Origin of the sequence: Bradyrhizobium sp. LA2.1, from assembly GCF_040547725.1 — a bacterium.
GTDB lineage: Bacteria > Pseudomonadota > Alphaproteobacteria > Rhizobiales > Xanthobacteraceae > Bradyrhizobium > Bradyrhizobium barranii.
The window spans coordinates 56,762-169,695 of record NZ_JBEPQI010000011.1; the positions used below are offsets into that span (position 1 = coordinate 56,762).

General features: G+C 65.2%; 101 protein-coding genes and 1 other RNA gene (1 of these 102 cut by a window edge). 62 read left to right on the forward strand and 40 right to left on the reverse strand.

The genetic code is table 11. The features are described 5' to 3' along the window. Positions 1 to 1,569: the 5' portion of a methyl-accepting chemotaxis protein gene (locus tag ABIB95_RS22160; protein WP_354242154.1), read on the reverse strand. It extends 525 nt beyond the left edge of the window; 1,569 of the gene's 2,094 nt are visible here — the first part of the coding sequence; it begins with the start codon at positions 1,567 to 1,569; the stop codon falls past the left edge of the window. 272 nt (positions 1,570 to 1,841) lie between these two features. On the opposite strand from ABIB95_RS22160, the gene ABIB95_RS22165 reads away from it, so the two are divergent. After that, on the forward strand, positions 1,842 to 1,997 hold the full coding sequence (locus ABIB95_RS22165; protein WP_011084288.1) for a Thivi_2564 family membrane protein: 156 nt from the start codon (positions 1,842 to 1,844) through the stop codon (positions 1,995 to 1,997). 160 nt (positions 1,998 to 2,157) lie between these two features. Here ABIB95_RS22165 and ABIB95_RS22170 read toward each other — a convergent pair whose 3' ends face one another. From ABIB95_RS22170 to cysD, 3 genes are all read right to left on the reverse strand, one after another. Continuing rightward, complete coding sequence (locus ABIB95_RS22170) at positions 2,158 to 4,323, reverse strand: malate synthase G (RefSeq protein WP_354242157.1); 2,166 nt, start codon at positions 4,321 to 4,323, stop codon at positions 2,158 to 2,160. A gap of 411 nt (positions 4,324 to 4,734) precedes the next feature. Then, on the reverse strand, positions 4,735 to 6,651 hold the full coding sequence (cysC, locus tag ABIB95_RS22175; RefSeq protein WP_231143913.1) for an adenylyl-sulfate kinase: 1,917 nt from the start codon (positions 6,649 to 6,651) through the stop codon (positions 4,735 to 4,737). 20 nt (positions 6,652 to 6,671) lie between these two features. Beyond that, positions 6,672 to 7,466, reverse strand: coding sequence for a sulfate adenylyltransferase subunit CysD (cysD, locus tag ABIB95_RS22180; RefSeq protein WP_071916681.1), 795 nt, complete (start codon positions 7,464 to 7,466; stop codon positions 6,672 to 6,674). A gap of 236 nt (positions 7,467 to 7,702) precedes the next feature. Here cysD and cysG point away from each other — a divergent pair, with 236 nt between their 5' ends. The 12 genes from cysG to ABIB95_RS22240 all read left to right on the forward strand — a co-directional run bounded on the left by cysG (position 7,703) and on the right by ABIB95_RS22240 (position 18,933). Further along, a complete protein-coding gene (cysG, locus tag ABIB95_RS22185; protein ID WP_354242162.1) occupies positions 7,703 to 9,127 on the forward strand; it encodes a siroheme synthase CysG in 1,425 nt (474 codons plus the stop codon). Then, entirely contained in the window at positions 9,124 to 9,432 is a 309-nt protein-coding gene (locus ABIB95_RS22190) for a DUF2849 domain-containing protein (RefSeq protein ID WP_071916679.1), read from the forward strand. Before cysG ends, ABIB95_RS22190 begins: the two co-directional genes overlap by 4 nt. Before the next feature lie 30 nt (positions 9,433 to 9,462). Next, entirely contained in the window at positions 9,463 to 11,118 is a 1,656-nt protein-coding gene (locus tag ABIB95_RS22195) for a nitrite/sulfite reductase (protein ID WP_063980993.1), read from the forward strand. After that, complete coding sequence (locus ABIB95_RS22200; protein ID WP_063980994.1) at positions 11,105 to 11,620, forward strand: DUF934 domain-containing protein; 516 nt, start codon at positions 11,105 to 11,107, stop codon at positions 11,618 to 11,620. The genes ABIB95_RS22195 and ABIB95_RS22200 overlap by 14 nt, the downstream gene beginning before the upstream one ends. Continuing rightward, positions 11,617 to 12,348, forward strand: coding sequence for a phosphoadenylyl-sulfate reductase (locus ABIB95_RS22205; protein ID WP_231143916.1), 732 nt, complete (start codon positions 11,617 to 11,619; stop codon positions 12,346 to 12,348). Before ABIB95_RS22200 ends, ABIB95_RS22205 begins: the two co-directional genes overlap by 4 nt. Before the next feature lie 124 nt (positions 12,349 to 12,472). Continuing rightward, the gene (locus tag ABIB95_RS22210; RefSeq protein WP_028148402.1) at positions 12,473 to 13,474 is read left to right on the forward strand and encodes a sulfate ABC transporter substrate-binding protein; all 1,002 of its coding nucleotides are present in this window, start codon (positions 12,473 to 12,475) and stop codon (positions 13,472 to 13,474) included. 33 nt (positions 13,475 to 13,507) lie between these two features. Next, a complete protein-coding gene (gene cysT / locus ABIB95_RS22215) occupies positions 13,508 to 14,344 on the forward strand; it encodes a sulfate ABC transporter permease subunit CysT (RefSeq protein WP_080584160.1) in 837 nt (278 codons plus the stop codon). A gap of 9 nt (positions 14,345 to 14,353) precedes the next feature. Next, on the forward strand, positions 14,354 to 15,265 hold the full coding sequence (gene cysW / locus ABIB95_RS22220; protein ID WP_231143917.1) for a sulfate ABC transporter permease subunit CysW: 912 nt from the start codon (positions 14,354 to 14,356) through the stop codon (positions 15,263 to 15,265). Continuing rightward, complete coding sequence (locus ABIB95_RS22225; protein ID WP_063980997.1) at positions 15,255 to 16,289, forward strand: sulfate/molybdate ABC transporter ATP-binding protein; 1,035 nt, start codon at positions 15,255 to 15,257, stop codon at positions 16,287 to 16,289. Before cysW ends, ABIB95_RS22225 begins: the two co-directional genes overlap by 11 nt. A 96-nt stretch (positions 16,290 to 16,385) precedes the next feature. Further along, positions 16,386 to 16,889: a CAP domain-containing protein gene (locus ABIB95_RS22230; RefSeq protein ID WP_063980998.1), complete on the forward strand. Its 504-nt coding sequence runs from the start codon at positions 16,386 to 16,388 to the stop codon at positions 16,887 to 16,889. 78 nt (positions 16,890 to 16,967) lie between these two features. Continuing rightward, positions 16,968 to 18,143: a DUF3734 domain-containing protein gene (locus ABIB95_RS22235; RefSeq protein WP_354242167.1), complete on the forward strand. Its 1,176-nt coding sequence runs from the start codon at positions 16,968 to 16,970 to the stop codon at positions 18,141 to 18,143. 1 nt (position 18,144) lies between these two features. Beyond that, positions 18,145 to 18,933 (forward strand): 3-hydroxybutyrate dehydrogenase, encoded by a 789-nt coding sequence (locus tag ABIB95_RS22240; protein WP_254136388.1) that lies wholly within the window; start codon positions 18,145 to 18,147, stop codon positions 18,931 to 18,933. A gap of 160 nt (positions 18,934 to 19,093) precedes the next feature. Here ABIB95_RS22240 and ABIB95_RS22245 read toward each other — a convergent pair whose 3' ends face one another. The 3 genes from ABIB95_RS22245 to ABIB95_RS22255 all read right to left on the reverse strand — a co-directional run bounded on the left by ABIB95_RS22245 (position 19,094) and on the right by ABIB95_RS22255 (position 22,640). Next, positions 19,094 to 19,918, reverse strand: coding sequence for a sulfite exporter TauE/SafE family protein (locus ABIB95_RS22245; RefSeq protein ID WP_354242171.1), 825 nt, complete (start codon positions 19,916 to 19,918; stop codon positions 19,094 to 19,096). Positions 19,919 to 20,107: 189 nt separating this feature from the next. Continuing rightward, positions 20,108 to 21,475, reverse strand: a complete 1,368-nt coding sequence (locus ABIB95_RS22250) for a flippase (RefSeq protein WP_502917855.1) — start codon at positions 21,473 to 21,475, stop codon at positions 20,108 to 20,110. Between the two features lie 325 nt (positions 21,476 to 21,800). Further along, on the reverse strand, positions 21,801 to 22,640 hold the full coding sequence (locus tag ABIB95_RS22255; RefSeq protein ID WP_354242177.1) for a protein-disulfide reductase DsbD domain-containing protein: 840 nt from the start codon (positions 22,638 to 22,640) through the stop codon (positions 21,801 to 21,803). A gap of 142 nt (positions 22,641 to 22,782) precedes the next feature. Between ABIB95_RS22255 and ABIB95_RS22260 the strand changes: the two genes are divergently transcribed. After that, on the forward strand, positions 22,783 to 23,427 hold the full coding sequence (locus ABIB95_RS22260) for a YqgE/AlgH family protein (RefSeq protein ID WP_063981003.1): 645 nt from the start codon (positions 22,783 to 22,785) through the stop codon (positions 23,425 to 23,427). A 237-nt stretch (positions 23,428 to 23,664) separates the two neighbouring features. On the opposite strand, the gene ABIB95_RS22265 is transcribed toward ABIB95_RS22260, so the two are convergent. Further along, positions 23,665 to 24,552, reverse strand: a complete 888-nt coding sequence (locus ABIB95_RS22265) for a TauD/TfdA dioxygenase family protein (RefSeq protein WP_063981004.1) — start codon at positions 24,550 to 24,552, stop codon at positions 23,665 to 23,667. A gap of 113 nt (positions 24,553 to 24,665) precedes the next feature. Further along, positions 24,666 to 25,445, reverse strand: a complete 780-nt coding sequence (locus tag ABIB95_RS22270; RefSeq protein ID WP_354242180.1) for an SDR family NAD(P)-dependent oxidoreductase — start codon at positions 25,443 to 25,445, stop codon at positions 24,666 to 24,668. 99 nt (positions 25,446 to 25,544) lie between these two features. On the opposite strand from ABIB95_RS22270, the gene ABIB95_RS22275 reads away from it, so the two are divergent. Together ABIB95_RS22275 and ABIB95_RS22280 are read left to right on the forward strand one after the other, a co-directional pair. Then, positions 25,545 to 26,282 carry an SDR family NAD(P)-dependent oxidoreductase gene (locus ABIB95_RS22275; protein ID WP_085401898.1) on the forward strand — a complete coding sequence of 246 codons (738 nt, stop codon included), beginning with the start codon at positions 25,545 to 25,547 and terminating at the stop codon, positions 26,280 to 26,282. A 73-nt stretch (positions 26,283 to 26,355) separates the two neighbouring features. Next, positions 26,356 to 26,730, forward strand: a complete 375-nt coding sequence (locus tag ABIB95_RS22280; protein WP_063981006.1) for a CsbD family protein — start codon at positions 26,356 to 26,358, stop codon at positions 26,728 to 26,730. A gap of 188 nt (positions 26,731 to 26,918) precedes the next feature. Here ABIB95_RS22280 and ABIB95_RS22285 read toward each other — a convergent pair whose 3' ends face one another. Beyond that, positions 26,919 to 28,607 (reverse strand): SGNH/GDSL hydrolase family protein, encoded by a 1,689-nt coding sequence (locus ABIB95_RS22285; RefSeq protein ID WP_354242184.1) that lies wholly within the window; start codon positions 28,605 to 28,607, stop codon positions 26,919 to 26,921. Positions 28,608 to 28,778: 171 nt separating this feature from the next. Further along, a complete protein-coding gene (locus ABIB95_RS22290; protein WP_354242186.1) occupies positions 28,779 to 30,164 on the reverse strand; it encodes a lytic murein transglycosylase in 1,386 nt (461 codons plus the stop codon). A gap of 200 nt (positions 30,165 to 30,364) precedes the next feature. Here ABIB95_RS22290 and galU point away from each other — a divergent pair, with 200 nt between their 5' ends. Beyond that, a complete protein-coding gene (galU, locus tag ABIB95_RS22295) occupies positions 30,365 to 31,240 on the forward strand; it encodes a UTP--glucose-1-phosphate uridylyltransferase GalU (protein ID WP_354242189.1) in 876 nt (291 codons plus the stop codon). A 151-nt stretch (positions 31,241 to 31,391) separates the two neighbouring features. On the opposite strand, the gene ABIB95_RS22300 is transcribed toward galU, so the two are convergent. Next, positions 31,392 to 32,888, reverse strand: coding sequence for a sensor domain-containing diguanylate cyclase (locus ABIB95_RS22300; RefSeq protein WP_354242191.1), 1,497 nt, complete (start codon positions 32,886 to 32,888; stop codon positions 31,392 to 31,394). Positions 32,889 to 33,025: 137 nt separating this feature from the next. Here ABIB95_RS22300 and ABIB95_RS22305 point away from each other — a divergent pair, with 137 nt between their 5' ends. Both ABIB95_RS22305 and ABIB95_RS22310 read left to right on the forward strand, forming a co-directional pair. Next, on the forward strand, positions 33,026 to 33,283 hold the full coding sequence (locus ABIB95_RS22305) for a DUF7662 domain-containing protein (RefSeq protein WP_028148420.1): 258 nt from the start codon (positions 33,026 to 33,028) through the stop codon (positions 33,281 to 33,283). 11 nt (positions 33,284 to 33,294) lie between these two features. Next, the gene (locus ABIB95_RS22310) at positions 33,295 to 33,543 is read left to right on the forward strand and encodes a hypothetical protein (protein ID WP_063981010.1); all 249 of its coding nucleotides are present in this window, start codon (positions 33,295 to 33,297) and stop codon (positions 33,541 to 33,543) included. A 548-nt stretch (positions 33,544 to 34,091) separates the two neighbouring features. On the opposite strand, the gene ABIB95_RS22315 is transcribed toward ABIB95_RS22310, so the two are convergent. The 3 genes from ABIB95_RS22315 to metG form a co-directional block, all read right to left on the reverse strand. Then, positions 34,092 to 36,968, reverse strand: coding sequence for an EAL domain-containing protein (locus ABIB95_RS22315; RefSeq protein WP_071916666.1), 2,877 nt, complete (start codon positions 36,966 to 36,968; stop codon positions 34,092 to 34,094). A 154-nt stretch (positions 36,969 to 37,122) separates the two neighbouring features. Continuing rightward, on the reverse strand, positions 37,123 to 38,121 hold the full coding sequence (locus tag ABIB95_RS22320; RefSeq protein ID WP_354242193.1) for an NAD(P)H-quinone oxidoreductase: 999 nt from the start codon (positions 38,119 to 38,121) through the stop codon (positions 37,123 to 37,125). 67 nt (positions 38,122 to 38,188) lie between these two features. Beyond that, complete coding sequence (gene metG, locus ABIB95_RS22325; protein ID WP_354242196.1) at positions 38,189 to 39,868, reverse strand: methionine--tRNA ligase; 1,680 nt, start codon at positions 39,866 to 39,868, stop codon at positions 38,189 to 38,191. A gap of 275 nt (positions 39,869 to 40,143) precedes the next feature. Here metG and ABIB95_RS22330 point away from each other — a divergent pair, with 275 nt between their 5' ends. Continuing rightward, complete coding sequence (locus ABIB95_RS22330; protein WP_028148424.1) at positions 40,144 to 40,335, forward strand: DUF1192 domain-containing protein; 192 nt, start codon at positions 40,144 to 40,146, stop codon at positions 40,333 to 40,335. A gap of 626 nt (positions 40,336 to 40,961) precedes the next feature. After that, positions 40,962 to 41,471 carry a protease adaptor protein RcdA gene (gene rcdA / locus ABIB95_RS22335; RefSeq protein WP_028148425.1) on the forward strand — a complete coding sequence of 170 codons (510 nt, stop codon included), beginning with the start codon at positions 40,962 to 40,964 and terminating at the stop codon, positions 41,469 to 41,471. 205 nt (positions 41,472 to 41,676) lie between these two features. Here the strand turns inward: rcdA and rpmE are convergent, their stop codons facing one another. Then, complete coding sequence (gene rpmE / locus ABIB95_RS22340) at positions 41,677 to 41,904, reverse strand: 50S ribosomal protein L31 (protein ID WP_007599895.1); 228 nt, start codon at positions 41,902 to 41,904, stop codon at positions 41,677 to 41,679. A 200-nt stretch (positions 41,905 to 42,104) separates the two neighbouring features. On the opposite strand from rpmE, the gene ABIB95_RS22345 reads away from it, so the two are divergent. Then, positions 42,105 to 43,949, forward strand: a complete 1,845-nt coding sequence (locus ABIB95_RS22345) for an ABC transporter ATP-binding protein/permease (RefSeq protein ID WP_354242199.1) — start codon at positions 42,105 to 42,107, stop codon at positions 43,947 to 43,949. Between the two features lie 230 nt (positions 43,950 to 44,179). Here ABIB95_RS22345 and ABIB95_RS22350 read toward each other — a convergent pair whose 3' ends face one another. The 3 genes from ABIB95_RS22350 to ABIB95_RS22360 all read right to left on the reverse strand — a co-directional run bounded on the left by ABIB95_RS22350 (position 44,180) and on the right by ABIB95_RS22360 (position 46,841). Continuing rightward, entirely contained in the window at positions 44,180 to 44,626 is a 447-nt protein-coding gene (locus tag ABIB95_RS22350; RefSeq protein ID WP_354242202.1) for a GNAT family N-acetyltransferase, read from the reverse strand. Next, on the reverse strand, positions 44,626 to 45,654 hold the full coding sequence (locus ABIB95_RS22355; protein ID WP_354242205.1) for a peptidoglycan -binding protein: 1,029 nt from the start codon (positions 45,652 to 45,654) through the stop codon (positions 44,626 to 44,628). Before ABIB95_RS22355 ends, ABIB95_RS22350 begins: the two co-directional genes overlap by 1 nt. A gap of 161 nt (positions 45,655 to 45,815) precedes the next feature. After that, positions 45,816 to 46,841 (reverse strand): flagellar motor protein MotA, encoded by a 1,026-nt coding sequence (locus ABIB95_RS22360; protein ID WP_028150916.1) that lies wholly within the window; start codon positions 46,839 to 46,841, stop codon positions 45,816 to 45,818. A gap of 383 nt (positions 46,842 to 47,224) precedes the next feature. Here ABIB95_RS22360 and ABIB95_RS22365 point away from each other — a divergent pair, with 383 nt between their 5' ends. From ABIB95_RS22365 to ABIB95_RS22380, 4 genes are all read left to right on the forward strand, one after another. Further along, positions 47,225 to 48,250, forward strand: a complete 1,026-nt coding sequence (locus ABIB95_RS22365; RefSeq protein ID WP_354242207.1) for an SAM-dependent methyltransferase — start codon at positions 47,225 to 47,227, stop codon at positions 48,248 to 48,250. 305 nt (positions 48,251 to 48,555) lie between these two features. Next, a complete protein-coding gene (locus ABIB95_RS22370; protein ID WP_354242210.1) occupies positions 48,556 to 51,177 on the forward strand; it encodes an autotransporter family protein in 2,622 nt (873 codons plus the stop codon). Positions 51,178 to 51,477: 300 nt separating this feature from the next. After that, positions 51,478 to 52,671 (forward strand): efflux RND transporter periplasmic adaptor subunit, encoded by a 1,194-nt coding sequence (locus ABIB95_RS22375; protein ID WP_354242212.1) that lies wholly within the window; start codon positions 51,478 to 51,480, stop codon positions 52,669 to 52,671. Between the two features lie 6 nt (positions 52,672 to 52,677). Further along, positions 52,678 to 55,833, forward strand: coding sequence for a multidrug efflux RND transporter permease subunit (locus tag ABIB95_RS22380; RefSeq protein ID WP_354242215.1), 3,156 nt, complete (start codon positions 52,678 to 52,680; stop codon positions 55,831 to 55,833). A gap of 166 nt (positions 55,834 to 55,999) precedes the next feature. Here ABIB95_RS22380 and ABIB95_RS22385 read toward each other — a convergent pair whose 3' ends face one another. The 8 genes from ABIB95_RS22385 to tkt form a co-directional block, all read right to left on the reverse strand. Beyond that, a complete protein-coding gene (locus tag ABIB95_RS22385; RefSeq protein ID WP_028150910.1) occupies positions 56,000 to 56,785 on the reverse strand; it encodes an inositol monophosphatase family protein in 786 nt (261 codons plus the stop codon). Between the two features lie 84 nt (positions 56,786 to 56,869). Beyond that, complete coding sequence (locus tag ABIB95_RS22390; protein ID WP_354242218.1) at positions 56,870 to 57,934, reverse strand: tetratricopeptide repeat protein; 1,065 nt, start codon at positions 57,932 to 57,934, stop codon at positions 56,870 to 56,872. An 8-nt stretch (positions 57,935 to 57,942) separates the two neighbouring features. Beyond that, on the reverse strand, positions 57,943 to 58,617 hold the full coding sequence (locus tag ABIB95_RS22395; protein WP_166345108.1) for a thiamine phosphate synthase: 675 nt from the start codon (positions 58,615 to 58,617) through the stop codon (positions 57,943 to 57,945). Between the two features lie 3 nt (positions 58,618 to 58,620). After that, positions 58,621 to 59,646 (reverse strand): class I fructose-bisphosphate aldolase, encoded by a 1,026-nt coding sequence (locus ABIB95_RS22400; RefSeq protein WP_354242222.1) that lies wholly within the window; start codon positions 59,644 to 59,646, stop codon positions 58,621 to 58,623. A 242-nt stretch (positions 59,647 to 59,888) separates the two neighbouring features. Then, positions 59,889 to 60,956 carry a class II fructose-bisphosphate aldolase gene (gene fba / locus ABIB95_RS22405; RefSeq protein ID WP_071916654.1) on the reverse strand — a complete coding sequence of 356 codons (1,068 nt, stop codon included), beginning with the start codon at positions 60,954 to 60,956 and terminating at the stop codon, positions 59,889 to 59,891. Positions 60,957 to 61,008: 52 nt separating this feature from the next. After that, positions 61,009 to 62,205 (reverse strand): phosphoglycerate kinase, encoded by a 1,197-nt coding sequence (locus ABIB95_RS22410; protein ID WP_259259113.1) that lies wholly within the window; start codon positions 62,203 to 62,205, stop codon positions 61,009 to 61,011. Positions 62,206 to 62,343: 138 nt separating this feature from the next. Then, positions 62,344 to 63,351: a type I glyceraldehyde-3-phosphate dehydrogenase gene (gap, locus tag ABIB95_RS22415; RefSeq protein ID WP_354242226.1), complete on the reverse strand. Its 1,008-nt coding sequence runs from the start codon at positions 63,349 to 63,351 to the stop codon at positions 62,344 to 62,346. A gap of 168 nt (positions 63,352 to 63,519) precedes the next feature. Further along, positions 63,520 to 65,505 (reverse strand): transketolase, encoded by a 1,986-nt coding sequence (tkt, locus tag ABIB95_RS22420; protein ID WP_354242229.1) that lies wholly within the window; start codon positions 65,503 to 65,505, stop codon positions 63,520 to 63,522. Between the two features lie 285 nt (positions 65,506 to 65,790). Between tkt and ABIB95_RS22425 the strand changes: the two genes are divergently transcribed. From ABIB95_RS22425 to ABIB95_RS22445, 5 genes are all read left to right on the forward strand, one after another. Then, positions 65,791 to 66,111 (forward strand): DUF4164 domain-containing protein, encoded by a 321-nt coding sequence (locus tag ABIB95_RS22425; RefSeq protein WP_020608063.1) that lies wholly within the window; start codon positions 65,791 to 65,793, stop codon positions 66,109 to 66,111. Then, positions 66,108 to 66,491, forward strand: coding sequence for a cell division protein ZapA (locus tag ABIB95_RS22430; protein ID WP_354242232.1), 384 nt, complete (start codon positions 66,108 to 66,110; stop codon positions 66,489 to 66,491). Before ABIB95_RS22425 ends, ABIB95_RS22430 begins: the two co-directional genes overlap by 4 nt. Before the next feature lie 59 nt (positions 66,492 to 66,550). Continuing rightward, positions 66,551 to 66,711: non-coding RNA, 6S RNA (gene ssrS / locus ABIB95_RS22435), on the forward strand. Positions 66,712 to 66,900: 189 nt separating this feature from the next. Continuing rightward, complete coding sequence (locus ABIB95_RS22440) at positions 66,901 to 67,497, forward strand: 5-formyltetrahydrofolate cyclo-ligase (RefSeq protein ID WP_354242235.1); 597 nt, start codon at positions 66,901 to 66,903, stop codon at positions 67,495 to 67,497. After that, complete coding sequence (locus ABIB95_RS22445; RefSeq protein ID WP_028150900.1) at positions 67,475 to 68,299, forward strand: TIGR00282 family metallophosphoesterase; 825 nt, start codon at positions 67,475 to 67,477, stop codon at positions 68,297 to 68,299. Before ABIB95_RS22440 ends, ABIB95_RS22445 begins: the two co-directional genes overlap by 23 nt. Positions 68,300 to 68,505: 206 nt before the next feature. Here the strand turns inward: ABIB95_RS22445 and ABIB95_RS22450 are convergent, their stop codons facing one another. After that, positions 68,506 to 69,573 (reverse strand): CobW family GTP-binding protein, encoded by a 1,068-nt coding sequence (locus ABIB95_RS22450; protein ID WP_354242238.1) that lies wholly within the window; start codon positions 69,571 to 69,573, stop codon positions 68,506 to 68,508. Between the two features lie 120 nt (positions 69,574 to 69,693). On the opposite strand from ABIB95_RS22450, the gene ABIB95_RS22455 reads away from it, so the two are divergent. Continuing rightward, complete coding sequence (locus tag ABIB95_RS22455) at positions 69,694 to 70,791, forward strand: cyclase family protein (RefSeq protein WP_063981030.1); 1,098 nt, start codon at positions 69,694 to 69,696, stop codon at positions 70,789 to 70,791. 270 nt (positions 70,792 to 71,061) lie between these two features. On the opposite strand, the gene ABIB95_RS22460 is transcribed toward ABIB95_RS22455, so the two are convergent. The 5 genes from ABIB95_RS22460 to ABIB95_RS22480 form a co-directional block, all read right to left on the reverse strand. Next, positions 71,062 to 72,405 carry a c-type cytochrome gene (locus ABIB95_RS22460; protein WP_354242241.1) on the reverse strand — a complete coding sequence of 448 codons (1,344 nt, stop codon included), beginning with the start codon at positions 72,403 to 72,405 and terminating at the stop codon, positions 71,062 to 71,064. Beyond that, positions 72,402 to 74,570: a xanthine dehydrogenase family protein molybdopterin-binding subunit gene (locus ABIB95_RS22465; RefSeq protein WP_354242243.1), complete on the reverse strand. Its 2,169-nt coding sequence runs from the start codon at positions 74,568 to 74,570 to the stop codon at positions 72,402 to 72,404. Before ABIB95_RS22465 ends, ABIB95_RS22460 begins: the two co-directional genes overlap by 4 nt. An 8-nt stretch (positions 74,571 to 74,578) precedes the next feature. Then, positions 74,579 to 75,043 (reverse strand): (2Fe-2S)-binding protein, encoded by a 465-nt coding sequence (locus tag ABIB95_RS22470; RefSeq protein WP_175617995.1) that lies wholly within the window; start codon positions 75,041 to 75,043, stop codon positions 74,579 to 74,581. Between the two features lie 732 nt (positions 75,044 to 75,775). Next, positions 75,776 to 77,200 carry a methyl-accepting chemotaxis protein gene (locus ABIB95_RS22475; RefSeq protein WP_354242246.1) on the reverse strand — a complete coding sequence of 475 codons (1,425 nt, stop codon included), beginning with the start codon at positions 77,198 to 77,200 and terminating at the stop codon, positions 75,776 to 75,778. Between the two features lie 108 nt (positions 77,201 to 77,308). Further along, positions 77,309 to 79,057: a methyl-accepting chemotaxis protein gene (locus ABIB95_RS22480; protein ID WP_354242249.1), complete on the reverse strand. Its 1,749-nt coding sequence runs from the start codon at positions 79,055 to 79,057 to the stop codon at positions 77,309 to 77,311. A 203-nt stretch (positions 79,058 to 79,260) separates the two neighbouring features. On the opposite strand from ABIB95_RS22480, the gene ABIB95_RS22485 reads away from it, so the two are divergent. The 8 genes from ABIB95_RS22485 to ABIB95_RS22520 all read left to right on the forward strand — a co-directional run bounded on the left by ABIB95_RS22485 (position 79,261) and on the right by ABIB95_RS22520 (position 85,111). Next, positions 79,261 to 80,007, forward strand: coding sequence for a YebC/PmpR family DNA-binding transcriptional regulator (locus ABIB95_RS22485; RefSeq protein WP_063981035.1), 747 nt, complete (start codon positions 79,261 to 79,263; stop codon positions 80,005 to 80,007). A gap of 239 nt (positions 80,008 to 80,246) precedes the next feature. Continuing rightward, positions 80,247 to 80,774: a crossover junction endodeoxyribonuclease RuvC gene (ruvC, locus tag ABIB95_RS22490; RefSeq protein ID WP_039156321.1), complete on the forward strand. Its 528-nt coding sequence runs from the start codon at positions 80,247 to 80,249 to the stop codon at positions 80,772 to 80,774. Next, entirely contained in the window at positions 80,771 to 81,388 is a 618-nt protein-coding gene (gene ruvA, locus ABIB95_RS22495; RefSeq protein ID WP_063981036.1) for a Holliday junction branch migration protein RuvA, read from the forward strand. The genes ruvC and ruvA overlap by 4 nt, the downstream gene beginning before the upstream one ends. Further along, entirely contained in the window at positions 81,385 to 81,915 is a 531-nt protein-coding gene (locus ABIB95_RS22500; RefSeq protein ID WP_247302308.1) for a hypothetical protein, read from the forward strand. The genes ruvA and ABIB95_RS22500 overlap by 4 nt, the downstream gene beginning before the upstream one ends. Continuing rightward, a complete protein-coding gene (gene ruvB / locus ABIB95_RS22505) occupies positions 81,912 to 82,964 on the forward strand; it encodes a Holliday junction branch migration DNA helicase RuvB (RefSeq protein ID WP_085401794.1) in 1,053 nt (350 codons plus the stop codon). Before ABIB95_RS22500 ends, ruvB begins: the two co-directional genes overlap by 4 nt. Before the next feature lie 152 nt (positions 82,965 to 83,116). Continuing rightward, on the forward strand, positions 83,117 to 84,031 hold the full coding sequence (locus ABIB95_RS22510) for a metallophosphoesterase (protein WP_354242254.1): 915 nt from the start codon (positions 83,117 to 83,119) through the stop codon (positions 84,029 to 84,031). A 69-nt stretch (positions 84,032 to 84,100) separates the two neighbouring features. Next, entirely contained in the window at positions 84,101 to 84,550 is a 450-nt protein-coding gene (gene ybgC / locus ABIB95_RS22515; protein ID WP_354242257.1) for a tol-pal system-associated acyl-CoA thioesterase, read from the forward strand. A gap of 93 nt (positions 84,551 to 84,643) precedes the next feature. Then, entirely contained in the window at positions 84,644 to 85,111 is a 468-nt protein-coding gene (locus ABIB95_RS22520) for a nuclear transport factor 2 family protein (protein ID WP_354242260.1), read from the forward strand. Positions 85,112 to 85,234: 123 nt separating this feature from the next. On the opposite strand, the gene ABIB95_RS22525 is transcribed toward ABIB95_RS22520, so the two are convergent. After that, a complete protein-coding gene (locus ABIB95_RS22525; RefSeq protein WP_354242262.1) occupies positions 85,235 to 85,954 on the reverse strand; it encodes a type 1 glutamine amidotransferase in 720 nt (239 codons plus the stop codon). Positions 85,955 to 85,983: 29 nt separating this feature from the next. After that, the gene (locus tag ABIB95_RS22530) at positions 85,984 to 86,910 is read right to left on the reverse strand and encodes a LysR family transcriptional regulator (protein ID WP_135214722.1); all 927 of its coding nucleotides are present in this window, start codon (positions 86,908 to 86,910) and stop codon (positions 85,984 to 85,986) included. A gap of 151 nt (positions 86,911 to 87,061) precedes the next feature. On the opposite strand from ABIB95_RS22530, the gene ABIB95_RS22535 reads away from it, so the two are divergent. From ABIB95_RS22535 to ABIB95_RS22575, 9 genes are read left to right on the forward strand one after another with little or no spacing between them, the layout of a single operon-like run. Further along, the gene (locus ABIB95_RS22535; protein ID WP_354242266.1) at positions 87,062 to 88,018 is read left to right on the forward strand and encodes an N-carbamoyl-D-amino-acid hydrolase; all 957 of its coding nucleotides are present in this window, start codon (positions 87,062 to 87,064) and stop codon (positions 88,016 to 88,018) included. 53 nt (positions 88,019 to 88,071) lie between these two features. Then, positions 88,072 to 88,896 (forward strand): ABC transporter substrate-binding protein, encoded by an 825-nt coding sequence (locus ABIB95_RS22540; RefSeq protein ID WP_063981045.1) that lies wholly within the window; start codon positions 88,072 to 88,074, stop codon positions 88,894 to 88,896. After that, complete coding sequence (locus ABIB95_RS22545; RefSeq protein WP_354242269.1) at positions 88,893 to 89,750, forward strand: amino acid ABC transporter permease; 858 nt, start codon at positions 88,893 to 88,895, stop codon at positions 89,748 to 89,750. The genes ABIB95_RS22540 and ABIB95_RS22545 overlap by 4 nt, the downstream gene beginning before the upstream one ends. Continuing rightward, a complete protein-coding gene (locus tag ABIB95_RS22550; protein ID WP_135214726.1) occupies positions 89,747 to 90,511 on the forward strand; it encodes an amino acid ABC transporter ATP-binding protein in 765 nt (254 codons plus the stop codon). Before ABIB95_RS22545 ends, ABIB95_RS22550 begins: the two co-directional genes overlap by 4 nt. A 15-nt stretch (positions 90,512 to 90,526) precedes the next feature. Beyond that, entirely contained in the window at positions 90,527 to 91,342 is an 816-nt protein-coding gene (locus ABIB95_RS22555) for an ABC transporter substrate-binding protein (RefSeq protein WP_354242272.1), read from the forward strand. Next, positions 91,329 to 92,213, forward strand: a complete 885-nt coding sequence (locus tag ABIB95_RS22560) for a polysaccharide deacetylase family protein (protein WP_063981049.1) — start codon at positions 91,329 to 91,331, stop codon at positions 92,211 to 92,213. The genes ABIB95_RS22555 and ABIB95_RS22560 overlap by 14 nt, the downstream gene beginning before the upstream one ends. A gap of 8 nt (positions 92,214 to 92,221) precedes the next feature. Further along, positions 92,222 to 92,878 (forward strand): aspartate/glutamate racemase family protein, encoded by a 657-nt coding sequence (locus ABIB95_RS22565; RefSeq protein WP_354242275.1) that lies wholly within the window; start codon positions 92,222 to 92,224, stop codon positions 92,876 to 92,878. A gap of 22 nt (positions 92,879 to 92,900) precedes the next feature. Beyond that, complete coding sequence (locus ABIB95_RS22570) at positions 92,901 to 94,484, forward strand: ABC transporter substrate-binding protein (protein ID WP_354242277.1); 1,584 nt, start codon at positions 92,901 to 92,903, stop codon at positions 94,482 to 94,484. Next, the gene (locus tag ABIB95_RS22575) at positions 94,481 to 95,854 is read left to right on the forward strand and encodes an amidohydrolase family protein (protein WP_354242280.1); all 1,374 of its coding nucleotides are present in this window, start codon (positions 94,481 to 94,483) and stop codon (positions 95,852 to 95,854) included. Before ABIB95_RS22570 ends, ABIB95_RS22575 begins: the two co-directional genes overlap by 4 nt. On the opposite strand, the gene ABIB95_RS22580 is transcribed toward ABIB95_RS22575, so the two are convergent. Beyond that, the gene (locus ABIB95_RS22580; RefSeq protein ID WP_028161125.1) at positions 95,844 to 96,761 is read right to left on the reverse strand and encodes a LysR substrate-binding domain-containing protein; all 918 of its coding nucleotides are present in this window, start codon (positions 96,759 to 96,761) and stop codon (positions 95,844 to 95,846) included. The genes ABIB95_RS22575 and ABIB95_RS22580 overlap by 11 nt on opposite strands. A gap of 273 nt (positions 96,762 to 97,034) precedes the next feature. Between ABIB95_RS22580 and ABIB95_RS22585 the strand changes: the two genes are divergently transcribed. From ABIB95_RS22585 to ABIB95_RS22630, 10 genes are all read left to right on the forward strand, one after another. Beyond that, positions 97,035 to 98,072: an ABC transporter substrate-binding protein gene (locus tag ABIB95_RS22585; protein WP_063981054.1), complete on the forward strand. Its 1,038-nt coding sequence runs from the start codon at positions 97,035 to 97,037 to the stop codon at positions 98,070 to 98,072. 23 nt (positions 98,073 to 98,095) lie between these two features. Then, complete coding sequence (locus tag ABIB95_RS22590; RefSeq protein WP_354242283.1) at positions 98,096 to 99,136, forward strand: ABC transporter ATP-binding protein; 1,041 nt, start codon at positions 98,096 to 98,098, stop codon at positions 99,134 to 99,136. Beyond that, complete coding sequence (locus tag ABIB95_RS22595; protein ID WP_354242286.1) at positions 99,133 to 100,008, forward strand: ABC transporter permease; 876 nt, start codon at positions 99,133 to 99,135, stop codon at positions 100,006 to 100,008. The genes ABIB95_RS22590 and ABIB95_RS22595 overlap by 4 nt, the downstream gene beginning before the upstream one ends. Continuing rightward, complete coding sequence (locus ABIB95_RS22600) at positions 100,005 to 100,811, forward strand: ABC transporter permease (protein WP_085401809.1); 807 nt, start codon at positions 100,005 to 100,007, stop codon at positions 100,809 to 100,811. The genes ABIB95_RS22595 and ABIB95_RS22600 overlap by 4 nt, the downstream gene beginning before the upstream one ends. Positions 100,812 to 100,820: 9 nt before the next feature. Beyond that, positions 100,821 to 101,957 (forward strand): NAD(P)/FAD-dependent oxidoreductase, encoded by a 1,137-nt coding sequence (locus ABIB95_RS22605; RefSeq protein WP_354242289.1) that lies wholly within the window; start codon positions 100,821 to 100,823, stop codon positions 101,955 to 101,957. Between the two features lie 29 nt (positions 101,958 to 101,986). After that, complete coding sequence (locus tag ABIB95_RS22610; protein WP_063981059.1) at positions 101,987 to 102,283, forward strand: (2Fe-2S)-binding protein; 297 nt, start codon at positions 101,987 to 101,989, stop codon at positions 102,281 to 102,283. Further along, a complete protein-coding gene (locus ABIB95_RS22615) occupies positions 102,280 to 103,698 on the forward strand; it encodes an FAD/NAD(P)-dependent oxidoreductase (RefSeq protein ID WP_354242292.1) in 1,419 nt (472 codons plus the stop codon). Before ABIB95_RS22610 ends, ABIB95_RS22615 begins: the two co-directional genes overlap by 4 nt. Further along, complete coding sequence (locus tag ABIB95_RS22620) at positions 103,695 to 104,816, forward strand: NAD(P)/FAD-dependent oxidoreductase (protein WP_354242295.1); 1,122 nt, start codon at positions 103,695 to 103,697, stop codon at positions 104,814 to 104,816. The genes ABIB95_RS22615 and ABIB95_RS22620 overlap by 4 nt, the downstream gene beginning before the upstream one ends. Positions 104,817 to 104,828: 12 nt before the next feature. Then, the gene (locus tag ABIB95_RS22625; protein ID WP_028151454.1) at positions 104,829 to 105,176 is read left to right on the forward strand and encodes a RidA family protein; all 348 of its coding nucleotides are present in this window, start codon (positions 104,829 to 104,831) and stop codon (positions 105,174 to 105,176) included. A 135-nt stretch (positions 105,177 to 105,311) separates the two neighbouring features. After that, the gene (locus tag ABIB95_RS22630; RefSeq protein ID WP_063981063.1) at positions 105,312 to 106,031 is read left to right on the forward strand and encodes a hypothetical protein; all 720 of its coding nucleotides are present in this window, start codon (positions 105,312 to 105,314) and stop codon (positions 106,029 to 106,031) included. Here the strand turns inward: ABIB95_RS22630 and ABIB95_RS22635 are convergent. Further along, a complete protein-coding gene (locus ABIB95_RS22635) occupies positions 106,021 to 106,866 on the reverse strand; it encodes a tetratricopeptide repeat protein (RefSeq protein ID WP_354242299.1) in 846 nt (281 codons plus the stop codon). The genes ABIB95_RS22630 and ABIB95_RS22635 overlap by 11 nt on opposite strands. A gap of 39 nt (positions 106,867 to 106,905) precedes the next feature. Beyond that, a complete protein-coding gene (locus tag ABIB95_RS22640) occupies positions 106,906 to 107,073 on the reverse strand; it encodes a hypothetical protein (protein ID WP_231143536.1) in 168 nt (55 codons plus the stop codon). Positions 107,074 to 107,096: 23 nt separating this feature from the next. Here ABIB95_RS22640 and ABIB95_RS22645 point away from each other — a divergent pair, with 23 nt between their 5' ends. Next, complete coding sequence (locus tag ABIB95_RS22645; protein WP_354242302.1) at positions 107,097 to 108,692, forward strand: ABC-F family ATP-binding cassette domain-containing protein; 1,596 nt, start codon at positions 107,097 to 107,099, stop codon at positions 108,690 to 108,692. A 150-nt stretch (positions 108,693 to 108,842) separates the two neighbouring features. Here ABIB95_RS22645 and ABIB95_RS22650 read toward each other — a convergent pair whose 3' ends face one another. Next, positions 108,843 to 110,177 carry a dicarboxylate/amino acid:cation symporter gene (locus tag ABIB95_RS22650; RefSeq protein WP_071909716.1) on the reverse strand — a complete coding sequence of 445 codons (1,335 nt, stop codon included), beginning with the start codon at positions 110,175 to 110,177 and terminating at the stop codon, positions 108,843 to 108,845. A gap of 163 nt (positions 110,178 to 110,340) precedes the next feature. Between ABIB95_RS22650 and ABIB95_RS22655 the strand changes: the two genes are divergently transcribed. Together ABIB95_RS22655 and ABIB95_RS22660 are read left to right on the forward strand one after the other, a co-directional pair. Beyond that, complete coding sequence (locus ABIB95_RS22655) at positions 110,341 to 111,660, forward strand: solute carrier family 23 protein (RefSeq protein WP_354242305.1); 1,320 nt, start codon at positions 110,341 to 110,343, stop codon at positions 111,658 to 111,660. Between the two features lie 74 nt (positions 111,661 to 111,734). After that, entirely contained in the window at positions 111,735 to 112,571 is an 837-nt protein-coding gene (locus tag ABIB95_RS22660; RefSeq protein ID WP_063986088.1) for an SDR family oxidoreductase, read from the forward strand. 52 nt (positions 112,572 to 112,623) lie between these two features. Here ABIB95_RS22660 and ABIB95_RS22665 read toward each other — a convergent pair whose 3' ends face one another. Further along, the gene (locus tag ABIB95_RS22665; protein WP_063981067.1) at positions 112,624 to 112,884 is read right to left on the reverse strand and encodes a DUF1488 family protein; all 261 of its coding nucleotides are present in this window, start codon (positions 112,882 to 112,884) and stop codon (positions 112,624 to 112,626) included. Positions 112,885 to 112,934 lie beyond the last annotated feature (50 nt).

Genomic DNA, 112,934 nt, shown 5'->3' on the forward strand with positions numbered 1-112,934 from the left:
CGCCAGCCCTTGCACCGTGCCGTCGGTCTCGCGGGCCTGGTTGACGGCGCGGCTGGCAATGCCCGCGGCGTGCGCCGCCTGCTGGCTGATGTCGTTGATCGAGGCAGAGAGTTCCTCGGCCGCGGCGGCGACGCTGTCGACGCTCATGGAGGCGTCGTTGGAGGCCTTGCCGGCGACCTGGACGCGGTCGTTGGTCTGGCGCGACACCGCGGAGAGATCACCCGAGGTCTTGCGCATCTCGCCGGACGCTTCGCTCAGTTCGCCGAGCGTCTTGCGCACCGCGCCCTCGAACTCGCCGACATAAGTCTCGACGGCGCGCTGGCGCGCGGCCGCGCCGACATTGCGCTCGCGCTCATGCTCTTCGATCTTGAGCTTCTCGGTCGCCTGCTGCTTGAAGGTTTCCAGCGCGCCGGCAAGCGCGCCGATCTCGTCCTGGCGGTCGAGATAGCCGCTGTCGACGGCAAGGTCGCCGCCGGCGACCTTGAGCATGGCGTCGCGGATGGTGTTGAGGGGATGGATGACGCGGCGGCTGACCAGCATGACCGCGCCGACGGCGAGGCCGATGGCGAGCGCCAGGAGTGCAAGCTGCACGATCAGCGCGCGCTGTGCGGCACTGCGCTGCTCCTGCGTGTAGCTCCGGGCGGCGTCGAGCGCGGCTTCGGCCACCGCGACCGCACTGGCCATACGGCCGACCGTGAGCGGGCTCCACTGGTTGGCCGTCAGCTCGGCCTTCTCACCCTTGACCAGGGTGTCCGCGAGACGGTCGCGCAGGGTGAGATATTGCGGCTCGAAATAAGCGGTCTTGGCCGTGGTCATGGCCGAGGCGAGTGCGGGCGGCAATTGCATGCCCGAGGTCGACAATTCCAGCGCTTTCCACATCGCGGCCGTACCGCCGACAAATTGGGTATAGTTGTAGCGGCCCTCCGGCGTGATCTTGCCGGCCGCAAGTCCGGTCGAGACGATCAGTGAGGCCTCGCCCGCGGTGTTGCGGAGCAGCCAGGCGCTCTGCTTGATCGACAGCAGCTGGTCGATCACGGCATCCTGGTGGTTGACGGTGGCGGCGAGGACGCCCGAGAGCTTGTCGAGCACGTCGAGCAGCCCCTGCGTCGTCTCCATGTATTCCTTGGTCAGGCCGGCGCGGCGCTGGTCCTTCGGTTTGGCAACATCCTCCCAGAATTGCTTCTGCTCTTCGCCCAGCAATTTGTAGAGCCGCGCGAGTTCCGGCACCAGCGTGCCCGATTGCGGGAAGTCGATGCTCGGCAGCAGCTCGAGCGCGCGGGCCATCGCCGGCATCTGCGCATCGCGCAGCGCGCGCAGATATCTCTCGATCTCGGAATCCATCGGCTCGGTCGCGTTCAGCAGCCGCGACGTGGTCGAGCGGTCGGTGCGCAGATTGTGCATCGCCTTGAACAGATCGGCGGAGGCGTCGGCGATCTGCGAGATGCGGTTGGCGGTCTTGAGGCGGTCCCAGGAGGCGTAGGCGGTGAGCGAGAGCGCAATCACCACACAGACCGAGGTGATGGCAATCACCGCCTTCAGCAGCGCGGACACGGTCAGACGATTCAGCATCGAAGCCCCCTAAAATTCCCATTGCAAAGTTCGTCGAGACGCCCCGGCAACATCAAAACGGAGGGGCAGGCAGATCGGCAATCGCATGCCGTTTGCGGCGCATCACCCAAACGGTTTCTGCATCTGAAACGAAAAGGGTAAAGTTTTAGGCAGGCCGGCTGATCGTAGAAGTACGTATTTACTAGAAGTTGCAGTGGGTTGCCGTGATGGAACCTGCGCGGGAGATAGGCGTTAGAACACCGTAGCAATTTGCCTGAAGGGGGGTCCTTGCGATGCTGGTCGGCGTACTCGTCACCTTTCTCGTCGTCATTCTCGTGCTCTATCTCATCAACATGCTGCCCATGGACGGTCGCGCCAAGCAGATCGCGCGCGTGGTCGTCATCATCATCGGCGTGGTGTCGCTGCTGAAATATCTGACGGTGTTTTAGCGGGGGTGGGACGCGTTGCCCGGATGGAGCGCAGCGAAATCCGGGGGCCTGCCCCAAGCAACGCCGGTCCCGGATTGCGCTTCGCTCCATCCGGGCTACGGCCCGAAAACAAAAAAGCCCCGGCGCGAGCCGGGGCTTTTCGTGTTTGAATAATCGGGCTTTAGCCCGCAGCCTTGGCCTCGCGGCGGCGGGCGGTGAGGATGTACTCGGTGTAGCCGTTCGGCTGCTCGCGCCCCTTGAAGATCAGGTCGCAGGCCGCCTTGAACGCGACACCGTCGAAGGCGGGCGCCATCGGCTTGTAGATCGCATCGCCGGCGTTCTGCTTGTCGACCACGACGGCCATGCGCTTGAGCGATTCCATCACCTGCGCCTCGGTGATCACGCCCTGATGCAGCCAGTTGGCGAGATGCTGGCTGGAGATGCGCAAGGTGGCGCGGTCTTCCATCAGGCCGACATCGTGGATATCAGGCACCTTGGAGCAGCCGACGCCCTGGTCGATCCAGCGCACGACATAGCCGAGGATGCCCTGGCAGTTGTTGTCGATCTCCTGCTTGACGTCGTCGGGCGCCCAGTTCGACTTCGACACCGGAATGGTGAGGATGTCGGACAGCTTCGCGCGCGGACCGCCCTTGGTCAGCTCCTGCTGGCGCGCGGTGACGTTGACCTGGTGATAGTGCAGGGCGTGCAGCGTTGCCGCCGTCGGCGAGGGCACCCAGGCGGTGGTGGCGCCGGCCTGCGGATGCGCGAGCTTCTGTTGCAGCATGTCCGCCATCTTGTCGGGCGCCGCCCACATGCCCTTGCCGATCTGGGCATGGCCGGGCAGGCCGTCAATCAGGCCCATGTCGACGTTCCAGTCCTCATAGGCCTTGATCCAGGCCTGCGCCTTCATCTCGTTCTTGCGGATCATCGGGCCCGCTTCCATCGAGGTGTGGATCTCGTCGCCGGTGCGGTCGAGGAAGCCGGTGTTGATGAACATGATGCGCTTGGAGGCGCGCTGGATGCAGGCCTTGAGGTTGACGGTGGTGCGCCGCTCCTCGTCCATGATGCCGACCTTGAGCGTGTTCTCAGGCAGGCCCAGCATCTTCTCGACGCGGTCAAAAATCTCGCAGGTCAGCGACACCTCGTCCGGGCCGTGCATCTTCGGCTTGACGATATAGGCAGATCCGGTGCGGCTGTTCTTGACCTTCGAGTTGCCCTTGAGGTCGTGGATCGCAAGCAGGCCGGAGACGGCGGCGTCGAGCAGGCCTTCCGGAATTTCCTCGTCCTTCTCGTCCAGCACCGCGTCGGTGAACATGTGGTGACCGCAATTGCGCATCAGCAGCAGGCTGCGGCCGTGCAATTTCACTTCGCCCTTGCCGTCCGGCGTCTTGTAGCTGCGGTCGGCATTGAGCGAACGGGTCAACGTCTTGCCGCCCTTCTCGAAATCGGCCGAGAGCGTGCCGTTCATCAGGCCAAGCGTGTTGCGATAGACCAGCACCTTGTCCTCGGCATCGACCGCGGCGACCGAGTCTTCCATGTCGAGGATGGTCGAGACCGCGGACTCCATGATCATATCGGCGACGCCGGCGGGATCGTCCTTGCCGATCACGCTGCTGCGGTCGATCTTCACCTCGACGTGCAGGCCGTTGTTGGCGAGCAGTACCGCGGAAGGAGCTGCTGCGTCGCCCTGGAAGCCCGCGAACTGCGCGGCGTTCTTCAGCGCGGTGGCGTTGCCGCTCTTGAGTTTGACGGCGAGCTGGCCCGCGACCACACTATAGGCGGTGACGTCGGTGTGGCTGCCGGTCGCGAGCGGTACGGCGGCATCGAGGAACGCTTTCGCCTTGGCGATCACCTTGTCGCCGCGCGCCTTGTTGTAACCCTTGCCGCTCTCGGAAGGATCGTGCGGAATCGCGTCGGTGCCGTAGAAGGCGTCATAGAGCGAGCCCCAGCGCGCGTTCGCCGCGTTCAGCGCATAGCGCGCGTTGGTGAGGGGCACGACGAGCTGCGGGCCGCAGATCTTGCCGATTTCCTCATCGACATTGGCGGTCTCGACCTTCTGCGTCGCCGGCTCCGGGACGAGATAGCCGATCTCCGTCAGGAAGGCGGTATAGGCGTCGAGGTCGAACGCCTTGCCCTTGTTGGCGCGGTGCCAGTCGTCGATCTTGGCCTGCAGCGTGTCGCGCACCGCCAGCAGCGCGCGGTTCTTCGGCCCCAGCTCCTTGATGATGGCGGCGACCCCGGCCCAGAACGCATCCGGCGCGATCCCCGTTTTCGGGGCCGCTTCCTTGGCGATGAAGTCAAACAGGACGGGAGCGATCTTCAATCCGTGGGCGTCGACGCGTTTCATGATGGGCTTTCTTGTTGGAAATGGCTGTTTTTTGGCTGCTTTTGACCCGACAGCAGCAAAATGCGCCCATAAGGGGCGGCTTTCAGGGCCTATTAGCCCCAAAATCGGGGCCGTGAGAAGGCCTCCAAAAGTTGTCAAAATGTCAAGGCGAGGTGTGGGTCTGGCTCGTTTTACAAACGCTTCAGCCCGGCTTAGCGCCAAGCGCACAGATGCGCTCCCTCCCCCCTTGCGGGGGAGGGCGGGGGAGAGGGGTAGCCCAGGAATAGGTGTGCCTGAATTCGACGGAGCGGAATGCTCTTAGTGGTGGAGAGAGTCCCCGTGCGGACCCCTCTCCCTAGCCCTCCCCCGCAAGGGGGGAGGGAACGCACTGCCTCTGCGGTGGCAACGAGTGCAGCAACGAAAGTGCCTGCCTCAAATATTCGCGGCGAGGTCCACGAGCTCGTCGAACAGCACGCCCGTGGTCTTCAGCATCCGTTCGATCTCGTCCGCGGCGTCCGCAACCGTGCGGGCCGACGTGTCGATCACGAGCTCGGCAGCCTCGGGTCGCTCGTAGTCGTTGCCGATGCCGGTGAACGACGCGAGCGCGCCGGCGCGGGCCTTCTTGTAATGGCCCTTGGGATCGCGATCCTCGCAGACCTCTGCCGGCGTCGCGACATGGATCTCGCGGAACGCGGTGTCGGCGATGCGGCGCGCGGTCGCGCGGTCCTCGCGGGCCGGCGAGACGGCGGCGACGATCGCGATGTGGCCGTTGCGGGCGAGATGGGTCGCGACCTCGGCGAGGCGGCGGATGTTCTCGCTGCGGTCGGCGGCGGAGAAGCCGAGATCGTTGTTGAGCCCGGCGCGCAACGTGTCGCCGTCGAGCAGGATCGGCGAGCCGCCATTGGTGAACAGCCGACGTTCCAGCGCCTTCGCCAGCGTCGACTTGCCGGACGCCGGCAGGCCGGTGAGCCAGACCACGGCGCCGTTGTGGCGGTAGCGCGCGGAGCGTTCGTCGGGCCGCAGCGCCGATTCCACCGGCACGATGTCGACCGGCACGGCGCGCTGGCCGGCATCGACCGACAGCACGAGACCACCGCCGGCGATGCGCCCCGAGACTTCGATCACGAGACGGCCGGTGCGCGGATTCTCGGTGTAGGGATCGGCGGCAATCGGGCTCGAAAGAGAAATGTCGATCTCGCCGACATGGTTGCGGCCGATCGCCTTGTTCTCGACGCTCGACAGCTCGCCGGGATCGACCGCCTTCTCGATGGCGACGACGGTGGCGCGGCTTTCTTTCGGGCCACAGCGGACCAGGAGCTGGTCGCCCTTGGCGAGCGGCTTGTCGTGCAGCCAGAAGATGCGCGCGCGCAAACGGCGCGTCTCGCGCGGCGCGGAGCCGACATGCGCGACGATGTCGCCGCGCTCGATGAACAATTCGCGGTCGAGCGTGATGCCGACCGAGCGCCCCGCGCCCTGCCGTCCCGCGACCGGCGTTACCGGCCAGCTTTCGACCGTCTTGATCCTGGCGATCTTGCCGGCCGGCATGATCACGATCTCGTCGCCGGCAATGAGGCTGCCGGATTCGATGCGGCCCGCCACGATGCGGCGGTCGTCGAACTTGTAGATCGCCTGCACCGGCAGGCGCAGGGCGAGGGCTTCCAGCGGACGCGCCGGCTCGAGCTGGTCCAGCGCCTCGACCACGGTCGGACCCTTGTACCAGCCGATGCGGTCGGTGCGCTCCGCGACGCCATCGCCGTCGCGGGCCGAGATCGGGATCACGGCCGTCGGCGTCACGCCGAGGCCCTGCAAATGCGCCGAAATCTCGTCGCTGATTTCTTTGAATCGCTCGGCGCTGAAATCGACGCGGTCCATCTTGTTGACGACGATCGCGACCTGCTTCACGCCGAGCAGGTGCAGGAGATAGCCGTGCCGCCGGGTCTGGTCACGCACGCCTTCGAGCGCGTCGATGATCAGCACCGCGCCGTCGGCCTGCGAGGCGCCGGTGATCATGTTGCGCAGGAATTCGGCATGGCCCGGCGCGTCGATCAGCACGATGTCGCGCGAATTGGTGCGGAAGCGGATCTGCGTGGTGTCGATGGTGATGCCTTGGTCGCGCTCGGTCTGGAGCGCGTCGAGCAGGAACGACCATTCGAACGGCATGCCGCGCCGCGCGCTGACGGCTTTCAGCATCTCGAGCTTGCCGTCGGGCAGGCTGCCGGTCTCGTGCAGCAGGCGCCCGACCAGCGTCGATTTGCCGTGATCGACATGGCCGACGATGACGATGCGGACCTGCGGACGCGTGGTGCCGTTCGGAGTTGCGGGCGAAGCGGGGGTGACGATCATGTTCATAGCCGCGTTGCGTCCTTGAATCAGAGATAGCCGGCGACGCGCAGACGCTCGAAAGCGTCCTCGGTCTCGTGGTCGAGCGCACGGCCGGCGCGTTCCGGCACCTTGGTCTGCTCGAGCTCGGCCAGGATCTCGTCGATGGTCGACGCGGTCGACGCGACCGGATTGGTGATGTCCTGATCGCCCAGCGAGCGATAGCGCTTGCCGTCCTTGGCGAGATACAGCGGGATGATCGGAATGTTCTCGCGCTTGGTGTAGGCCCAGATGTCGGCCTCGGTCCAATGCAGGATCGGATGGATGCGCAAATGCGCGCCTTGCGGCGGCGACGCATTGAAATGATCCCAGAACTCCGGCGGCTGGTCGCGCACGTCCCAATTGCCTTCGAGCCCGCGCGGCGAGAACACGCGCTCCTTGGCGCGCGTCGCCTCTTCGTCGCGGCGGATGCCGGCGATCAGGCCGTCAAAGCCGAATTTGGCGAGCGCCATCTTCAGACCTTCGGTCTTGCGCGCAGCGGAACGGGCCGCCGGCGGCAGCGTTGGGTCGACGGCATCGATCGGCGGGCAGGGTTCGACGCGCAGGTCGAGCTCCCACTCTTTCCCGTAGTGATCGCGGAAGCGATACATCTCCGGAAACTTCTTGCCGGTATCGACGTGGAGGGCGGGGAACGGCAGCCGGCCGAAGAACGCCTTGCGCGCCAGCCAGATCATGACGTTGGAGTCCTTGCCGAGCGACCACAGCAGGGCGATCTTCTTCAGGCGGCCAAAGGCCTCGCGAAAAATGTAGATGCTCTGCGCCTCGAGCTGGTCCAAATGGTCCATGCTGGGGGCGGTCAGCCCGACGGGAATTTGCTCGGAAACGGGAGCCCGGAAGTCCCGTCCATCTGCACCGGAATCGGTCCTGAGAAGATGCATCTCTGCCACTTTGCGTTTGGAGGCGAATTTTCTATAGTTGCGGTGCAGAAGAGAAGAAAAAATTTTCTCTTTGCGCGCTCGAAACGACACATATATAGAAAATAATTCCAGTCAACCCCGGATGTGGGGGAAGCGAGTATCGCATGCGGTTCTTGCCGGTGTTCCTCGATCTCAAGGCCGGTCCGGTGGTCCTCATCGGCGCGGGTGAGCTTTTGCGCGCCAAGCTGCGCGTGCTCGCTGCTGCCGGTGCGCGCATCCGCGTGCATGCGATCGACGGCAATCAGGACCTGAGCCTCAGTTCCGAAGACGCTGCGCGGGTTGAAATCGCCACGGGCGATCCGCTCACCGCCGATCTCTCGGGCGTCATTGCCATCGTTTGCGCCGGCGCGGGCGATGTCGGCGTGGCCATGTCGGCGCGCGCCAAGGCGCTCGGCCTGCCCGTCAACGTCATGGACGATCTCGAACATTCCAGCTTCATCTTTCCGGCGATCGTCGATCGCGGCGACGTGGTGGTCGCGGTCGGCACCGGCGGCACCTCGCCCGTGGTGGCGCGGCGCGTGCGCGAGAAGATCGAGGCGCTGCTGCCGGCCCGCATCGGCGAGCTCGCCGAGTTCATCGGCGGCTTCCGCAAATCGATCAACGAACGCATCGCCGAGTTTCCGCTGCGCCGCCGCTTCTGGGAGCGCGTCATCGACGGTTCGATCGGCGCATCCGTGCTCGCGGGCCGCAAGGGCGAGGCCGACGCCGCGATCAAGGCGATCTCCGATCCGTCCGCGTTCGCGCGTGCCGACAAGCCGGAAGGCTCGGTCGCGCTGGTCGGCGCCGGGCCCGGCGACCCCGACCTTCTCACCATCAAGGCGCTGCGCGCGCTCCAGGATGCCGACATCGTCTTCCATGACGAACTGGTCTCGGGCGAAATTCTCGACCGCATCCGCCGCGATACGACCCGCGTTCCGGTCGGTCGCCGCGTCGGCAAGCCCGGCATCGGCCAGGACGCCATCAACAAGCGCATGATCGAGGCCGCGCAATCCGGCCGGCGCGTGGTGCGGCTGAAGGGCGGCGACCCCTTCGTGTTCGGCCGCGGCGGCGAAGAGGTCGAAGCGCTGCGCGCGGCCGGCGTCGCCTATTCGATCATTCCCGGCATCACCGCTGGGCTTGGCGGCGCCGCCGATTTCGAGGTGCCGCTCACCTATCGTCATGAGGCGACCCGCATCACCTTTCTCACCGCGCACAAGGCGCGCGATGCCGAGAATGTGGACTGGTCGACGCTGACCGACACCAAGATGACCGTCGTGGTCTACATGGGCATGACCGCTGCCCCCGCAATCCGCGAAGGCCTGTTCGCGGCCGGCCGTTCGCCGGAGACGCCGGTCGGCGTGTTCTCCCGCGTCACGCGGCCGGACGCACAAGGCGCGATCGGCACGCTGCGCGACCTGCCCGAGCTCGTGCGGCGGACCCATGGCGGTCCCGCCATCCTCATCATCGGCGACGTGGTCCGGCATGCCGGTTCACTTCGCCGCGAAACACCCAAACAAATCATCTCTGACCTCCTGGATGCTGCCGAATGACCTCTCCCTTGCAAAAGAAACTTAAAATCAGCGATTCCTCCGTCGTGACCGCTAACCGTACCTGGGATGGCGTCGTCGTCTACCGCACCGCTGCCAAGGGCTGGTCGGCTGACCTCGCAGACGCCGCGATCGTGCGAAACTCCGATGAGGCGAAAGCGTTGCTCGCCGAGGCCGTGGCCGATGACGTCGGCGCGATTGGTCCCTATATCGCTCCGGTCCAGATCGGCGAGGACGGCAAGATCGTGCCCGGAAATCTGCGCGAGCAGATCCGCCGCGATGGCGTGACCATCGACTTGCCGGTTTAATCGCAGGTCGGGCTGTAAGGCACTTTAATCATGTACGCTTACGACGAAATCGATCGCACGCTGGTCAACGAGCGCGTCTCGGAATTCCGCGACCAGGTGCAACGCCGTCTCTCGGGCGAGTTGACCGAGGACGAATTCAAGATGCTGCGCTTGCAGAACGGCGTCTATCTGCAACTGCACGCCTACATGTTCCGCGTCGCGATTCCCTACGGAACGCTGGCGTCGAACCAGTTGCGGCAGCTTGCCCATGTCGCGCGCAAATATGACCGTGGCTACGGCCATTTCACCACGCGCCAGAACATCCAGTTCAACTGGATCAAGCTTTCGGACCTGCCGGATGCGCTGGCCGATCTTGCCGAGGTCGGCATCCACGCGATGCAGACCTCCGGCAACAACATGCGCAACGTCACCTCGGATCAGTGGGCCGGCGTCGCGCCGGGCGAGATCGAGGATCCCCGCATCTGGTCGGAGCTGATCCGCCAGCACACTACGCTGCATCCGGAATTCTCGTTCCTGCCGCGCAAGTTCAAGATCGCGATCACCGCGTCGGATCACGACCGCGCTGCGATCAAGGTCCACGACATCGGCCTGCGGCTGATCAAGAACGAGAAGGGCGAAACCGGCTTCGAGGTGCTGGTCGGCGGCGGTCTCGGCCGCACGCCGTTCATCGGCAAGACCATCAAGCACTTCGTCCACGGCCGCGATCTCCTGAGCTATATCGAGGCGATCCTGCGCGTCTACAACCAGTACGGACGCCGCGACAATATCTACAAGGCGCGCATCAAGATCCTGGTGCACGAGCTCGGCATCGAAAAGTTCTCCCGCGAGGTCGAGGAGGAGTGGCAGCATATCCGCAACTCCTCGCTTCAGATCGACGACGAGGTGATCGAGGACATCCGCTCGCGCTTCATCTATCCGGCTTATGAGAAGCTGCCGCACATGCCGGACGAGCTGCGCCAGGCCGCGGCCGATCCCGATTTCGAGGCGTGGCGCAAGAACTCGGTCGCCGCGCACAAGAACCCGGGTTACTCCATCGTCACGATCTCGCTGAAGCCGATCGGCGCGCCTCCGGGCGATGCCACGGCCGAGCAGATGGATGCGCTGGCCGATCTCGCCGACAAATATTCCTTCGGCGAGATCCGCGTCGGTCATGAGCAGAATTTGGCGCTGCCGCATGTTGCCAAGCGCGACCTGCCGGCGCTGTGGAAGGCGCTCGACAAGCTTGGGCTGGCGACGCCGAACGTCAACCTGATCACCGACATCATCGCCTGCCCGGGGCTCGACTATTGCTCGTTGGCCAATGCGCGCTCGATCCCGATCGCGCAGGAGCTGACGCGGCGCTTTGCCAACCATGAGCTCGCCAATCTGATCGGGCGGCTGCATATCAACATCTCCGGCTGCATCAATGCCTGCGGCCATCATCATGTTGGCCATATCGGCATTCTCGGTGTCGAGAAGAACGGCGAGGAGGTCTACCAGATCACCATCGGCGGCCGTGCCGACGAGAGCGCCGCGCTTGGCAATCTGATCGGCCCCGGCGTCAAGTTTGACGAGGTCGCTGACGTCGTCGAGGACATCGTGGAAGCCTATCTGGCGCTGCGCGAGCGGCCGGAGGAGCTGTTCGTCGACACGGTGAAGCGCCTTGGCGTCGAACCCTTCAAGGAGCGCGTCTATGCCACTCGTTAACGGTGGAAAAATCGCCGACGACAGCTTCGTCAAGCTTGCCGTCGACACGCCGCTGCCCGAGGGCGGCGACATCCTGGTGCCGGCCGAGCGCTTCCTCAGCGATGCGGACGCGCTGCTCAAGCGCGGCGGCAAGGTCGGCGTGATCTGGCCGAACAATCGCGATATCGCCGAGCTCGTGCCCTATCTCGGCAAGATCGCCGTCGTCGCATTGGTGTTCCCGAGCTTCCGCGATGGCCGCGCCTACAGCCAGGCGCGCCTGCTGCGCGAGCGCTATAATTATCGCGGCGATTTGCGTGCCACCGGCCAGGTGCTGCGCGATCAGTTCGTGTTCATGCTGCGTGCCGGCTTCGATTCCTTCGAGGTCAAGAAGCAGGCCGACGCGGAAGCCTTCATGCAGACCGCGAAGCGCTATTCGGTGTTCTATCAGCCGACCGGCGACGGCCGCATCACCGCGCTGCACCGGCGAATGCAGCTGCGTCACTCCGAAGGTGTCGGCACGTGAACGCAATCGCGCCCCAGGTCGCTTCGGTGTCCGCGTCTGCGCTGCCCTCGGCGGAGGAGCTCGATCGCGCGCTGCGCGATGCTTCGCCCGCGGAGGTCATCGCCGCGGCGTTGAAGGCGGTCGGGCGCGAGAAGCTTGCGCTGGTGTCGTCCTTCGGCACGGAATCGGCGACGCTGCTGAAGGTCATGGCCGACGTCGATCCGGCAATCCCCGTGATCTTCCTCGACACCGGCTGGCTGTTCGAGGAGACGCTGGCCTATCGCGACACGCTGATCGCGGAACTCGGCTTGAAGGACGTCCGCTCGATCAGGCCCGCCGAGGAGACGCTGTCGCGTGAAGATCCCGACCGCGACCTCTGGTTCTCCGATCCCGACGCCTGCTGCCGCATCCGCAAGGTCGAGCCGCTGGCGCGTGCGCTGAAGCCGTTCGATGCGTGGCTCAATGGCCGCAAGCGCTTTCAGGGCAATGCGCGCACCGACATTCCGGTGGTCGAGGATGATGGCGCGCGGTTGAAGTTCAACCCCTTCGCCAATGTCTCGCGCGAGGAACTCGAAGCCATTTTCGTCCGCGCCAAATTGCCGCGTCATCCGCTGGTGGAGTCCGGTTTCCTGTCGGTTGGGTGTATGCCTTGCACCAGCAGAACGGCCGAGGGCGAGGATGCACGCGCCGGTCGCTGGCGCGGCCGAGCCAAGACAGAATGCGGCATCCACACGATGAAGACTTCGTAGCACAGTCGAGCTGTCCTGCTACGAACAAGAAAATCCGGTTCCGTTGACTTGAGAGCGTTTCGCCCCGAGTTATGCCCGCGTGCCATCGATGACGATGACGTCGTCGAGGTGAATGGAGATGGACATGATGCGCCGTATCGTTCCGCTCGCGGCAGGGCTGCTCTTGACTGGATTGTTGGCAAGCTCGGCTCTCGCCGCTGACATCAATCTCTTGAACGTGTCGTACGATCCGACGCGTGAGCTCTATGCCGAGTTCAACAAGGCGTTCGCGAATGCCTATCAGAAGGAAACCGGCAAGAGCGTCGAGATCAAGCAGTCGCATGGCGGCAGCGGCTCGCAGGCGCGTGCCGTGATCGACGGATTGCAGGCCGATGTGGTGACGCTCGCGCTCGCCTATGACATCGACGCCGTCGCGAACAAGGGCCTCACCGCGACCGACTGGCAGAAGCGTCTGCCGCAGAATTCATCGCCCTATACCTCGACCATCGTGTTTCTGGTGCGCAAGGGCAATCCGAAGGGCATCAAGGACTGGGACGATCTGCTCAAGACCGGTGTCTCGGTGATCACGCCGAACCCGAAGACCTCCGGCGGGGCGCGCTGGAATTATCTCGCCGCCTGGGGCTTTGCCCAAAAGAAATACGGCTCGGCCGACAAGGCCAAGGACTTCATCGGAAAGCTCTACCAGCAGGTGCCGGTGCTCGACACCGGTGCGCGCGGCGCCACCGTGACCTTCGTCGAGCGCGGCGTCGGCGACGTGCTGCTGGCCTGGGAGAACGAGGCCTATCTCGCCCTGAAGGAGTTTGGTGCGCAGAAGTTCGAGATCGTGGCGCCGCCGCAATCGATCCTCGCCGAGCCGCCGGTCGCGATCGTCGACAAGGTTGCCGATAAAAAAGGCACCCGCAACGCGGCCGATGCCTACCTCCAGTATTGGTATACCAAGGAAGGTCAAGAAATCGCCGCGCGCAATTTCTACCGTCCGCGCGACGCCGAGATTGCCAAGAAGTACGAAAACTCCTTCGCCAAGGTCGAACTGTTCACGATCGACGACGTTTTCGGCGGCTGGACCAAGGCGCAGAAGGAACATTTTGCCGACGGCGGCGTCTTTGATCAGATCTACAAGAACTGATCGGGCGCCGTCTTAGGAGTAGCAGGGGGCCTGGTGAGCGCAGTTGCAGCACGACGACGGACATTGCCGGGCTTCGGTCTCACGATGGGACTGACGCTTTCCTGGCTCTCCATCATCATTCTGATTCCGCTCGCCGGGCTGTTCCTGAAATCGCTGGAGCTGAGCCCCGAGCAATTCTGGAACATCCTGTCCAGCCGCCGCACCCTCAACGCCTTGCGCGTTTCCTTCGGCCTCGCCTTTGCGGCGGCCTGCGTCAATCTCGTCATGGGCAGCATCATCGTCTGGGCGCTGGTGCGTTACCGCTTCCCCGGGCGCCGGCTGTTCGACGCCATCGTCGACGTGCCGTTCGCGCTGCCGACGGCGGTCGCCGGCGTGGCGCTGACGGCGCTGTTTGCCGAGAAGGGCTGGCTGGGTGCGCCGCTCGCAGCGCTCGGCATCAAGGTGGCGTTCACGCCGATCGGCATCTTCGTCGCCATGATCTTCATCGGCATCCCCTTCGTGGTGCGCACCGTGCAGCCGGTGCTCCAGGACCTCGACCCCGAGATCGAGGAGGCCGCCGGCAGCCTCGGCGCCAGCCGCTGGCAGACCATCATCCGCGTGATCCTGCCCTCGCTCGGACCGGCGCTGCTCACCGGCCTCGCGCTCGCCTTCGCCCGCGCGGTCGGCGAATACGGCTCGGTGATCTTCATCGCCGGCAATCTGCCTAATGTCTCCGAGATCGCGCCGCTCCTGATCGTGATCCGGCTGTCCGAATTCCGCTATGCCGACGCGACCGCCATCGCCGTGGTCATGCTCGTCGTCTCCTTCGTCATCATCTTCGCCGTCAACCGGCTCCAGCGCTGGGCGCAGAGCCGGATTCCGGCGCGCTGAGGGCAGATCATGACGATGCAGATCGCAGATTCCGTCTCGCTGCCTTCGACCGATGCGCGCGCACGTGCGCACGCCGCTGCGGCACGCGACAGCCTCCGCACCGAGCCGCCCGCAATACGTATCGCCATCATTGCGCTGGCGGTGATCTTCCTCAGCGTCTTCGTCGTGCTGCCGCTGGTTCTGGTGTTCGCGCAGGCCTTTTCGAGAGGCGTTCTCGCTTATCTGTCCGCGCTCGCCGAGCCGGAGGCGCTGGCTGCGATCAAGCTGACGCTGCTGGTCGCGGCGATCTCGGTCGGCCTCAATCTCGTATTCGGCCTCGTCGCGGCATGGGCCATCGCCAAGTTCGAGTTTAGCGGCAAGACCTTCCTGATCACGCTGATCGATCTGCCGTTCTCGGTGAGCCCGGTGATCTCGGGCCTCGTCTTCGTGCTGCTGTTCGGCGCACAGGGCTATTTTGGCAGCTGGCTTAGGGATCACGATATCCAGATCCTGTTCGCGGTGCCCGGCATCGCGCTCGCCACCACCTTCGTGACCTTCCCGTTCGTGGCGCGCGCGCTGATCCCCCTGATGCAGGAGCAGGGCACGCAGGAGGAGGAGGCCGCGATCTCGCTCGGCGCCTCCGGCCTGCAAACCTTCTTCCGCGTCACCCTGCCCAACATCAAATGGGGCGTGCTCTACGGCGTCCTGCTCTGCAACGCGCGCGCGATGGGCGAATTCGGCGCCGTGTCGGTGGTATCCGGACACATCCGCGGCGAGACCAACACCATGCCGCTGCTGGTCGAGATTCTCTACAACGAGTACCAGTTCGTCGCTGCGTTTGCGATCGCCTCGCTGCTGGCGATGCTGGCCCTGATCACGTTGATCGCCAAGACCGTTCTCGAACGTCACCTCGACGAAGGACACGACGCAAGTGACCATTGAAGTCAGGAATCTCGTCAAGCAGTTCGGCAGCTTCAAAGCCCTCGACGGCGTCGATCTCAAGGTCGACAATGGCGAGCTGCTGGCGCTGCTCGGTCCGTCCGGCTCCGGCAAGACCACGCTGCTGCGCATCATCGCCGGCCTCGACTGGCCCGATTCCGGCGAGGTTTCCTTCAATGGCGAGGATGCGCTGGCGCGGGGCGCGCGCGAACGGAACGTCGGCTTCGTGTTCCAGCACTACGCGCTGTTCCGCCACATGACGGTGTTCGAGAACGTCGCCTTCGGCCTGCGCGTGCAGCCGCGCGCCAGCCGTAAGGACGAGTCCACCATTCGTGCGCGCGTCAAGGAGCTGCTCGATCTCGTGCAGCTCGACTGGCTCGCCGACCGCTATCCGAGCCAGCTCTCCGGCGGCCAGCGCCAGCGCATCGCACTCGCCCGCGCGCTCGCGATCGAGCCGCGCATCCTCCTGCTCGACGAGCCCTTCGGCGCGCTCGATGCCAAGGTGCGCAAGGAGCTGCGCCGATGGCTGCGCTCGCTGCACCAGGAGATCAACGTCACCTCGATCTTCGTCACCCACGACCAGGAGGAGGCGCTCGAAGTCGCCAACCGCGTCGTGGTGATGGACAAGGGTAGGATCGAGCAGATCGGCTCGCCCGACGACGTCTATGAAAGCCCGGCGACCGCCTTCGTCCACGGCTTCATCGGCGAATCCATCGAGCTGCCGGTCCAGGTCGAAGGCGGCGTCATCAGGCTCGGCGACCGCCCACTCAATCTTGCAGCAGACGGCTTGGTGTCTGGCGCGTCAAAACTGTTCGTGCGGCGACATGATATGCTGGTCGGCCCGCCCGGAAGCGGTGCCTTCGAGGGCGCTGTGCAGCACGTCCGGAATTTCGGCCCCGTGCAGCGGGCCGAGGTGGCGCTATCCGGCGGCGAGACCATCGAGATCGACGCCCCCCGCGACAGGGAACTGCGCGCCGGCGACACGATCGGCCTCGAACCGCGCCGCTACCGGATATTTGCGGGCTAGTAGGCGCCTCGGCCGAAAGCTCAAATCTTCCTCAATATTCACCTTTCAGCCACGGTTGGTATGCAACAACGGCCCCTCATTTGGGGGCCCCTGAACATGCGCGCTGCGGCCGCAATACTCATCACTTTGCTTCTCGCCGGCTGCGCCGGCAACGAAGCACCGGTCCAGCAGCCGTCGATGTATGCCGACATGTCGGTCCCGGGCACCAAGCTCGATGCGCAGGCGGCAGCGATCATGATCTCGCAATACCGCCAGAACAACGCCCTCGGCACCGTCGTGATCGACCCCGATCTGATGCGGCTCGCCGAATCCCAGTCCCAGGCCATGGCGGCGGCCAACAAGATGGACCATGACGTCCGCGCGCCGCTGGCCAAGCGCCTCAGCGCGGGCGGCTATCCGGCGACGGTGGCGGTCGAGAACGTCTCGGCGGGCTATCATACGCTGGCGGAAGCGTTTTCCGGCTGGCGCGACTCGCCTCCGCACCGCGCCAACATGCTCAAGAGCGGTGTCACAAAACTGGGCATCGCGGCGGGCTATGCTCCCGGCACCAAATACAAGGTGTTCTGGACCATGATCCTGGCCTCGACCGACCCCCGATAAGCCAGACTTGATCCCGGGATGCATTGACGCCGCGGCGGACTGTCGCCACGGTGGCTCGCCTTTTGCTATTGTTCCCAGATGACAGATCATAGCCCGGAAGTCGCAACAGTCCCCGCGAAGGCGCAGCGCGTCCTGGTCCTCCAGGGCGGTGGGGCGCTCGGCTCCTATCAGGCCGGCGCCTACCAGGCGCTGTGCCATTTCGACTTCGAGCCGGAATGGGTCGCCGGCATCTCGATCGGCGCGGTCAACGCCGCCATCATCGCCGGCAATGAGGGACAGACCCGCGTCAAGCGGCTCAAGGAATTCTGGGAGATGGTGTCGGCGCCGGTGCCGTGGAAGCCGATCGGCAAGAGCGATCACAGCCGCGAGCTGTTCAATTCGACCAGTGCCGCATTGATCGCGACCTTCGGCGTGCCCGGTTTCTTCACGCCGCGCATTCCGCCCGCGCCGCTCTGGCCGCCCGGCAGCAGGCAGGCCGAAAGTTACTACGACACCGCGCCGCTGAAGAAGACGCTGGAGCGCCTGGTCGATTTCGATCGCATCAACGATCTGAAGACGCGCCTGTCGGTCGGCGCCGTCGGCGTCACCTCGGGCAACTTCAAATATTTCGACAATTACGAGTTCAAGAAGCTCGGCAAGACCATCGGCCCCGAGCACATCATGGCCTCCGGCGCGCTGCCGCCGGGATTTCCGTCCGTCGTGATCGAAGGCGAGCACTATTGGGACGGCGGCATCGCCTCCAACACGCCGCTCGACTACGTGCTCGATGCCGAAGTCGCTCGCGACATGCTGATCTTCCAGGTCGATCTGTTCAGCGCCCGCGGCGATCTGCCGAATTCGCTGCTCGAGGCGACCGAGCGCGAGAAGGACATTCGCTTCTCCAGCCGCACGCGGATGAACACCGACAAGAACAAGCAGATCCACAACGCCCGCCGGGCCGTGCGCGATCTGATTTCCAAATTGCCCGATTATCTGAAGAATGATCCTTCCGTGGAATTCCTCGCGAAGGTATCGCGTGAAAGCACCGTCACCGTGGTGCACCTGATCTACCGCAGCAAGAACTACGAATCTTCGTCGAAGGATTACGACTTCTCGCATGTCGCCATGGTCGAGCACTGGGAAGCCGGCGTGCGCGACGTGCATCTGTCGATGCGCCACAAGGACTGGCTCGAGCGGCCGCAGTCCGGCGAGTCCATGGTGACCTACGATCTCACGGGGGACGTCACCGCGCCCCCGCCAAAAAGGAGCGAATAACATGGGTAGTCTGTCAGGCAAGAACGCCGTCGTGACCGGTTCGACCAGCGGCATCGGGCTCGCCTATGCGCGCGCCTTCGCCGCCGCCGGCGCCAATGTCGTCATCAACGGCTTCGGCTCGCCGGAGGACATCGAGAAGGAGCGCGCCAAGATCGAGTCCGACTTCGGCGTGAAGGCGGTGTATTCGCCGGCCGACATGACCAAGCCCGCCGAGATCGCCGGGATGATCGCGCTCGGCGAGAAGTCGTTCGGCTCGGTGGACATCCTCGTCAACAATGCCGGCATCCAGTTCGTCTCGCCGATCGAGGAGTTCCCGGTCGAGAAGTGGGACCAGATCATCGCGATCAACCTGTCCTCGGCTTTCCATGCCATCCGCGCGGCGGTGCCCGGCATGAAGAAGAAGGGCTGGGGCCGTATCATCAACACGGCGTCGGCGCACTCGCTGGTCGCCTCGCCCTTCAAGTCCGCCTATGTGTCGGCCAAGCACGGCATCGCCGGCCTGACCAAGACCGTGGCGCTCGAGGTCGCGACCCACAAGATCACCTGCAACTGCATCAGCCCCGGCTATGTCTGGACGCCGCTGGTGGAGAAGCAGATCCCCGACACGATGAAGGCGCGGGGCCTCACGCGCGAGCAGGTCATCAACGACGTGCTGCTCGATGCGCAGCCGACCAAGGAGTTCGTCACCTCCGAGCAGGTCGCAGCCCTCGCCCTGTTCCTGTGCGGCGACGATGCCGCGCAGATCACCGGCACCAACCTCTCGATCGACGGCGGCTGGACGGCGGAGTAGTTCGCTTCAACCTATAACGCTCGGTCATGCCCCGCGAAAGCGGGGCATCCAGTACGCCGCGGCTTCTCGGCTAATCACAGCCGTCTCGGAGTACTGGATCGCCCGGTCAAGTGTTCAAGCCGGGCGATGACAGCGAGAGTGGGGCGGCAGCGTTTTCCGTTCAATGCGTCCAGGCCAGCGCCGTCACGATCGCGGAGGACAGGTTCAGCTCCGCGAACATGATCTTGCTGGCGACTACGAACAGCACGCAGGCAAGCGTCAGGCGCAGCACCGTCTCGGGGACGCGCGTCGCACTGAGGCTGCCGACGATGATGCCGGGCAGCGAGCCCAGCAGCAGCACGCCCATCAGGGCCCAATCCACATCGCCAAGCGCCCAATGTCCGATGCCCGCGACCAGCGTCAGCGGCACCGCATGCGCGATGTCCGAGCCGACGATGGTCGCCATCGGCAGGCGCGGATAGAGCAGCAGCAGCACGGTGACGCCGACCGCGCCGGCACCGACGGATGAGATCGACACCAGCACGCCGAGCACGATGCCGGTGACGACGGTCGCGATCGCGGTGGTGCGCGCATTGACCTGCTCAAGGCGCTTCCGATAGCGCTCCATGAGGGCCTTGCGGAAGATCAGCGAGGTCGCGGTCAGCAGCAGTGCAAAGCACAGCACCAGATTGACCAGGCTGCGCTCGGAATCGCTCCTGAGGTCGAGCTTCCACAGCACGAGCAGCGTCAGCGCGCTCGCCGGGATGCTGCCGCAGGCGAGCCGCAGCACGGCGGGCCAGTGCACGCTCCGCGACCAGCCATGCACCACGCTGCCGCCGGTCTTGGTGGCGGCGGCATAGAGCAGGTCGGTGCCGACGGCGGTGGAGGGGTGGATGCCGAACAGCAGGATCAGCAGCGGCGTCATCAGCGAGCCGCCACCCACGCCGGTCATCCCGACAAGCAGGCCGACGCCAAATCCGGAGGCGACATAGAGCGGATCAATCATGTCTGGGGAATCTTAGGTTTATCTCGTCGGTTGAGCAATACGACGTAGAATAAAATTTCCCTGAAGCGCAATCACTTCGGTTGAATAAGAAAAATCTTGCTACAGACGGTAGACGGGGAGGGGGTTTCAGTCGCCGCCGCGCAAGGCGCGAAACAGCCATTCTCCAGGCCGGCAACCGGGTGGCAGCGCCTATTTGCCAAACGCCAGCACGTGCAGGCCGAGCCGCTGGCGCACGATCCAGAACAGCAGCACCGTCTCGAATGTCAGCGAGATCGAGGTCGCGGCCGCGGCGCCGTGACCGCCGAAGCGCGGCACCAGCGCGACGCAGAGCACGAGGTTCATCACGAAGGCCAGCGCGTAGGCCAGCGCACAGATCTTCTGCTGGCCGAGCATGTTGAGCAGGCGCTCGACCGGTCCAATCGCGGCGCGCACCACGAGGCCGATCGCGGCGACGAACATGATGTCGTAGCCGACCGTGAATTGCGGGCCGAACAGCCAGAGCAGCGGCTTGCCAAGCGCAAGCAGCACGATGGTCGCGGCCAGCGACGGCCAGAACGTCCAGTTGATGGCATGCGCGACATAGGCCGACAGGCGCGCCTTGTCGCCGAGCGCGTTGTACTCGGCGAAGCGATGCGCTGTCGTCGCCGACATCGCGTAGTGGATGAACGAGACCAGAGCGAGCGTCTTCACCACCGCGAAATAGACACCGACCTCGTCCGATGGGCGGAACTGCTGAAGCACCAGCACGTCGGTATAGGACAGCAGCAGGTAGAAGCTCTCGACCAGCAGGATCGGCAGCGAGACGGCGAGCCAGCCGCCGATGTCGTAGGTCTTGGGGCCCGGCTCGATGTGATCGGCGAGCTTGCCGTTCAGCACCACCATCTGCCCGGTCATCGCGATCCACACCGCGCCGGCGCTCGCGACCATCGCGGCGACCGCGCCGAGATGATAGCCGAGCAGGAAGGCAGCGGCCGTGATGCCGATGATCAGCGCCTGGCGGATGATGAATTGCGGCATCAGACCGAGCTGCATCCAGTCATGCGAGCGCGCGATGCCGTCCTGGGTGTTGGCGACGACGAAGGCGGGCAGCGTCATGCAGCCGATATAGAGCGGCAGCACCTCGGCCGGATCGATCCAGGGCGAGAGCAGCGTGACGATTCCGGCGAGCCCCAGCGACACCAGCGTGGACGCTGCAAAGGTCAGCCAGCGGCTGCCGGAGAGAAAGCCGCGCAGCAGCGCATGCTCGCCGCTGGTGCGATACTCGGGAATGATCTTTTGCGCGGAGGCCGAGATGCCGAAGTCCATCATGCTGCCGAGCAGCAGCACCCAGGTCCAGACGTAGACATAGATGCCGTAGTCAGACGTCCCCATCCAGCGCGCGAGCAGAACTTGCGAGAAATAGGCGAGGCCCGCGCTGATCACCCGGATGATGAAGATGGTGCCGGCCAACCGCCGCGTCAGCGACGCTTCGTTCGACCCGCCCGTCAGCTTCGCGCGCAGCCGCGCGATGAGGCCGGCAGGTCCGGTCGTTGCGGGTTCTGCATCCATCACGGCCAATTCGAGATCCCCAGGGCGTCCGTATCAGGCGTCCCGCATGCTGCGGCAGGCCTGATGCGGTAGCCCTTGGGGATTAGCAACCATTCGTTAAGATTGGGTTGGGTGAGGCATGCTGCCGCTCCAGCCACCGGCGTCGTCCCCGCCTAGTGCGCAATTGCGCACGGGGGGCGGGGACCCATAACCCCAGGGAGAAATTGTTGCGCTGGCTGGTAGCTCCGAGTCTTCGCCAAACCACTCCCTATGGCTATGGGTCCCGGGCTCGCGCTGCGCGCGCCCCGGGACGACAGCGGAATGTGGGGCGCTGGCAGCGCAACTCAGCTCCGGCTCATTCCAAATTCGTATTGAACTCGTACGACTTCTCAGGCGCGACGAGCGTGAACTTCAGCGCCGCTCCGTCGGGCTTGGCGCCCGGCGGCAGTCCATCGAGCTCGAAGGAAAATCGCTGCACACCGGGCGGGCCATGCTCGACCGGCGCCGGAATCGGTAACGCCCAATCTGGCGTCGGCCCTTCCACGAACAAATTGACGCCGCGGCTATCAGGCACGACCACGTCGACCACGACATTCTTGGGACCGTCACGTTTGACGTCGCGGATGGTCAGCGGATTGGGATCACCGATCGTGGCAGGCTTCGGCACGGTGTCGAGCGCGGCACGCAGATTGGCGTCCTCGGTCGAGGCGACGTTGTTGAAGCCTAGCTCGACATTGGCCTCGACGGGAACGCAGAGCTTCTCGCACACGGCGTAGTTGATCTCGGCGCGCAGCGTCACCGGCTTGTCGGGTGCCTTGGGCACGATGCGCAGAGGTAGCACGATCTGGCCGTGATAGCCGATCGAATGCCCGCCCGCGCCGTCATCGAATTTCAGCGGCGCCGGCCACATCACCGTCACCGCTTCGACATTGTCCGATTTGGAGAAATCGAACCGCGGCGGAACGCCGGAATCGCCGGGAATGCGCCAGTAGGTCTTCCATCCCTGCTGGAGCTGGAAGGCGATACCGCCGAGCAAGACGGCGCCGCTGCGCGATCCCGCCAGCAATCGCACTGCGGAATGGCCGTCGCGCTGCCAGGGCGAAGCGTCGTCGGCGCGGGCTGCGAGCGTCACCGACGACGCAAGCAGGGTTGTTGCGACGCCAAACGCCGCATGCAGGGGAACTCTTGTCAGCATGGCACGTCTTTACAGGGTCGCCCCTGGGCAAACCATTGAATTGCTTGTGATGGATGCACCTGAATCAAGTCTATGCAAGCCTTGATTTGACAGCAGCCCGGCCCGACATCAGGATAGGAATCGAAACCGGAGTGCTTCACCGATGGCTCCCACAGGCAAAAGGACGGGCGAAAGCACCCGCAGCGCGGCCCCCGCGCTTCCCAGCTCGGCCGGCTATCTCGACGGCCAGCTCCTGATCGCGATGCCCGTGATGGGCGATGAGCGCTTCGAGCGCTCGGTGATCTATCTCTGTGCGCATTCCGCCGAGGGCGCGATGGGCATCATCGTCAATCATCCCGCCGGCAGCATCGACTTCCCCGAGCTGTTGCAGCAGCTCGGCATCATCAAGAAGGGCGAGCACATCAAGCTGCCGGAGAACGCCGAAAGCATGAAGGTGCTGCGTGGCGGGCCGGTCGATACCGGCCGCGGCTTCGTGCTGCATTCCAGCGATTTCTACATCGAGAACGCGACGCTCCGGATCGACGACGGCGTCTGCCTCACCGCGACCGTCGACATCCTGCGGGCGATCGCCAACGGCTCCGGCCCGAAGCACGCCATCCTCGCGCTTGGTTATGCCGGCTGGGCGCCGGGCCAGCTCGAGACCGAAATCCAGAGCAATGGTTGGCTGCATTGCGATGCGGATTCGGATTTGATCTTCGGCGACGATGTCGACGAGAAGTACGGACGCGCGCTGCGCAAGATCGGCATCGATCCCGGCATGCTCTCGAACGATGCGGGACACGCGTAGCTGTTGCGCCAACCTCCGCTGTCGTCCCGGACAAGCGGAGCTTCTGGCAACGCGTAGCGTTGTCCAGAATGGAGCGCAGATCCGGGACCCATAACCCCAGGAAGTCGTTGTTGAAGCGGGCTGGTCACCACTAGTCTTCGCCAAACCACGCCCTGTGGTTATGGGGCCCGGATCTGCGCTTCGCTTTGCTACGCTTGTCCGGGACGACGGCGGAATTTGTGGCTACTCCAATGCCGCCTACTCCGCCGCCTGCTGCTGTACCGTCGGCTCTGTCCCCGCCACCGTCGCGCGGCGCATGTCGCGGGGCTGGGACTGGTCGTAGCGGCGGACGCGATGCATGGTCTGGCGGTTGTCCCACATCACGAGATCATGCAGCTTCCATTTGTGGACGTAGACGAACTCGCCTTGCGTCGCATGCTCGTTCAGATCGCGCAGCAGCAGCCGGCCCTCGGGGACGCTCATGCTGACGATCTTGCCGGCATGCGATGAGAGGTACAGCGACTTGCGGCGATGCACCGGATGGGTGCGCACCAGGCGTTGCAGCACCGGCTTGAACATCTGCTTTTCGTCGTCGGTGTACTCGGTGAAGCCGAGCGATCCGCGCGAATACATCAGCGAGTGCTCGCAGACGAGATCCTCGATCTCCGCCTTGGTGTCGTCGTCGAGCGCGTCATAGGCGGCGCGCATGTCGGCGAACTCGGTATTGCCGCCCTTCGGGTTCACCACCCGCGCCGACAGCAGCGAGAATTTTGCGGGGATCGGGCGAAACGAACTGTCGGAATGCCACAGGCAGTTGCCGAGATTGAACAGATGCGCGCGGCTGTCCTTCGCCAGCGGCTTGCCATCCTTGCCGAGATTGGAGACGTCGTTGAGGCCCGATTGCAGCCGGTAGTCCTTTTCCTTGGTCACGGTGCCGCCGCGCGCGTCCTCGCGCTGGCCGAAATTCAGCGCGAAGGCCATCTGCTGCTCGTCGGTGATGTCCTGGTCGTGGAAGACCAGCACCGCATATTTGTCCATGGCTGCCTCGACCTCGCGCGCCTCGGCCTCGGTGAGAGGCTTTCGCAGATCGAGGCCGGAAACCTCGCCGGCAAAATGTTTCTGAAGCTGCCGGATGGCGATCGTCATGGTGTTTCTCCCGCGAACCGCGAGCGGTTGGTCCCGCTCTGCCGGTGAAAAAGCTACTCCCGCGACCGGACTTGTCAACGCTCGGCGTGCATATCTCTTAAGCGTCATGGCTCTCACGCGTTGCGCGCCATCAGGCCGCCGTCGACAGGGATCACCGCGCCGGTGAGGAAAGACGCAGCCGGCAGGCACAGGCTCAGCGTCATATGCGCGACCTCCTCGGGGTCGCCGTAACGGCCGAGTGCAGTGCGACGCTTGGCGTAGATGGTCTTGTGCTCTTCGGAGATCCGGTCGGTGATGGCGGTGCGGATCGGGCCCGGGCAGATGCAGTTGACGGTGATGCCTTCGCGGCCGAGCTCGACGGCGAGCGAGCGCGTGAGGCTCGCCACGCCGCCCTTCGCCGCCGAATAGGGGCTGTGCAATGCGGTGGCGCCGAGCGCCTCGGTCGAGGCGATGTTGACGATGCGCGGGCTCTTCGACTTGCGCAGGTGCGGCAGCGCGGCGCGGATGATGCGCGGATGCGCCGTCAGCATCACGGCGATGCCCTTGGCCCAGGCGTCTTCGTAAGTCTCGTCGTCGATCGCGACGCGCACGGAGATGCCGGCATTGTTGACGACGATGTCGAGCCCGCCGAAATGCGCCGCGACATCGCCAACCACGCGCTTGATCTCGCCGCCATCGGCGACATCGAGCTTCCACGCCTTCGCGGATCCGGCGTTCGCGGCAATCTCCTTGGCAACGGACAGCGCGCCCTGCTCGTCAAAGTCGGTAACGGCGACGTTCGCGCCTTCTGCGGCGAACACGCGCGCGGTCGCGCGCCCCATGCCGCTCGCCGCACCCGTGACGAGAACGGTCAGGCCCTTCACCGACCGGCTGAGCTCCTTGAATTCGGACATGCCGTTTCCTCGCGTCTCTTGTTTCTTGTTATGAGATGGGACAAGGCTGGCATCGATCCGCAGACAGGTCAAACAAGCAAAACAAAAGGGGAGGCCGCGATGGCGAACGAGCTCGATTTCTCAGGCAAGCAGGTGCTGGTGGTCGGCGGTTCCAGCGGTATCGGCAACGGCATCGCGCAAGCCTTTCGCACCAGGGGCGCGCAAGTTGCAGTCTGCGGCACGCGTGCTCATCCCGCGGAATATTCGGCGCAAGAAGGCTCCGATCTCACGGGTCTTTCCTATGCGCAGCTCGACGTCGGCAACGCCGGCGCGGTGGAAGCGTTCAAGCCGTCCTTCGACCGTCTCGATGTGCTCGTGCTCGCGCAGGGCGCGGTGCTCTATCGCCGCGGCGAGTTCGAGATGGCCGGCTTCCGCAAGGTCGTCGAGGTCAATCTGATGAGCCTGATGGCCTGCGCGACGCGCTTTCACTCCATGCTGCGCGATAGCAAGGGCGCGCTGATCATGGTGTCCTCGACCGCAGCCTATCATTCCACCATGGGCAATCCCGCCTACAACGCCTCGAAGACCGGCGCAGTCGGATTGACGCGGACGCTGGGCGAGGCCTGGGCCGAGGATGGCATCCGCGTCAACGGTATCGCGCCCGGCCTCGTCGACACCAAGATGACGAAGGTGACCACCGACAATCCCAAGCGGCTCGAAGGCGCGCTGTCACGCATTCCGCTGCGGCGATTGGGCACGCCGGCTGACATGGCGGGCGCGGCGCTGTTCCTCGCCTCGCCGCTGTCGTCCTACATCATCGGACAGACATTGGTCGTCGATGGGGGGCTTATTCTTTAGGCGATTGCGCGAGGCGATTGGAACTGCGCTGCTCCTGATCGGTTACTTGGGTTGACCCCTGAGGAGGAGCAACATGGACAAGGATCGGATCGTCGGATCGGCCAAGGAATTCGCTGGGCGCGCAGAAGGCGCCGTCGGTGATCTCGCTGGCGATGCGCAGACACAGGCGTCAGGCAAGGCGCGGGAAGCCGCCGGCACCGTGCAGAATCTCTACGGCCAGGCCAAGGACGCCGTGCGCGACGCCGGCGAGACTGCGGCCGGCTACGCCAAGGATGCCTACGACAAGCCGGCCGAGACCTTGCGCGACGGTTCGCAGGCGATTGCCAAGAAGGTGCAGGACAATCCGCTCGGTGCGCTGCTGATCGCCGGCGGGATCGGCTTCGCACTCGCGCTCCTGATGTCGCGTCCCGCCCGTCGCCCGCCGCCGCGCTGGCGCTATTACGGCTGAGCCAAAGCCCCCGTCTCTCGTGCCCCGGACGCAATGCGGCCTAGGCGATGCGTAGCATCGTCCGGCAACGCCGCTTTGCGGAGCCGGGGCCCATTCTTTTGTGAATGTCGCAGTGCTGGGTCCCGGCTCTGCGCGGCAGCGTTACACGCTGCAGCGCGTCCGGGACACGAGATCTCAATTCAGAAAAACTACCGGAACATCTCCGCCGATCGCCCGACGTTACCAGGCGGGCGCGGGATCGCGGGATTGGGATTACGCGGCGCCGGCGCGAATTGACGCGGCGGTGGTTGCGGAGAGCCGAAGCCGAAGAAATCGCGGAATGCCGGCGTTGCCTGGGCCGGCTGCTGCGGCTGCAGCTGCACCGGCGGCTTCTTCGGCGCGAGTCTTGGCGGTGCGATCGCAGCGGCAGCGCTTGGCGTACCGGGAGCAGCAGCACCACCATCCGGCGTCGTCGCCGCCATCGGCGTATCGCCCTTGGCCTGCTCGCGGCCGACTTCGCGGCGCGGCCAGGCATAATCATCGGCACGGCCGGCGGGCGCGGCCAGCGGCTCACCCTTCACCATCGTCTTCGCGGCGAGCGCATCGACGGCAGCGGGACGCGAACCCGGTCCGCCCAGCAATTGATCGGCCGAGATCGAGGCCGCAACCAGCGGCACGATCGGTCCCGCCAGCGGCCGCGGCGCGGGCTTGCCGGGCTCGGCGCTGGTGTCGGGGGTCGCAGGCTCGCTCGGCAGCGCAATCGGGCCGGAGCGTCCGGCGAGCAGGCGCGTGATCTCGCGCTCGACATAGTGGGCGAGCTTGCGTGCGCCGGGTTTCGTGAAATAGACGCCGTCATAGCTGCGAAGCTGGCGGATCTGGCCCTCGAAGTCCGGGCCCTTCTGGAGGAAGCGGCCGGCTTCGTCGACAAAGCCGTCCCAGACATCGACATAGGTGATGCCAGCCTTGGCCGCGCCTTCGCGATAGAGCGAATCCAGGAACAGCATGTCCGCCGTGCCCTTGGGGCCGCGGATTGCGGGCAGGCCGACCCAGAGCACCGGCACGCCCTTGGACTTGAGGACGTTGGCCAGCTCCTCGATCTTCTTGCCGTAGAGCTCGACCCAGCGCTCGTCGCGGAAATCGTAGAGGCCGTTCGGGTTGCGCGCGGTCTTCTCCGGTGTTGCGACCGCCGGCGTGTCGGCGTTGTCGGCATCGTCCTGCGGCAGGTCGGTGTCGGCGGGCTTGTCGTCCGGCTTGGCGGCGGTGTCGGGTTTAGCATCGCCCGGCTTGGCCGGTGGCTTGGCGCGCGCGCCCTTGTCGTTCTTCTTGTCCGTCGCCTTGTCGGATTTGTCGGGTGCGGCCTCGCGGATCGAGATGCGGTCGTTGAGGCCGAGCATGACGACGATCACATCAGGCTTCTCGGTCTCGAGAATCCCCTTCGCTGCCGCCGCCCAGTCCGCGGGCTCACCCTTCGGCTGGTACTTGATCAGGCCGGACGTGGTCTTGTGCTTGCGGATCACGCCCATGTCGGGCTGCTCGGTGTAGGCGTCTTCGAGGCCGTAGGCGAGCCAGTCGGCCATGGCGTCGCCGATCACCAGCACGTTCTTGTCGGGCGTGGTGTCGCGCTTGGCTGGTGCCGGCGCGCGCGAAAAATCCTGGCGCGGCGCCTGCTGCTGCTGCGGCTGCTGGAATGGCGCGAAGAAGTCGCCGCCGAACCAGCCGCCGCCTCCACCGTTTCGCGGTGGCGGGGCCTGCCGCTGCGGCGGGCCGCCGAAGCCGGGGAAGTTGAAGAACTGCGCCGAGGCGGGTCCCGCGACGGAGACCAGAATCGCAAGCGCCGTCCCCAGCGCGATCAGCGGGCCGGTTTCGGTCAGCGCCTTGAACAGGGACTTCTTCGACATGCGATCTCAGGCACGCGCAATGGGGATTGGGACAGGCTCAATATAATAGCGGAATCAGGCGCCAAACGGGCAGATTCTCTTTGCGGATTCTTCTGTCATACACCGGGGAGCAGCCGTCCCGGTCAAGGCGATCGGGCAAAATCGCTGTTCAGGGTTACTTTCGGGCCGGTTTTACCGCCCGCGCAGCCGTTCCAGCGCGTCGGAGGAGGCAAATCCGTCGGCGGGGACCCCGATCGAGGCCTGGAAATTGCGCAGCGCCTCCCGGGTCTGGCCGCCGAACTGGCCGTCCGGGGTGCCCTTGTAGAAGCCGCGCTGGGCCAGCAGCTGCTGGAGTTCCAGCCGTTCAGTGCGGGACAGCTCGCGCTCCTGCCGCGGCCAGGGCTGCACGAAGGGCTGGCCGCCGCGCAGGCGGTCGGCGAAATGGCCGATCGCCAGCGCATAAGCCTCGGCCGGGTTGTACTTCATGATGACGCGGTAATTCTGCAGCATCAAGAAGCCCGGGCCCTGCGCCCCGGCGGGCGCCAGCAGATAGGCTTTCTCGGCCGGATGCGGGAAGGGCTGGTTGGCCGGGCGCTTGAGCCCGAGCTTCTCCCACTGCGCCATCGTCATCGCCTTGGCGCGATCGGCCAGCATATAGTTGAAGCCCTGCGGCACCACGACTTCGTAGCCCCAGGTCTGGCCGGCCTGCCAGCCGTCCTTCTTCAGATTGTTGGCGGTCGAGGCGATCAGATCGGTGGGATTGTCGACGACGTCGCGCCGTCCGTCGCCATCGCCATCCACGGCAAAGCGCTTGAACGCAGTCGGCATGAACTGGGTCGGGCCGAAGGCGCCGGCCCAGGAGCCGCGCATCTGCTCAGGCCTGAGATCGCCGCGGTTGAGGATCTCCAGTGCGGAGAGAAACTCGTCCCTGAAATAGGCCTGGCGGCGGCCGATGCAGGCGAGCGTCGCGGTCGATTGCAGCACGCTGCGGTCGCCCATCTGCGTCGAGTAATTGGACTCGATGCCCCAGATCGAGGCGATGATGTAGCGGTCGACGCCGGTAGCCTTTTCGGTGGCGTCGAACTGCGCCTTGTATTTGGCGAGGACCTCGCGGCCCTTGGCGAGGCGGTTGTCGTTCACGAGGATGTCGAGATAGTCCCAGATCGACTTGGTGAACTCCGGCTGCGAATCCATCAGGTCCATGATGCGCAGATCGGGCGACAGCCCGGCCGTGAAGCGCTGGAAATTCTCCTGCGTGATGTTGCGCCGTGCGGCATCGGGCCACATCCCCGCGACGCAATTGTTGAAGTTGGAGGCGGCCTCGCGGATCGCTGCGGCCGTCATCAGCGGGTGGCCGGAGGCGCCGTCCTCGCCGGTCCATGGCAAGGCGCCGCCGGGGCCGGGCGGGGCTTGCGCAGGCGCCGGATTGGGGCCGGAGAAAATACCGCCGAACAGGTTCGACAAGCCGTTCTGCGCCTGGGCGCGCGCGCTGACAGGCAGCAGCACAGCGGCCGCAAGCATCATTGCGCCGGTCACAAATCCAGCACGTTTCGCCAGCGCTGCCACTGATTGCATCATACCCTACCTGTCCGGCCGAAAATCCGCCTTCAGGAGGCCCGGTACCGGTTGCCAATAGCTTAACAAAGGTGAAATTTTGGTGTCGGCCTTTTTCTCAACTCTGTGAGCGCGAGGCCCCACATCCGCCTTTGTTAGCGGCTGCAAACAAGCTAGCAAGATACCATTGCTCCCTTCACGTCCTCAGGTATTCGATCTGTCCCATGAAAATTCGCAAAGCCGTATTCCCCGTCGCCGGCCTCGGCACCCGCGTCCTGCCCGCCACCAAGGCGATGCCGAAGGAAATGCTGACCGTCGTCGACAAGCCGCTGATCCAGTACGTCTATGACGAGGCGAGGGAAGCCGGCATCGAGCATTTCATCTTCGTCACCGGCCGCAACAAAAACGTCATCGAAGATCATTTCGACAAGATGTTCGAGCTCGACGCGACGCTCGCCGCGCGCGGCAAGAAGGCGGAGCAGGACATCCTGGCGCAGAACCAGCCGGAGGCCGGCGCCGTCAGCTTCACCCGCCAGCAGGCGCCGCTCGGTCTCGGCCACGCGGTCTGGTGCGCGCGCGACATCGTCGGCAACGAGCCGTTCGCGGTCGTGCTGCCCGATGAGCTCGTGCTCAACACGACCGGCTGCCTGAAGCAGATGATCGAGACGGCTTCAACGCTCGGCGAAAAATCCAACGTCATCGCGGTCGAGGCGGTGCCCGACCATCTCACCCATCAATACGGCATCTGCGGCGTCGGCAAGCGCACCGGCAAGATGTTCGAGGTCGACGGCATGGTCGAGAAGCCGGCCAAGGGCACCGCGCCCTCCAACCTCTCCATCACCGGCCGCTACATCCTCCAGCCGGAGATATTCAAGATCCTTGAGACCCAGGAGCGCGGCGCCGGCGGCGAGATCCAGCTCACCGACGCCATGATCGGCCTCGCCAAGTCGCAGAAATTCTACGGCGTAGAGTTCGAGGGCGAGCGCCATGATTGCGGCTCCAAGCCCGGCTTCCTCCGCGCCAACATCGCCTACGGCCTGAAGCGGCCGGAACTGCGTGATGGGCTGATTGCGGAGATGAAGAAATATCTGGGGCAGTAGCGCTCCACTCTCGGTGTCGTCCCTGCGAACGCAGGGACCCATAACCCCAGGGAGTTGTTTGGCGAAGATTTGCCGTTCGGTACTGCTGCCGGCAACGATCGATAGATTCCGCGGTATGGGTCCCCGCGTTCGCGGGGACGACACTGAGGCCTCACGCCACCAGCGATAGCTTCGGAAGGCTCGCGATCACGGACTGGTTGCGGCCACCGGCTTTCGCCGCATAGAGCGCCTTGTCGGCGGCGGCGACCAGGACCGGCCAGTCCAGGCCGGTGGTAGGAACCAAGCCCGCAATCCCGCAGGAGACCGTCGACATCGCCTGGTCGTCGGACCAGCCCTGCACCTTGCCGCGGATCGTCTCGGCGACATTGAAGGCCTCGGCGGCCGAGGTGTTCGGCAGCAGCACCGCGAATTCCTCGCCGCCATAGCGCGCGGCGCAGTCGCCGGACCGCCGCACCGAATCGGAAATGCAGATCGCGATGCCGACCAGCACCTGGTCGCCGGCCTGATGGCCGAACGTGTCGTTGTAGGCCTTGAAGTGATCGGCATCGATCATCAGCAGCGCGACCGGCGTCTTCTGGCGCATCGCGCGGCGCCATTCGACGTCGATGACCTGGTCGAACTTGCGGCGGTTCTTCAAGCCGGTGAGCGCATCCGTCGTCGCCATCTCCTCGAGCTTGCGCTCGGCTTCGGCACGCCGGCTGATCTCGCGGGCGAGCACCAGCGTCGAGGCCAGCATGAACAGGATGAGCGCCAGGACCACGGCGCCGATGCGGTAGGCTTCCTTCTGCCAGAGCTCGAACACGGCGGCGAGCGGCTTGCCTGCCACCACGAAGAGCGGACCCGGGCCGGTGCTGCGGACGTAGAGGCGCGGCGTCGCGTCCACCGGGCCCTGGCCCGCATAGGACCCGCCGGCCTTGAGATTGTCGGCCTTCCAGCTCTGCTGCGTCCCGAGATTCTTGCCGATGACGTCGAGATCGAACGGCCGCCGCATCATGATGGTGCGATCGCGCCTGAGCACGGTGATGGTATCGTCGGGATCGAGGTTCAGGCGCTCGAACAATTCGTGGAAATAGCTGAAACGGATCGAGCCGGTGACGACCCCCAAGAAGCCGCCGTCGGTATCGCTGATGCGCCGGCTCAGCACGATGGAATAGGCGCCGCGGAACAGCATCGGACGGCTGATGAAGAGGCCGGCGTCGGGATCGTCGCGATGAACCCTGAAGTAGTCCTCCTCGCTCCGGTTCTCCGGCAGGGGATCGAGCGTGGAGGCGTCGATGGTCAGCCTGCCCTCGGCATCGAACACCTGGATGGCGCCGAAGTGCCGCGCCGTGGTGGCGTGATCGAACAGGATCAGGTGACGGATCGGCTTCGAGACCGCGTTGATCTCCGGCAGCAGCATGTTGCTGGCGACCGCCTTCAGGGAGAGATCGTAGATCTCGATGTTGCGGCTGATATCTGCTTCGATGGAGGTGGCCAGATTGTCCAGCGTCTGGCGAGCGAGGGCCTCCTCGCCGCGGCGCATGTCCAGCATGACGTTGACGCAAATGGCGGAAAAGCCGATCACCGTCACGACGGACGATATGATCAGCAGCTTCGCCGAAATCCGCCACGGCCGGCGGGTCGTGACGTCGCGCCATCCAGACTGCATCGAGTGCTCCCGACACTAGTGGATGCGCCCGAAATCTTGCGTAGTGTTTAAGCCGGGACGACGCTATCGCAATGAGTTAAGAATTGGTTTCCGCGGGCATCGCTTTTGGGCAGCGGAGCTGGGACGAGAGGACGATTGTGAACGATTACGATGCGCTGCGGGATTACCTGATGCGGCAGAAGCAAACGGAATTCGTGCTGAGTTTCGAGCAGATCGAGGAGATCATCGGCTCGGCCCTGCCGCGGGCGGCGAATCGCGCCTCATGGTGGGACAGCCTCCGCAGCCCCGACATCCAGATGCCTCAGCGCGAAGCCTGCCTCGCCGCGGGGTTCGTCGCGACGCGGATGCCGGACGGCCAGAGCGTGCGCTTCACCAAGAAGAAGCAGCGCAGGTGAGCTGACGCTGCATGATTCTGCGCTGGCTAAGGGGGATTTTTGGCGCAGCCCTGATTGCAACAGGCGTGCTGTTTGCGCTCGCCTTCGAGGCCCGCTACTGGCGCTGGCGCGACTGCTTCAACGAGCTCGGCCGCTGCTACGACCCGGTAACGCAGGATGTTTATCTCGAACAGGCGGGAATGGTCTGGGGCGGTCTTGCCGCGATCTCGCTGGTGGTGGGGTTTTGTTTGGTCGCGGGGCTACGACGCAAGCCAGGGTAGGTCAGCTGGACGCGGTGCGCCGCAAGCGCGAGACGGGGGGCGTTAGCCCAAGTGTAGAACCACGGCCTTCATTGGCGATTATACGGCCAGCGTTCGTCATGGGCTCGTATCAGGCATCTGGTCGTCTGCCGGTCGCAGACGCGCACGCATGTGTTCTGGCGCCCTCGAACGTCACCGGCCCCGCCGGTGTAGTCGGCACATGTGCCGAGGCAATTTGCGCCTCGATCCTCGCATCGTGCGGCTGTCACTGCTTCGGCCGATGAGGCGAGGAACACTCCGGTGCCGATGAGGGTCATCGCGTAGAAAAGGTGCCGAGTCATCCGTGACTCCTGAGAAAGACGCGTGGTCTGCTCATTCTGAGAACGACAGCTTCGAGCCCAGTGACCTCGATGACGAAGCCGTTCTGGATCGAATGCTGCGTGCCATCTTTCATGGTGGTCGAGCAGGGCCCATTGATCTGGATCAAGCCCGGCATAAGCGCGCCGGTGCGGCACCCCGCTCGCTTTGCGAGCGACCCTTTCCGGGAGGAGAGCGGAAGAAGATAAGCGCTAGCTCGCCGCTTCCAGCCGCACTTCCGTGAGCAGACGCATCGCCGCGTCCGCGTCCATCGGCTCGCCGAAGGCGAAGCCCTGCGCGTATTCGCAGCCCATCTGGTAGAGCTCGACCGCGTCGGAGTCTGTCTCGGCGCCTTCCGCGACCACGTCCATGCCGAGATCATGCGCGAGCGCGATGATCGACTTCAGGATCACCGGACGGGTGCCGCGGTTGGTGGTGCGCACGAAGGACTGGTCGATCTTGATGGTGTCGAACGGGAAGCGCTGGAGATAGGCCAGCGAGGAATGGCCGGTGCCGAAATCGTCGAGCGACAGCCCGGTGCCGAGCTCGCGGATGCGCGTCAGCATCTGGGCTGCGTGCTCCGGGTTCTCCATCACCAGCGATTCCGTCAGTTCCAGCTTCAGCGTGCCGCGCGCCACCGAGGAGCGCGACAGCACGGTGCGGATGTCGTGGATCAGATCGTGGCGCAGCAATTGCCGCGAGGAGACGTTGACGGAGGCGAAGATCGGCTCGCGCGAGCGCATCGCGCGCTGCCACACCGAAAGCTGCTTTGCGGTCTGGTCGAGCACGAACATGCCGAGGTCGACGATCAGGCCGGTCTCTTCCGCGATGCTGATGAATTCCGACGGCGCCATGCGTCCGAGCTTCGGATGATCCCAGCGCACCAGCGCCTCGAAGCCGGCGATCGAGCGATCCTCCAGCCGCACGATCGGCTGGTACAGGATCGTGAGCTCCTGCCGCTCGATGGCGCGGCGCAGCTCGCTCTCCAGCGTCAGGCGGTCGGTCTTTCGCGCGCGCATCGCCGGCTTGTAGACGTCGATGCGGTCGCCGCCGATCCGCTTGGAATGATACATCGCAAGCTCGGCGTCCTTGATGATCTCGTCCGTCAACTGGGTCTGCGGATCGGAGAGCGCGAGCCCGATCGAGGCGGTGAGAAAAATCTCGCGGTCGTTGAAGGCGATCGGGGCGCGGATGGTCTTGCGGATGGTCTCGGCGAAGGCGGTGATGCGGGCGGGGTCCTGCTCCGAGAGCAGGATCAGGCCGAACTGGTCGCCGGCAAGCCGCGCCAGCGTGTCCTGCGGCTTCAGGATGCGGGTGAGGCGGCGGGCCAGCGTCAGCAGGATCGAGTCGCCGACCGCGATGCCGACGGAATCGTTGACCTGCTTGAAGCGGTCGAGGTCGATCACCATCAGCGTCGGCCGCAGCGTCGGCATGGTCTTGGCGAAATGCGCGACCGCGCCGAGCCGATCCATGAACAGTTTCCGGTTGGGCAGGCCGGTGAGGTTGTCATGCACGGAATCGTGCAGCAGGCGCTCCTCGGCGTTGCGCAGTTCGGTGACGTCGGTGAGCGTGCCGACCACGCGCGAGACCTCGCCGTCGGAGCCGACCACCGGACGCGCCTTCAGCGCGAACCACATGAAATGACCGTCCGGCGTGCGCAGCCGGAAATCCTGCACCAGGCGGCCACGGCGCTGGTCGAGCACGCTGTCGAGCGCGGCGCGGAACCGGTCTTGGTCGAGCGGATGCAGCACCTCAAGCCACGACGCCGCGGGGCCTTCCAGCGTGCCGCGCTTGAGGCCGAGCAGGGCTTCGGTCTCGGGGCTGGTGAACACCTTGTCGGCGGAGACGTCCCAGTCCCAGATCAGATCGCCGGAACCGGCCAGTGCCAGCGCGCGCCGCTCGATGTCGGAGACGACGCCGGTGGTGGCGCTGCCGCCGGCAAAGGCGTGCTGCATCACCGTAAAGCCGATCAGCATCACGATCAGCACGAGGCCGCCGAGCAGGGCAGGGCCGACGATGTCGTTGGTGACGGAGCCCGCGACCGTCATGCCGGCCGCGACCACCCAGACCACCAGCAGGAACCAGGTCGGGATCAGCAGCACCGCGCGGTCGAAGCCGTGGGTGGAGAGGTAGACGATCAGCGCGAAGCCCGCGAAGGCGATCAGCACCAGCGACATGCGGGCGATGCCGGAAGCCACCGCCGGGTCGAACAAGGCGAGCGCCACCAGCGAACCCAGGAAGGCAAGCCAGAGCACCGTAATGTGCGAATAGCGCACGTGCCATCGACTGAGGTTGAGATAGGCGAACAGGAACACCAGCAGCGTCGCCGCCAATATCGCTTCACCCGCCGCGCGCCAGATGCGCTCGGCGTTGTTCGACATATCGAGCACCTTGCCCCAGAAGCCGAAATCGACGCCGATATAGACCAGCACCGCCCAGGCCAGCGCCGCGGCGGCCGGGAACATGATGCTGCCCTTCACCACGAACAGAATGGTGAGCACGAGCGCCAAAAGCCCGGAGATGCCGATCACGATGCCCTGGTAGAGCGTGAAGGAATTGACCTTGTCCTTGTAGGACTCGGGCTCCCACAGATAGAGCTGCGGCAGCTTGTCGGTGCGCAGTTCCGCGACAAAGGTGACGACGGCGCCGGGATCGAGCGTGATGCGGAACACGTCGGCCGTCGCGCTCTCCTGGCGCTCCGGGCGGTCGCCGATCGAGGGCGTGATGGTCGCGATGCGCGACAGCCCGAGGTCGGGCCACAGCAGGCCCGACGAGACGATGCGGTAATGCGGGGCGACGATCAGGCGGTCGAGCTGGTCGTCGGTGTTGTTGGCGAGCGCGAACACCACCCAGTTCTGGCCGCCCTCGCGGGCGCGCACCTCGATGCGGCGGACGATGCCGTCGGTGCCGGGTGCGGTGGAGACCTGGATGCGATCGGCGTCACTGCGCTGATGCTCGAGCACGCCGGTGAGGTCGATCGCGGGCGCGTCGCCGCGGACGCTGACGGCATCCAGCGCGCGCGCCTGGGATGCGGCGACGAGAATCATGAGGCCCAGCGCTATGGGCGCGAGGCACCTGATCAGACGCAAGGTCGGTTCTCCGCGTTCGACGCAAACTCTTCAGTGCAAGATGGTCAGTGCAAGGCGTTTTCCGAACGGAACAAGATGGTTCGGCGCGTCGCGATAGATGCCACGAAAGCGAGGAAAATCAAAGGGTTTCCGCCTTGCCTGATGGGCCGTTGGGCTAGACCTCCAACACAATTTTGCCAATATGTGCCGAGGTCTCCATGCGCCGGTGCGCATCGGATGCCTTTTCCAGCGGGAAACTGCTGTCCATCAGCGGCTTGACGCGGCCTTCGCGCAACAGCGGCATCACTTTCGCCTCGATTGCGGCCACCATGGCCGCCTTGTCCGCATTACTACGGGGGCGCAGGGTCGAGCCGGTATGGGTCAGGCGCTTCACCATCACCTTGGCGATGTTGACGCTGACCTTGGGGCCGTTGAGGGTTGCGATCTGCACGATGCGGCCGTCGACCGCCGCGGCATCATAGTTGCGGTCGACATACTCGCCGGCGACCATGTCGAGGATCAGATTGACGCCGGCCTTGTCGGTCTCTTCCTTGACCACGGCGACGAAGTCCTCGGTCTTGTAGTTGATGGCGCGGTCGGCCCCGAGCTTGAGGCAGGCATCGATCTTGTCCTGCGATCCCACGGTGACGAACACTTTCGCGCCGAAGGCTTTCGCAAGCTGGATCGCCATGGTGCCGATGCCGGAGGAGCCGCCATGGATCAGCAGCGTCTCGCCGGCCTTCAGGCCGCCGCGCTCGAACACGTTGTGCCAGACCGTCATCAGGGTTTCCGGCAGCGCGCCGGCTTCCTTGATCGACAGCGCCGGCGGCACGCTCATCGCCTGGGCGTCCTGCGCGATGCAGTACTGCGCATAGCCGCCGCCGGCGACCAGCGACATCACCTTGTCGCCGATCTTGTGCCGTTTGGCGTTGCTGCCGACCGCCACCACTTCGCCGGCGATCTCGAGCCCCGGCAGGTCGCTGGCGCCGGGCGGCGGCGGATAGGCGCCGGAGCGCTGCGCCACGTCGGGCCGGTTGACGCCCGCGGCCTGCACCTTGACCAGGATCTCGTCGGGACCGGGCTGCGGAACGGCACGTTGTTCCGGCACCAGCACCTCCGGTCCACCGGGCTTGGAGATGGCGACCACGATCATTTGCGCGGGCAGCTTGTCCATGATGTGTCCTTGGATGAATGAATTCGGCGGATGGCATATCGCCTTTTTCCGCCGAAGTGAAACGACATTAAGGCCCGAACCGCGCCGCCAGATCGCCTGCTCTCTCGGGAGAGATTTTTTCGACCAGTGGACCGATCGGCGCGATCGCTGTGCCGGCGCCGCCGTCGAGGAGGTCCGCGATTGGGCCACGGGGCCAGCGTGGCGCGGCATCTTCGCCAGCGAAGGCGTGCAGCACAGTTTCCGACAGGCCGGGTACGATACTCCACGCCAGCACGGCGCAGGTGCGGACCAGATTGAGGGCTGTTCGCGTCACGATCGCCGCGCGAAGCCGATCGGACTTGATGGCCGTCCACGGCGCGGCATGCTGCAGGTAAGCGTTCGCCACATCCCAGATCGCACGCGTTGCGGCGGCCGCGGAACGAAACTCGAGCGCCTCGTGATGGCGTCGCAGCGTCGCGATCCGATGCTCCAGTTCCCGTGCGAGCAGGTGCTCGGCCTCGTCAGGAGCGCCGCCTTCCGGAATCCGGCCGTCGAAGGCCCGATGGGCGAAGCTGACAATGCGATTGACGAGGTTGCCGAAGATGTCGGCGAGATCCTTGTTCACGTCGGCGACGAACCTGGCAACGTTGAAATCGGTGTCGGCGCTTTCGGGCGCGTTGGCGATCAGCCACCAGCGCCAGAGATCGGCGGGCAATTCCTCCAGGGCCTGGCCGGTAAAGATGCCCCGATTGCGGCTGGTCGAGAACTTGCCGCCCTCGTAATTGAGCCAGTGGAATCCCTTGATCACGTCCACGCTCTTCCAGGGCTCGTTCGAGCCGATCAGCGTCGCCGGGAAGCTCACGGCGTGGAATGGGATGTTGTCCTTGCCGAGGAACTGGACGTAGCGGACGTCATCGGCCTGCCACCACCATTTTCGCCAGTCGCGGCTAGGTGCGGCGGCGGCCCATTCCTGGGTGGCGGCGATGTAACCGATCGGCGCGTCGAACCAGACATAGAAGACCTTGTCGGCGAATCCCTGTCGCGGAACCGGGATGCCCCAGGCCAGGTCGCGCGTGATGCAGCGATCGCGCAGATCGGCTGTCAGCCAGCCTTTCGCGGTCGACACCACGAAGGAAGGCCAGCCGGAGCGGCTATCGATCCAGGCACTCAACGCTCCGACAAGCTGCGACTGGCGCAGGAACAGATGGCGGCTTTCGCGGACCTCCAGCGCCCGGTCGCCCGACAGCGCAGATCGCGGGTCGATCAGTTCGGGCGGATCGAGCAGCGCGCCGCACTGGTCACATTGATCACCGCGCGCGGACGGGTCGCCACAATGCGGGCAGGTGCCGAGCACGTAGCGGTCCGGCAGGAAGCGGCCGTCCGTGGGTGACCAGACCTGCGGCAACTTACGTTCCTCGATCAATCCGGCATCGTCGAGCCTGCGATAGAAGTGCTGCGTCAGAGCGCTGTTCTGTGGCGAGCTGGTTCGCCCGAAATGGTCGAAGGAAAGGCCGAACCGGCGGTAGATGTCGGCCTGGATTGCGTGCTGCGCGTCGCAGAAAGTGCGGACATCCTGTCCGGCGCGAACGGCGCCGAGCTCAGCCGGCGTGCCGTGCTCGTCGGTGGCGCAGATGAAGAGCACGTCGTCGCCGATCTGCCGCCTGAAGCGGGCATGGACATCGGCAGGGAGGAGCGAGCCTATGAGATTGCCGAGATGCTTGACGCCGTTCACGTAGGGAAGGGCGCTGGTGATGAGAATTTTGGTCATGACTGCGGTCTTTCGCGTTTGGTGATGCCGACCGAAGAAAAATCAAAAGCCCTCCCGCATGATCGGAAGGGCTTGGGGTCGGCTCATGCCTCACGCGCGTGGACGCGCGCTTATCCCGTCCGGTCAACCTCCTTGCGGTCGGGCCGGGGCATTCGCGTCAGGTGTTGCGCGCTCGCGAAAGTCACTGCAAATTCTCCTTGTGCAGAAGCGGTACCATTTCGGCTCGGAAAACGCCAGATCGGCGTCGTTCAGGACAGGACTGCCCGGGAGGACACATGGCCATCGAGGACGACGACAAGCCGCGCAAGAAGGTCAGCCATGAAATCGGACAGGATCTCTCACTCCTGTCAGTGGAGGAACTGACCGAGCGCGTGGCGCTGCTCAACACCGAGATTGCAAGGCTCGAGGAAGCCGCCACCAAGAAGCGCGCCTCGCGCGATGCGGCGGATAGTTTTTTCAAGAAGTAGGGCCTAGCGCTCACCTCTCGTGTCCCGGACGCGGTGCAGCGCGTAGCGCTGCTCCGCAGAGACGAGACCCATGCTTCGCGCAAAACTATCTCGCGTCGTCATTCCGGGGCGGCGTGCAGCGCCGAGCCCGGAATCCATAATCACGGGCAGTTGAAGCGGGCAGGCTGAGCCGGGCCACCGCATCCGCCAGTGGCTATGGATTCTCAGATGCGCAATTGCGCATCAAAGCTCGCGACTTCGTGGCGCCCCGGAATGACGAGTGCCGAGTTTGTTCCGCCGCCCCCTCGGCCAGTGACCGACATGGCTAACGAACTCTCAAAAAATTAGCTCGTTTACTTCCAATTAAGCTTTCGGGTTTATGACTGGAGCTGTCCTCGTTTGGACACCGAGTGGCTCCTGTCCACTCTGTTTGACGCCTCCCTGTTATCAACTTTCAAAGCCGCCGGTCTCCGGCGGCTCTTTTTTTGCCTTTTTGGGTCCCGTTCCGGTTGAATTCCGAGGAAAGACGCGCGGAAACCATATCCGCGCTTGTCGCTGGACTCCGCGTCCGGCTCGCGCAATGATTTGTTCATCATAAGCCGGCGCCAAAGCCGGACAGTCAGACAGTTGCGTAAGGGGCGTTAACCATGGAACGTTTGCAAGCCGAAGGTGCTCTCGTTCAACTCAGCGAGCGGTTCACCAATTCTGCGGCGTTCGGCGTCCTGTTCCGTGAGGGCATGGACCTGGTGGAAGAGACCGCCGCCTATCTCGATGGCGCCGGCCGCACCGAGGCCAAGGCGCTCGATCGCGCCGTCAGCCTCACCTATGCGACCGAGAGCATGCGTCTGACCACCCGCCTGATGCAGCTTGCCTCGTGGCTGCTGCTGCACCGCGCGGTGAAGGAAGGCGAGATGACGCTGAGCCAGGCCAATCGCGAGAAGACCAAGGTGAAGCTCAGCGCCGCCGATCCCGGCCCGTCCGACACCGTCGAGAAGCTGCCCTCGCAGCTCCAGGATCTGATCCATCGCTCGATGAGTCTTCAGACCCGCGTGCGCCGCCTCGACACCACCATCCACACCCCGCCGGTCGAATACGTGGCGATCGGCAACCCGCTGGTGCCGCAGCTCAACGCGCTGAAGGCCGCGTTCGAGCGGTAAGGTCTATCAACAATCTCGGTCGTCATTCCGGGACGCGCCTCTTGGCGCGGGCCCGGAATCCATAAACACGATCGGGAGTATGGATTCTCAGATGCGCAATTGCGCATCATAGCTCGCGACTTCGTCGCGCCCCGGAATGACGGCAAAACAAAAACGCCCCCGGTCTGACCGGGGGCGTTTTTCGTGTCCAGCCTTGCGGGCGGGATCAATCCTTTTTGAGAAAGCCCGAAAACTTCTTCTGGAAGCGCGAGACGCGGCCGCCGCGATCCATCAGCTGGGCGTTGCCGCCGGTCCAGGCCGGGTGCGACTTCGGGTCGATGTCGAGGTTCAGCGTGTCGCCTTCCTTGCCCCAGGTGGAGCGGGTCAGGTACTCGGTTCCGTCGGTCATCACGACCTTAATCGTATGATAATTCGGATGAATTTCGGCTTTCATGGCAATTCCTCGGCGCCCGGCGCCTGTCTTGAGTGGCTATCGAATGACGGATTTGGCGGGGTCTATACCCCACAGGCCCCTTTAAAACAAGCCATTGTGGGCAAAGGAGAACCGGGCCGTCCCCTAAGGGACATCCCGGATTTGCCACTCCCCCCGCAGCGGCCTATGTGGAGCTAATATGTCTCCTTGGGTCCGATCTCATGAGCGCTGTGGAACGGCTTGACGACCAGTACCGCGACGAGCGCGCCGGGCCTGAGGCCCCGTCGATCGAAGCCGAGTTGATCGAGGCGCCGGCGAAGAGCCGCGCCAAGCTGCGGCCGCTGTTGGCACTCGCGCCCTATGTGGCCCGCTATCGCGGCCGCGCGGCGCTCGCCTTCGTCGCGCTCACGGTCGCGGCGCTGACCACGCTGCTGGTGCCCATCGCTGTGAGGCGGATGATCGATTTCGGCCTGACGCCGGAAGGCATCGCGCTGATCAACAGCTACTTCTCGGTGATGATCGCGGTCGTCGCCGTGCTCGCGCTTGCCAGCGCCTCGCGATACTACCTCGTGATGACGATCGGCGAGCGCATCGTCGCCGACCTCCGGCGCGACGTCTTCGCGCATCTGCTCTCGCTCTCGCCGGCCTTCTTCGATTCCGCGCGCAGCGGTGAGCTGGTGTCTCGGCTCACGGCCGACACCACCCAGATCAAGTCCGCGGTCGGTGCCTCCGTCTCGATCGCGCTGCGCAATCTCATGATGTTCTTCGGCGCGGCGGCGATGATGGTGATCACCAGCCCGCGCCTTTCCGGCTTCGTGCTGCTCGCCATTCCCCTGATCGTGCTGCCGCTGGTCGCGTTCGGGCGCTGGGTGCGGCGTCTGTCGCGCAACGCGCAGGACACGCTGGCCGATGCCTCCGCCTATGCGGGCGAGCTGGTCGGCGCCATCCGCACCGTGCAGGCCTATACCAGCGAAGGGCTCGCCGAGAAGCGTTTTGGCGGCGAGGTCGAGCAGGCCTATGAAGCCGCGCGCACCTCGACGCAGGCCCGCGCCGTGCTCACCGCCATCATCATCTTCATCGTGTTCGCAAGCGTGGTCGCGATCCTCTGGATCGGCTCGCATGACGTCCTGATCGGCACGATCTCGCCGGGCCGGCTCGGCCAGTTCGTGCTCTACGCGGCATTCGCCGCGGCCGGCCTCGGCCAGCTCAGCGAGGTCTGGGGCGAGGTCTCGGCCGCCTCCGGCGCCGCCGAGCGCCTGTTCGAGATCCTGCATGTGCAGCCCGAGATCACCGCGCCGGCGTCACCGCGCGCGCTGCCCGTGCCGGCGCGCGGCGAGGTCGGCTTCGACCAGGTCAGCTTCGCTTATCCGGCGCGGCCCCACGTCAATGTGCTCGATGCCGTGTCGTTCACCGTGCGCCCCGGCGAGAAGGTCGCGATCGTCGGCCCCTCAGGCGCAGGCAAGAGCACCATCTTCCATCTCCTGCTGCGCTTCTACGATCCGCGCGGCGGTGCGATCTCGCTCGACGGCGTGCCGGTCAAATCCGCCGATCCGCGCGATTTCCGTTCGCGCATCGCACTGGTGCCGCAGGAATCCAACGTGTTCGCCGCCAGCGCCCGCGAGAACATCCGTTTCGGCCGGCCCGATGCGACCGATGCCGAGGTCGAGCGGGCCGCCGAGCTCGCGCACGCCGCCGAATTCATCCGCCGCCTGCCCGAAGGTTTCGAGACCCCGCTCGGCGAGCGCGGCGTCACGCTGTCCGGCGGCCAGCGCCAGCGCATCGCGATCGCCCGCGCCATCCTGCGCGATGCGCCGCTGCTGCTGCTCGATGAGGCCACCTCCGCGCTCGATGCCGAAAGCGAGACGCTGGTGCAGACCGCGCTGGAAGAGCTGATGCGCCACCGCACCACGCTGGTGATCGCACATCGTCTCGCAACCGTGCTGTCCTGCGACCGCATCCTGGTGATGGACCAGGGCAAGATCGTCGAGCAGGGCACGCATGCCGAGCTCGTCGCCAAGAACGGGCTCTATGCGAGGCTCGCGAGGTTGCAGTTCGAGGGCGCGTGAGGCGCTCCTGACTGTCGCCTCACTGACGGTGTCATCACCCGCGAAAGCGGGCGATCCAGTATTCCAGAGACAGTAGTGAGATTCGGAGAAGTCGCGGCGTACTGGATGCCCCGGTCCCGGCTCCGCCAAGGCTACGCCGAGGCCCACACGAGCGCTCGGCACGCCGAAGCTTCAGCGAAGGCGGCAAGCCGGGGCATGACAGCGGAGGGTGGGGTCGGCAGCAAACCTCGTCACGCCCGCCAAATCATCTTCAGCACCGGCCGTCCCGAGGTCGGGTTCAAATCCTCGCCGGCATGGGCAAAGCCGTTGCGCTCGTAGAATCGGATGGCGCGGGCATTGTCCTTGTTGACGAGCAGCGTGACGCCTGACGGTGACAGGCGCTTGGCCTCATCCACCAGCAGCCTGGCCGCATCCGAGCCCCAGTGCGCGGGATCGACCACGAGCTGGTCGAGATAGCCTTCGCCGTCGATGGTGACGAAGCCGGTCAGAACGCCGTCCGCTTCTGCGACCACGATCGAGGCTTTCGGCACCAGATCCTTGCGCCAGCGCTCGCGCCACCAGTCCAGCCGCGCGGCGAAATCGATCTGCGGATAGGCCTGCTGCCAGGTGCGATGCCAGAGGTCGATCGAGGCGGCTTCGTCCTCGGGGCGGTAGGGGCGGAGGTGGAGGGCGCTCACTACCGCTCCGTCAGCTTCAGCTCGATGCGGCGGTTGCGCTTGAAGGCCTCTTCCGTGTTGGCGGTGTCGAGCGGCTGGAATTCGCCGAAGCCGGCGGCGACGAGGCGTTGGGCGGGCACGCCGAGCGATATCAGATATTGCACCACCGAGATCGAGCGCGCCGCGGACAGGTCCCAGTTGGACTTGAAATTCGCGCCGCTGACCGGGCGTATGTCGGTGTGGCCGTCGACGCGCAGCACCCAGGGGATTTCGCTCGGGATCTTCTTGTCGAGATCGATCAGCGCGGTCGCCAATGTGTCGAGCTCGGCGCGGCCCTCGGGCAGAAGTGTCGCCTGGCCGGTGTCGAAGAACACTTCGGACTGGAACACGAAGCGGTCGCCGACGATGCGGATGTCAGGGCGATTGCCCAGAATGGTGCGCAGGCGGCCGAAGAACTCCGAGCGATAACGCGACAATTCCTGCACGCGCTGCGCCAAGGCAACATTCAGGCGAGACCCGAGATCGGCGATGCGGTTCTGCGATTCCTTGTCGCGCTTCTCGCTGGCGTCGAGCGCCTCCTCCAGCGCGGCCAGTTGCCGGCGCAGCGCGCTGATCTGCTGGTTCAGCACCTCGATCTGCGCCAGCGCCCGCGCCGAGACCGCCTTCTCCGAGTCCAGCGCCTTGCCGAGCTCGGTGGTCTTGCCCTGGGCGTCGCTGCCGGCGGCGGCGAGGCCGTCATAGAGCCCCTTGATGCGATCGCGCTCGGTCTCGGCCGAGGCGAGGCCCGCTTTCAATTGCGAGACCTGGTCGTCGAGCGAGAGCTTGCCGAGCTTCTCCAGCGACAAGAGCTCGTTGAGCTGGGCGATCTTGGCGTTGAGCTGCTCCAGCGCCTTGTCCTTGCCGGTGACCTCCTGCGACAGGAAGAACTGCACGACCAGGAACACCGACAGCAGGAACACGATCGACAGCACCAGCGTCGACAGCGCGTCGACGAATCCGGGCCAGTAGTTGAAGCCGGCTTCGCTGCGGCGGCCGCGGGCTAGAGCCATTGTCGTCGATCTCCACTCTCGTGTCCCGGACGCGCTGCAGCGTGCAACGCTGCTGCGCAGAGCCGGGACCTATTTGTCTCGGTGAAGGCTCTGGGCCCCGGCTCAGCGATGCACCAATTCGTGCTGCATCGCGTCCGGGGCACGAAACCTTCGTCGTGTCCTCAACCCTTCTCCGGCTGGCGCGCGATGCGCTCCAGCAGGCGGCGGATCTCGCGGTTCTGCTCGCCCTGGCCGTCGGCCCATTCGCGGATCATCTGCTGCTCGGTCCGCATGTGCGAGACCAGCGCCTGGATGGCTTCGGCAAGGCTCGCCATTGCCGCCGTGGTGCCGCGGCTGGCGCTGCCTTCCTCGAGCACGGAGCGTAAGCGCTCGACGGCGGCCTGGAGTTCGCCGCTGGCAACGCCGCCGCCGCCACCGGCGGCTGCGACCGCAACCTCGCCGTGGCCATATTCGCGCACGGTGGTGGCGAGCCAGTCTTCGAGGTCGGTGTAGAAGCGGTTCTGGGCCTGGCTCGATTGCAGATCGAGGAAGCCGAGGATCAGCGAGCCGGCGAGGCCGAACAGCGAGCTCGAGAACGAGATGCCCATGCCGCCGAGCGGGGCGGCGAGGCCCTCCTTCAGCGTGTCGAACAGGGCGCCGGAATCGCCCCCGACCTTGAGCCCGTCGATCACCTTGCCGACCGAGCCGACCGTCTCGATCAGGCCCCAGAAGGTGCCGAGCAGGCCGAGGAAGACCAGCAGGCCGGTCATGTAGCGGGAAATGTCCCGGGCCTCGTCCAGGCGGGTCGCGATCGAATCGAGCAGGTGCCGCATGGTGGTCTGGGTGATCGTCATCCGCCCGGTGCGCTCGCCGCCGAGGATCATGGCCATCGGCGCCAGCAGTTTCGGGTGCCGGGACGGCGCCAGGCCGGGATCGGCGATGCGGAAATTGTTGACCCAGGAGACTTCGGGGTAGAGCCGGATCACCTGGCGGAAGGCCAGGATGATGCCGATGAACAGCACGCCGCCGATCAGGGCATTGAGGCCGGGATTGGCGAAGAAGGCCAGGATGATCTGCTTGTAGAGCACCACGCCGACCAGGGTGCACAGCACCAGAAAGACCAGCATCCGCACCAGGAAAACGCTGGGTGAGGATAGCTTGGTATATTCGATATCGATGGGGGAGCGGGGCGAGGCGCCTGGCGGCATGGCCGGTATCATCCGTTACGAACTTGCTTGCGGGGCGCACTATGGCACAGCGGCAGCCCAAAAAAAGCGCCGGATGTGCCGATTTCGTGGAGAGCTCTCGGAACCCAAAGCTGAAACCGCGCTTTGATAGAGACGTAATTTGCAAAACTTCGGCATTCCGCAGGCTTAGGTCGGACTTTTTGCATGGTGACGAATCCTGGGGGTGGCCGTCATCGCGCTCTTGCTCGCGGTCCCGATGGCGCTCGCCTTGGGGGGGCGCGGCAGCATATGCGGCGCGGTCGATCCTGTCTGGACCTCAGAGCCCGCCGGGCGGGTGGCAACGCCCGAACCTGTCCGTTCCTTCCGCCGCCGCCACAACGAGACCTGATCAACGGAGTGATCGCATGAGCGTCGTTTCCGCGATCTTCGGGACTGCCGAACGCGTGCCGCTGCCGGACGTCGTGATCCGCGCCGCGATCCAGCGCCTGTGCTCGCGCACGGCGACGCGCATGTCCGCGCTGGGCGCGGCCGACGATGCCGCCTTCGCCGGGCGGATGATCCTGCGGCCGATCGCCGGGGACGCGGATGCCATCAACGCCGGGCACGACGAGGTGCCCGCGGCATTCTTTGCGGAGGTGCTCGGCCCCAACCGCAAATCCTCGTCCTGCTTCTACAAGTCCGATGCGAGCACCCTGCAGGAGGCGGAGGAGGAGGCGCTGCGCCAGACCGTCGAGCACGCCGGTCTCGCCGATGGCCAGACCATCCTCGAGCTCGGCTGCGGCTGGGGCTCGCTGTCGCTGTGGATGGCGCGGCGGTTCCCGCATGCGAAGGTGACGGCGGTGTCGAACTCGCAGGCCCAGCGCGCCTATGTCGAGGAGCAGGCGCGGCTGCGCGGGCTGTTGAACCTGCGCGTGGTCGCCGCGGACATGAACGTGTTCGCGCCCGATGGGCAGTTCGACCGCATCGTCTCGGTCGAGATGTTCGAGCAGATGATGAACTGGCGCAAGCTGATGACGCGCGTGCGATCCTGGCTCGCGCCTGACGGGCGCTTCTTCATGCACATCGTCACCCATCGTTCCGGCTCTCATCTGTTCGACCGCGCCAATCGCGAGGACTGGATCGCGCAGCATGTCTTCATGGATGGATTGATGCCGAGCCATCACCTCGTCAGGCAATTCGGCGACGTCTTCAGGATCGAGAAGGAATGGTGCTGGAGCGGTACGCACTATCAGCGCACCGCGAACGACTGGCTCGCCAATTTCGATGCGCATCGCGACACGATCGAAGCGTCCCTGCGCAGCGTCCATGGCGAGGAGACCGCCTTGTGGATGCGACGCTGGCGCTGGTTCTTCCTCGCGACATCAGGGCTGTTCGGCTACGCCGATGGCAGCGAATGGGGTGTCAGCCACTACCGGATGAAGGCGGGTTAGGGCGCGCATTCCCGAAAGAACTTGTTAAGCGTCTTTCGTTGCGCAAACGGCACACGCCGCGTGTATCTTCGGAGCAGCACGTTTCGATTGTTGTCTGATCGTTTCTGCTCGCCTAGCGTTGTGGTTGTACTTCGTGGACCACACGACAAGAAAATCCGCATCCTCGAACGGTGTGGACGCAATTGGAATAGTGCATGCGCGAATGCATCGGGGCTGCTGCGACGATCCGACGACAATCAGATGACATGCTTCGCAGGAGTCCGAATCGGACACGGCATTGTTCCCCCGGCACGTCCCGGACGCGAATGCTTCGCTTGCTGCTGGCGAGCCTGTTGGTTGTGGCGCTGTCGGCGCTGTCCACACGATCAGCCTCGGCCCAGGCCAATTGGACCGGCTTGGCCAGCAACGATTGGATGGCCGGCGGCAACTGGACGACCGCGGCCCCTCCCGTCCCAGGTCAAACCGTCAACATCGGTATCCTGGGTGCGCCGCCGCAACGGGAGACGATCCTCGGCGTCGGCGGCCCGTTCAGCGTTTCGGTGGGGACAATGTCCGTTGGCAACAGCGGTGCAACGGCCGGCAATCTGACGATCCAGAACGGCAGCACGCTGACGAGTACCGGCTCATCGCGGCTCGGAATTTCGGCCGGAAGCACCGGAATCGTGACGGTTACCGGAGCAGGGTCGCAATGGAGCATCCCCGCTGGAAGTTTTTTTGTCGGCTTTCTAGGCGCGGGCACGCTCAACATCCAAAACGGCGGACGGGTCGTCACAGGAGCCGGCACGGTCCTGGGTAACGGCGCCTCATCATCCGGCACGCTCAACATCGGTGGCGGCGGCATGCTGGAAACTCAATCCTTGCGGGGCGGAGCCGGCGCGACCCAGGCCAATTTCGACAATGGCAGCCTGCGCGCGACGGCCACCAACGCGTCCTTCATCAACGGATTTTCGGGCACCAAGCTCAACATCCTCGCGGGCGGGCTGACGATCGACACCGGCGTGTTCACGGTCGGCACCGATGCCACCTCCGCCTTCACGGGCGCCGGCGGACTGACCAAGATCGGCAGCGGCACCCTGAACCTCGCCGCCAGCAGCCTCTATGCCGGCCAGACCGTGATCCAGGCCGGCATCCTTGCGCTCACCGGTGCGGGCGCCATCAGCAATTCGAGCCGCGTCGTCACCAACGGGACGTTCGATATTTCCGGCATCACCGCCGGCGGCACCAGCATTCAGAGCCTCGCCGGCAGCGGCGGCGTCAGCCTCGGCGCGAAGAATCTGACGATCACCAACGCGAACGACACGTTCGCCGGCGTGATCGGCGGCACGGGCGGCCTGACAGTGAGCGGCGGTGCGCAGGCGCTGACCGGCGCCAATAGCTACAACGGGGCGACAAACGTGAGCGGCGGTACGCTGCGCGCGGGAGCCGCGAACACGTTCAGCGCAGCGTCGGCCTTCAACGTGGCCGCCGGCGGCACACTCGACCTCGCCGGCTTCAATCAAACGCTCACCTCGCTCGGCAATGCCGGCACAGTGACCCTCGGCGGCGCGCCGGGAACGACGCTGACCGTGGTCGGCAATTACGTGGGCAATGGCGGCACGGTTCAGCTCAACACCCGGCTCGGCGGCGACGGCTCGCCGACCGACCTGTTGCGGGTGCAGGGCAGCACGTCGGGCTCGTCGTCGCTGCGCATCACCAATGTCGGCGGCGCCGGCGCGCAGACCGCCGAAGGCATCAAGGTGATAGACGTGGCCGGTGCGTCCAACGGCAGTTTTTCGCTTCTGGGCAGCTATGTCCTTCACGGCGAGCAGGCGGTGGTCGGCGGCGCCTATGCCTATACGTTGCAGAAGAACGGCATCGCCACTCCCGGCGACGGCGATTGGTATCTGCGCTCGAGCCTGATCAATCCGCCGGTCTCGGTACCTCCCGGTCCGCTCTATCAGCCGGGCGTTCCGCTGTACGAGAACTATGCGCAGGTGCTGCTCGGCATGAACGATCTGCCGACGCTGCAGCAGCGCGTCGGCAACCGCTATTGGGGCGGCAGCGACGCCATGGCGCGCGTCGGAGCCGCGCCGGCGACTGCTGCGGCTTCGCCTGCGCCCACAGCGTTCTGGGGCCGCATCGAAGGTGGCCATTCCGACTTGCAGCCCTCCAACACCACCGGCTCGACCTACAAGGCCGATCATTTCAAAGTGCAGACGGGACTCGATGGCCTCGTGCTGGAGAACGAGCGGGGCCGGCTGATCGTCGGCCTCACCGCGCAATATGGCCTGACGACCGCCAATGTCGCGTCGTTCTTCGGCAATGGCCGTATCCGCGTCGAAGGGTCGGGCGTCGGCAGCACGCTGACCTGGTATAGCGACAACGGCTTCTATGTCGACGGTCAGGCGCAGTCGATGTTCTACCGCAGCGATCTGTCGTCCGTGCTGGCTGATACCCTGACCCACGGCAATGAAGGGTTCGGCTTTGCCTTCAGCGCCGAAACCGGCAAGCGGATCGGCATAGGCAATGGTTGGTCACTGACGCCGCAGGCGCAGCTCTCCTATTCGAAGGTCGCCTTCGACAGCTTTGCCGATCGTTTCGGCGCGCCGGTGGCGTTGCGCGACGGTGACAGCCTGCTCGGCCGCGCCGGCCTTGCCCTCAACCATCAGAGGATTTGGAACGATGCCACGGGCATCGTGCGATCCGATGTCTACGGCATTGCCAATCTGCGTTACGAGTTCCTCAACGGCACCAATGTCGATGTCGCAGGCATCGGTTTTGCCAGTGCGCAGGATCGGCTGTGGGGCAGCATCGGCGGCGGCGGCACCTACAGCTGGGCCAACGGGCGCTACGCCGTCTTCGGCGATGTCTCCTACAATGCGAGCCTCAACAACAGCTCGGACAACCGCAATTACAAGGGCACCGGCGGCTTCCGCCTCACGTGGTGAATCCAGCGCTTTGCACCGGCCCTATGCCGGGCCGAAAGACGGTCGTCTTTCAGGTTCGTAACGTTTCGTTGCGATCTTCTGTCGCAGCTCGCGGTGATGGAACCCGACTCACAATCCGGTGAGTCCCGAAAAGCGCCCTGAACTCAGCATGATAGGTCATGTGGCATTGAGCCGCCCGCGCAATGCGTTGCGTCGCAGCAAGTACGTTCTATTTTGACGTCATCAGCCGCATGGAATCGCCCAGAACGGGTTCGCGCGGAGCGTGATTTCAGTTTCAACAGCATCGGGGCACTTAACTTCATGTCAGGACTTCGCGCGCGATCGGCATGCGTTGCAATCATGCTCGCGGCCTTTACGCCGCTGCTCGCGGGCTGCGACGAATCCGTCTCTGCGGTGTCCGCTGCCCAGCCCGCCGATCCTGACGTCAGCATCGTCATCGTCAAGCCGCAGCCGCGCGCCGTGGTGCGCGAGCTGCCGGGCCGCATCGCGCCGACGCGCGTCTCCGACGTGCGGCCGCGCATCTCCGGCATCGTGGTCGAGCGCCTGTTCCGTCAGGGCAGCGAGGTGAAGGCGGGCGATGCGCTCTATCGCATCGATCCGCGTCCGTTCGAGGTCGAGGTGATGGCCACCGAGGCGGCCGTCGCCAAGGCCGAGGCCGGGTTGATGCAGGCCAGGCAGCAGGCGCACCGCGTCGCCACCCTCACCAAGGATCGCGCTGCCCCGGAAGCCGAGAACGAGAAGGCGATCGCGGCCGAGCGTCAGGCCCATGCCGAGGTCGAAGGCCGCAAGGCCGAACTCGCGCGCGCAAAACTCAATCTCGACTATGCCACCGTGCGCGCGCCGATCGACGGCGTCGTTGGTGCGGCGCTGGTCAGCGAGGGTGCGCTCGCGGTGCAGAACGAGACCAACCTCGCCAGCATCCAGCAGCTCGATCCGATCTATGCCGACTTCACCCAGTCGGTGACCGAGCTCAACCAGCTCCGCCGCGCCTTCGAGAGCGGCGACCTCGAGCGCATCGCCGCCGATGCCGCCAAGGTGCGCCTCGTGCTCGACGACAACACCCTTTATTCGCTCGACGGCAAGCTGCTGTTCTCGGATGCCAAGGTCGATGCCCATACCGGCCAGGTGACCTTGCGCGGCGAGTTCCGCAATCCCAAGCGCGAGCTGCTGCCGGGCATGTATGTCCGCGTCCGCATCGACCAGGGTCTCGACAGCGACGCGATCGCGGTGCCGCAGCAGGCGATCCAGCGCAATGGCGGCGGCGGCAGCGAGGTGTTCGTCGTCAAGGACGACAACCACATCGCCGTGCAGCCGGTGCGCACGGGGTCGGTGCAGGACGGACTCTGGTTCGTGACCGAGGGCCTGAAGGCCGGCGACAAGGTCGTGGTCGAAGGCTTCCAGAAGTTCGCGGCCGGCGACAAGGTGAAGCCGCAATCCTGGTCGGAAGCGGACGCCACCGCGGACAATCGGCACGCCCAGAAGCTGACGCGGTAACGCGCCATGGCGAGTTTCTTCATCGACAGGCCGATCTTCGCCTGGGTGGTCGCGCTGTTCATCTGCTTGATCGGCGCGATCGCGGTCCCGCTGCTGCCGATCGCGCAATATCCGATCATCGCGCCGCCCTCGATCTCGATTTCGACCAGCTATCCCGGCGCCTCGCCCGAAAACCTCTACAACAGCGTCACGCGGCTGATCGAGGAGGAGCTCAACGGCGCCTCCGGCATCCTCAATTTCGAATCGACCAGCGACTCGCTCGGCCAGGTCGAGATCATCGCCAATTTCCAGCCGGGCACCGATACCAGCGCCGCCTCCGTCGAGGTGCAGAACCGCATCAAGCGCGTCGAAGCGCGGCTGCCGCGCGCGGTGATCCAGCAGGGCATCCTGATCGAGGAAGCCTCGAGCGCCGTGCTCCAGATCATCACGCTGAACTCGACCGACGGCAGCCTTGACGAAGTCGGCCTCGGCGACTTCATGATCCGCAACGTGCTCGGCGAGATCCGCCGCATCCCCGGCGTCGGCCGCGCCACGCTCTATTCGACCGAACGCAGCTTGCGCGTCTGGGTCGATCCGGCAAAGCTGGTCGGCTACGGGCTGACCGCCGACGACGTCAACAAGGCGATCGCCGCGCAGAACGCACAGGTCGCTTCGGGCAGCATCGGCGCCGAGCCGTCGACCTCGAGCCAGCGCACCTCCTCGCTGGTGCTGGTCAAGGGCCAGCTCTCGTCGCCGGACGAATTCGGTTCCATCATCCTGCGCGCCAATGCCGACGGTTCGACCGTGCGGTTGCGCGACGTCGCACGCATCGAGGTCGGCGGCCTCAGCTACCAGTTCAACACGCGCCTGAACGGCAAGCCGACCGCGGGCCTCTCCGTGCTGATGTCGCCGACCGGCAACGCCCTGGCGACCGCGAGCGCGGTCGAGGAGAAGATGAAGGAGCTGTCGCGCTTCTTCCCGGCCAACATTTCCTACGAGATCCCCTACAACATCACGCCCGTGGTCGAGGCCTCGATCAAGAAGGTGCTGACCACGCTGGTCGAGGCCGTGGTGCTGGTGTTCGTGGTGATGTTCCTGTTCCTGCAGAACATCCGCTACACCATCATCCCGACCATCGTGGTGCCCGTGGCGCTCTTGGGCGCGTGCACCACGCTGCTGCTCGCCGGCTATTCCATCAACATGCTCTCGATGTTCGGCATGGTGCTCGCGGTCGGCATCCTCGTCGACGACGCCATCGTCGTGGTCGAGAACGTCGAGCGCATCATGTCCGAGGAAGGCCTGCCGCCGAAGGAAGCGACGCGGAAGGCGATGGCGCAGATATCGGGCGCCATCATCGGCATCACGCTGGTGCTGATGGCGGTGTTCGTGCCGATGGCGTTCTTCCCCGGCTCGGTCGGCATCATCTACCGCCAGTTCTCGGTCACCATGGTCGCCGCCATCGGCTTCTCCGCCTTCCTTGCGCTGTCGCTGACGCCGGCGCTGTGCGCGACGATTCTGAAGCCCGTCGCGGCCGGCCACGGCCATGCGAAGCGGGGCGTGTTCGGCTGGTTCAACCGCATGCTCGAAGGCGGCAAGGAGGGCTATTCCCGCACCGTCGGCTTCTCGCTGAAGCGGACCGGCCGCCTGATGCTGGTCTATGTCGCGCTGCTTGTTGGTCTCTCCTGGGCCTTCGTCAGCCTGCCCGGCGGCTTCCTGCCGATCGACGACCAGGGCTTCGTCACCACCGACGTGCAGACGCCGTCGGATTCGTCGTATCCCCGCACCGAGGCCGTCATCGAGAAGGTCGAGAAATATCTCGCCGAGCGGCCGGGTGTGAAGGATGTCACCTTCCTCACCGGCTTCAGCTTCTCCGGCCAGGGCATGAACACCGCGCAGGCCTTCATCACGCTGAAGGACTGGTCGGAGCGCGGGCCGAAGGACTCCGCCGCCGCGATCGTCAACGACATCAACCGCGATCTGGGGGTGTCGATCCGCGATGCAAAGATTTCTGCGCTCCAGCCGCCGCCGATCGACAATCTCGGCAACTCCTCGGGCTTCTCGTTCCGCCTCCAGGACCGCGGCCAGAAAGGCTATCCGGCATTGATGCGCGCTGCCGACCAGCTGATCGCGGAGGCCAATGCCAGCTCCGTGCTGCAGAAGGTCTATATCGAGGGCCTGCCCGAGGCCGGCGTGGTCAATCTCGTGATCGACCGCGAGAAGGCCGGCGCCTTCGGCGTCACCTTCGAGGACATCAACAACACGATCTCGACCAATCTCGGCTCGAACTACATCAACGACTTCCCGAACCGCGGCCGCATGCAGCGCGTCGTGGTGCAGGCCGATGCGCGCGACCGCATGCGGACCGAGGACATCCTCAACTACAACGTCAAGAACAGCCGTGGCCAGCTTGTGCCGTTCTCCTCTTTCGCCACGGTCGAATGGGCGCGCGGCCCGACGCAGATCGCGGGCTTCAATTATTATCCCGCAGTGCGCATCTCCGGCGAGGCGAAACCCGGCTTCACCTCGGGCGACGCGATCGCCGAGATGGAGCGGCTTGCCGGCAAATTGCCGCGCGGCTTCGGCTATGAATGGACCGGACAGTCGCTCCAGGAAAAACTGTCGGGCTCGCAGGCGCCGTTCCTGCTGGCGCTGTCGGTGTTCGTGGTGTTCCTGTGTCTTGCCGCGCTCTACGAGAGCTGGACCATTCCGCTCGCGGTGCTGCTCACGGTGCCGCTCGGCATCGTCGGCGCCGTGGCCGCGGCGATGCTGCGCGGCCTGCCCAACGACGTCTATTTCACCGTCGGCCTGATCACCATCATCGGGCTTGCCGCAAAGGACGCGATCCTGATCATCGAGTTCGCCAAGGACCTGCGCAAGGAAGGCAAGCCGCTAGTAGAAGCCACCATCGAGGCCTGTCGCCTGCGCTTCCGGCCGATCCTGATGACCGGCCTTGCCTTCATCTGCGGCGTGCTGCCGATGGCGATCGCGCATGGCGCCGGCGGCGCCAGCCAGCAAGCGCTCGGCAGCATCGTGATGGGCGGCATGATCGCGGTGGTGATCCTGGCGCTGCTGATGGTGCCGGTGTTCTTCGTCTCGGTGCAGCGCGTGCTGGCAGGGGACAGGGAGCCAAAGGCGGCGCAGGACGGCGAGACGTATGGGCCGCCCGCGCCGGTCAAGCCATAAGGCGAGCTGTCATGCCCCGCGCAGGCGGGGCATCCAGTACGCCGCGGCCCTTCCGGATCCAACAAACGTCTCTGGAATACTGGATCACCCGCTCCGGTGCGCAAGTGCGCACAAGGCGGGTGATGACGGCGGAGGCGGAGTGTGAAGCGTAGGGTTCGCCCTAAGCCTACTTCCGCAAAATCTTCACCAGCTCCCCGTGCACGAACTCGTTGCCGCACACGACATGCCCGGTGACCAGCGCGTCCCCCGGCGTTGCGATGTCGCTCACCGTGCCGCCTGCCTCGCGCACCATGATCATGCCGGCGGCGATGTCCCAGGATTGCAGGTTGCGCTCCCAGTAGCCGTCGAGGCGGCCGGCGGCGACGAAGGCGAGGTCGAGCGAGGCGGCGCCGAAACGGCGCAGGCCGGCGACGCGGTCCTGGATCGCGGTCATCTCGCGGCGGAATTCCTCGTGGTCGCCGCGGCCGATATGGGGCAGGCCGCAGGCCACCACGCATTCGTTGAGCTGGCGGCGGCCGGCGACGCGCAGGCGCTGGTCGTTGAGGAAGGCGCCCTTGCCGCGCTCGGCGATGTAGAGCTCGTCATTGGCGGGGTTGTAGATCACGCCCGCAATGATCGTGCCCTCGCGCACGAGGCCGATCGAGATCGCGAATTGCGGGATGCCGTGCAGGAAGTTGGTGGTGCCGTCGAGCGGGTCGACGATCCAGGTGTGGCTCTTGTCGCTGCCTTCGCGGGTGCCGCCTTCCTCGCCGATGAAGCCGTAGCCGGGGCGGGCCTTGGCGAGGTCCTGGTAGAGGATCTCCTCGGCGCGCTTGTCGGCGAGCGAGACGAAATTGGCCGGCCCCTTCAGCGAGACCTGGAGATGCTCGATCTCGCCGAGGTCGCGCTTGAGGCTGCGGCCGGCGCGGCGCGCGGCCTTGACCATGACGTTGATAGTGGCGGAATACAGCATGTGCCCTGGTCTTGATCGGGGGAAATGGCGCGAAACCGCGCCTGTTTGAAGGATGGGGTGCCCTGCGAGGGCCTTTGCGTCAAGTCATTTGGTCCCGAGCCATTTTCTGGCGGCGGCCTCGGCCTTGCCCCGGTCCTCGGCCGGCAGGTCGGACAATTGCTTGTCGAGCTCCGGATCGCCCTTGCCGGAGGTTTTCGCCACCAGGTGCCATTTAAAGCCCTCGACCTTGTCCACGGACGTGCCCATGCCGTTGATCAGCACCCAGGCCAGGCGGTTCTGCGCGATCGCGCTGCCCTGGCGGGAGGCCTTGCGGAGCAACGCGACGGCGGCCGGCTGGTTCTTCACCGTGCCGGTGCCGTTGAACATGGCGATGGCATATTCGACCTCGGCATCGACATTGTCCGCCAGTGAAGCCGCCTGGAGCAGCCGCACCGCGCGTTCCGGGTCCTTCGGCACGCCGGTGCCTTCCTTGTAGAAGGTCGCCAGCGCGTATTGCGCCTCTGGCAGGCCGGCATCGGCGGCCTGACGCAGCAGCTCGGCGGACCGCTTGACGTCCTGCGGCAGGGTCTGGCCGTCGAGGTAAAGCAGCGCGAGGTTATAGGCCGCCTTGGGCTCGCCGAGCTTGGCGGCGGACGCCATCAGCTTCACCGCCTCGCTTTTGTCGACCGAGCCGCCGCGGCCGGAAATTCGCAGCATGGCGAGCGCGAACATCGCCTCGCGGTCGCCGGCATCGGAGGCGCGCTTGTACCATTCCAGAGCCTTGGCGTAGTCGCGGCGGATGCCCATGGCGTTGGAATAGAGCTCGCCGAGCATGGTCATCGCCTTGGGATCGCCTGCTTGTGCGCGGGCGGTGGCGAGATCGAACGCCGTCTTGTACTGGCCGCGCTGATAGGCGCCGAACACCAGATCGACATTGGGATTGTCGGTTGCCGGTGCGGGGATCACGGTTGCGGGCAGCGCCGGCTTGGGCGAGGCCGAAGGTTTTGGCGCCGGCGCGGCCTCCTTCTTCTTGGCGGCGGGAGGCGGCTTGGGCTTCTGTTTCTCAGGCACAGCGCTCGGCGTGGCCACCGGCGGCGTGATCTGGAGCTGCGCGGCCGCGGGCGCCGTCAGCAGCAGCGTGGCCAGGATGGTGATGCGCGGGAGCTTCATGTCGGGCGCTAGCCGTGCTCCTGACCCGCAAGCGCAGCCGCATGGGCCTTCTTGATCTCAGCGTCGACCTCGATCAGCGCGGCCTTGGGACCGCGCGGATCGGACCAGACGAAATCGCCGACCAGCACGAAATCGGCGCCGCTGGCGGCGAAGTCGTGCGCCTCTTCGAGCGAGGTGGCAAAGCCGACGCAGGGCGGCTCGAACAGCTCGGCCCACCAGTCCAGCCGCTCGGCGATCGCCTGGGACGACGGGCGTTGGCCCTTTGCATCAGGTTCGCCGAACAGCACGTAGTCCGCGCCTATCTCGCCCGCATCCATGGAATGGTGCCGCGTCGTCAGCCCGCCGACGCCGGCGATGCGATCGGGCCTGAGCGATGGCAGCGCCTCTTTCAGCGCGGCGATGCCGGGGAGGTGCGCGCCGTCGGCACCGCCACGTGCGACCAGTTCGGCATGACCTTCAACGAGCAGCGCGGCGCCCGCCTTCTGGACCGGCGGGGCCAGCGCCTTGATGCGCGTGATCATGGTGCGCTGGTCGGTCTCCTTCAGCCGCAGCAGCACGGCCGCGACGTCGGCGGCAGCGAGCAGGCCCGGCAGCTCGGCGACGAACGCAGCGGGATCATCGATGGCAGGCGTCGCGAGATAGAGACGCGGCGCCGGGCGCGGCGGAGGCGATTTGTTCGACAAGATCTAGGCTGCTTTCTTTTCCAGGCTGCTTTGCCATTCGCCCTTGGACGCCAGACCATTCATCCGGGCGCGATGGCTGAATGCACTTTGGCCGGCTGCGACATTCTCGGCCTTGCCGGACCAGGCCTTCTGCGGCGCGGCCTGCAGCGCGCGGCCGTAGGAGAAGGTCAGGCCCCAGGGCAGCGGCCCGAGCTTGTGCATGGCGTTGAGATGCGCAGTCGCCTCTTCGTCCGACTGGCCGCCGGAGAGGAAGGCGATGCCGGGCACGGCCGCGGGCACGCAGGCCCTCAGCAGCCGAATCGTCTTCTCCGCGACTTCCTCGACGGGAGCCTGCTTCGCGCACTTCTTGCCCGAGATCGCCATGTTCGGCTTCAGCACCATCCCTTCGAGCGCAACGCGCTGCACGCGTAATTCCTGGAAGGTCTTGTTGAGCACGCGGGTCGTCACTTCATAGCAGCGGTCGATGTCGTGATCGCCGTCCATCAGCACCTCCGGCTCGACGATCGGCACGATCTGCGCGGCCTGGCACAGTGCCGCGTAGCGGGCGAGCGCATGGGCGTTGACGCCGATCGCGGTCATCGAGGGAATGCCGCTGCCGATATCGATCACCGCGCGCCATTTGGCGAAGCGCGCCCCGCGCTCGTAATATTTCTTCAGGCGTTCTGCGAGCTTGTCGAGCCCGACGGTGACGAGCTCGCCCGGGCACATCGGCAGGGCTTGCGTGCCCTCGTCGACCTTGATGCCGGGAATGGCGCCGCTCTGCTCGATCAGCTTGACCAGCGGCGTGCCGTCCTTCGCATCCTGCCAGATCGTCTCGTCATAGAGGATCACGCCGGAGATGTACTGGCTCATGGCCTCCCTGGAGCGGAACAGCATCTCGCGATAGTCGCGGCGGTTGCCTTCCGTCGATTCCACCCCGATCGCGTCAAAGCGCTTCTTGATGGTGCCGGAGGATTCGTCGGCGGCAAGGATGCCCTTGCCGGGCGCGACCATGGCGGCCGCGATCCTGTTGAGCTCAGTCAGATTCATCGAGAGGTCCTCCCAAAACGATTCTGCCCTTGCCTGTGAAAATAGACCGTTCTCGGGCAATTGCCGAGTTAACGTTCGTCGCAGGGTAAAGGGGGCCCCTCTGTCATTCCGGGATGCGCCGAAAGGCGCAGGCCCGGAATCCATAACCCCAGGCTGTGGTTATGGATTCTCAGATGCGCAATTGCGCATCATAGCCCACGCTTCGCGTGTCCCGGAATGACGGGAGGATGTGGCTGAAGGCCTTACGCCACCTTCGGATCCAGCTCGCCCTTGGCGTAGCGCTTGGCCATCTCGGCGGGGGTCAGGACCTTCTTGAACTTGGAGGCCTGGCCTGCGGTATTGAACTCCTGGAGCCGCTGCTTGCACAGCTTGGTCATGGCTTCCATCGCCGGCTTCAGGTACTTGCGCGGGTCGAACTCTTCCGGGTGCTCCTTGAACACCTTGCGGATCTGGCCGGTCATGGCCATGCGGTTGTCGGTGTCGATGTTGATCTTGCGCACGCCGTTCTTGATGCCGCGCTGGATCTCGGCCACCGGCACGCCCCAGGTCGGCTTCATCTTGCCGCCGAACTCGTTGATGATGTCCTGGAGGTCCTGCGGCACCGACGAGGAGCCGTGCATCACCAGATGCGTGTTCGGCAGCTTGCGGTGGATCTCCTCGATCACCTTCATGGCGAGGATGTCGCCGTCGGGCTTGCGGGTGAATTTGTAGGCGCCATGCGAGGTGCCCATCGCGATCGCGAGCGCGTCCACCTTGGTCTCCTGGACGAATTTTACGGCCTCGTCCGGATTGGTCAGGAGCTGGTCGTGGCTCAGCTTGCCTTCGGCGCCGTGGCCGTCTTCCTTGTCGCCCATGCCTGTTTCGAGCGAGCCGAGCACGCCGAGCTCACCCTCGACCGAGATGCCGCCGAGATGGGCCATGTCGGTCACGGTCTTGGTGACGCCGACATTGTAGGTCCAGTCGGCCGGGCTCTTGCCGTCGGCCTTGAGCGAGCCGTCCATCATGACGGAGGTGAAGCCGGCCTGGATCGCGGTCATGCAGGTCGCAGCCTCGTTGCCGTGGTCGAGATGCACGCAGACCGGGATGTGTGGATAGATCTCGGTGACCGCGTCCATCATGTGCTTGAGCATGATGTCGTTGGCGTAGGAGCGCGCACCGCGCGAGGCCTGGATGATGACGGGCGCGTCGACCGTGTTGGCCGCGTCCATGATCGCCAGCGCCTGCTCCATGTTGTTGATGTTGAAGGCCGGTACGCCGTAATCGTTCTCCGCTGCATGGTCGAGCAATTGACGTAACGTGATCCGAGCCATCTGTCTTTTTCTCCGGTTTGGGCCTGCAAGGCCGACTTAAAAGGCCGACTGATTACTTGGTGCGCAGAACTTCGACGCCGGGAAGGGGCTTGCCTTCCATCCATTCAAGAAATGCGCCACCGGCGGTCGAGACATAGGTGAATTGCCCGGCCACATGGGCCTGGTTGAGGGCCGCAACGGTGTCGCCGCCGCCCGCGATCGAGATCAGCTTCTTCGCCTTGGTGCGCTCGGCCGCATGCTTGGCGGCGGCCATTGTGCCGCGGTCGAACGGCTGCATCTCGAAGGCGCCGAGCGGTCCGTTCCAGACCAGCGTGGCGGCGTCGTCGATGGCGGCATGGACGCGCGCGATCGACTGCGGGCCGACGTCGAGGATCATGCCGTCGGCCGGGATCGCATCGAGCCCGTAGGCATGCGAGGGCGCGTTCGCCGCGAAATGATAGGCGACGGTGGCGTCGACCGGCAGGATGATCGCGCAATTGGCGGCTTCCGCCTTCTCCATGATGCGGATCGCCGTCGCGGCGAGATCCTTCTCGGCCAGCGACTTGCCGATCCCAACGCCCTGGGCGTGCAGGAAGGTGTTGGCCATGCCGCCGCCGATCACGAGCGCGTCGACCTTGGTCACGAGGTTTTCGAGCAGATCGATCTTGGTCGAGACCTTGGCGCCGCCGATGATCGCGATGACGGGCTTGGTCGGCGAACCCAGCGCCTTCTCCAGCGCGACGAGCTCGGCCTGCATGGTGCGGCCGGCATAGGCCGGCAGCTTGTGGCCGAGGCCTTCGGTCGTGGCATGGGCGCGGTGCGCGGCCGAGAAGGCGTCATTGACCCAGATGTCGCCGAGTTTCGCCAATTCCGCGACGAAGGCGGGATCGTTCTTTTCCTCTTCCTTGTGGAAGCGGGTATTTTCCAGGCACAGGATGTCGCCATCCTTCAACGCCGCTACGGCCGTGGCCGCGGGCTCGCCGACGCAGTCGTCGGCGAAGGCGACGGGCCTGTTCACGACCTTCGACAGCGCTTCGGCAACCGGCTTGAGCGACTCCTTGGGGTCGCGTCCCTTCGGCCGGCCGAAATGCGCGAGCAGGATGACCTTGCCGCCCTTGTCCGAGATTTCGGTGATGGTCGGCGCAACGCGCTCGAGCCGGGTCGCGTCGCTGACGCGCCCGTTGTCCATGGGCACGTTGAGATCGACGCGCAGCAGCACGCGCTTGCCCTTCACATCGACGTCGTCGAGGGTGCGGAATTTGTTGGTCATCGGACACTCTCTCGTCCCGGGCGCATAGCGGCGCGGAGTGCCGCCGTGCAGAACCGGGACCTACGCTGGAGGGACATGGGTCCCGGATCTGCGACGCAGCGTTTCACGCTGCATCGCGTCCGGGACACGAGAGCGGAGTTAGATCACCTTCGCGAACGCGACGGCGGTGTCCGCCATGCGGTTCGAGAAGCCCCACTCGTTGTCGTACCAGGACATCACACGCACCAGCGTGCCGTTCTGCACCTTGGTCTGGTCCTCGTGGAAGGTCGAGGAGTGCGGATCGTGGTTGAAGTCGATCGAGACGTTCGGCTGATTGGTATAGCCGAGAATGCCCTTGAGCTGCTGCTCGGAGGCACGCTTCATCGCCGCGTTGATTTCCCTGGCGTCGGTGGCGCGCTTGGCGACGATCTTGAGGTCGATGACCGAGACGTTCGGGGACGGCACGCGGATCGAGACGCCGTCGAGCTTGCCCTTGAGTTCCGGGAGCACGAGGCCGATTGCCTTCGCCGCGCCGGTCGAGGTCGGGATCATCGACATCGCCGCCGCACGGCCGCGGTAGAGATCCTTGTGTAGCGTGTCCAGCGTCGGCTGGTCGCCGGTGTAGGCGTGGATCGTGGTCATGAAGCCGGTCTCGATGCCGACCAGGTCGTTCAGCACCTTGGCGACCGGCGCGAGGCAGTTCGTCGTGCAGGAGCCGTTGGAGACGACCAGGTGATCCTTGGTCAGCGTGTCGTGGTTGACGCCGTAGACGATGGTGGCGTCGGCGCCGTCGGCGGGCGCGGAGACCAGCACGCGCTTGGCGCCGGCGGTGAGATGCGCGGACGCCTTGTCCTTCGCGGTGAAGATGCCGGTGCATTCCATCGCGATGTCGATGCCGAGATCCTTCCAGGGCAGTTTCGAGGGATCGCGCTCGGCGGTCACCTTGATCTTGCCGCCGCCGAGGTTGATGGAGTCGCCATCGACGGTCACGGTGCCGGGGAAGCGGCCATGGACGCTGTCGAAGCGAAGGAGATGCGCGTTGGTCTCGACCGGGCCGAGGTCGTTGATGCCGACGACCTCGATGTCCTTGCGGCCGGACTCGGCAATAGCCCGCAGGATGTTGCGGCCGATGCGGCCAAAACCGTTAATTCCGACGCGGACTGCCATGTTTCATCTCCTTATGACCGTTCAATGACGTGTTCGATAACCCCAATCATCCCGCACAACGCGCTTAGCGCGCCTGCGAGGGTTTTTTAGGGCGGACGCCCGGTTCGGCCGGGCGATGCTTGATCATATGAGAGACTACGTAGTCCTTTTTTTTGGCAAGCTCAACTCTCAGCTAACGCGCTTCAGCACAGCGTTAACCGCAGCCTCGGCGGTAATGCCGAAATGCTTGTAAAGATCCTTCGCCGGCGCGCTCGCGCCGAACGAATGCATGCCGATAAAATCGCCATCCTGGCCGATCACCGCATCCCAGCCCCAGCGCACTGCGGCCTCGATCGCGACCTTCACCGGCGCGTTGCCGATGATCTCGGCACGCTTGGCTTCTGGTTGCGCTAACAAAAGCTCGAGCGAGGGCACCGAGACCACCCGTGACGCGATGCCGCGCTCGGCGAGCTGCTTCTGGGCGGCGACCGCGATCTCGACCTCTGAGCCGGAAGCGAACAGCGTTGCCTTGGCTTCGCCCTGGGCGGCGACCAGCTCGTAGGCGCCGGCCGCGCAGGGAATGTCGTTCGGCGCATTGGTGCGGAGCTGCGGCAGGTTCTGCCGCGTCAGCGCCAGCACGGTCGGGCCGTCGATACGATTGAGCGCAAGCTCCCAGCACTCGGCGACCTCGATGGAGTCGGCGGGGCGGAACACACGCATGTTCGGAATGGCGCGAAGTGCGGCGAGATGCTCGACCGGCTGGTGGGTCGGGCCGTCTTCGCCAAGGCCGATGGAGTCGTGCGTCATCACGTAGACGACGCCGGCGCCCATCAACGCGGCAAGGCGCATCGCGGGACGCGCATAGTCGGTGAACACCAGGAAGGTCGCGCCGTTCGGCGCGAAGCCGCCATGCAGGAAGATGCCGTTCATTGCAGCCGCCATGCCGTGCTCGCGGATGCCGTAATGGATGAAGCGGCCTTTTGGCGTCTTGGCCGAGAAAGCTGTGGCCGACTTCGCCTTGTTGTTGTTGGAGCCGGTGAGGTCGGCCGAGCCGGCGAGGAATTCCATCGGCATCGCGCCGGCGATGACTTCGATCACCGCTTCCGAGGATTTGCGGGTCGCCGCAGTCATCGGCTTTTCCAGCAGCTCCTTCTTGTACGCGCGCACGGCCTTCGCGAGCGAGGCCGGACGCTCGTGGCGCAGACGGCGCTCGAACTCCGCGCGCTTGCGGCTGCCGAGCTCGCCGAGCCGTCCTTCCCAGTCCTGTCGTGCCGCCGCGCCGCGGCTGCCGGCTGCGCGCCAGGCCTTCAGCACGTCATCCGGCACCGAGAACGGCTCGAGCGAGATGCCGAGATTTTCCTTGGCGGCCTTGAGCTCGTCGGCGCCGAGCGCCTCGCCATGCGCCTTCGCGGTGCCGGCCTTGTGCGGCGCGCCGAAGCCGATGGTGGTGCGGCAGGCGATCAGCGTCGGCTTGTTGGATTTTTGCGCGCGGGTGATCGCTGCGGCGATAGCGGCCTGGTCATGGCCGTCGATCTTTTCGGCGGCCCAGCCCGCGGACTTGAAGCGCTTCACCTGGTCGACGGAATCGGAGATCGAGGTCGGCCCGTCGATCGAGATGCCGTTGTCGTCGTAGAGCACGATCAGCTTGCCGAGCTTCCAGTGCCCGGCCATCGCGATCGCTTCCTGCGACACGCCTTCCATCAGGTCGCCGTCGGAGGCGAGCACGTAGGTGTGGTGGTCGACGATCTTCTTGCCGAACTCGGCGGCGAGCATCTTCTCGGCGAGCGCCATGCCGACCGCGGTCGAGATGCCCTGGCCGAGCGGACCAGTGGTGGTCTCGATGCCCTTGGTGTGGAAGTTCTCGGGATGGCCCGGGGTCAAGCCGCCGAGCTGGCGGAACTGCTTGAGCTGATCCAGCGTCATGTCGGCATTGCCGGTCAGATACAGCAGCGAATAGAGCAGCATCGAACCGTGGCCGGCCGAGAGCACGAAGCGGTCGCGGTCGGGCCAGTCGGTGACTGCGGCGTCGAATTTCAGGAATTGCGTGAACAGCACCGTGGCGACGTCGGCGGCGCCCATCGGCAAGCCGGGATGGCCCGATTTCGCCTTCTCGACAGCGTCCATCGAGAGGCCACGGATCGCGTTGGCCATGCGGTTGTGGTCGACTTGCGTCATGTCTGAAATCCGTCTGAAATGAGGCGCTTGGCAGTGGTGCGGGCCGCGTGGGGGGAGCCTGGCGGCCACGGAAGGTTGGGCTGGGATAGCACCTCGGTTCCGGGAGTCCAAGGCAATCAAACGTCGGTTTGGCCGTAAAAGTTGCTTAGCAGTGCATAGTTTCGCGGCGACGTTGCGCTCCGCTAGCTTGCCACGTAAATTTCTGCTTCTAACCGTTTGCCGAACCGAGTCTTTTGCCGGACGGCAAGCCCCACGGGCAAGGCCACAGGTTCCGCCGCTGACTGCATGAACGATCGCGTTTCCAACAGCTCTGCCATGACGGAGTCCTCGGCCGTCGAGATCGAGATCGCGACCCGCAGACTCATGGCGGCGCTCGACGCGCTCGAAAGCGCGGTGGAGCGGCGGCGCGATGCCGATCGCGACGAGAACGAGCTCGCGGCGCGAATCCAGGCACTGGGCGCGGATCGCTCGCGGCTTGCCGATGAGCTCGACGGCGCGCTGGTGAAGGCGCGCAAGCTCGAGCGCACCAATCGCGAAATCTCCGATCGGCTGGATTCCGCAATCGTCACGATACGCTCGGTGCTCGATACCGGAGAGGACGGATGAGCCACATCAACGTCACCATCAACGGCCGGCAATACCGCATGGCCTGCGAGGAGGGCCAGGAGGTGCGGCTGCTCAAGCTCGCCGAAAGCCTGGAGACGCGAATTCAGTCGCTGCGCGGAAAATTCGGCGAGATCGGTGATGCCAGGCTCACCGTGATGGCGGCGCTGACCGTCTGCGACGAGCTGGTCGACGTCGGCAACCGCGTCCGCACCATGGAGCAGGAGCTGACTGAGCTCAGGGATTTCCGCAATGCCGCCGTCGAGCGCGCCCGGATGACCCAGACCGCCGCGGTGAATGCACTCAACGCCGCCGCCGAGCGCATCGAGAAGTCGACCCAGGTCCTGAACCGGACGGTGGGCAACGGGATCGCGATCGGCTGATTTTGGGCGGACCGCCCGTTGGGCTGGCGGTTCGTCAGTATCGTTGTTACATTGCGCGGGCGAGGCTGCGACGTGCGTCAGGAGCCATATATCCCCGGGGCCTTATCGATCCTTTAGGGAACTGTCCCTGGCCGGGCCCGTGGGCTCGGACATATGGTGCCCACCTACTTTCGTAGGGAACTCCGGGATCGAGTGCTTCAACGGCGTTCGCGGCTTCGCACTTTTTTGCTTGGTTTGTGCTTGTCGAAACGACTGCGGCCAGCTCGGTAGATGTCATGCTCCGGTTTGCCCGGCGCATTCAGTACGCCGCGGCCTTTGTGTGAATCACCACCGCCTCTGGAATACTGGATCACCCGCCCCAGTGCGCAAGGGCGCACAAGGTGGGTGATGACGTGGGGGACCAAAGCGCATGTCCAATTCGAAAGCCGAACTCCGTGCCAAAGCCCTCGCGGCGCGCGATGCGCTGAGCGAGAAGAAGCGCATCGCCGCCGCCGCAAAGCTCGCCAAGCGCGGGCTGCCGTTCCCGCTCCTGCCCGGCAGCATCGTCTCCGGCTATTCCCCGATCCGCAGCGAGATCGATCCGCTGCCGCTGATGAAGGCGCTCGCCGAGGCGGGCGCAAAGCTCGCGCTGCCCTGCGTCACCGCCCGCGGCCAGTCGCTGATCTTCCGCATCTTCCATCCGAATGACCGCCTGATGCTTGGCCCGCTCGGCATTCCCGAGCCGTCGCCAGCTGCGGCCGAAGTCATCCCCGACATCATGCTGACGCCGCTCGCGGCCTTCGACCGTCTCGGCCATCGCATCGGCTATGGCGCGGGGCACTACGACCACACCTTCGCGCATCTGCGCAAGACCAAGCAGATCGTCGGCATCGGGCTTGCTTTTGCTGCCCAGGAGATCAAGGCGGTTCCGGCACTATCGCACGACGTCGCGCTGGATTATGTGCTAACGGAATCGGACGTGTTCGATTTCCGGAGTTCTGAAGTTGCGCATTCTCTTCGTGGGTGATGTCGTCGGCCGTAGCGGCCGCAACGCCATCGCCGAATATCTGCCCGGCATGGTCAAGGACTGGTCGCTCGATTTCGTCGTCGTCAACGGCGAGAATTCCGCCGGTGGCTTCGGCATCACGGAAGCGATCTATCAGGAGTTTCTCGATGCCGGGGCCGACGCGGTGACGCTCGGCAATCACTCCTGGGACCAGCGTGAAGCCCTGGTGTTCATCGAGCGCGCCGAACGCCTGGTGCGGCCGACGAACTACCCGCGCGGCACGCCCGGCCGCGGCGCCGCGCTGGTGGAGACCAAGAACGGCAAGCATGCGCTCGTCGTCAACGCGCTCGGCCGGGTCTTCATGACCCCGTTCGACGATCCCTTTGCCGCGCTCGAGCGTGAGCTTGGTGCCTGTCCGCTCGGCGTTGCCGCCGACGCCATCGTCGTCGACTTCCATTGCGAGGCGACCAGCGAGAAGCAGGGCATCGGCTTCTTCTGCGACGGCCGCGCCAGCCTCGTCGTCGGCACCCACACCCATGTGCCGACCGCCGACCACCAGATCCTGTCGGGCGGCACCGCCTACATGACCGACGCCGGCATGACCGGCGATTACGATTCCATCATCGGCATGCAGAAGGAAGAACCGCTGCGGCGCTTCACGTCGGGGATTCCCTCCGGCCGGTTCGAGCCGGCGGCTGGCGTCGCGACGCTGAGCGGCGTTGCGGTCGAGACGGATGACGCGACCGGCCTCGCGCTAAAGATTGCGCCGGTGCGCGTCGGCGGCCGGCTGGAGCCGGCGACGCCGAAATTCTGGTTGAGCTGAAGTCTCGCGGTATTGGCCACCCTCCCCTGGAGGGGGAGGGTGGCTACGCATGAAGCGAAGCGGAATGCGTAGCGGGGTGGGGTGACGGTCCCTCCGCGACGAACAGTGCCCGCGTGGAGAGATCACCCCACCCCGCTCGCGCTTCGCGCGATCGACCCTCCCCCTCCAGGGGAGGGTAAGAGCAGCGTCGCTCATTTCGACGCGCCTCACGCCGCCGCGCGAACGGCCTGCCAGAGCTCAAGCACGTCCGCACGCGCGATGCCGCGTGTGATGAACACGATGCGCGAGCGGCGATCGCTGTCGGGCCAGCCACTAAGCGCGACCGGCGGATGGAAGACGTGATGCACGCCATGGATCACGATCGGCGCCGGTTCGTCACGGAGATTGAGAATCCCCTTCACCCGCAGCAGATCCTGACCGCGCGCGTTGCGTAAATGCGCAAGCCAGTGCGTCACGGCCATCCAGTCGAGCGGCTCGTCGAACGCCAGCATGAAGCTCGCGATCGACGCATCGTGATCATGATGGCCATGATCATGGTGCGCGTGATGATCGTGATGCGCATGGCCGGCGTGCGCATGTGGTTCCGCGAAGGCCCGCTCGTTGAGCCAGCGGTCAACGTCTATCCTTTTCAGCTCGGGATCGATCAGGCCGGCGCCGAATAGCTGCGCGGGATCGATCTCGCCGTGACTGACGCTTTCGATTCTGGCGCCGGGATTGAGCCGCCGCAGACGCAGCTCAAGCGCCGCGATGTCCTCGACCAGGTCGCTCTTGGTGATCAACAGCCGGTCGGCCAACGCGACCTGTTTCACCGCCTCATACTGCCGGTCTAGCTGATGCGGCGCGTTGACCGCATCGACCGTGGTCACGACCGTGTCGAGCCGCAGGAAGTGCGAGACGAGCGGATTGTTGAGCAGGAGCTGCACGATCGGCGCGGGGTCGGCGAGCCCGGTGGTCTCGACCAGGATACGGCGGAACGGCGGAATCTCGCCGCGGTCCCGCTTCACCAGAAGGTCTCGCAGCGTCTGCTCCAGGTCGCTGCGGATGGTGCAGCAGATGCATCCGCTCGCAAGCACGGCGACTTCGCCGTCGACGCGTTCGACCAGGAGATGGTCGAGGCTGACTTCGCCGTACTCGTTGATGATGACGGCGCTGTCTTTCATGCCGTCGTGGCGCAGCAAGCGATTGAGCAGCGTGGTCTTGCCGCTGCCGAGAAAGCCGGTGATCAGCGAGACCGGAAGTCGCTGCGCGGATTTATCGCTTTCGAACAGGCCCATGGGAAGCTCTCGCGTCGGCCGTCTTATTTTTGTCGCTGGACAACAGCGTAGCGGAGGAGGAGGCTAGCGGAAACAATTTTAGAGTCAGACATTGTTCTGACCACAACCTGGGAGGGTGGAATGTCTAACGAGATCAATAACGTAGATCAAGACGGCGGCGGCTCCACGACGGATCGCCGGACCCTGCTCCGCACCGCGGGCATCGCCGGCGTTGCTGGAGCCGCGCTCGCCGGCTCGATGCATGGCAAGTTCGCGCTTGCACCGATCAGTGAGGCCCAGGCGCAGACTGCAACCTCCATGCCCAAGGGCACCGACAAGCCCTGGTGGCCATCGAAATGGGGTAAGGATGACGAGTCCGGCGCATCCAACCACATCACCCCGGCGAAGGTCCTCGACGCGGCGAAATGGATCAAGGACGGCAAGATCTACAAGATCGGCCGCGTCTACGAAGCCGCCATGCCGCTGTTTGGTGCGCGTATATTCGCACTGCGCATTCCCGGCAGCCCGACCGGCGGCCCGTTCGGTGACAATAAGATGGTCTATCACGACGAATTCCTGGCCACCGAGATCGGCCAGACCGGTACGCAGTTCGACGGCCTCGGCCATATTGGAGTCCAGCTCGGCAAGGACGGCGACAAGAGCGAGATGCGATTCTACAATGGCTTCACAGCTGCAGAAATTAGCGACGCATACGGGCTCAAGAAGCTTGGCATCGAGAAGCTTAAGCCGATCTTCACCCGCGCGCATCTGCTCGACATGGTCGCGCTCAAGGGCGGCATGATGGATGCGGGGCAGGAGATCACCTCGGCTGACATCAAGGCGGCGCTGGCGAAGCAGAACATCCCCGAGAGCGACATCAAGCCTGGCGACGCGATCATGTTCCACACCGGCTGGGGCTCGCTGTGGATGAAGAACAATGATCGCTTCAACAGCGGCGAGCCGGGCATCGGCCTCGATGCTGCGAAGTGGGTGGTCGAAAAGGATCTTGCGCTGACCGGCGCCGACACCTGGGCGGTCGAGGTGGTACCCAATCCCGACAAGTCGCTCGCTTTCGTGGTCCACGCCGAGCTGCAGACCAAGCACGGCATCCACAACCACGAGAATCTGATCTTCGACGATCTGATCGCCGAGAAGAAGTATCAGTTCGTCTATTCCTTCACCCCGGCGCCCATCAAGGGCGCGACGGGAAGCAACGGATGTCCGATCGCGATTACGTGAGGGGGAAGATCGGCGCGGGCGGGTGAAGCGTCCGCGCCGATGTTATGGTTGAGCTGAAAGCGGCGCCACATCCTCGGTGTCGTCCCCGCCTAGTGCGCAATTGCGCACGGGGGCGGGGACCCATAACCCCAGGGAGTAGTGTGGGGCACAGCTCCCACACAGAATCTTCGCCAAATCCCGCCCTGTGGGTATGGGTCCCGGATCTGCGCTTCGCTTGTCCGGGACGACGGCGGAGATTGGCGCGCGATCACGCGTCAATCTCGTCGTACACTACTCCGCCGTCTGCTCCCGCAGCTCCGCAACATCCTTTGCCGTCAGCTTCGAGCCCTTGGTGCCGAACCGTGCCGTGACGTAGTTCGCCACCGCCGCGATCTCGTCGTCGCTATACGCATCGCCGAATGCCGGCATCGAGAGAGCGCCATCCGGCGTATGCCGCTTGGTGCCTGACAGCACGATCTGCGCGACGTTGGTGGCGGCGGGGTCGTTGACGGCCCAGGTGCCGATCAGCGTCGCCATCGGCGAGACCGGGCTTTCGCCGCTCCAGCCGTGGCAGCTGGCGCAGGCGCTGGCGAACACCATCTTGCCGCGTGCGTCGGCCGTGACGCCGTCCTTGTGCGAGGCGGGCGCGGCCGGCGCCGTGGTGGCAGGCAGGTCGGGCGAGGCCACCGGCGGCACGCTGCGCAGATAGGCGACGACCGCGCGGATGTCTTCGGGAGCGAACTGGCTGAAGCTGCGATCGACCGCTTCGCCCATCGGACCCGAGGCCGAGCCGTGGCCCGGCGCGTGGCCGAGCGAGAGATACGAGATCAGATCCTCGTCGCGCCAATTGCCGAGGCCGGTGGCCTTGTCGGAGGAGATGTTGAAAGCGCGCCAGCCGGCCGTGATCGCGCCGCCGAACTTCTTGCGGTTGTCGAGCGCAAATCCGAGATTGCGTGGCGTGTGGCACTCGCCGCAATGCGCCAGCGCTTCGGCGAGATACGCACCTCTGTTCCACTCCGGGCTCTTCGAGGTATCCGGCGTAAAGCGCGTATCCGGATTGAACACGGCCGACCAGAAGATCATCGCCCAGCGCTGGTTGAACGGGAACGACAGCGTGTTGTCGGGCGCTTTCGCGCGCACCGCCGGCAGGCTGAACAGATACGCCTTCACCGCCAGCACGTCCTCGTCCGTCATGTAGGTGTAGGACGTGTAGGGCATGGCCGGATAGAGCCGCGCGCCGTCATGACGCGTGCCGCGCTGGACCGCGTTGAGGAAATCCTGGTCGCTGTAATTGCCGATGCCGGTGTCCTTGTCCGGCGTGATGTTGGTCGAATAGAGCGTGCCGAACGGCAGCTTGAAGCCGAGCCCACCGGAATATTCCTTCTCGCCGGGCTTGGTGTGGCAGACCATGCAGTCGGCGGCCTTCGCGAGATACTCGCCGCGCTCGACCAGGCTTGCCTTCTCCAGCTTTGCCGGCACGCCGGTCGGCTTGCCTGCGCGATAATCCGCCAGCGCCACTTTGGTGCCGCCGGCGAAGTCGAGCGGACCGGGCCCACGGATGATCCAGACGCCGAGCGCCGCCACGACGATGGCGATCACGACCAGGCTTGTGAGGATACGCATCTTGCCGCTCATGCCTTCTTCCCCGCAGCCAGAAGTTTCCGGTCGATCGGCAGGCGCCGCAGCGCCACGCCGGTTGCGGCGTAAATCGCGTTGCGCAGGGCCGGTGGTCCGGCATTGACGCCGGCTTCGCCGATGCCGCCGGGCGCTTCGCCGCTCTTGACGACGATGACCTCGATCTTCGGCGTCTCGTTGATGCGCATCATGCGGTAGTCGTGGAAGTTCGACTGCTGTACGCGGCCCTTGTCGATGGTGATCTCGCCATAGAGCGCGGCGGTGAGGCCGAAGATCAGCCCGCCCTCGATTTGCGCCTTGATCGTATCGGGGTTGACCGCAATGCCGGTGTCGACCACCGAGGTGATGCGGCGCAGTGTGATCTCGCCGATGTCGTCGATCTCGGCTTCCACAACAGTTGCGAGGAAGCTCGCAAACGATGGCTGCAGGCAGACGCCACGGCCAACGCGGGCCGGCAGCGGTTGGCCCCAGCCGGATTTCTCCGCGGCAAGGTTGAGCACCGCGAGCGCACGCGGAGTGTTGGTCAGCATCGACCTTCGGAATTCGACCGGATCCTTGCCGGCCTTGCGCGCAAGCTCGTCCAGCGCGCATTCGAACGCGAACACATTGTTGTTCGGGCCGACTCCGCGCCAGAAGCCGGTCGGCACAGCCGGTGGCTCGGCACGGACATATTCGACGTGGAAGTTGGGAAAGTCGTAGGGCGTCTCCACGGCGGCGTCGACCGCGTCGATATCGACGCCCTTCTGGAACGCTGGCGGCAGCCAGCGGGCAATCACCGCAGAACCCGCGATCTTGTACTTCCAGGCCGCCACCTTGCCGTCGACCAGGGTCGCATTGACCTGGTCGCGATAGACCGGGCGATAGACGTCGTGCTGGATGTCCTCCTCGCGGGTCCATATCACCTTGACGGGATAGTCGACCTGCTTGGCGATCTTGACCGCCGCAACCACCATATCGGGTTCGAGCTTGCGGCCGAAACCGCCGCCGAGCAGGTGCTGGTTGACGATCACCTTCTCGACGGGAAGGCCGGCGGCCTTCGCCGCCTCCGACTGCACGCGCGTCATGATTTGTGTGCCGGTCCAGATCTCGCAGGCATCCGGCCTGACGTGAACGGTGGCGTTGATCGGCTCCATCGAGGCATGCGCGAGGAACGGCAGTTCGAAGCTCGCCTCGAACTTGTCTCCGCTGGCAAGCCCCTTGGCGATGTCGCCGACGGATTTCGCGATCGCGCCATCCTTCTCGCTGGCCTTGCGTAAATCGTCCCAGATGTCCTTGGTGGAGATCTTGGCGTTCGGTCCTTCGTTCCACTCGATCTTGAGCGCTTCGAGACCCTTCTTGGCCGCCCACATGTGATCGCCGATCACGGCGACGGCGTCGTCGAGCACGACGACCTTGCGCACGCCGGCGACTTTCATCGCTGCGCTGTCATCGACCTTGCCGACCTTGCCGCCGAACACCGGGCAATTGGCGATCGCGGCAATCTTCATGTTGGGCAGGATCGCGTCGATGCCGTAGACGACTTTGCCGTTGACCTTGTCCGGTGTATCCAGCCGCTTCAGCGGTTGGCCTATGAGGACGAAGTCCTTGGGGTCCTTGACCGGGACATCCTTCGGCGGTGTCTGGCTCTGTGCCGCCAGCGCGAGCTCACCATAGCCGAGCTTGCGGCCGCTTGCCGCATGGATGACTTCGCCCTTGGACGTCGTGCAACTCGCGGGCTCGACCTGCCATTGCGCGGCGGCGGCCTGCACCAGCATCGCGCGCGCGCTGGCACCCGCTTCGCGTAGCGGCTTCCACCAGGCGCGGATCGACGTCGAACCACCCGTCGCCTGCAGTCCGAAGGCGGGATTGGCGTAGAACTTGTCGTTTGGCGGCGCGTGCAACGCCCCGACCTTTGCCCAATCGGCGTCGAGCTCTTCGGCCAGAACCATCGAGATCGAGGTGTAGATGCCCTGACCCATCTCCACCTGCGGCATGATCAGCGTGGTCTGGCCGGTCTCGTCGATACGGATGAAGGCGTTGGGCGCGAACTTGCCGTCGGTCGTATCCCTCGGCTGCTCCGGCTCGTTGACGGCGGCCCGTAGGGGCAGGTGAAAGGCGAGCAGGAAACCGGTCGCGAGACCGCTGGTCAGAAGCGTGCGGCGGGAGAGGCTGTTGTGTGCATTCATGGCGGACCTCACGACTGACGGCCGTTGGCGGCCTGCTTGATGGCCTCGCGGATGCGGACATAGGTGCCGCAGCGGCAGATGTTGCCAGCCATCGCGGCGTCGATGTCGGAATCATCCGGATGAGAGGTGGTTGCCAGTAGAGCGGCGGCCGCCATGATCTGGCCGGATTGGCAATAGCCGCACTGGACCACCTCGAGATCGAGCCAGGCTTTCTGCACCTTCGCGCCTGCGGGCGTATTGCCGACATGTTCGATGGTGGTGATGGCGCGGTTCGCAACCGCGCTGACCGGCAGGACGCAGGAGCGCACGGCCTTGCCGTCCACATGCACCGTGCAGGCACCGCATTGCGCGATGCCGCAGCCAAATTTCGTGCCCGTCATTCCGAGGATGTCGCGCAGCACCCACAGCAGCGGCATTTCCGGCGGCGCGTCGAACGATTTGGTTTCGCCGTTGATGGTGAGAGTTGTTGCCATAAGCATCCCCTTGCTCGCTTGATCGCTTGCGGCGATCTAGTCGGCGAATTCGTGCGCGACAATAATCATACTGATGCGAAACGATGAAGCGCCAGAATTTCCGGCGATGCATATTTGCGCTGCCGACGCGTCAGGCCATGACGTTCACGAATTTGTGCGGCGATCGCTGCAGCGGAATTGGGCTAATTGATATGATAATCGTCATGTTGTGACGCATTTTCGTCGCAGCACCGTTGAGCGCCGCAGATGATCGTGCGAATGCGGAAATTCATGCGATGACGAAATTCGTGCGATTGGGAAAGTCGGGCCGTGGCACGTCCTTGCTCGCGGCCATCCTTCGAGACGCCTGCCTGCGGCGGGCCCTCAGGATGAGGACCGAGTGTGCAGCCGTCGTTTTGACGAGCACCGATGCCGCTTAGCCTCATCCTGAGGAGACCGCGAAGCGGTCGTCTCGAAGGACGAGGCGCGCGCTCAGGTCGTGCAAAATGCCATACGCGATAGCTCCACTTTGCGGGAGTGGGCTGCTGCGCTGGCAGATGCAGACTGACCCGGGTGAGGGGTTTGTCTGCACGTATGGGTGATTTCGGAATAGTAGTATTATGCGCCTGTTTTGCCCGACGCGTCAAACTGCGTCCTGGCCTGCCGGCGTAAGTCCTTGATTCCCCTGGCCCCCGCTACTGTGCATGGGGTTGTTTTTCAGGTTTTTGATTCAGGGGGCCGCCGGAGCGACCCTCAGCTCTGCCGAAAACCCATCCGGAAGGCGCCCCAGTGCTTGCCGCGGATCACGATCGGCGAGGACAGGTCCTTCATCAGCACGAACTGTCCGCCGCCCATGTCGCGGCGATAGGTCTGGAGCAGGAACGGTTTTGTGTTGGCCGCGACCTTCTTCACCGCGCGGTCGCTGAACAGGCGGCGGTTGCGGCAATTGGCGTTGTTCCAGACGGGATCCTTGCCCTGCGGCAGGCGGTAGTTCGGGTTGTGGGTCGGCAGATAGCCGCCCTTGGCCCAGGCGACGCAGAACACGATGCGGGAATGGGACTTCTGGATCGGGTCCTGGATGGCGGGCAGCACGCGGTCGGTGAAGTCGACGTAGTTGGTCTTGTATTGCTTGGGATCGGTGCCGGGGATTTCCCGGTAGTTCTCGTCCATGAGCTGGTCGAGCGTGATCTCGCCGCGGTCGATTGCGGCCTCGAACTCGTCCGAGATCCGCTTTGCGGTCTCGACGACGACTCGGATCAGCGGCGCATCCGATGTCTCCACGCCGCTGTCGGCGATCATCGCGATCAGCGCTTCGGACGTGTCGAGCAGTTTTGTCACGCGCTGATCGGCGTTCTTGAGATCGCGCGAGGACAGGTCGACGCCCTTGGCGAGCTCGTTGAGCTCGCTGATGACCGTGTCGCAATGGCCGAGATTGGAGGTCGCGGCGCGCGTGACGCTGTCGATCTCCGCTTCCACCGAGGCAAAACCCTGCTGGACCCGCGAGATGATGCCGGAGATCTGCTGGGCGCCTTCGCCGGCAGTCTTGGCGCGTTGCGAAGCGTCGCTGCTCTCGCCGATCAGGCCTTCGATCTGGCCGTCGAGATCGCGCACGGTGTCGGAGATCTGATGCGTGGCCGCACGGGTAGCCTCCGCGAGATTCTTGACCTCGCTTGCCACCACCGCAAACCCGCGGCCGGCATTACCGGCGCGGGCCGCTTCGATGGTGGCATTGAGCGCGAGCAAGTTGGTCTGCTTGGCGATCGCCTCGATCGAGCCGGACACTTTTGCCACCTGCGCTAGCGCCGAGCCGACCGCGCTCAGGCGCGCCTCGATCCGCTCCACGGCTGCGACGAGCTCGGAGATGTGGCTGACCGCGGTGTCGACCGCGCCGCGCGACTGCGCGATCTCGCCGACCGCTGCCGATGCGGTCGATTGCACCGCTTGTGACGCATTGGCGATATCGTGATTGGCCGAGACCATCGTCTCGGCCGTCTCCTGGAGGTGATGGAACCGTTCGGACTGGTTCGCGACGCGGTTTGCGACTTCCTGGACGTTGCCGGCGATGTCGGCGAGCTCCACGCCGAGACCGCCGATGCGGTCGGCGAGCTGGTCGATCAGACGTTCGGCAAGTGTCCGGTTGGAGCCGGTGTCCAGGACTGCCAGTTGTGCGACGGACATGTTTTGAGAGTCCTCCAGTCAGAGCCGTTCGGCGGCTCTCCGCGGCATTCCCATTCCAATTCCAGCCTTAAAGGATGATTCGCGGCCGGCGTCTTGCCTGAGCGTGCACTACAGCTTGTAAGCCGTGCGGAATCCGCCCCAGTGCCGGCCCTGGACGCGGATCGGGACGTCGATCTCGCGCATCATCACGGTGTTGCCGTTGCCCATGTCGCGGGCATAGCTCTGGACCAGGTACGAGCGCAGGTTGCGTGCGGCCGCCAACCCTGCCGGGTCGTTGAAGATCCGCCGATTGCGGCTGTTGGCGGTGTTCCAGGCGGTGTCGCCCGGCCGCTGCGGATGCGAATAGATCTTGTTGTGCACCGGCAGGAAGCCGTTGCGGTCGACCATGGCGCAGAACGCCATGCGCGGTTCCTTGGCGAGAAAGGCTTCCTGGAACGGCGGCAGCGCGCGGTCGGCCCAGTCCAGATATCTGGTGCGGTATTGCTGCGGATTGGTGCCGGCGATTTCCGCATAATCGGTGTCGAAGAGGTCGTCGATCTTGACCTCGCCGCGTGCAACCGCCTGCTCGAAAATCCGGGTCAGCGCCGTGCCGGCCTCCATGGCGCGGGTGACGAACTCGGTGTTCTCCTCGTGGATCGACCAGAGCCTGTCTTCGATCTTCTCGCTGAGATCGGCGTTGGGGCTGACGAATTGCGCGCGGGCGCCGGCCTTGGACTGCTCGATCACGCGCAGGCGGCAGGCGCCGACGTCTTCGAGCGTGCCGTCGACGACGGCCTGCGTGGCAAGCTTCGCCGCCTCCGGGCCGCCGATCAGCACGCCGTCCATCGCGATCTCGTAGACCTGCAACACGCCGCGTGCGGTTTCGAACTTGAGATGGCAGGGCAGCCGCTCGGTCTTGCGACGGTCGTCGTGCTCGCTCTGGCGCAGCAGCACCGCACAGCGCGATTTCAGCTTGCGCGCGAAGGTGGTGACGGCCTTGCCGGCGCTGGCGACGTTCTCGCCGTGGGTCTCGGCGGCCTTGGTTGCGGCGTCGATCTCGGCCGCGCTCTCGCCGACCGAGATGATGAACTGCGACGCGCTTGCCGCGTTGCCGGAGACCTCGCTGGTGGTGGCATTCTGCTCGGCGACCGCGCCGTTGACGGTGTCGAACACCGGGCGGATCGCCTCGATCGCCTGCGCGATGCGATGCACGGCGTCGGCCGAGCCGGCGGCGTCGCGCTGGAGCGCGTCGATCTTCCTGGTGATCTCCTCCGTCGCGCCCTGGGTCTGCACCGCGAGCGCCTTCACTTCGGTGGCGACGACCGCAAAGCCCTTGCCCGCCGCACCCGCGCGCGCGGCCTCAATGGTCGAGTTGAGCGCGAGCAGCGTCGTCTGCCGCGCGATCTGCGCAATCAGATTGACGACATTGCCGATGGCAGCGGAGGATTCGCGCAGGCGGTCGACATTGGCGCGGGCTTCCTGCGCCGCGGCGCTGGCCTCGTCGGCGAGCTTGCCGGCCGCGCGCACCTGCGCGCCGATGCCTTGCGCGGACTGGGTGAACTTGTCGGCGGCATGGGCAAAGGTTGAGGCGGTCGATTGCGCTGCATTGGTGCGGCCGGTGAGGGCGTCGGTGCGCTCGCGAATATCCGCGAGCGTTGCCGCGGTCGCCTCCGCGCCGCCGGCGACCGAATTGGCGGCCCGCTCGAGCTGGCGGATCACGGCGCCGAGCTCGAGTTCCAGCAGTTCCAGGATTTCCCTGGCGGAATCGGCCTCGGCCGAGGGGGCGGGCGCCGGATCGACCGGCGACGGCGCGGCCTGTGGGGGTGCCACGGGCGCGGACAAGTCGGGCAGACGCTTCCGAAACAATGCGAACGCCATCAGGTCACTCTTGCCGGGGAACGGGCGGTTGCTATTTTCGCAAGCCGGAATGAAATCAGGGTTAACGGTGCCTGACTCCTAGGCACGGGGCACTACGGTATTACCTTAAAGTCGTAGAGCCTCTTTCATTCCGGTGGGTTGGCGGCCTATAAGGCCGCGCTTCCCACGCTCACCTTTGGCGCACGATTCCTGACGAGACACGCATGGCCGGACATTCCCAATTCAAGAACATCATGCACCGCAAGGGGCGGCAGGATGCCCAGAAGTCGAAGCTGTTCGGCAAGCTGGCGCGGGAAATCACCGTCGCGGCCAAGCTGGGCACGCCCGATCCCAACATGAACCCGCGCCTGCGTGCGGCCATCATCGCGGCGCGCCAGGAGAACATGCCGAAGGACAATATCGAGCGCGCCGTCAAGAAGGCGCTCGGCAATGAGGGCGAGAACTATGACGAGATCCGCTACGAGGGTTACGGCCCCGGCGGCGTCGCCGTCATCGTCGAGGCGCTGACCGACAACCGCAACCGCGCCGCCTCCGACATCCGCTCCTTCTTCACCAAATCGGGCGGCAATCTCGGCGAAACCGGCTCGGTCTCCTTCATGTTCGACCGCACCGGCATCATCGAATACGACCGCAGCGTCGCCTCCGACGACGCGGTGCTGGATGCCGCGATCGAGGCCGGCGCCGACGACGTCGTCTCAGGCGAAGGCGGACACGAGATCTACGCCTCGACCGAAGGCTATCGCGACGTCGCCAAGGCGCTGGAAGCCAAGTTCGGCGAGCCGCGCAAGGCCGCGCTGATCTGGAAGCCGCAGAATACGGTCGCGGTCGACGACGAGACCGGCGAGAAGCTCTTGAAGCTAATGGACCTGCTCAACGAGCACGACGACGTCCAGCACGTCTACGCCAATTTCGAGGTGTCGGACGCGCTGATGGCGAAGATTGGCGGTTGAGGTCGCCACCAGCCCCAGATTCCGCTGTCGTCGCCCGGCTTGACCGGGCGACCCAGTATTCCAGAGACGTCTGAGGGAAGCGGAGAAGCCGCGGCGTACTGGATACCCCGCTTTCGCGGGGTATGACCGCGTGCCTTGTGGTCGTCATCGCGGGCACCCAATCGCGACACCCCACTTCCCCTGTTACTTCCCGTTCTGTTTCTGTTTCCCCCACCGCAGCCAGCCGCTATCACTGGCCCATGACTGCGCTCCCGATTCGTGGCCCCGTTCGCATCATCGGCATCGACCCCGGCCTGCGCCGCACCGGCTGGGGCGTGATCGAGGCCGAGGGCAATCGCCTGATCTACGTCGCCTGCGGCTCGGTGGAACCGCCGGACGATTTGCCGCTGGCGAGCCGGCTGCTCGCGATCCATGAGGGGCTTGCCGCCGTCCTGTCCGGTCACAAGCCGATGGAAGCCGCGGTCGAGCAGACCTTTGTGAACAAGGACGGCGTCGCGACGCTGAAGCTCGGCCAGGCCCGCGGCGTCGCCATGCTGGCGCCCGCGATGTTCGGCATTACTGTCGCCGAATACGCGCCGAACCAAGTCAAGAAGACGGTGGTCGGTGCCGGCCACGCCGACAAGCACCAGATCGCGATGATGCTGAAGATTTTGCTGCCGAAAGCCGAGCCGCCGTCCGCCGACGCTGCCGACGCACTCGCCATCGCCATCACCCACGCCCATCATCGCCAAAGCACGGCGCTCAGGCTGAAGGTGGCGGGCTTATGATCGGCAAGCTCAAGGGCCTGATCGATTCCTACGGCGAGGATTATGTGCTCCTCGACGTCGGCGGGGTCGGCTATCAGGTGCATTGCTCGGCGCGCACGCTGCAGCATCTGCCCTCGCCCGGCGAGGCCGCGGTGCTGTCGATCGAGACTTATGTCCGCGAGGATCAAATAAAGCTGTTCGGTTTCCGCACCGATCAGGAGCGCGAATGGTTTCGCCTGCTCCAGACCGTGCAGGGCGTCGGTGCAAAAGTCGCGCTCGCCGTGCTCGGCACGCTGGCGCCTTCCGATCTCGCCAACGCCATCGCGCTGCGCGACAAGGCCGCGGTGGCACGCACGCCGGGCGTCGGCCCCAAGGTTGCCGAGCGCATCGTTACCGAGCTGAAGGACAAGGCGCCGGCCTTCGCCAATGTCGATCCCGCCGTCGTGCATCTCGCCGGCGCCGTCGACGACCAGCGCGCGCCGCGCCCGGTGGCAGATGCGATCTCGGCGCTGGTCAATCTCGGTTACGGCCAGCCGCAGGCGGCTGCGGCCATCGCATCGGCATCGCGCAGCGCGGGCGAGAGCGCCGAGACCGCGCAACTCATCCGGCTAGGCCTGAAGGAGCTGTCGAAGTGAGCGCGGCCCACTCCAATCCCGTCGCCGCCCTGTTTCGTCGCCTTTCGCGCGTGGCCGGTATCGTCGTGATTTTCTCCATTGTCGGGCCGCTGACGACCGCCGCGTTGGTTGCTGTGACGGTAACGGCGCTCGGCGCCGCGGTGCTGCAGATGTTTCTCGTGTTCCTCGAACTGGAAGCACTGCGTGCCCTGGTTTCGATCGCGGTCGTGCTGTTGGCCATCGTCACGATTCTCGCCTCGTTCCTTCCTGCAGTCGTCGCCGGCCTGATATTTGCGTTGGCGGCGGTCTACGCCGATCTCAACATGATCTGGATGGCGTGGCTCGCCGCGGCCGTGGGCGCGGCCGGCTTCGTCATGGTTGGCATGTTCGTCGTGCCCTCCGAAACCTCGGCGGTGATCGTGCCGAGTGTCCGTTCCGCGCCCGAGGCGCTGAAGCTTTCGGCGATGCTCGCCGTCGTCGCCGTCATTCCGGCCAGCCTGTGCTGGTGGCTCGCGAAACCGCTGCATCGTGTTATCCTGCCCGCATGACCACTCCCCCACGCATCGTCACGCCCGAGCGCCGCTCCGATGACGTCGGCGACACCGCGCTACGTCCGCAATCGCTGTCCGACTTCGTCGGCCAGCAGCAGGCGCGCAAGAACCTCTCGATCTTCATCGAGGCGGCGCGCAAGCGCGGCGAGGCGCTGGATCACGTGCTGTTCGTAGGCCCCCCCGGCCTCGGCAAGACCACGCTGGCGCAGATCGTCGCCAAGGAGCTCGGCGTCGGCTTTCGCGCCACCTCGGGTCCGGTGATCGCCAAGGCCGGCGATCTCGCCGCACTCCTCACCAACCTCGAAGAGCGCGACGTGCTCTTCATCGACGAGATCCATCGGCTCAGCCCAGCGGTGGAAGAGGTGCTCTATCCCGCGATGGAAGACTTTCAGCTCGACCTGATCATCGGCGAGGGCCCGGCGGCACGCTCGGTGAAGATCGAGCTGTCGAAATTCACGCTCGTCGGCGCCACCACGCGCGCCGGCCTCCTCACCAATCCCTTGCGCGATCGCTTCGGCATTCCGGTTCGCCTCAACTTCTATACGATCGAGGAGCTGGAAAGCATCGTCACCCGCGGCGCGCGCGTGCTCAATGTCGGCATGAGTGCCGACGGTGCCAACGAGATCGCGCGCCGTGCCCGCGGCACGCCGCGCATCGCCGGCCGCCTGCTGCGGCGCGTGCGCGATTTCGCCTCCGCCGCCGATGCCGCCTCGATCGACCGCAAGATCGCCGATCATGCGCTGAGCGCGCTCGAGGTCGACGCCGCCGGCCTCGACGCCATGGACCGCCGCTACCTCACGACCATCGCGCAGAACTATGGCGGCGGCCCGGTCGGCGTCGAGACGATGGCCGCCGCCTTGTCCGAGCCGCGCGATGCGATCGAGGACATCATCGAGCCTTATCTCATTCAGTGCGGCTATCTCCAGCGCACCCCGCGCGGCCGCCTGCTCACCTCGCACGCCTTCCGCCATCTCGGCATCGCCGAGCCCTCGCGCGATGCCGCGGCACAGTTCGGGCTGTTCGGCACGGATGAGAGCGACGACTGATCTCGCGCAAATGGCGGGTGCAGCTACCGTCATGAACTTCCGGTAATCTTTGTGCAAACGGTCTGCACGCGAATGCAGGCCGTCTGCACGAGCGGACCCCAATTCCGCTCCAATCGGACCGCATCACAAAGCTGCATCACCATCGGGCTTCCATGATCACGCGTCGTCATCTCATCCGTTCCATCGGCGGCCTGTCCGCGCTCGGCGTCTCGACCGCGGCCTATGGCGTCGGCATCGAGCCGCTGCGGCTCCGCGTCACCCGTTATCACCCGACCCCGCGGCAATGGCCGGCGGATTTTCCGCTCAAGATCGCCATCGTCACCGACATTCATGCCTGCGATCCCTGGATGTCGCTGGAGCGGATCGAGGGCATCGTCGATCGCACCAATGCGCTCAACGCCGATGTCATCGTGTTGCTCGGCGACTATGTCACGGGTGTTCACCAGGTCACGCGCATCATTCCGTCGAGCGAATGGGCCAAGGTGCTCGCGGGCCTCAAGGCACCGCTCGGCGTCCATGCCGTCATGGGCAATCACGACTATTGGGTGGACAGGGCCGTGCAGCAGGCCGGGCACGGGCCGACAGCCGCCCATCGCGCGCTGGAGGCGGCCGGTATTCCCGTCTACGAGAACGACGTCGTGCGTCTCACCAAGGACGGACGCTCCTTCTGGCTCGCGGGCCTCGGCGATCAGCTCGCCTACTATCCCGCGAAGCGCTATGGCCGCGTGCACCGGCTTGGCGCCGACGATCTTGCGGGTACGCTGGCGAAGGTCACCGACGATGCGCCGGTCATCTTGCTCGCGCACGAGCCCAATATCGCGCCGCTCGTACCCGCGCGCGTCGCGCTGCAACTGTCCGGCCATACCCATGGCGGCCAGGTCCGCCTGTTCGGCTGGTCGCCGGCTGTTTCGCCTCAGCACGGCGTGCGGCTCGCCTATGGTCACTTCCGGCTGAAATGCGACGTCATCGTCTCCGGCGGCCTCGGTTGCAGCATCATGCCGGTCCGCGTCGGCGTGCCGCCGGAAATCGTCGAGGTGACGCTGGGAAGGACGCCGGCCGTGGCATAACCTGCGCTTGCGCGGTCGGCTGTTTTTGCGCAAAACGGGTCGGTTGCAAAAAGCGAAGAGGCTCGCGACGTGACAGCCCATCTCGACGGCGAGATCCGCGACGGCCGCCATCACATGCAGGTCCGCGTCTACTACGAGGACACGGATTTTTCCGGCATCGTCTATCACGCCAATTATCTCCGCTACATGGAGCGCGGGCGCACCAATCATCTGCGGCTGATGGGCGCCGAGCAGCAGGCGCTGTTCGACCAGGTCGAAACGGAGGGCGCGGGCTTTGCCTTCGTGGTGCGCTCGATGCATCTGGACTTTCTGAAGCCCGCGCGGATGGACGACGTGCTCGACGTCGTGACGTGGCCGGTTGCGGTGAAGGGCGCCTCCATCATGCTGGCGCAGGAGGTGCGGCGGGCTGAGGACGTGCTGGTGGAAGCCGAGGTGCGCGTCGCCTTCATCAGCGGCGGCCGCGCCCAGCCGATCCCGAAATCGATCCGTACGCTGATGAAGGCCGATCTGATTTCCTGATCGCCCGATAAGTGATCGGCCGATAAGTGATGGCCTATCGACTCCGCCAATTGCGGCGATAGATTGCGGCCCGGACCAACCGATGAGGCCACCATGTCGCGCCCGCCACTTCCACCCTTCACCCGTGAGACCGCCGCGCAAAAGGCGCGCATGGCCGAGGACGCGTGGAATTCGCGCGATCCGGTGAAAGTCTCGCTCGCCTATACCGAGGACAGCCGCTGGCGCAATCGCTCGGAGGTGTTCCAGGGCCGGGAGGCCATCGTCGCGTTCCTCACCCGCAAATGGGAGAAGGAGCGGGAGTATCGCCTGATCAAGGACCTCTGGGCCTTCGACGGCAATCACATCGCGGTGCGCTTCCAGTACGAATGGCACGATGCGGGCGGCCAGTGGTATCGCTCCTACGGCAACGAGCAGTGGGAGTTCGACGAGCACGGGCTGATGCGGCGCCGCGAGGCGTCGATCAACGATATCGCGATTGCCGAGAAGGACCGCCGGTTTCACTGGCCGGCGCCGGGACCGCGGCCGGCGGATGTGCCGGGATTGGGGACGGATCCGTTCTGAGACGCGTAAACAACTCTCGCCCCTCATGGTGAGGAGCCGCGAAGCGGCGTCTCGAACCATGCAGGCCCCGCCGTTGCAGCATCCGGGCCTCTATCCTTCGAGACGCGCGCGAGAGCGTGCTCCTCAGGATGAGGGGATGGATCTGCGCACCAAAAACCGCGTGATTGCCCCACCCAACTTCGCGTTGTCCATCGGCTCCGCCAGCGACTCCCTCGCGGTCGCAACGACATCCTCCGGCGCCTTGCCGTCGCGGAGCTCGCAGCACACTTGCGCAAACTCCACGTCGAATTCCGGATGCGGCTGCACGGTCAGCGTGGTGCCGTTGGCGTAGAGCAGGCCCGCATGCGGGGTGAATTCGGACGAGAGGATCGTCAGCGCATCGATGGGAGGCTCGACCACCTGGTCCTGATGCGAGGCGGCGATCGCAACCGCTTTGCCGTCGACGACGCCGTTCTCCGGCAGCACCTGATAGACGTGGCGGCCGATGCCCCAGCCCTTCTCCGACTTCTGCACGGTGCCGCCGAGCGCCTGCGCGATCAGCTGATGGCCGAAGCAGACACCGACCATCGGCGTCTTGTTGGCGTAAGCCGTGCGCACGAAATCTTCCAGCGGCGCGATCCAGTCGAGCCCGTCATAGACACCGGCGGCAGCACCGGTGATCAGCACGGCTTCGAGCTTGCTCGGGTCGGGCAGCGCATCGCCATTGGGAATGCTGACGACGTCCACCGTGGCGATCGGGTCCTCGGCGCGGACCATGCGCTCGAACATGTCGGGAAACGAGCCGTGCTGCTCGCGGTACTTTTGCGGGACCTGTCCGGTCTCGATGATGGTGATGCGTGCCATGTGCCCCCCGGGTCAAAAGGTTGCGAAGCTCAGTCGCTTTCTGCCCCATGTTGCTGGTGTGGCGCTGTGCGTGCCAGCTGTGCGCTCTCTTTCCGGACCTCGTTGAGAAACGCCTTGGCCAGGCGCGACAGCGGCTCGGCTTCCGACCATAGCATATAAGCGACGGCGTGCGTCGTGGGCGTGAACGGCCGCACCACGAGGCCGCTGCCGCCGTTCTGTCGCGGCGAGAACGGATCGACCACGGCGGCGCCGACGCCGGCGGCGGCGAGCACGCAGGCCGTGTTGCAGTAGCGCACCTCGACGGTCGGCTGGAACGGCGCGCCGGTGCGGGCAAAGCTGTCGCGCACGGCCTCGCCGAGGCGCGTGCCGCGCTCGAGCCCGATGAAGGGCATGCCGGAGAGATCGGCGGCCGAGATCACCGGCTTGTCGGCGAGAGGATGCTGCGGCGGCAGGACGCAGACCATCTCGCCGGTATGCACCACCTCATGCGCGATGCCGGGATGATGCGTCAGCCCCAGCGCGAAGCCGAGCTCGGCGACGCGGCTGAGCACCCCCTCGATGATGCCCTCATAGCGCCGCACGTCGAAGAACACGCGCGTCTCCGGGCGGCGGCGAAGGAAGCTTGAGAGCGCCGACGGGATGATGCTGTAGGCCAGCGGCGGCGTCGCGACGAGCGCCAGATGGCCGGAGCGGTTCTCGCGCAGATCGCGGACGCGGTTCTCGAGCTTGGCGTGCAGCGCGAAGATGGCTTCGCTCTCCTTGTAGAGCGCCATCGCCTCCGCGGTCGGAAACAGCCGGTTGTTGACGCGCTCGAACAGCGCAAAGCCCGCCTGCGCCTCCATCGTCTTCAGCGCGTTGCTGACCGCGGGCTGCGACAGCGCCAGTTCGTCCGCCGCCGCCACCGTGGTGCGATGGCGGATGACGGCACGCAGGATCTCGAGCTGACGCAGGTTCATATCACTGCCGATTATACTCTGGGCCAAAACATCATAGCAGAACGAATTGATTTTGCAGCCCCGCTTCCGCGTAATGGTCGCGGATTTGCACGTTGCATCAAAGGGTTCATTCGCCCATTGAGGCAGCACTGCGCACATATTGGAGGCAATCTTGGTTCGTGTCCTTCGCGCCGCCGCCGCACAGATGGGGCCGACGCAAAAAGCCGATACGCGCGAGCAGACGCTGGCGCGAATGCTCGATATGCTGGAGGAGGCCGCCGGCCGCGGCGCCAGCCTCGTGGTGTTTCCCGAGCTTGCCTTCACCACCTTCTTCCCGCGCTGGCTGCTCGAAGGCGCCGCGCTCGACCACTATTTCGAGCGCGGCATGCCGAACCCGGGGGTGGCAAAGCTGTTCGACCGTGCGCGCGCGCTGCGCGTCGGCTTCTATGTCGGCTATGCCGAGCTGACGCCGGACGGCCGCCGCTACAATTGCGCGATCCTGGTCGATCGCGACGGCGAGATCCTCGGCCGCTATCGCAAGGTGCATCTGCCGGGCTCGGTGGAGCCGCGCGAAGGCGCGCGCTACCAGCAGCTCGAGAAGCGCTATTTCGAATATGGCGATCTCGGTTTTCCCGCTTTCCGCGCCGGCTCGGCCTGGGCCCATGCGATCATGGGCATGATGATCTGCAACGATCGCCGGTGGCCGGAATCCTGGCGCGTGCTCGGCCTGCAAGGCGTCGAGCTGGTCTGCATCGGTTACAATTCGGCGGCCTATGACCCCAATGGCGGCGTCACTGAAGACGCGTCCTTGCGCACCTTCCACTCGACGCTGGTGACGCAGGCCAACGCCTACATGAACGCGACCTGGGCGATCTCGGTGGCGAAGGCGGGTGAGGAGGACGGCTCTGGGCTGATCGGCGGCTCCTGCATCGTCGATCCCAATGGTCGCATCGTTGCGCAAGCCCAGACTTTGGCCGACGAGGTGATCGTCGCCGACATCGATCTCGATCTCTGCCGCCAGGGCAAGGACAAGATGTTCAATTTCGCCGCCCACCGGCGGCCCGAGCAATACAGGGTGATCACCGAACGCGCCGGCGTCATCGAGCCGGCCGTTCTCGACGCGGACTGACTGGCACGGCGCTGGCAAAGGACTCAAAGCAAAACGTTGGCAAAGGAGCTGACATGATACGCCTCTCGCTCTCTCTCGGCCTCGCAGTACTGGCTACCGTAACGTCGGCGCAAGCGGCGGAGCTTCCCGCGGAGATCAAGCAGGCGGGCGCGTTGAAGCTCACGGTCAACTCCACCTACGCGCCGATGGAGTACCGCGATCCCGCCACCAACGAGCTCGTCGGGCTCGACGTCGATCTGGCCAACGAACTTGCGAAGCGGCTTGGCGTAAAAATCGTCTGGAGCGAGACGCCGTTCGCTGAGTTGATCCCGTCGCTCCAGACCAGGCGCGCGGACTTCATCATCTCCGGCATCTCCGACCGCGCCTCACGGCGCGAGACCGCCGATTTCGTCGACTACCTCGCGACCGGCCCGCAGTTCTTCGTGATGGCGGACAATGCGGCCAAGGACGCGACCGATCTCTGCGGCAAGAAGGTCGGCACCACCCGCAGCACCAGCTTCCCGGTCGAGATCGAGAAGTGGAGCAAGCAGAACTGCGAGCCGGCCGGCAAGCCGGCCATTCAGTACGTCCCCGGCGAGAACTCGATCGACGTCCGCAACCAGCTCAAGCAGGGCCGCATCGACGCCGCAGTGCAGGGCAGCGAGACGCTGCCTTACGCGCAGACGCAGGAGCCCGGCAAATATCGCGTCGTCGGCGAGCCCTTCGCCAAAGGCTACCAGGGCATCATGTTCCGCAAGGACGATGCGGCTTTGCGCGAGGTGGTGACGGAGAAGCTCACGGCGATGATCGCCGACGGCACCTACAAGGCCGTTCTCGACAAATGGGGCCTGGGGGCCAACGCGGTGGCCCAGCCCATGCTGAATGCGGCGCCGCAATGAAGCCGGTGCCGGCACTCGCGGAGGGTTTCCCTGATCTGTCGGGGATGCGGATCGCGCGCGAGCCGCACTGGTTTCGCTGGTTCAGCGCGGCCCTGATCGTGCTGGTGCTGGCGGCGATTGTGCGCGCGTTTGCGAACGGTCAGATCGAATGGTCCTATGTCAGCCGCTTCCTGACCGCAAAAGTCATTCTCGAAGGCATCGTCAACACGATGGTGATGGCGGTGCTGGCGATGGCGCTCGGCATTGTCCTCGGCGTCGTCGTCGCGGTCATGCGGCTGTCGCCCAATCCGGTGCTGAAGACGGTTGCGGCCGGCTACACCTGGCTGTTCCGTGGCACGCCGCTGATCCTGCAGCTGCTGTTGTGGTTCAACCTCGCGCTGGTGTTTCCGACCATCGGCATTCCCGGCCTGTGGTCTGCGCGCGCGGTCGACGTCATGACGCCGTTCCTCGCCGCGCTGCTCGGGCTCGGCATCAACCAGGGCGCCTATACGTCCGAGGTGATGCGCGCCGGCATGCTGTCGGTCGACATCGGGCAATACGAGGCGGCGCAGGCGATCGGCATGGGACGGTTGCGCGCGCTGCGCCGGATCATCCTGCCGCAGGCGATGCGGGTGGTGATCCCGCCGCTCGGCAACGAGTTCATCGGCATGGTGAAGGCGACCTCGCTCGCGAGCGTCATCCAGTATCCGGAACTGCTGCACAACGCCGAGAACATCTACTACGCCAATTCGCGCGTGATCGAGCTCCTGATCGTCGCCGGGCTCTGGTACCTGCTCGTGGTCTCGATCCTGACGCCGCTCCAGATGCTGCTCGAACGCCGTTTTGCCCGCGGCACATTGCGGCTGGCGCGATGACAAAACCCCTCGTCGCGATTCGCTCCGTCAGCAAGAGCTTTGGCGAGTTCCAGGCTCTCAGAAGCGTCTCGCTCGACGTCTGGCCCGGCGAGGTGATGTGTTTGATCGGCGCCTCCGGCTCCGGCAAGACCACGCTGCTCCGCTGCATCAATCAGCTTGCCGCGATCGATGCCGGCGGCATCTGGCTCGACGGCGAGCTGCTTGGCGTGCGCGAGCAAAGCGGGCGGCTCTATCGCCTCAGCGAGCGGGAGATCGGGCGGCAGCGGCTGAAGACCGGCATGGTGTTCCAGCGCTTCAACCTGTTTCCGCACAAGACCGCGCTGGAGAATATCACCGAAGGTCCACTTCAAGTGCAGGGGCGCAAATCCGACGAGGTGCGCGCGGAGGCGCTCGAACTGCTCCGGCGCGTCGGATTGTCCGCCAAGGCGGACTGGTATCCCGCGCAGCTCTCCGGCGGCCAGCAGCAGCGCGTGGCGATTGCGCGTGCGCTCGCCATGAAGCCGATGCTGATGCTGTTCGACGAGCCGACCAGCGCGCTCGATCCGGAACTCGTCGGCGAGGTTCTCGCGGTCATGAAGGAGCTGGCGAAGAGCGGCATGACCATGATGGTGGTGACGCACGAGCTCGGCTTCGCGCGCGAGGTCGCCGACCGCGTTGTCTACATGGACCAGGGTGCGATCGTCGAGCAGGGGCGCGCCTCGGACGTATTGGGTGCGCCGCGCGAGGAGCGCACCAAGGCATTTCTTTCGGCAGTGATCTGAAATGGGGGCGTGTTGATGAAGAGACTTTGGGTTGCGGCGGCGCTGTTTGGCGCCATGACCGTTTCGGCCTTGTCCATCGAGCTGCCGGCGGACATCGCCAAGCGCGGCAGCCTCAAGGTGGCGCTGGTGCCGAACTATCCGCCGATGGAATTCCGCGATCCCGCCACCAACGCGCTGTCCGGCTTCGACATCGATCTCGGCGAAGCCATCGGCCGCAAGCTTGGCGTCAAGATCGAATGGCAGGAGACGAGCTTTGCCGAGTTCATGCCGTCGATCTCGACCGGGCGGGTGGACGCGATCCTGTCCGGCTTCACGGACTACGCGAGCCGTCACGACATCGCGTCCTTCGTCGATTATCTCAGGAGCGGCCCGCAGTTCTTCGTGCAGCAGTCGCGCAAGGCGGAGTTCAAGGACGCGGCATCGCTCTGCGGCAAGAAGGTCGGCGCCAGCCGCCGGACCATGTTCCCGGCGCAGATCGCGGCGTGGAGCGAGAAGAATTGCGGCAGCAATCCGATCCAGTTCATCGGCACCGACGGCTCGGCCGACGCGCGGACCCAGCTCAGGCAGGGCCGCATCGATGCCGCCGCCCAGGGCAACGAGACGCTGCCCTACATCATGGACCTCGAGCCCGGCGCCTATGCGTCCGTGGGCGAGCCCATCGCGCAGCAATTCACCGGCATTGCCCTGCCGGTCAAGGAAAAGGCACTTCAGCAGGCCATTCTCGAAGCGGTCGATGCGGTGATCGCCGACGGCACCTACAAGACCCTGCTTGCCAAGTGGAAACTGAACGACAACGGATTAGAGAAGGCGACCATCAATGCTGGACAGTAAGGCACTCAAGAGCATCCCGCTCGTTCCGGCCAACACCGCCGATCCCGCGCCGGAATATCCCTGGCCGAAGCCGTACACTTCGGCGATGTTCCTCTCCTTCGACGTCGACGCGGAGAGTGCGTGGACCAGCAAGGACGCGGTCCACGCGCAGCGGCTCATCACCATGAGCTATGGCGGCTATGAGGCGCGCGTCGGCACGCCGAAGCTGTTGGAGCTGCTCGACCAGCTCGATCTCAAGGCGACCTTCTTCGTCACGGGATGGTCGGTCGACGCGCATCCGGCGATGGCCGAGTCGATCCTCAAGGCCGGCCACGAGATCGGCCATCACGGCTATCACCATCTGCTGCCCGATCCCGGCGATCCCTGGATCGAGGAGGAGCTGGAGCGCGGTTTCGAGGCGCTGAAGCGCCGGCTCGGCGTCAGGCCCACCGGCTATCGCGCGCCCTATGGCGAGTTCACCGAGGAGCTGCGCGCAGCACTGGTGCGGCACGGCATCGTCTACACGTCCTCGTTCCGCGACGACGTGCGGCCTTATCGCCATCGTCTGGCCGATGGCAAGCCCGGCACGATCGAGCTGCCGGTCACTGCGAGCTATGACGACTGGATGCACGGCCTCTCTGCCCGCTTCAGCCCGCGCTCGATCTTCCCCAAGGAGCATGTGCTCTCGATCTGGAAGGACGAGCTCGACGAAACCAGGGACTGGGGCGCCATGGTGACGACCGTGCTGCATCCCCAGTGCAGCGGCCGTCCGATGCGGCTGCGCCTGCTGCGCGAGTTCCTGACCTACGCAAAGTCGTGCCCTGATGTCTGGATCACGACCGGCGAGAAGATCGCGGAAAACTTCCTGCGCCACGAAGCCGGTAGCCGCTGAGCAGTCCCATGACCCGTCGTCGCATCCTCGTCATCAACCCCAACTCCTCGGCGTCGGTGACGGCGGCGATCGACGACGCGGTCGCGCCGCTGCGCATTGCCGGCGGGCCTGACATCGAGGTGGTCGGCCTTGCCGAGGGACCGCCCGGCATCAGCTCGCAGCGCGATGCCGACAGCGTGGTCATGCCGCTGGTCAATCGCGTCACGCGCGATGATGCCGATGCCTTCGTGCTCGCCTGCTTCAGTGATCCAGGCCTGCATGCGGTGCGCGAGGCGGCAGGCCGCCGTCCGGTGCTGGGCATCGCCGAATGCGGCATCTTTCGCGCGCTGATGCTGGGCGAACGCTTTGGCATCATCGCGCTGTCGCCGTCGAGCATCCGCCGCCAGCAACGCATGGCGCGGGTAATGGGCGTCGATGGCCGTTACGCCGGAAGCTGGTCGGTCGGTGCGAGTGCGGCGGAAACGGCAGGCGCCGATATCCGCGGCCGCTTGGTCGATGCCGGCCGCGCGCTGGTCACCCAATGCCGCGCCGATGTCGTGGTGATGGGCTGCGCCGGCATGGCCTCGCACCGCGCGGCGATCGCGGATGCGATCGGTGTGCCCGTGATCGAGCCGGCGCAGCAGGCGGTAGCCGCTGCAATCGGCGCGGTCTTGTTGAACACGTAAGATCCTTCAGGAGCCTTTTGTCATGCCGATCTCCCGCCGCTCGCTCCTCAAGGCCGCTGCAACAGTGCCGGCGCTTTCGCTGCCGGGCATCGTCCGCGCCGAATCCCAGAGCACCTTGCGCTTCATTCCCGTCATCGACCTCGCCTTCGTCGACCCCATCTATTCGACCGCGCAGGTGTCGCGAAACCACGGCTTCATGGTCTACGACACGCTCTATGGCATGAGCTCCTCGCTGCAGGTCTCGCCGCAGATGCTGTCGGGCCACGCCATCTCCGCTGACTTGCTGCAATGGGACCTCGGCTTGCGCGACGGCCTGTTCTGGCACGATGGCGAACGTGTGCTGGCGCGCGACTGCGTCGCCAGCATCCGCCGCTGGGCGGCGCGCGACGGCTTTGGCGGCGAGCTGCTGGAGGCGACCGCCGAGCTCTCGGCTGCCGACGACCGCACCATCCGCTTCCGCCTCAAGCGCCCGTTCCCACTGCTGCCGCAGGCGCTCGGCAAGGCCGCGATCAATCCCTGCTTCATGATGCCGGAGCGGCTGGCGAGCCAGGACCCGTTCAAGCCGCTGACCGAAGTCATCGGCAGCGGCCCGTTCCGCTATCTCGCCGACGAGCGCGTGCAGGGCGCCCGCAACGCCTATGCGAAATTCGAGCGCTACCAGCCGCGCACTGATGGCAAGCCGGATTGGACCGCGGGGCCGAAGATCGTGCATTACGACCGCGTGGTCTGGACCACCACGCCCGATGCCGGCACCGGCGTCGCCGCGCTTCAGACCGGCGAGCAGGACTGGCAGGAGACCACGCCGCACGATCTGCTGCCGATCATAAAGGCCGCCGGCGACATCGAGACGCGCATCCTTGACCCCAGAGGCTACGCCTGCATGCTGCGCCTTAATCATCTGCAGCCGCCGTTCGACAATCCCGCCGTTCGTCGTGCGCTGCTGGGTGCGATCGACCAATCCGCGTTCATGACGGCAGTGGCCGGCACCGATCCGGCGTTCCAGGTGTCGCCGATCGGCTATTTCGCGCCTGATACCCCGATGGCGAGCGACGTCGGCCTCGACGTGTTCCGTGGGCAGCGCGACTACGCCAAGGTCAAGGCCGAGCTGAAGGCCGCGGGCTACAATGGCGAGAAGATCGTGGTGCTGGTCCCCACCAACTCGCTGGCGCAGAAGCCACTCGGCGAGATCGCGGTCGACAGCTTGCGCAAGGCCGGCATGAACGTCGAATATGCCGGGCTCGATTTCGCCGTCGTCCTGCAGCGCCAGCTCAAGAAGGACCCGATCGGGCAGGGCGGCTGGAGCGCCGCGGTCGGCAATTGGCAGGGCATTGACTGGCTCAATCCGGCCGGCAACACCAACATCCGCGGCGAGGGCAAGGTCGCCGGCTGGTATGCGAGCGAGAAGATGGGGCCGTTGCGCAGCCAGTGGCTGGCGGCCTCCGAGCTTGCCGAGCAGCAGCGCATCTGCCGCGAAATCCAGGCGGTCGCATTCGAGGAAATCCCCTATATTCCGATCGGCCTGTACAAGCAGCCGACCGCCTATCGCAAAGCCATCACCGGCATTCTCGACGGCACCGCCGTCTTCTGGAACGTACGCCCCGCATGAGCACCACAGCAATTTTCGGCAGCTATGTGCTGTCACGCAAGGACGGCGCGCAGGACGTGCTGCGCGACCATTGGGTTCTGGTCGAAGGCAAGAAGATCGCGGTAATCACCCGCGACAAGCCAAGCGCGGATCAGGTCTACGACCGGCCCGGCCGCTTTGTCTTGCCGGGCCTGCTCAATTTGCACAATCACTGCTTCTCCGAAGCGGTGGCGCGCAGCCATACCGAGGACGGCAACGGCCGCAAGAACAACCAGAGCATCGTCTATACGGTGCTCTTGCCGCTGACCAAGCGCGGCGCCGATATCCTGTCGGCGGAAGAGCGCCTTGCCGTCGCGCGGCTCGGCATCCTCCAGCTCCTCAAGGGCGGTGCCACCACCGTGATGGAGCCGTTCCGCAATTCAATTCCGGAGATGTTCGATGCCGCCGAGGAGATGGGCATTCGCTTCTACGGCGCGCCCTATCTGTTCTCGACGTCAGATGCCAAGGCGGGCCCTGACGGCGTGGTGCATTATTCCGGCGACGACGGCACCGCCGACATGGCAACGTGGGACGCGCTCTATCAGCGCTGGAACAATCGCGGCGACGGCCGCATCAGTCTTGCGATGAGCCCGCACGCGACCGACACCTGTGGCCCCGATCTGCTGAAAGCCTGCGCCGCGCGGGCGCGCGAGCTTGGCGTGCCCATCACGACGCACATGGCGCAGAGCCGCGCCGAGGTCGAGACCATCGGCAAGCGCTATGGCGGCCGCACGCCGGCGCAATATCTGGACTGGCTCGGCCTGCTGGCGCCCGACCTGATGGCCGCGCATTGCATGTTCAGTACCGACGACGATCTCAGGCTGATGGCCGCGCGCGGCACGACCGTGCTGAATTGCCCGCGCGTATTCGCGCGCGCCGGCGTCACTGCAGCGTTCAGCCGTTTTGCCGAGCACGGCGTGCGCACCGTGGTCGGTACCGACGGCTACAACATGGATCTGCTCGGCGAGCTCAACGCGGCCTCGCTGATCTCCAAGGTCACGTCGCAGCGCGCCGATGTCGCCAATTCGCCGGAACTGATCGAGGCCAACACGGCAGTCGCCGCCGACGTCATCAAACGGCCTGATCTCGGCCGGATTGAGCCCGGCGCGACGGCCGATCTCACCGTCGTCGATCTCACCCATCCGTATCTTCAACCGCTGTTCGATCCGCGCCGCGCGCTGATCGCGCTCGCCAACCGCGCCAACATCGATCAGGTCATGGTCGACGGCCGCATGCTGGTCGATGAGGGTTGCTATCTCGGCGCGGACGAAGCGGCGATCACGACGGCGGGCAGTGCGGCGATCGGCAAGATCTGGGACCTGCCGGAAGCGCAGGCCGCGTTCAACGGCTGAGTGTTGCGTCGTCCTCGAATTCAACCAGCGCCTTGCGCATTGTCTCGACCAGATCAAGCGCCACCGGCGAGGGGCTGCGCTGCGCCGGAAAGACCGCGGAGAATTCGAAATCGATGCGCGGCAGGAAGCGGCGAACGACGACGCCGCGGGTGGAAAATTCCTGCGCCGTGAAGGGATCGCAGATTGCGACGCCAAGCCCCGACGACACCATGCCGCACATGATCTCCGACAGCGTGGTCTCGACCCTGAGCACGCGGCGGACGTCGTGGCGATGGAAGACCTGGTCGACGAGGTGACGGCTCGACGACCCCGCCGACAGCGAGATGAACGTCTCGCCCTCGAAATCGCGCGGCTCCAGAACTTGCTTCTCCGCGAGGCGATGACCGGTCGGCAGCACCGCGACGCGCGCCAACGCGGGCAGCCGCTGGCTCGGCAGGCCGGAATGGGCGATCGGCACCTCGGCAAAGCCGATGTCGCATTGATTGTTGAGCACCCAATCGACCACGATCGGCGAGATCACGCCGAAGAAGGCGAGGTTGAGGTTGGGCCGTTCTTTCAGGAAATGTCCGGCGAGCCGCGGCAGATAGCCGTTCGACAGCGCCGGCAGCGCGGCGATGCGCAGCGAGCCGGTGCGGCGGCCACGGATTTCCTCGGCGGCCGCCGTGATGCGCTCGAGCCCGACGAAGGAGCGCTCCACTTCGGTATAGAGCGCCATCGCCGCGGCGGTCGGCACCAGCCCGGTACCGCGCCGTTCGAACAGCTCCATCTTGAGGAGCGCCTGGAGGTCGCGCAGCAGCCGGCTCACGGCCGGCTGCGTCACGGTCATCAGCGCTGCGGCCTCAGTCACGCTGCCGGTCAGCATCGTCGCGCGGAAGGCCTCCACCTGCCGCGAATTGATCCGCGCCATCCCAATTTCCATCCATAACATTTAGGCATGCAGAGGGTGCCATTATTCATTGGACGATGGAAGCCAGGGTTTGCGATCTTTTTCATCAGGACTGGAGACAGCCCGCTTTTTCGGCAGATTGGAGGGGTTCAAACCTCCGAATCGCGCCAAAACCTGGCGAACAGGGGCCGGAGCCCTGTCCGGAGAGGGTTGGCGCGGAAGGAAATGCGGAAGGCGCCTCAGTCAGAGATTTTTCGGCACGTCACCTCATCCCGGTATTGGAGATCGGTCCATATGAAGACTCTCAGCCTTCTGACCGCGGTCAGCATCGCAGCGCTCATCGCCGTCCCGTCGGCCGCCTCGGCCCAGCAGAAAACGCTCTACGTCGCCGGTTACGGCGGCTCGTTCGAGAAGACCATCCGCGATGAGGTGATCCCGGCCTTCGAGAAGGAGAACGGCGTCAAGGTCGAGTACGTCGCCGGCAACTCCACCGACACGCTGGCCAAGCTCCAGGCGCAGAAGGGCAACCAGCAGATCGACGTCGCCATCGTCGACGACGGCCCGATGTACCAGGCGATCCAGCTCGGCTTCTGCGGCAAGCTCGAAGGCTTGCCGGCCGCCGATCTCTATGACACCGCCCGCTTCAAGGACGATCGCGCTGTTGCGATCGGCATCGTCGCGACCGGCCTGATGTACAACACCAAGGTGTTCGCCGAGAAAGGCTGGGCGCCGCCGACCTCCTGGAACGATCTCAAGGACACGAAATACGCCAAACAGCTCGTGATCCCGCCGATCAACAACACCTACGGCCTCGAAGCGCTGGTGATGCTGTCGAAGATGAACGGCGGCGGCGAGACCAATGTCGATTCCGGCTTCAAGATCTTCAAGGAGCAGATCAATCCGAACGTGCTCGCCTATGAGCCGTCGCCAGGCAAGATGACCGAGCTGTTCCAGTCCGGCCAGGCCGTGATCGCGGTGTGGGGCACGGGCCGCGTGCAGAGCTTCGCCAACACCGGCTTCCCCGTGGACTTCGTCTATCCGAAGGAAGGCGCGGCGACGCTGCTGACGACGGCGTGTCCGATCACCAAGCCGAATGCCTCGCCGCTCGCCTCCAACTTCGTCAAGATGCTGCTCGACCCAAAAATCCAGCTCGTGATGCTGAAGGACTACGGCTACGGCCCGGTGCTGAAATCACTGGTGGTACCGCCGGAGCTCGGCAAGATGGCGCCGATCGGCGAGCGCGCGGCAAAGCTCTATAATCCGGACTGGACTGTGATCAACGAGAAGCGCGAGGAGTGGACCAAGCGCTGGAATCGCGAGGTCGAGCGTTGATCTGATCGTTGCGGAGACAGCGCATGGCCTATCTCGAGCTCGATCGGGTCGCAAAACAGTTCGGCGCGCAGACTGTGGTCGATGACTTCAGTCTGTCGGTTGGGAAGGGGGAGTTCATCTCCTTCCTCGGCCCGTCCGGCTGCGGCAAAACCACGACCCTGCAGATGATCGCGGGCTTCCTCGATCCCACACGCGGCGCGATCCGCCTGGAGGGCAAGGACCTGACCGCGATCCATCCCGCGAAGCGCGGGCTCGGCATCGTGTTCCAGAGCTACGCGCTGTTTCCGCACATGACGGCGGCGGAGAACGTCGCGTTCGGCCTCGAGATGCGCAACGTGCCGCGCGCCGAAAGAGCCGAGCGCGTCCGCGCCGCGCTCGCGATGGTCGGGCTTGCCGGCTACGAGGACCGCCATCCGCGCCGTATGTCCGGCGGTCAGCAGCAGCGCGTGGCGCTGGCGCGCGCGCTGGTGATCAAGCCGAGCGTGCTGCTGCTCGACGAGCCGCTATCCAATCTCGACGCCAAACTGCGCGAGGAGATGCAGATCGAGCTGCGCCAGATCCAGCGCACCATCGGCACCACGACGATCCTGGTCACCCACGACCAGAACGAGGCGATGTCGCTGTCCGACCGCATCGTGGTGATGAGCCAGGGCCGCATCGAGCAGATCGGCTCGCCGCAGGAGACCTATGAGAAGCCGGCTTCGGCCTTCGTCTCGCAGTTCCTCGGCAAGACCAACGATTTTGCGGCGACGATTGATCGGACCGCGACGCCGGTACGGCTGGTGGCTGGCTCCTGGAACGCGCCGGCGCCGGTTGGGCTCAGCGGCCCTGTCACTGTCAGCATTCGCCCTGAACGGATCGGATTTGGCGATACGGGGCTCGGCGCAAAGATCGTCACGCGCATCTTCCAGGGTAATCACTGGCTGTTCCAGTGCGACAGCGAATGCGGCCCGGCGATCGTGATCCGCCAGAATGACGGGACGGCGCCGCCGGCCGAGGGCGAGGCCGTTCACCTCGCCTGGCGTCCCGAAGACATGAGCGTGCGCGGCGGAGCCTCCTCATGAGCGCGGCCGCCGAAGAGCGCAACGCGCGTGCGCCTTGGGCGCTGACCGCGCCCGCCTTGATGCTGTTCGTCGGCGTGCTGCTGATTCCGCTGGCGATGACGGTGATGCTGTCGTTCCACGACTGGGGCCAGTACAGGGGCATCGAGCCGGTCTTCATCCTGAAGAACTGGCACGAGATCGCGACCGATCCCTACTACGCAGAAATGTTCTGGCGGACGTTTCGCATCGCGATCCTGACAACGCTGCTCACCGCTTTGCTCGGCGCACCCGAAGCCTACATCCTCAACCGCATGAGCGGCCGCTGGAAGAGCTTTTTCCTGCTGATCATCCTCGGGCCGCTCTTGATCTCTGTGGTGGCGCGGACGCTTGGCTGGGCGCTGCTGTTCGGCGGCAACAACGGCCTCGTCAACAAGCTCCTGATGTCGCTCGGAGTGATCCGCTCGCCCATTCCCTTCATGTTCACCGAGACAGGGATGGTGGTTGCGCTCGCCCATGTGATGATGCCGTTCATGGTGCTGTCGGTGTGGGCCGCGCTCCAGCGGCTCAACCCGCAGATCGAGAACGCCGCGATGTCGCTCGGCGCGGGGCCCGTGACCATCATCCGCCGCATCATCATGCCGCAGATCATGCCGGGCGTGCTGTCGGGCGCGATCATCGTGTTTTCGCTCTCCGCCAGTGCCTTCGCGACGCCCGCGATCATCGGCGGCCGTCGGCTCAAGGTCGCGGCGACGCTGGCCTACGACGAATTCCTCAACACGCTGAACTGGCCGCTCGGTGCAGCGGTCGCAACGCTGCTGCTGGTCGCGCTGGTGCTGATCGTCGTCGGCAGCAACGCGCTGATCGAGCGCCGCTACGCGGAGGTGTTCCGATGAGCCGGAACGGCCCGCTCGCGCTGATCTTCCACACCATCTTCGTCATCGTCATGGTCGCGCCGATCCTGGTGGTATGCCTCGTTGCTTTCACGCCCGAAGGCTTCCTGTCGCTGCCGACCAACGGCTTTTCGCTGCGCTGGTTCAGGGCGATCGCCAACTATCCCGAGTTCATCCATGCCTTCTGGGTCAGCCTGGGGCTCGGTGCGCTCTCATCCTTCGTGGCGCTGCTGTTCGCGGTGCCGGCAGCGCTGGCGATCGCGCGTTATCGCTTCCGCGGCCGCGATGCGCTCGCGGCGCTGTTCCTGTCGCCGCTGATGATCCCGCATGTCGTGCTCGGCATCGCCTTCCTGCGCTTCTTCACCTCGGCCGGCCTCGGCGGCAGCTTTGCCGCGCTGATCATCGCGCATGTCATCATCGTGTTTCCGTTCGCGCTGCGGCTGACGCTGGCGGCGGCGACCGGCATGGACCTCTCGGTCGAGATGGCGGCAGTCTCGCTCGGCGCCAACGGCTGGACGCTGTTTCGCCGCGTGACGCTGCCGCTGATCCTGCCCGGCGTCATCAGCGGTTGGGCGCTCGCCTTCATCCAGTCCTTCGACGATCTCACCATGACCGTCTTCCTCGCGGCGCCCGGCACCGAGACGTTGCCGGTGCGCATGTTCCTTTATATCCAGGACAACATCGATCCGCTGGTGACGTCGGTCTCGGCCTGCGTGATCGCTGTTACCATGACCGCCCTCATTCTGCTCGACCGCTTCTACGGGCTCGACCGCGTGCTCGCCGGCAAGGGCGATACGGGACGATAGGAGAAATTTATGTCAGGAGACTACGACGTCGCTGTGGTCGGCGGCGGACTGCTCGGCTCCGCCATTGCCTGGGGCCTCGGCCGGCTCGGCAAGAGCGTGGCCGTGCTCGATGAAGGCGACATCACCAAGCGCGCCTCGCGCGCTAACTTTGCGCTGGTCTGGGTTCAGAGCAAGGGGCTCGGTATGCCCGCCTATACGGTCTGGACCGTGCAGGCGTCGCAAGCGTGGGGCCGGCTCGCCTCCGAGCTGAAGCAGCAGACAGGCCTCGATGTCTCACTCCAGCAGAATGGCGGCTTTCATCTGACGCTCGGCGAGGATGAATTTGGCCAGCGTACCGAACTCGTCAAGCGCATGCACAACCAGACTGGCGCGGCCGACTACAAGATGGAGATGCTCACCCCGTCCGAGGTGAAGAAGTCGCTGCCGCTGATCGGGCCGGAAGTGTCCGGCGGCAGCTATTGTCCGCTCGACGGCCACGTCAATTCGCTGCGGACCTTCCGCGCCTTCCACACCGGCTTCAAGGCATTCGGCATCGACTATTTTCCGGAGCGCCCGGTCTCGGCGATCGGCAAGAGCGGTGGCGAATTCCGCCTGACCACGCCGAAGGGCGAACTGCGCGCCGCCAAGATCGTGCTCGCGGCCGGCAATGCCAACCAGACGCTTGCGCCGATGGTCGGCCTCTACGCGCCGATGGGCCCGACCCGCGGCCAGATCGTGGTGACCGAGCGCACCATGCCGTTCCTGCCGCATCCGCTGACCACGATCCGCCAGACCGACGAGGGCACGGTGATGATCGGCGACAGCAAGGAGGACGAGCTCGACGATCGCGCGCTGAAGCATTCCGTCAGCGCTGTGATGGCCGATCGCGCGCAAAGGATGTTTCCGCATCTGTCGCGGCTCAACGTGGTCAGGAGCTGGGCCGGCATCCGCGTCATGCCGCAGGACGGCTTTCCGATCTACGACCAGTCGGAGACGCATCCCGGCGCCTTTGTCGCCTGCTGCCATTCCGGCGTGACGCTCGCCTCCAACCACGCTTTCGAGATCGCGCGCATGGTCGCAGCTGGCGCGCTCGAGCCGGAGCTGGTCGGCGCGTTCTCGGCCAGCCGTTTCGGCGCCGCCGGTGCTGCGAACAACAGCGGCTATTAGAGATATCTCAAGGAGCCAAGAGGCATCCCATGTTTAGACGATCCGAACAGGACAAGCGACCGCAGGTCCAGATCTTCGTGGATGGCACGGCCATCGCGGCGCGTCAGGGGGACACCGTCTCCGCCGCACTGCTGGCCTCCGGCTGTGATGCGCGCCGTTCGACCGCAGTGAGCGGCGCGCCGCGTCTGCCCTATTGCATGATGGGGGTGTGCTTCGACTGCCTCGTCACCATCGACGGCGTCGGTAACCGCCAGGGCTGCCTGGTGCCCGTCGCCGAGGGCATGCAGATCGAGATTCAGAAGGGCAAGCGGGAGATCGGAAAATGACTGTGGCTCCCAAGCGCGAAGCCTATGATGTCGTGGTGATCGGCGCCGGGCCCGCCGGCCTCGCGGCCGCTGCGACGTCCGCCGAAGCCGGCCTGTCGACGCTGCTGCTCGACGAGAACATCGGCCCCGGCGGCCAGGTGTTTCGCGCCATCTCGTCCACGCCCGTGACCGACCGCGACCAGCTCGGCGCCGACTATTGGGTCGGTGCCGATCTCGTTCAGTCGCTCCGCGCGAGCCGCGCCGAGATTATCCATCGCGCCACCGTCTGGAGCCTCGACCGCAATCTCGAGATCGCCGTATCGATCGGCGGTGCATCCGCTTTCCTCAAGGCGCAGCGGGTGATCCTTGCGACCGGCGCGCTGGAGCGGCCGTTCCCGATTCCCGGCTGGACCTTGCCGGGCGTGATGACCGCGGGCGCGGCGCAGACGATGTTGAAATCATCGGCCCTGGTGCCTGACGGACGCACGGTGATCGCGGGGCAGGGGCCTCTGCTCTGGCTGCTCGCCGCGCAGATCCTTCGGCTGGGCGGCCGCATCGACCGCATCCTCGACACCACCGAGCGCGGCAACTACTTCGCGGCGCTGCCGCATGCCTTCGCCTTCCTGACCTCGCCCTATTTCACCAAGGGCCTGTCGATGATGCGCGAAGTGAAGGCCAAGGTGCAGGTCGTCTCCGGCGTCACCGAGCTCTCAGCATCCGGTGATGGCCAGCTCGCGAATGTGAGTTATGTCGCCGGCGGCAAGCGCGAGACCATCCCCGCGGATCTGTTGCTGCTGCATCAGGGCGTCGTGCCCAATGTCAATCTGGCGATGGCCGCCGGTATCGAGCATCGCTGGGATGATCTGCAATTGTGCTGGTCGCCAGTGTTAGACGCGAGCGGCAATTCATCGGTCGCTGGCATCGCGATCGCTGGTGACGGCGCCGGTATCGGTGGTGCCAATGCGGCTGTGGTCCGTGGCCGCATCGCGGCGCGCGCGGCAGTGGAGGCATTGGCGCCTGCGGTTGCGACAAAGCTTGCGCCGATGGCAACGCTCCGCGCCGATCTCGCCAAGGCCGAGCGCGGCCGCGTCTTCCTCGACACGCTGTTCCGCCCCGCGCCGCAGTTCCGCATTCCCTCGGGCGACACCATCGTGTGCCGCTGCGAGGAGGTCACCGCGAAGGACGTTCTCGATGCCGTCGCTATCGGCGCGACCGGCCCGAACCAGCTCAAGGCCTATCGCCGCACCGGCATGGGGCCGTGCCAGGGCCGGCTCTGCGGCCTCACCGTGACCGAGCTGATGGCGCAGGCGCGGGGCAAGACGGCACAGGAGATCGGCTATTACCGGCTGCGTGCACCGGTCAAGCCGATCACGCTCGCCGAGCTCGCCGCCGTCCCGAAGAGCGAGGCCGACGTCAAGGCGGTGGTGCGCGGATGACCCAAAACGTGGATGCGATCGTCGTCGGCGGCGGCATCCACGGATGCTCGACCGCGCTGCATCTGTGTCTCGCCGGCATGAAGCCGGTGCTGATCGAGAAAGACTACGCCGGCCGCCATGCATCGGGCGTCAATGCTGGCGGCGTCCGCCAGCTCGCGCGGCACGTGCCCGAAATCCCGCTCTCGATCCGCTCGATGGGGATCTGGGAGAAGATCACCGATCTCCTCGACGACGATTGCAGCTTTGAGAGTTACGGTCAGGTTCTCGTCGCGGAGAACGAGGAGGAACTCGCGGTCTGCCGCGCGCGCGTCGCTGAGCTGAACGCGCTCGGCTTCACCCATGAAGAGCTGATCGACGCGACTGAATTGCGGCGGCTGGTGCCGGCCGTGGCTGAGACATGTCCGGGCGGCGTGGTGTCGCGCCGCGATGGCGCCGCCAATCCGGCGCAGACGACGACGGCGTTCCGGCGCAAGGCGGAGCAGCTCGGCGCGACCGTGCGCGAGGGTGTGGCGGCCAGCAACATCCGTCAGAGCGGCGGCCTCTGGCACGTCGATGTCGGCACTGAAACCTTTGCCGCGCCGGTGCTCGTCAATGCCGCCGGCGCCTGGGCCGGAAACATCGCCGCCGCGCTCGGCGAGCCCGTTCCGGTCGAGACCGTGGCGCCGATGCTGATGATCACCTCGCGCGTGCCGCACTTCATCGACCCCGTGGTGATCCTGCGCGGGCGCAAACTGTCCTTCAAGCAATTCTCCAACGGCACCGTGCTGATCGGCGGCGGCCATCTGGCGACGCCCTATCAGGATCGCAACGAGACCGTGCTGGACTGGAAGAGCCTCGCGATCAGCGCGCGCACCGTGTTCGAGCTGTTCCCGGTGATGCGCAGCGCGACGATCGTCCGCGCCTGGGCCGGCATCGAGGCGAAGATGAAGGACGACATCCCCGTGTTCGGACCGAGCAGTCGCCACAAGGGCCTCTATCACCAGTTCGGCTTCTCGCTGCACGGCTTCCAGCTCGGCCCCGGCGCCGGAGCCGTGATGGCCGAGCTGATCGTCAATGGCGGCACCCAGACCCGAATCGGCGATCTCGGCATCGACCGTTTCCATCCTTCCACGCTCTAAGAAGAGGACATCATGAGCATCACCCGCAGCATCCGCACGCCCATCATGCACCGCGCCGTCGAGGCCAACGGCTTCGTCTTCATCGGCGGTACCATCGCCGACGACACCTCGGTCTCGATGGGCGATCAGACCCGCAACATCCTCGGCAAGATCGCCGGCTATCTAAAGGAAGCCGGCACCGACAAGTCGCGCGTCGTCAGCACCTCGATCTTCGTCACGGATCTTTCCAAGAAGAAGGAGATGGACGCGGTCTGGACCGAATTCTTCGGTGACAACCTACCGACGCGCGCCACGGTCGGCGTTGCCGATCTCGGCGGCGGTGCATTGATCGAGGTGGTGGTCACTGCGCTCAAGGGCTGATTGCGCTCTTCTCACGGGCCCGTGAAGAGAGCCGTCAATCCGAACATGACGAAGATGTAATGGTCTGGATTAGCTGCGGCGCTTTGACGCGCCGCAGTTTCCGTTTATCAGTAGGGGACTCGGCTGGAATGCCCAATGTCCTCGCAGAATAATAACAACAAGCTCGCGATCAAATTTCGCTGCCCCGGAGAACTCGAAGGCCTGCTGCCGCAGCCGGTGCCGGCGAATCTCGGCGTTCCCGACTGGCTCAAGGCGATGCCGACCACGGCCTTCAGTGCCCTCAATCAGCAGGATGACGAGACGGTCAAGCGCTGCCCGCCGTTCATCGACGCGATGACATGCGGTTTCCTGATCCCGCTAATCTGCGATATCAGGGTCGAGGATGGCGAGATCAGCTGGGACAACGACATCCCGCCCGGCGGTGAGATCGATTTTCCGCGCTCGCCGATCAGCTTTCACGATCAGGGCCAGCTCACCGGCTCGCCGCTGTTCGAGGCCGATCGCTTCGTCATCAAGTTTCACAATCTCTGGACCATCGAGGCGCCGGAAGGCTATTCGCTGTTCTTCACCCATCCGGTCAATCGCTTCGACCTGCCGTTCATCACGCTGAGCGGCCTCGTCGATTGCGATCGCTATCGCGACAGCTGGATCCACTTTCCGGCGCATTGGCACAATACGGGCTTTCGCGGCGTGCTGCCCAAGGGCACACCGATCGCGCAATGCATTCCGGTCAAGCGTGAGGATTGGACGCGGCAGACCTCGGCCTTCACCGAGGATGAAGCGCAGAAGGTCCACGCCCTGCGCGCCGCGCTGAAGCGCGAGCCGGGTCTGTACCGGCGGAAATTCAGGGCGTAGCCCGCTCGGGCCTGGCTCCCAGGAATTTCGCTGCGGCGCTCGGGCGGAAAAAGAAGCGGCCGTGCGACGAGGCGGCGAGTGTGAGGGCGGCGCGGCTGAGCATCTGCGGCCGTCCGCCATACACGGACCGCAGCGCCGCCTCGCCGCCATCGCGTTCGCCCATCTCCATCAGGCAGATCGCGAGATTGGCGCGGGAGAGAGCGTCGTCCGGGCGAAGCCCGAGCGCGTGACGGTAGGTGTCGGCGGCCTCCGCATAGGCGCCGTCGAGAAGCTCGGCCCAGGCAAGTTCGGTCAGGATATCGGTGCGTCCCGGCCCGATCGCGCGCGCCGCGGTCAGCACGGTACGCGCTTTGGCGCGATTGTTATTCCGGACGTGCATGCGGCCAAGGTCGAGTTGCAGATCGACGCTGGCCGGGGCGAGCGCGAGGGCTTGCTCGATCATCCCGACCGCCTCGCCAACCTCGCCGGCGTTCGCAAGCTGGCCCGCCAGCTCCTGGAACGCGGGCAGATAGGGCGGACGGCGCGCTGTGGTTCGCCGCAGTTGCGCCAGTCCATCGCTTCTGCGCCGCGCGGCACACAGCACATGGCCGAGCAGCGTCTCGATTTCGGGATCGCTATTGCGCTTCGCGGCTTTCTCCAGCGGCGCAATCGCCTCCTCCGCACGCTCCTGGCCGAGCACGGCATGGGCGAGGATCAGCACGGCATTCCGGTCGGTGCGATTTGATTTCAGGGCTTCGGTCGCAAGCTGCCTTGCAATGTCGAACTGCTTTGCACGTAGCGCCAGAAAGGCTTGCTGAAGCAGTTGGGCGAGGGGGCTATTCGGCTTGCCGCTCAAGAGATGGCCTCTTGGTTGAGACACGTTGTTTTTTGCCCCTTACCGCATGCCCCATGCAGCGTCCATCAACAGCTTCGTGATGCTTTGCTGATTGGCCCGGACGCGTCGCGCGGAATGCGCCTTGATCTCGGCGCCCGGCGGGATTATTAGCGAGGCATCAATCAGGAGTTTCGCATCCATGGATTTCACCCCGACCGCAACGCCCATCCGCCTTGCTCACGGGGAATTCCATGCCTGCATCGATCATTCTGTCGAACCTCTCGCTGTCCACGCCTGACGGCCGTCCTCTCCTTTCCGACCTCAACCTGACATTTGGTGCCGAACGGGCTGGTCTCGTCGGCCGCAACGGCGTCGGCAAGACAACGCTGCTTGCTGCGATCACCGGAGAGCACATTCCCCAAGCGGGACGCGTTCTCGTGAGCGGAACCGTGGGAATGCTCCGCCAGGACGTCCAGCTTCCTGCGGGCGCCGCGGTGATCGATCTGTTCGGCGCGCGCGCAGCGCTGGAGCTGCTTCGCCGTGCCGAGCGGGGCGATGCATTCGCCGACGAAGTCACCGACGTCGACTGGACGCTTGAAGCGCGGCTTGCGTCCGCGCTCGCGCGTGTCGGGTTCGATCCTGATACCGACACGGAGCTGGATCGTTTGTCGGGCGGGCAGATCACGCGGATCCGTCTGGCCGCGCTGGTCTTCGCCGAGCCGGACTTCCTGCTGCTCGATGAGCCCACCAACAATCTCGATCGGGATGGACGTAAGTCAGTGGTCGACCTGCTCGCAGGCTGGCGGGGCGGGGCGATCGTCGTCAGTCACGACCGCGACCTGCTCGAGACCATGGATGCCATCGTCGAGATGACATCGCTCGGGGCAAGACGGTACGGCGGCAATTGGAGCAGTTACCGCGAGCAGAAGGCCGTTGAGCTCGCTGCCATCAGGCACGACCTCGCGCATGCCGAAAGGCGCCTCTCCGAGATTGACGGCAAGGCGCAAGAAGCAGCCGAGCGGAAGGCGCGCAAGGACAGCGGTGGGAAAAAGAAACGCGCCAAGGGCGACATGCCGCGCATCCTGGCCGGCGCGCGCAAGGATCGCAGCGAGGACAGCGGCGGAAAGACCGTGCAGATCGCCGAGCGGCGGCGCGCGGAGGCGATCGAGGCTGTCGACACGGCTCGCCGCCGCGTCGAGATTCGCCAGCCGCTGTCGGTCAAGCTGCCCCCGACCGGCCTGCCGGCGGGCAGGGAGGTGGTATGGCTCGATCGCGTCAACGCCGGCTATCAGCCGGAGCAGCCGGTCCTGCGCGATCTCTCACTCACGCTCGTCGGCCCGGAGCGCGTCGGGGTCGTCGGGCCGAATGGTTCCGGCAAGACAACGTTGCTCAAGCTCGTCACAGGCGAGTTGCGCCCGTTCGCGGGCACCGTGCGGGTCAGGCCGGACTTCGCGCTGTTCGACCAGAAGGTCAGCCTGCTCGATCCCGCGATCTCCATCCTGGACAATTTCGGGCGTCTCAATCCGAAAGCGAGCGCGAACGAGTGCCATGCTGCCCTGGCCCGGTTCGCGTTTCGCGCCGATGCCGCCGCGCAGATCGTGGGGAGCCTGAGTGGCGGACAGCTGTTTCGTGCGGGCCTCGCCTGCGTTCTAGGCGGGGCGGCGCCGCCGTCCCTGCTCATCCTGGACGAGCCGACCAATCATCTCGACATCGAGTCCATCGAAGCCATCGAGGCAGGCTTGAGGGCCTATGACGGCGCGCTGCTCGTGGTCAGTCACGACGAGGCGTTCCTGCAGGCGATCGAGATCACGCGCAGGGTCGAGCTGGTCGCCAGCTCGGCCTTCTAAGGCTCATTGGTCGACAACAAATACCCGACGCCCTGCCCCCAGCGCGTCGGGTGGAAAGATCGACTATCAATCGGTGAACCCAACGTCATAGTTGTGACGCGTGCCTTGCCAATTCTCCAGTCCGGGAGACTACCGGCTGCGTGGCGCGGCCTACGAGGCCGCGCTGCCGCCCGGTTCCAGCGCCTCGCCCATCTCCAGCGGATGAGCCATGGTCTCGTGCAGAGCCTCGCGATCGAGCTCGCCTTCGGAGATGCTGATGACAACGCAGGCGATACCGTTGCCGATCAGGTTGGTCAGCGCGCGGCACTCGCTCATGAACTTGTCGATCCCGACCAGGATCGCGATCGACTGGATCGGGATGTCGGGAACGATCGAGAGCGTCGCGGCAAGCGTGATGAACCCGGCGCCGGTCACGCCCGAGGCGCCCTTCGAGGTGATCATGGCGATGCCGAGAATGCCGAGCTCCTGCCAGATCGTCAGATGGGTGTTGGTCGCCTGCGCCAGGAACAGCGTCGCCAGCGTCATGTAGATGTTGGTGCCGTCGAGGTTGAAGCTGTAGCCGGTCGGAATGACGAGGCCGACCACCGAGCGCGAGGCGCCGAGATGCTCCATCTTCTGGATCATCTGCGGCAGCACCGTTTCCGACGAGGAGGTGCCGAGCACGATCAAGAGTTCGTCCTTGATGTAGGCGATGAAGCGCAGGATCGAGAAGCCGGACAGCCGCGCGATCGAGCCCAGCACGATCAACACGAACAGGATGCTGGTGAGATAGAACGTGCCGATCAGGGCGGCGAGGTTGAGCAGCGAGCCGAGGCCGTAGGCGCCGACGGTGAAGGCCATCGCGCCGAACGCGCCGATCGGCGCCACGCGCACGATGATGCGGATGATGCCGAAGAACATTTTCGCGGCCTTGTCGATCGCCTCCGCGATCGGCTCGCCGGCCTTGCCGAGGAAGGCGATGGCGAAGCCTGACAGGATCGAGATCAGCAGCACCTGAAGCAGGTCGCCGCGCGCGATCGCGCCCACATAGCTGTCGGGAATGATCGCCATCAGATGGGCGACGATGCCTTCCTCCTTGGCCTTGGTGACGTAGGTCGCGACCGACTTCGGATCGATCGTGGCGGGATCGATGTTGAAGCCGTGCCCGGGCTGGAGAATCTCGCCGACCAGCAGGCCGATGGCGAGCGCGACGGTCGAGACCGTCTCGAAATAGATCAGCGACTTCAGCCCGACCCGGCCGACGCGCTTGAGGTCGCCCATCGAGGAAATGCCGTGCACCACGGTGCAGAAGATCACCGGCGCGATCATCATCTTGATCAGCGCGATGAAGCCGTCGCCGAGCGGCTTCAGCTCCTTGCCGAGATCAGGATAGAAATAGCCGATGAGCACCCCGAGTGCGATCGCGATCAGGACCTGGATGTAGAGGATCTTGTACCAGGGTTGATGCCGGCGATGGACGGCTGGCTGGATCGCGACTTGTGTCATAGTGTGTGCCCCGGAACGCATTGATTTTTGATTCTGCAAGATCTGGATTTTACAAGCTTTGAATCTTGCATGACTCGCATCATGTGATGGTCGCCGCAGAAGCGACAATCACATTTTTGTCGGATCGCACGAAGATCGGTCGCTGCACCGCAACGGGGGGAATATGACAACCACGATGGGCTCGGACGAGCAGCCGCAGAGCTATTTTCCGCGCTGGAAATTCAAGGTCTCGGGCGTGATCATGCCGGAGGAACGGCTGTCATGGGGGCAGACCGTCGTCTCCGGTCTCCAGCATTGCGTCGCGATGTCGGGCTCGACGATCATCGCGCCGTTGCTGATGGGGTTCGATCCCAATGTTGCGGTCCTGTTCTCCGGCATCGGCACGCTGATCTTCTTCGTCATCGTCGCCGGGCGCGTGCCGAGCTATCTCGGCTCGAGCTTCGCGTTCATCGCCGTCGTCATCGCCGCCACCGGCTATGCCGGGCAGGGGCCGAATCCAAATCTCTCCGTCGCGCTCGGCGGCATCGTTGGCGCCGGCGTGCTCTACGGCGTGATCGCGCTGATCGTGATGTGGTCCGGCGTTGGCTGGGTCGAGCGCCTGATGCCGCCGGCCGTCACCGGGGCCGTGGTCGCCGCGATCGGCCTCAATCTCGCGCCCGTGGCGGTCAAGGCGGTGAGCGTCAACGCGTTCGACACCTGGATCGGGCTCGCGACGGTTCTGATCATCGGCGTGGTGGCCGTTGCCGCTCCAGGCCTGTGGCGCCGCCTGCCGATCATCCTCGGTGCGATCGGCGGATATCTCCTGTACCTGCTGTTCGCGAACGGCCTCGGCTTCGGCAAGCCGATCGACTTCGCGCAGCTCGCGGCCGCGCCGTGGTTGGGCATGCCAAGCTTTACCACGCCGACCTTCCAGGCCGATGCAATCTTTCTGATCGCGCCGGTTGCGGTCATCCTCGTCGCCGAGAACCTCGGTCACATCAAGGCCGTCGGCGCGATGACGGGCCGGAGCCTCGATGGCTATCTCGGCCGCGCCCTGTTCGCCGACAGCCTCGCGACCATCGTGGCGGCCTGCGGCGGCGGCACCGGCGTCACCACCTATGCCGAGAACATCGGCGTCATGGCGGCGACGAAGGTCTATTCGACACTGTTGTTTGCATTCGCGGCCACGGTCTCGATCCTGCTCGGCTTCTCGCCGAAGTTCGGCGCACTGATCCTGTCGATTCCCGGCCCCGTCATCGGCGGCCTCTCGATCGTGCTGTTCGGATTGATCGCCGCGATGGCCGGACGGATCTGGGTCGAGAACAAGGTGGATTTCGCCAATCCTGCGAACCTGATCACCGTCGCCGTGGCGCTGACCGCGGGCGCCGGCGACCTCACGTTCAAATTCGGCGCGTTTACGATCGGCGGGATCGGCACGGCGACCTTCGGCGCCATCATTCTCTACCAGATCCTGACCTCGCCGCTCGCGCGCCGCGCCGGGTGAATCCCTGCGATGCGCAAGCGGGATGGAACAAAACGCCGGTTCCGTCCATGATGAAGCATCCCCGGAGAAAGCTCATGCCGCAGACCGATCGCTCGACCCCGTTTTCCTCCCGCCTCGTCGGCCAATACGCGCTGGTGACCGGTGCCTCGCAAGGCATCGGCCGCGCCATCGCCATTCGGCTCGCGCAGGAGGGCGCGACCGTCGCCATCAACTATGTCGATCACCCCGAGAGGGCCGAGGAGACGCTCGCGCTCGCAAGGACAGGATCGGCTGACCGCGGCCACGGCAAGCTCGATCATGTCGTCGTCAGGGCCGATGTCAGCAATGAGCAGGAGGTCGCCGCGATGTTCGAGACAGTGCTTTCGCGCTGGAAGCGGCTCGACTGCCTCGTCAACAATGCCGGCTTCCAGCGGGAGTCGCCGAGCGAGGAGCTCGACATCGACACCTACCGCCGCATCATCGACGTCAATCTCAACGGCGCCGTGCTCTGCGCGCAGAAGGCGCTCGCGCACTTCGTCGCGCGCGGCGGAGGCGGCAGCATTATCAATTGCTCCAGCGTCCACCAGATCATTCCGAAGCCCGGCTATCTCGCTTACTCGATCAGCAAGGGCGGCATCGCCAATCTGACACGCACGCTGGCGCTGGAATTCGCCGGCCGCGGCATTCGCGTCAATGCGGTCGGCCCCGGTGCGATCGACACGCCGATCAACGCGGCCTGGACGGGTGATCCCGCCAAGCGCGGCGTCGTCACCAGCCACATTCCGCTGGGACGGGTCGGCACCCCGGAAGAGATCGCCGCCGTGTTCGCCTTCCTCGCCTCGGATGACGCCAGTTACATTACGGGCCAGACCATTTACGCCTGCGGAGGCCTGACGCTGTTCCCCGAGTTTCGCGAGAACTGGGCGAGCTAGAAACGTGGATTCACGACCGAAACCACGAACTCATCATCCCATGCCGAACGCTTCAAAAATCTGCTGCGAGCAGGTCGTAGGAGCCCCGGCTGCCGCGGACATACTTCCTGGCCGCAGCCGCACATATCAAGTCGCGGTTGGAATCGAACGCGATCAGAAATCCCGATTCGCTGGAACGGGTGCCCGGTTGAATCCGCTTCAATGCGTCTTCGTCGATGAAGAACGAGGCCTCGATGGCGCTGTCGTGTCCCCAGAACCGCACGGCATGCCGCGTCCGATCATACGAGCGGCTGTGATTTGGAAAGTCGATCATGGTTCAGGCCGATCAGGTTGCAGGTGCCGCGCGCCGGCCTTTTCGCCGTT

What these genes read in the sequence shown, in the direction of transcription:
- ABIB95_RS22165 (WP_011084288.1), top strand. Translation starts at nt 1,842, where the DNA reads ATGCTGGTCGGCGTACTCGTCACCTTTCTCGTCGTCATTCTCGTGCTC.
- ABIB95_RS22170 (WP_354242157.1), bottom strand. Translation starts at nt 4,323, where the DNA reads ATGAAACGCGTCGACGCCCACGGATTGAAGATCGCTCCCGTCCTGTTT.
- cysC (WP_231143913.1), bottom strand. Translation starts at nt 6,651, where the DNA reads ATGAACATGATCGTCACCCCCGCTTCGCCCGCAACTCCGAACGGCACC.
- cysD (WP_071916681.1), bottom strand. Translation starts at nt 7,466, where the DNA reads ATGGACCATTTGGACCAGCTCGAGGCGCAGAGCATCTACATTTTTCGC.
- cysG (WP_354242162.1), top strand. Translation starts at nt 7,703, where the DNA reads ATGCGGTTCTTGCCGGTGTTCCTCGATCTCAAGGCCGGTCCGGTGGTC.
- ABIB95_RS22190 (WP_071916679.1), top strand. Translation starts at nt 9,124, where the DNA reads ATGACCTCTCCCTTGCAAAAGAAACTTAAAATCAGCGATTCCTCCGTC.
- ABIB95_RS22195 (WP_063980993.1), top strand. Translation starts at nt 9,463, where the DNA reads ATGTACGCTTACGACGAAATCGATCGCACGCTGGTCAACGAGCGCGTC.
- ABIB95_RS22200 (WP_063980994.1), top strand. Translation starts at nt 11,105, where the DNA reads ATGCCACTCGTTAACGGTGGAAAAATCGCCGACGACAGCTTCGTCAAG.
- ABIB95_RS22210 (WP_028148402.1), top strand. Translation starts at nt 12,473, where the DNA reads ATGATGCGCCGTATCGTTCCGCTCGCGGCAGGGCTGCTCTTGACTGGA.
- cysW (WP_231143917.1), top strand. Translation starts at nt 14,354, where the DNA reads ATGACGATGCAGATCGCAGATTCCGTCTCGCTGCCTTCGACCGATGCG.
- ABIB95_RS22230 (WP_063980998.1), top strand. Translation starts at nt 16,386, where the DNA reads ATGCGCGCTGCGGCCGCAATACTCATCACTTTGCTTCTCGCCGGCTGC.
- ABIB95_RS22235 (WP_354242167.1), top strand. Translation starts at nt 16,968, where the DNA reads ATGACAGATCATAGCCCGGAAGTCGCAACAGTCCCCGCGAAGGCGCAG.
- ABIB95_RS22240 (WP_254136388.1), top strand. Translation starts at nt 18,145, where the DNA reads ATGGGTAGTCTGTCAGGCAAGAACGCCGTCGTGACCGGTTCGACCAGC.
- ABIB95_RS22245 (WP_354242171.1), bottom strand. Translation starts at nt 19,918, where the DNA reads ATGATTGATCCGCTCTATGTCGCCTCCGGATTTGGCGTCGGCCTGCTT.
- ABIB95_RS22255 (WP_354242177.1), bottom strand. Translation starts at nt 22,640, where the DNA reads ATGCTGACAAGAGTTCCCCTGCATGCGGCGTTTGGCGTCGCAACAACC.
- ABIB95_RS22260 (WP_063981003.1), top strand. Translation starts at nt 22,783, where the DNA reads ATGGCTCCCACAGGCAAAAGGACGGGCGAAAGCACCCGCAGCGCGGCC.
- ABIB95_RS22265 (WP_063981004.1), bottom strand. Translation starts at nt 24,552, where the DNA reads ATGACGATCGCCATCCGGCAGCTTCAGAAACATTTTGCCGGCGAGGTT.
- ABIB95_RS22270 (WP_354242180.1), bottom strand. Translation starts at nt 25,445, where the DNA reads ATGTCCGAATTCAAGGAGCTCAGCCGGTCGGTGAAGGGCCTGACCGTT.
- ABIB95_RS22275 (WP_085401898.1), top strand. Translation starts at nt 25,545, where the DNA reads ATGGCGAACGAGCTCGATTTCTCAGGCAAGCAGGTGCTGGTGGTCGGC.
- ABIB95_RS22280 (WP_063981006.1), top strand. Translation starts at nt 26,356, where the DNA reads ATGGACAAGGATCGGATCGTCGGATCGGCCAAGGAATTCGCTGGGCGC.
- ABIB95_RS22285 (WP_354242184.1), bottom strand. Translation starts at nt 28,607, where the DNA reads ATGTCGAAGAAGTCCCTGTTCAAGGCGCTGACCGAAACCGGCCCGCTG.
- ABIB95_RS22290 (WP_354242186.1), bottom strand. Translation starts at nt 30,164, where the DNA reads ATGATGCAATCAGTGGCAGCGCTGGCGAAACGTGCTGGATTTGTGACC.
- galU (WP_354242189.1), top strand. Translation starts at nt 30,365, where the DNA reads ATGAAAATTCGCAAAGCCGTATTCCCCGTCGCCGGCCTCGGCACCCGC.
- ABIB95_RS22300 (WP_354242191.1), bottom strand. Translation starts at nt 32,888, where the DNA reads ATGCAGTCTGGATGGCGCGACGTCACGACCCGCCGGCCGTGGCGGATT.
- ABIB95_RS22310 (WP_063981010.1), top strand. Translation starts at nt 33,295, where the DNA reads ATGATTCTGCGCTGGCTAAGGGGGATTTTTGGCGCAGCCCTGATTGCA.
- ABIB95_RS22320 (WP_354242193.1), bottom strand. Translation starts at nt 38,121, where the DNA reads ATGGACAAGCTGCCCGCGCAAATGATCGTGGTCGCCATCTCCAAGCCC.
- metG (WP_354242196.1), bottom strand. Translation starts at nt 39,868, where the DNA reads ATGACCAAAATTCTCATCACCAGCGCCCTTCCCTACGTGAACGGCGTC.
- ABIB95_RS22330 (WP_028148424.1), top strand. Translation starts at nt 40,144, where the DNA reads ATGGCCATCGAGGACGACGACAAGCCGCGCAAGAAGGTCAGCCATGAA.
- rcdA (WP_028148425.1), top strand. Translation starts at nt 40,962, where the DNA reads ATGGAACGTTTGCAAGCCGAAGGTGCTCTCGTTCAACTCAGCGAGCGG.
- rpmE (WP_007599895.1), bottom strand. Translation starts at nt 41,904, where the DNA reads ATGAAAGCCGAAATTCATCCGAATTATCATACGATTAAGGTCGTGATG.
- ABIB95_RS22345 (WP_354242199.1), top strand. Translation starts at nt 42,105, where the DNA reads ATGAGCGCTGTGGAACGGCTTGACGACCAGTACCGCGACGAGCGCGCC.
- ABIB95_RS22355 (WP_354242205.1), bottom strand. Translation starts at nt 45,654, where the DNA reads ATGGCTCTAGCCCGCGGCCGCCGCAGCGAAGCCGGCTTCAACTACTGG.
- ABIB95_RS22360 (WP_028150916.1), bottom strand. Translation starts at nt 46,841, where the DNA reads ATGCCGCCAGGCGCCTCGCCCCGCTCCCCCATCGATATCGAATATACC.
- ABIB95_RS22365 (WP_354242207.1), top strand. Translation starts at nt 47,225, where the DNA reads ATGAGCGTCGTTTCCGCGATCTTCGGGACTGCCGAACGCGTGCCGCTG.
- ABIB95_RS22370 (WP_354242210.1), top strand. Translation starts at nt 48,556, where the DNA reads ATGCTTCGCTTGCTGCTGGCGAGCCTGTTGGTTGTGGCGCTGTCGGCG.
- ABIB95_RS22375 (WP_354242212.1), top strand. Translation starts at nt 51,478, where the DNA reads ATGTCAGGACTTCGCGCGCGATCGGCATGCGTTGCAATCATGCTCGCG.
- ABIB95_RS22380 (WP_354242215.1), top strand. Translation starts at nt 52,678, where the DNA reads ATGGCGAGTTTCTTCATCGACAGGCCGATCTTCGCCTGGGTGGTCGCG.
- ABIB95_RS22385 (WP_028150910.1), bottom strand. Translation starts at nt 56,785, where the DNA reads ATGCTGTATTCCGCCACTATCAACGTCATGGTCAAGGCCGCGCGCCGC.
- ABIB95_RS22390 (WP_354242218.1), bottom strand. Translation starts at nt 57,934, where the DNA reads ATGAAGCTCCCGCGCATCACCATCCTGGCCACGCTGCTGCTGACGGCG.
- ABIB95_RS22400 (WP_354242222.1), bottom strand. Translation starts at nt 59,646, where the DNA reads ATGAATCTGACTGAGCTCAACAGGATCGCGGCCGCCATGGTCGCGCCC.
- fba (WP_071916654.1), bottom strand. Translation starts at nt 60,956, where the DNA reads ATGGCTCGGATCACGTTACGTCAATTGCTCGACCATGCAGCGGAGAAC.
- ABIB95_RS22410 (WP_259259113.1), bottom strand. Translation starts at nt 62,205, where the DNA reads ATGACCAACAAATTCCGCACCCTCGACGACGTCGATGTGAAGGGCAAG.
- gap (WP_354242226.1), bottom strand. Translation starts at nt 63,351, where the DNA reads ATGGCAGTCCGCGTCGGAATTAACGGTTTTGGCCGCATCGGCCGCAAC.
- tkt (WP_354242229.1), bottom strand. Translation starts at nt 65,505, where the DNA reads ATGACGCAAGTCGACCACAACCGCATGGCCAACGCGATCCGTGGCCTC.
- ABIB95_RS22425 (WP_020608063.1), top strand. Translation starts at nt 65,791, where the DNA reads ATGAACGATCGCGTTTCCAACAGCTCTGCCATGACGGAGTCCTCGGCC.
- ABIB95_RS22430 (WP_354242232.1), top strand. Translation starts at nt 66,108, where the DNA reads ATGAGCCACATCAACGTCACCATCAACGGCCGGCAATACCGCATGGCC.
- ABIB95_RS22440 (WP_354242235.1), top strand. Translation starts at nt 66,901, where the DNA reads ATGTCCAATTCGAAAGCCGAACTCCGTGCCAAAGCCCTCGCGGCGCGC.
- ABIB95_RS22450 (WP_354242238.1), bottom strand. Translation starts at nt 69,573, where the DNA reads ATGGGCCTGTTCGAAAGCGATAAATCCGCGCAGCGACTTCCGGTCTCG.
- ABIB95_RS22455 (WP_063981030.1), top strand. Translation starts at nt 69,694, where the DNA reads ATGTCTAACGAGATCAATAACGTAGATCAAGACGGCGGCGGCTCCACG.
- ABIB95_RS22460 (WP_354242241.1), bottom strand. Translation starts at nt 72,405, where the DNA reads ATGAGCGGCAAGATGCGTATCCTCACAAGCCTGGTCGTGATCGCCATC.
- ABIB95_RS22465 (WP_354242243.1), bottom strand. Translation starts at nt 74,570, where the DNA reads ATGAATGCACACAACAGCCTCTCCCGCCGCACGCTTCTGACCAGCGGT.
- ABIB95_RS22470 (WP_175617995.1), bottom strand. Translation starts at nt 75,043, where the DNA reads ATGGCAACAACTCTCACCATCAACGGCGAAACCAAATCGTTCGACGCG.
- ABIB95_RS22475 (WP_354242246.1), bottom strand. Translation starts at nt 77,200, where the DNA reads ATGTCCGTCGCACAACTGGCAGTCCTGGACACCGGCTCCAACCGGACA.
- ABIB95_RS22480 (WP_354242249.1), bottom strand. Translation starts at nt 79,057, where the DNA reads ATGGCGTTCGCATTGTTTCGGAAGCGTCTGCCCGACTTGTCCGCGCCC.
- ABIB95_RS22485 (WP_063981035.1), top strand. Translation starts at nt 79,261, where the DNA reads ATGGCCGGACATTCCCAATTCAAGAACATCATGCACCGCAAGGGGCGG.
- ruvC (WP_039156321.1), top strand. Translation starts at nt 80,247, where the DNA reads ATGACTGCGCTCCCGATTCGTGGCCCCGTTCGCATCATCGGCATCGAC.
- ruvA (WP_063981036.1), top strand. Translation starts at nt 80,771, where the DNA reads ATGATCGGCAAGCTCAAGGGCCTGATCGATTCCTACGGCGAGGATTAT.
- ruvB (WP_085401794.1), top strand. Translation starts at nt 81,912, where the DNA reads ATGACCACTCCCCCACGCATCGTCACGCCCGAGCGCCGCTCCGATGAC.
- ABIB95_RS22510 (WP_354242254.1), top strand. Translation starts at nt 83,117, where the DNA reads ATGATCACGCGTCGTCATCTCATCCGTTCCATCGGCGGCCTGTCCGCG.
- ABIB95_RS22520 (WP_354242260.1), top strand. Translation starts at nt 84,644, where the DNA reads ATGTCGCGCCCGCCACTTCCACCCTTCACCCGTGAGACCGCCGCGCAA.
- ABIB95_RS22525 (WP_354242262.1), bottom strand. Translation starts at nt 85,954, where the DNA reads ATGGCACGCATCACCATCATCGAGACCGGACAGGTCCCGCAAAAGTAC.
- ABIB95_RS22530 (WP_135214722.1), bottom strand. Translation starts at nt 86,910, where the DNA reads ATGAACCTGCGTCAGCTCGAGATCCTGCGTGCCGTCATCCGCCATCGC.
- ABIB95_RS22540 (WP_063981045.1), top strand. Translation starts at nt 88,072, where the DNA reads ATGATACGCCTCTCGCTCTCTCTCGGCCTCGCAGTACTGGCTACCGTA.
- ABIB95_RS22545 (WP_354242269.1), top strand. Translation starts at nt 88,893, where the DNA reads ATGAAGCCGGTGCCGGCACTCGCGGAGGGTTTCCCTGATCTGTCGGGG.
- ABIB95_RS22550 (WP_135214726.1), top strand. Translation starts at nt 89,747, where the DNA reads ATGACAAAACCCCTCGTCGCGATTCGCTCCGTCAGCAAGAGCTTTGGC.
- ABIB95_RS22555 (WP_354242272.1), top strand. Translation starts at nt 90,527, where the DNA reads ATGAAGAGACTTTGGGTTGCGGCGGCGCTGTTTGGCGCCATGACCGTT.
- ABIB95_RS22560 (WP_063981049.1), top strand. Translation starts at nt 91,329, where the DNA reads ATGCTGGACAGTAAGGCACTCAAGAGCATCCCGCTCGTTCCGGCCAAC.
- ABIB95_RS22565 (WP_354242275.1), top strand. Translation starts at nt 92,222, where the DNA reads ATGACCCGTCGTCGCATCCTCGTCATCAACCCCAACTCCTCGGCGTCG.
- ABIB95_RS22570 (WP_354242277.1), top strand. Translation starts at nt 92,901, where the DNA reads ATGCCGATCTCCCGCCGCTCGCTCCTCAAGGCCGCTGCAACAGTGCCG.
- ABIB95_RS22575 (WP_354242280.1), top strand. Translation starts at nt 94,481, where the DNA reads ATGAGCACCACAGCAATTTTCGGCAGCTATGTGCTGTCACGCAAGGAC.
- ABIB95_RS22580 (WP_028161125.1), bottom strand. Translation starts at nt 96,761, where the DNA reads ATGGCGCGGATCAATTCGCGGCAGGTGGAGGCCTTCCGCGCGACGATG.
- ABIB95_RS22585 (WP_063981054.1), top strand. Translation starts at nt 97,035, where the DNA reads ATGAAGACTCTCAGCCTTCTGACCGCGGTCAGCATCGCAGCGCTCATC.
- ABIB95_RS22590 (WP_354242283.1), top strand. Translation starts at nt 98,096, where the DNA reads ATGGCCTATCTCGAGCTCGATCGGGTCGCAAAACAGTTCGGCGCGCAG.
- ABIB95_RS22595 (WP_354242286.1), top strand. Translation starts at nt 99,133, where the DNA reads ATGAGCGCGGCCGCCGAAGAGCGCAACGCGCGTGCGCCTTGGGCGCTG.
- ABIB95_RS22600 (WP_085401809.1), top strand. Translation starts at nt 100,005, where the DNA reads ATGAGCCGGAACGGCCCGCTCGCGCTGATCTTCCACACCATCTTCGTC.
- ABIB95_RS22605 (WP_354242289.1), top strand. Translation starts at nt 100,821, where the DNA reads ATGTCAGGAGACTACGACGTCGCTGTGGTCGGCGGCGGACTGCTCGGC.
- ABIB95_RS22610 (WP_063981059.1), top strand. Translation starts at nt 101,987, where the DNA reads ATGTTTAGACGATCCGAACAGGACAAGCGACCGCAGGTCCAGATCTTC.
- ABIB95_RS22615 (WP_354242292.1), top strand. Translation starts at nt 102,280, where the DNA reads ATGACTGTGGCTCCCAAGCGCGAAGCCTATGATGTCGTGGTGATCGGC.
- ABIB95_RS22620 (WP_354242295.1), top strand. Translation starts at nt 103,695, where the DNA reads ATGACCCAAAACGTGGATGCGATCGTCGTCGGCGGCGGCATCCACGGA.
- ABIB95_RS22625 (WP_028151454.1), top strand. Translation starts at nt 104,829, where the DNA reads ATGAGCATCACCCGCAGCATCCGCACGCCCATCATGCACCGCGCCGTC.
- ABIB95_RS22630 (WP_063981063.1), top strand. Translation starts at nt 105,312, where the DNA reads ATGTCCTCGCAGAATAATAACAACAAGCTCGCGATCAAATTTCGCTGC.
- ABIB95_RS22640 (WP_231143536.1), bottom strand. Translation starts at nt 107,073, where the DNA reads ATGGGCGTTGCGGTCGGGGTGAAATCCATGGATGCGAAACTCCTGATT.
- ABIB95_RS22645 (WP_354242302.1), top strand. Translation starts at nt 107,097, where the DNA reads ATGCCTGCATCGATCATTCTGTCGAACCTCTCGCTGTCCACGCCTGAC.
- ABIB95_RS22650 (WP_071909716.1), bottom strand. Translation starts at nt 110,177, where the DNA reads ATGACACAAGTCGCGATCCAGCCAGCCGTCCATCGCCGGCATCAACCC.
- ABIB95_RS22655 (WP_354242305.1), top strand. Translation starts at nt 110,341, where the DNA reads ATGACAACCACGATGGGCTCGGACGAGCAGCCGCAGAGCTATTTTCCG.
- ABIB95_RS22660 (WP_063986088.1), top strand. Translation starts at nt 111,735, where the DNA reads ATGCCGCAGACCGATCGCTCGACCCCGTTTTCCTCCCGCCTCGTCGGC.
- ABIB95_RS22665 (WP_063981067.1), bottom strand. Translation starts at nt 112,884, where the DNA reads ATGATCGACTTTCCAAATCACAGCCGCTCGTATGATCGGACGCGGCAT.